Source organism: Lysinibacillus macroides, from assembly GCF_001281525.1.
In the GTDB taxonomy this organism is placed as follows: Bacteria; Bacillota; Bacilli; order Bacillales_A; family Planococcaceae; genus Lysinibacillus; species Lysinibacillus macroides.
Genome location: NZ_LGCI01000011.1, coordinates 27,392 through 142,734, shown reverse-complemented (window position 1 = coordinate 142,734; position 115,343 = coordinate 27,392). Strand labels below are relative to the sequence as shown.

Below are 115,343 nucleotides of genomic sequence, written 5' to 3'. Positions count from 1 at the left end.
TTTGCAAGCTCTGCCTCCAAGCGTTTCTTCTTTGATTTCACCTGTGAGTCAAGGCGCTTCGCCTTCACACGATGATATTCTTTAAAGCCTTCTAGCTTTGTTGATTGTGCATGACCCTTTTGAGCCCAAGCTGTTAGCTCCTGCATTTGTGCCTCAATGCGTGCAATATTTTTCTGTTGCTTATCGTAGGCACGCTGCTGTGTTAATCGTCGATGCTCCCGTTCCGTCATATAGCTTGTATAGTTACCACTATGCTCAATTAGCGTTTTATCCTCAATCGACCAAATTTTTGTAGCAATCTTATCTAAAAAATAGCGATCATGTGACACAAGAATGATCGTTCCCTTATAGTGCTGTATTTGTTCAATCAGAAAAGCGGTACTGTGTTCATCTAAATGGTTCGTTGGTTCATCTAGCAATAGCAGTTGAGCATTCTGTGAAAAACCTTCTGCAAGGCGCATTTTCAGCTTTTCTCCACCACTCAATGCTGAAAATGATAGATTTGGAACCTGCCATTTCGCGAGCAAATCCGCCTCCTCTGCTGAAATATTCTGCCTATCAAAATAAGCTAGCTCCTGCTCAACATATGCAATTTTTGCCGTTTTCAGCCCTTGAATTTCTCCTGCTGTTGGCAATAATGCTCCTTGCATCAACTGCAATAATGTAGATTTCCCAGCACCATTTCTACCAATAATGCCAATAACCTCTCCTTGCTTCACAGTGCCTGTCACATGCTCAAATAATAATGTATCCTTTACGTCATAACGAACATTCTGTAATTTTAAAAGCTCTTTCATCGTATCCATCCTCTCAAACTGGAGGAACAAAAAAATCCCTCCAAGTATTTTGGAAGGATTAGTCGCAACAATATCATACGTCATTTATAACTCCAATACAAAAAATACTGTGCTTTCTGCTTTGCATATCAAAGAGAAAACCGACAGATATTGAGTATTGAAGCTGCTATATATAGAAAATGGGCGGACTAATCCTATTTTTGTTGTTCGTGAAATATAAAATTTCATGTGCAAAAAATAAGATTAGTTATCCATTAGCCACCCATCGTCCCTTCATCTTTTGTTACCGTCATTATAACACCATTTTTTGAAAAATCAATGCTAGCACTTTATTGGAAACATTCATAGGAACGAATTTGATTTCTTACAATTGTACGGAAATGCCAGCCATATCTGCGACTCCAACGGAACCCTACTATAAACTCTCTACCTATAGCAGTTGGATAAAACCAAAAGCTTCTACCATTATTCATCCAAATATACGTATTTCTAAATAAACAGGCTCGGATTCCACTTGATCCTACTCGCCATGCAGGAATTGGCGGCGAAAAGCCTGGCGGTGTACCCATCGGCATTTGTCCTGCTGGCGGTGATCCAAAATGCGATGGTCCAAAGGATGTTGTTTCAAAGTCATCATAATCATCCCAGCTAGGTCTTATAAAATTACCCTCTCTAAATGGATTATTATACACACAAACCCTCCTTTTACATTACTCAATATATGTAAAAGGGCGCTTAACCGTTGAGCTATTGCCTAAATACCTATTCGGGGGATTTTATCCTAGCTTAAAGGTGTTTTGACATTGAATATCCAACCTTACCTCATGGGTAGACTAGAAGAAATTTTATTTGAGGTGATTAGCTTGACCGTATCAAAAGTAGTTGAAGAAAAAAATGATTATTATAAAAACCGCACTCACTACAAGCAACGCAATATGTGGACAGGCATATTATTTGGACTTGGCGTAGTAGCTTTTATCGATGAAGCTCTTTTTCATCAATTATTGCATTGGCATCATTTCTATGATAAATCTACAACAAATATGGGCTTAGTATCAGATGGTTTATTTCATGTATTTAGCTTTTTTGCTACGATTGGCTCAGCCTTTTTACTGGCGGATCTTCATCGGAAGCACGGATTTTGGCTGAAAAGGTGGCTTGGGGGGATTTTTCTGGGGGCTGGTGTATTTCAGCTATATGACGGGATTATTCAGCATAAGCTGATGAGGCTTCATCAAATTCGCTACAATGTCAATATCCTTCCCTATGATGTCGTTTGGAATGTAGTAGCAGCCATTTTAATCGTTATCGGTATTATTTTATTAGTCCAAACTAATCAAAAAGGACATTAGGAGGTAATTGCTCATGCATTCTCATGATGCCCACACTCAAAATTTTCCTATTATTATGCAGCTTCTATTGGCTGTGCCATTTCTTATTACCCTTATTGCCTATATTGTAGCTGTTATTCTTTCCAATCGACATAAAAAACAATGGTCTTATTTTCGTACCATATGCTGGATTTTCGGCAATTTATGCGCCATGATCACTGTTATTGGTCCATTAGCCTCGCTGATGCATCATCATTTTGTAGCACATATGATAGGGCATCTACTGTTTGGTATGCTTGCACCCCTTCTTATGGCACTAGCAGCGCCCATCACCCTCCTATTAAGGACTGTACCAGTAAATATGGCACGTACACTTTCTCATATATTGAAAAATCCTTATTTTCGTTTTGTGCGTAACCCTATCATTGCATCAATATTAAATGTGGGTGGCTTATGGTTGCTCTATACAACACCACTCTTTGACATCATGCATAACAACCTACTTTTATATGTATTGATTCATATTCATATTTTTCTAGCTGGCTATGTGTTTACGATTGCCTTTATTTATATTGATCCAACTCCACATCCAGACTCATATATTTTTCGTTCACTTATATTATTAATAGCATTAGCAGCCCATTCTATCTTATCAAAATATATTTATGCATTTCCCCCTCAACATGTACCAGTTGAACAGGCAGAGCTAGGTGCCATGATTATGTATTACGGTGGTGACGCCATTGAAATCATACTTGTTTTCCTTCTCTTTTATCAATGGTTTAAAAGCACAAGAAAATCTATCCGACTAAACCGCATTCCTGTTTAGTCAGATAGATAGGATTGGATAATTCGCCAATCCTCTAATTTCTCAGCAAAAGATTTAATATTTTTCCCTGGTATCGGACTCGTTGATGGCATTTTTTGATAGGCTCTTCCCTCTAAAAGCTCTAAGCCAAGATGCTTTTTAAAAACCTCAAATGCTTTTGCTCCATTAAAAAGCACCAATTGAATATTGGGATAATTTTTAAAAAGCGTTTGAAAATCATTTGGCTTTTCATTACGAATCGCCGCATCTAAGCTTCCTTTCCGCTCACACGTTTCAATAGTATCCCAAAGTCCAATCGCATTGTTTTTTAATAATGCGATTCTCTTATCATACTCCTCAGGAATAGCTGTCTCTAATAGTTCACCCATGATAGGCCAAAAGTGATTGCGTGGATTACCGTAGTATTGCTGTTTTTCCAATGATTGCTTTCCAGGCATTGAGCCAACAATTAATACCTTTGTCGATGCATCGACAACTGGCAATAAGACATTTTTTATTGCTTGTGACATCACCCTCACCTCTTCCTCTTTTATTGTAGATAAATACTTTGATGCTCACCATTTTTAAGCTTTATTATAATTTTTTAACGTAATGTAGTTAAATATATCCTATCTGTGAAAGATAGTCCTTTTTCAAGGTTATTTAACATGACTCTAGTTTTCAGACTGTTACAAGGTTAAAAAGTTTGTTGATAATCTATTAGGCATTTTGCTATAATCCAAATGATAATGAAAATCATTATCATTGATTATAAGGAGGAGTTTATTATGCAGCTACATAAAAAAATCTTAGGACAGGGAATGGCCTTATTTTTAATGACGATTTTATTATTAGTAGTTACAGGTTGTAACTCTACTGATAGTAAAAATGAGGAGGCGACTACCCCCAAAGAAGAAGCAGAAGAATCAACAGGCTCTTGGCCACGTTCTATACAAAATGATGATGGGACAACCGTTGTATTAGAGAAAAAACCCAAAAAAATAGCTGTGTTACATTTTGGGTATTCAGAGTATTTATTAGCTCTTGGTATTACACCAATTGCTACAACTAATAAAGATATTGCGCACACTTTTGCAACATTGCAACCTTTTCAAAGTGATTTCAATCAGATGGAGGATTTAGGTGAAACTAGTTCTCCTAGCTTGGAAAAATTAGTTGAGCTTAAGCCTGATTTAATTATTGCAGGCTCTTTTCACAGCGATATATTGGAAGGTCTAAGAAAGATTGCTCCTGTGATTATTGATAAACGTGGTAATGATCCAACTATGAGCTGGCAAGATACAATTACATACTATGGGGATATCTTAGGAGAAGAAGCAAAGGCTGAAGAATATATTCAAAAAACAGAGCAAATTATTCAAGATACAAATAAAGCTTTAGCCAAATATAGCGATCAGACATTTGTATTTTTACGCCCAAGCTCTAAGGGCGATTTTGGTATTGTAGGATCTAAAGCGTTTGGTCATTACCATGAAAATGGCTTTGGATTGAAGACACCAGAAGAGTATCCAACAGAATGGGCTAATATCTCTTTAGAGGGATTAGTTAGCTTAAACCCCGATTATATTTTCTTCCAAGATAATAAAGAAGCTGTAGACAAAGCTATTGAGAACGTGAAAAATGATACTGTATGGCAAAATATAAACGCGGTGAAAAATGGAAATATTTATTTTTTAGATATATCCTTAAATACAGGTAGTCCATTAGCTATTGAATTAGCAGCCAAAACCATTACTGAAAGCTTAGAACAAAAAGAATAGTGAAGCACTTAACTATTAACTAGATCATCTATTTTAAACAACTTAGGCTTAAGACTTTTAATATAGTTGTATCTTTTGGTAGTAACTAAAGACATAGCATCCTGAAAATTTCACTGTTCGTGAAGTTTTCAGGATATTTTGTCTCAATCTTTCTAACTAAAATCTACTTGCCATATATTTGCTATATTATTGTTAAATAATGACTAGACAATATAAAAGGGATACCGGTAGAAATTCTCTCCAGTGCTCGTTTATGCCACGTTTTTAATTCCCTTCTATTTTCTTTATTACCCGCTATGACATAAGATTTTTCAAGGACAGACAATTCACTTAAAAGACAGCAGTCATCCATTACTGACTCTTGCATAATTTGGTCTGTTTAAAGTAGCTTTGCCTTAGAGTTGGAACGTTCAGATATCATAGTAGCTTTGCAACAGTACGCTCCTTTCTTCCTGTATACGGTAGTGGATGTAAGTACAGCAACTCCTTATGTGTATTAATAACTGTTCTTAGCTTGTGCCGATCAGTAAGGAATATGCGAAACCCTCGATGATTGAAGGCGCATTTTCTATTTGCCCTACTATCTCTAATAAAGAAAAAACTATAATTAAATGATATGATAAAATCTCACCATATTGGATAGATTATTATTCATACATGGCTCGCTTAATTACATTATGGGTACTTCCGCCATATTTTATTTACAGAGGTGATATATGAGAAATTGGCTCCAATCTCTTACAGCTAAAATGATTTTTTTAATAAGTGGTCTGATTCTTTTCATATGTGGAATATTTATCTATCTTTTACAGGAACATATCCGTGATACAACAGAAGAGCAGATGGGTATGGAAGCTTTACATATTGCTAAAACAATTGCTTCTATGGAGGAAATCATGGCAGCTTTTGATAAAGAGAACCCAAGTGAAACGATTCAACCACTTGCAGAAGCTATTCGAACTGATATTGATGCAGCTTTTATTGTTGTAGGCAATGCTGAGGGCATTCGTTATTCCCATCCTATCGCAAATAAAATTGGCAGTACAATGGTTGGTGGCGATAATGATGCTGTATTCATTGATAAACAGGCATATGTATCAAAAACAATAGGATCATTAGGTGAATCGATTAGAGGGAAAGCTCCGATTATTCAAAATAACCAAGTGATCGGTGTTGTGTCTGTCGGTTTTTTAACAGACAATATTAGCATAACCATTGATAACTATATGGATCAATGGATAAAATATATTATCATCATCTTTTTAGTAGGTATATTTGGTGCTATTACGATATCCGTTTATATTCGAAGGCTATTATTTAATATGGAGCCTAATCAAATCGCCAAATTATATCAGCAAAACAAGGTAATATTAGAAACAACCGAAGAAGGAATAATTGCTGTTGATCCATGGCATCAAATTACAACGATTAATAAAAGTGCCTACGAGATACTTGATTCAACACATCATAAATCATTACCTGAGTGGATGGGTACAAAAATTGAGCATATTTTTACACCCAAAATTGTTGAAGAGGAAGTGATTCATAATTTAGAGCTCCCTCTCGATCAGCATATTATTATTTTAAATAAAGCTCCATTAGTTGATAAAAAAAGGAAAATTGGTTCATTATATACCTTTAGAAAAAAAGTAGATATACAAAAAATTATTGATGAATTAAAGCAAATTAAGCAATACGCAAATGTGCAACGAGCATATACACATGAATTTGCCAATAAGCTGCATATTATTTTAGGCTTGCTTGTTCATAAGCATTACAATGAAGCGATTGAATTTATCAAAGAAGAACAAAATATTCAGCTTAAAAATCAAGCCTTTTTAAATAGTAATATTACATCGCCACTTTTATTGGCTTTAATACAAGGAAAAATGGCAGAGGCCACTGAACTTGGCATTAAATTGGAGCTTCAGGATATTCCTTCAACAATTCAATTATCGAAGCAACAAGAAAACGCTCTCTTAACGGCACTTGGCAATGTGCTACAAAATGCGATTGAAGCTTTAAAAAATGTCACACTTCCTGAGAAATGCATTCAGCTATCTATCAATGATTATAAAAATCATTACTTATTTGAAATTCAAGATAATGGACCAGGTATTGACAATGATATTTACGCTCAAATCTTTATAAAAGGGGCTTCTACGAAAAAGGGAATGGATCGTGGACATGGACTAGCTATTAGTAAACAAGCCCTACAAGAAATCGACGGGGATATTGTATTAGATACAGGTGATTTACCTGGAGCCTGCTTTTTAATTTTCATGCCGAAAGGAGGCAATGAGCATGACATCGTTACAACATGTATGGATTGTTGAGGATGATTTTAGAGTTGCTAAAATTCATGCAGACTATGTCCACGCTATCAAAGGATTTAGCGTTACTGAGAATTTACGTACAGGTCAAGAAACCATTGATAAGTTAAAGATTACTTCTCACCTACCAGCAATTATATTAACCGATTTATATATTCCTGATGTTGAAGGCAGCTCATTAATCGCCCATATACGTCATCTCTATCCCTCAATTAAAATTATCGTTATATCAGCAGCAACCGAAATAAAGCTGACCAGAGAGGTGATTGATTTAGGCATTTTAGATTATTTAATCAAACCCTTTGAACAACAGCGGTTTCAACAGGCATTCAATAAATATTTGCAGGAGCTTTATTTATTTCAAAAAAGCACAAATGTTACGCAAAATGACCTTGATGCGCTCTTTTATCATGAATCAACAACTAAATTAGAACCTGAAGATACATTTGTGAAAGGGATTGATTTGCATACATTACAGGCTGTCAAAAGCATTTTTGAAGAATCCAAAACACAGGAGCTGACAGCCTCACAATTAAGCGAGCTGATCGGCTCTAGTCGTTCAACAGCTCGCCGCTACTTAGAATATTTAGTGAGTGAGCAGTTTTTACAGACAAAATTGCTTTATGGTTCTGTTGGAAGACCTGAACGAAAGTATGTATACCGTGAAACTTATGAACAAAATTAATTATATGTTCTTTATTTAACATATGATTATATTATTCTCCTCTCTTTTACACTATGTTATTTTTTTAAAATAATCTGAATTGATTGTGATCAAAGGGAGGAGTTATTTTGAGTTTAAGTATAATTGGTTTTTTAACCATTGTTCTTATTGTTGCGCTACTTATTAGCGGTCGTGTATCACCACTTGTTGCGATGGTTATTCCGCCTATTATTGCGGCATTAATCGCTGGCTTTAGTTTCAATGACTTAGGGGAATTCTTTACTTCTGGATTAAATTCTGTTATGAGTGTTGCAGTGATGTTTATCTTTGCAATTATTTTCTTCGGCATTATGCAGGATACAGGTTTATTTGAACCATTAATCAATAAAATGATTGCGCTTTCAAGAGGAAATATTATCGTTGTTGCAGTTATTACAGTGCTTATTGCTGTTGTTGCACAGCTTGATGGGTCTGGGGCTTCTACGTTTTTAATTACAATTCCAGCATTATTACCTTTATATTTACGATTACGTATGAATCCATATTTATTGTTGCTATTAATTGCAGGGTCTGCTGCGGTGGTTAATATGGTTCCTTGGGGTGGCCCATTAGGTCGTGTGGCATCTGTATTAGAAACAGATGTTACTGAGCTATGGTATCCATTAATTATTATTCAAGTGATTGGTATTGTTTTAATGCTAATTTTAGCTATCTCCCTCGGCATTAGGGAGAAAAGGCGTATTCTTAAGCAATATGGCACACTTGAAATCGCTGCTGATGACCAAGTAGAAGGTCAAGGTATGATTACATCAGAGGTAGATACAAGCTTACAACGTCCAAAATTACTATGGGTTAATGCTATTATTGCCATTGTTGTTGTTGGCATTTTAGTGGCGGGTATTTTACCAGCAGGACTAGCCTTTTTACTTGGTGTAGCCATTGTGCTACCAATTAACTATCGTACACCTAAAGAGCAAATGGCACGTGTACAAGCACATGCTCCAAGTGCTTTAACAATGGCATCTATTATTATTTCAGCAGGGCTGTTTTTAGGAATACTAAATGGTACAGGTATGTTAGTAGCTATTGCTAATGATGCTGTCAATATTTTGCCAGCGTTTTTATCATCCTATTTGCATATTATTATTGGCGTACTTGGTGTACCGTTTGACTTGCTATTAAGTACAGATGCTTATTACTTTGCATTATTCCCGGTAGTTGAACAAATCGGATTATCGTTTGATATTGATTCTCTTTCCACTGGCTATGCCATGATTATTGGTAATATTGTTGGGACATTTGTATCACCACTTGCACCAGCAGTATGGCTAGCATTAGGTTTATCTGGCTTGGAAATGGGAAAACACTTAAAATACTCCTTCTTCTGGATGTGGGGATTAAGTATTGTCCTATTATTCACTGCTGTAGCACTAGGCATTATTGCTATCTAATAATGGATAAAAACCCAGCTGTCATGATGATAGCTGGGTTTTATAATGGAAAATCTGAGCCTACAAGTATACTTTGTGAAGGCGTGATTAAAAGATTTTGTGAGGAATGATTTTTGATATACGATTGAACAATGGCATAGCCAATACAATAACCAATCCATGGAGGAAGCCTGCCACCATACAAAAATTCAATATGATTTTCTAGCCCCTCAAGATGAATATTCGCTAAAAAATCTTTCTTCCATAGAGCAAGCATATGATCAAATGCATAATGATTTAACCAAGGTGCTAGCCATTTATCACCATATAGCTCCTGCAACGCACTCTCTGCTAAACCCTCCAAAATAAGTGAATCTAATAACGTCATGTGTTGTAAAGATTTATTCAAATAGTGCATACGGCAAACATGATGATATTCATGTGCAAATAATGCCTGAAGCTCCTCCCTTTCAAGCTTAGCAATCAATAAAAATAGGACATTTGGATAAGCAATGCCGTTTTTATTTGTTATGACTTGCTTTGCTGTTAAAGGAAAAATATAAATAGGTATACTTGGCCCGCTCCATCTTTCTTTTAATTTGATATACTCCTTTTGCACAACTTCCCAACTATTTTGTTCCTGTAAGCTCCGTATATCAATTTTTTCATCAGGATGGAATAATCCCTGCTGTAATAACTCAAATTGTATTTCCTCTAATGAGCTATTATTAAAAAATTCTAGTAAATGACGACAAAGTATGGTGCGCTGTAACACTTCTCCATTAGCCAAATCGTTTGCCTGTTGTTGTATGACAAAGTTATGTAGCCATACCTCTGTTGGTTGAACAGTCATTTTCTTTCCTCCCCTTTATAGCTTATGCCTTATTAGACAATCGGCTAATGATAAATGCATTAATTTGCATATATTAGCTTGTAACAGTGTAGAAAGGAGGGATTATTGTGAGTCCAGCTGATGCTTATAATCTTTGCTGTCAATATCATGGAAAGCGTGTTAAAATTACGGATTCATCTGGTCAAGTACATGTTGGAGAAATTACAAGAGTAGATAGAAGACAGGTATGGATTCTACCGGATAGAAGATATCGTGGTTACGGCTTAGGTTTTTGGGGATTCGGAGGATCAGGCTTTGGCTATGGCATTGCACTAGGAGCTATTTTAGGTATTGCCCTTGCACCCATTATCTTCTTCTAATATAGCCAATGCTATTCATATGAAAGGGCGTGTCTAAAAATAATTGATCAGACACGCCCTTTCACTTACTGGACTTGCTCTTGTTGCTGTTTACGCTCAATCAGCTCGGAGACTGTGACAAATGTATAGCCTTGCTTTTTTAAAGCAGGGATTATTTCCTCAAGTGCCTTAATCGTTTGTGTACGATTTCCACCACCATCATGAAATAAAATAACATCCCCAGGCTTTGTGCCCTTCATCACCTTTTGGATAATTTTTTTAACGCCTGGCTGCTTCCAATCCTGTGTATCTTGATGCCAAGACCACATAACAACCTGATAGCCATCCTTTACAGCAGCATTAATCATTGCATCCGTATAATTTCCACCAACGGGACGAAATAAAACTGGGGAAAAGCCAGTAATACTATAAATCGTGTTATTTGTTTGTCGAAGCTCTTCACGCAATGCCTTGATGGAAACCTTAAATGGGTGTGTATACGTATGATTTGCTAATTCGTGCCCCTCTGTATAAGAACGTAAAACAAGATCTGGATATTTTTCTGCATTTTTGCCGATTATAAAAAAGGTCGCTTTTGCATCATATTTTTCCAGTAAATCCAGCACTGCCGCAGTATATTCAGGATGTGGTCCATCATCAAAGGTAAGTGCAACAATTTTATCCTGTGTGTGGATATCCCACACTACCTCGCCTGTTTCCTCATAATAACGGCGACCCTTATCAGCATGACCTTTTTGCTCTACAAAAATTCCCGAGATGATTAACAAGCAAACCGTCAACACCAATACATATAAACGTGTCATAGCATCACCTCCCAAGTTCAAGTTCACAGAACTCCGTCAACTTACTATTTACGAATTGTAGTGAATTATACTTGTGAAGGTTTGGTCGCCTTGCTATTGTATAATGATTTTGGAAAGGGAATGACGTGAGTAAATTATTAGTATTTTTTTATTCCATTAGCCTTATCATAATCGTTATGATTTTTGTGTTAATCAATGCTTTCCCAGAATCTGCTTTATTAGAACGTTCTTACGTTAGCAATGGTTAGCCAGGGCTTTTCCCTCTTATATTTTTAACACCCGCTTTGATAATCTCAACAATAGGAACCTTTAAGCTTGCTACTATGTTAGCCAGAAGAATGTTAAAGACTAAGCAATTTTATCTAATGATGATTTTTTCAAGTATGATTTATTGGCTCATGCTTCAAGAAGCACAAGTATTACGGTTATTTATTTTCCAAAATAATCATTCTGTTACGGAGATTGCTGAAATCCCACTGCTACACGCCTTTTCAAATGCTATTTTTTTCAATGGCTGGACATTGCTTGCGCTACTATTTACAGCGAGCGGCATCGCTTATATATGGAGATTCATTCGGTATCGTGTAAGGTAACCATTTAATTTTCAAGAAAATGTTGAACACCTTTCCTATCACTGCCATATGTATAGAGGGAAAGGATGTGATTTCAATGGTGATTATTGAACCGATTATGATTAAAGGTCATTTTTTCACGGCAGTAGTCGTTCAATTACCTAAAACAACATTACTAACCGTTTCCAATAATACAGGCTACATTATGTGTGGAGCCCTTGATGTTGGTCTATTAAATAGCCATTTAGCAGATCGAAAAATTGTGGCTGGTCGTGCAGTAGGTGTGAAAACGATTGATGAGCTATTAACAGCCCCATTAGAGTCGGTTACTTACGAAGCAGAGCAGCTTGGCATTACAGAAGGGATGACTGGTGTAGAGGCATTGTTAAAAATGATTTAAAAGGAATGATAACAAAAGCGTCAGTATAAACTAGACGCTTTTCTTTTCGTTACTGAATAAGTCTTTTGCCCATTTCCCATACTGAGGTGTAAAGGGAGCGTGTCATAATGCAGTCGAAAATACATGTAACTCTACTTGTTATCGTTTCAATAGTCTTTGTCTGGTCTGTTATTAAACCATCCTCCTACCTCGATTGGCTTGCTGAAGTTAGTCCTGGAATTGTTGCTATTCTTGTAGTTACCGCCCTCTATCGTAAATTCCGCTTCACAACACTTTCTTATTTTATTATTGCTTTATTAGCCATTCTTACTTTTATAGGCGGGCATTATACGTATTCGGAAGTTCCTCTTTTTAATTGGATAAAAGACGAATTTCATTTACAGCGCAATCATTATGATCGCTTTGGTCATTTTTTAAAAGGTTTATTAGCCATTGTCATAAGGGAAATAGTAATTCGTAAGACCCCTCTTACAAAAGGAGCCTGGTTAACAGGGATAACAATCAGTATTATGCTCGCTATTGCTGCTTTTTATGAAATTATCGAATGGTTAAGCACAAGAATTTCAAAAGGCAGTAAAGGAGCAAAGGATTTTTTAGGCATGCAGGGAGATCGTTGGGATGCACAATGGGACATGTTTTTAGCCTTGCTTGGCACAGTTCTTGCTTTGCTTTTATTGACAAAGCTCCATGATAAATTATTGAAAAGGCTGCACAACTAAAAATCTTTTTTGCATAGCATTAGTAATATAAATCTTACGTAAGGAGGAATTATATGTACTATGCACAGGTTCATCAGCAAGCACACCAGCCATCACGTACGATTACTGTCACTGGTAATGGACATGTAATGGCTGTTCCAACTTCTGCTCAGTTACAAATTGAAGTCCAAACTCAAGGAAAAAATGTTCAAATCCCTCAACAGGACAATGCCGTAATAATGAATCAAGTTATTCAGGCACTCATGGCTCTCGATATACCAAAAGAAAAAATCCAAACAGCTACCTATACCATTACACCATTGTATAATTTTGAGAATGATAAACAAGTATTTAATGGCTACGAGGTGAACAATGCAATTATTGTCAATATCACAAATATCGATAATATTGGATTAATTATTGATACTGCAATAGAAAATGGAGCCAACCGAATTACCAATATCCAGTTTAATGTGGACCATACAGATGATTACTACCAGCAGGCATTAAGCTTAGCTCTTCATAATGCACAAAGAAAAGCGACAACCATTGCGGAAACGATGCGTATAGCATTGCCACCACTTCCCATTGAAATTATAGAGGAGCCAGCTAATACGCCTGTCCTTTATCGCTCTATGGCTGATTTCTCAGGAGCTACCCCTATAGAGCAGGGACAAATCACTATTCATGCTACTGTTCGCGTAAAATTTCAATACTAAAGATAAGGGCCTTCCATTCGCAGAAGGCTTTTACCACTATTTTATCAGTGTATTTTTTTCAATATAAATTTTATCATCCTCTGTCTTTATAACGATATCAAAATGCTTGCAATATGGATGCATAAACAATTCATATTGAATACGCCGTTCATTATGGGACTGCCTTAAATAATCGATAGCTATTCCTCTTTCCCTTACATCACGACTGGATCTTCTCTTTAGTTCCGTAGCCCCGTCCGTATAAAAATAAACTTTTAAATCAAATAACAGCGGATCAATAAATGCTACACTCATACCTTCTACAATCGTAAGCTGTTTTTTGGAAGAAATAACAGCACTTTTCATATAATGTGTATCGATTGTTACTAAATCCATCCCTGCTCTTACCATCTGCACATCCCGTTCCAATGACGGCAGATGATGTGCAGATGGATGGCAAGCCGTCATTTTATAATGATGCTCTTCACTTTGATATGTATAATCGATGAAAGTCTGTTTACGTATATCCGAGCTAACAATATACGGATCAGTGTTTATATAATTCACTTTATCTCGATTCAAACTATTTATAAGCTTATCAGCAAACGTTGTTTTTCCGGCAGCTCCATGTCCTGAAATACCCATAATGATTCTGTTATCCGTTAACTTGATCCACTTTAGGATTTCCTGTACAATCATTTCCATTCTAAATCCTCCTTTTACCCTTTAACGATACTAACACCACTCCGTTTAACTAGCCATTTTCAAAATTAGCATTCATGAAACTATATTGCAATGCATATAGTAAGACATCATAAATTGAGTGAATAAGGAGGATTTAATGCAATCTGAAAAATTGCGGCTAAGAAAAATTCAGCGTCTTGCGTATGAAATTATGGATGAGATGCACAAAGAAAAAAATCAACTGGAATTGCACAAATTTATTCCAATCATTGATAATTTAGCCCGAGCCATTGGCGATTTAACAGATTCTACTGGACAATACTCATTAGATTATGTAGAGGAAAAAGTGAAAAATGCTCATGTACTTTTATTTAGTAAAGAAAAGGTAGATATTTATTCATAGGAACAAGGAAAAAGGGTAACCCTATAATTGGCTACCCTTTTATGCATTAATGCGTTTCAGGTTCAAATGTTTTACAGTCTGTTTCCTCACTGTTGGAAGCTTGTTTTCCCTTTTGGCTAACAACATAAATTTTTTCTGCTGTACATTTATTCCCAGCATCCCAAAATGTGCAGTTATTGACCTCACAAAGAATTTTTTGTGTCATCGTTTCACACCTCCTCTTTGTTAGCTTTAACAAATTAGCGGCAATCAATACGTTCTATCTGTTCTTTTGATTTACGAATACTTCCTAGTAAGGATAAATACTTTACTTCTATTTGTAACGCTTTTTCGATGGAAAAGCATGTATTTTATAAACATCCATTCTGCAATTATGATCGATTTTCCTTATCCAGTTCATAAAATATAAAGAAAAAAGATACGATAAATATCATTAAAAACCATATTATTCGCGATAGTGAGATGACCTCCCCAAATGACTTCAGATCTAATTTATAGAACAAAAAAGTTGCTATAGCACTTCCTCCAACTGTAAACATCGAAATGATGATTGCGGAAATAGCAGAAACGAATATTCGTTTAACAGTTATAGAAATACTCATCCCACCTCCCTCTATAAATAGTTTTCAAGTGTCTGTTATAAAAACAGCCACTAGGGTCGCCAATACAGGCTATCAAATGGCAAGCACAAACTTTAGTGTTGAACCTAGTAAGATAGTAGAACAGCTAGAGGTAATTCAATTTGTATTTCCTGTTTTATTTATCATAAAAATCGTTAGGGTGATGTGTTGGTATAAAAATTGGAATTGTATTATATTGGTGAAGAAATATTAGATAAAAGTAAAAAATATTGGATATTATTATTCATTCTTTACGATGCTATCAACAACAAGACTTTATTCCATCTGAAAATCTAAATTAGCTGGGTGTTTCGGCAAAGATGTTTGTGTCAACATATTTGTGGATGGTACTTTATCGTCAACTTCCTCCAAACGGAAGCCATCTGCCCATACTTTCCCAGAGCCAATTAACAGCACGCCAAAATAAATGGAGTCACTTTCTTCAGGCACATCTAATACGATTGAATAATGATTCCAGTCACTGGTCCCTGTAATCGCACGTTGATCCATATTATCAAATTGAATCGTATCCCCCATACTGTTATCAATCCGCATCCATGCGCCACATTTAGCTGCCTCTTCTGTCTTTAAGTAGCAAGACATTTTCAGTCGCTTTCCTTTATAACCCGCTGCAAGAAAGCCTTGCATCATCGTAGCAAATTGCCCGTTATTTGCATTTGCCGTTGTGGAATATAACACACCTGAACGCTTCCCTGAATGAAATACTTGATCATCTGTATGGAATTGATATAACTCTGGATTCGCACCACTCAACATCCAACCCTTAACCTGTTCACTTGATTCCATAAACTGTTCCTCCTCCATCATATTTAATGATTGCATCAATTTTCGATACTTTCCTGGTGGCAAAGCATATACCTCTTTAAAAGCTCTTGTAAATGCCTCTTGTGATTGAAATTGAAGTGTAACAGCGATCGTTATGATTGATGCATTGGAGTACAATAAATAACTTGCAGCCATAGCAAGTCGGCGTATTCGAATATATTCACCAATTGTCAGCCCCGTTTCTTGCTTAAAAATACGACTTAGATGGTACTTTGAATAGCCCGCATTGCTTGGCAGACAGTCAAATGAAATTTCCTCCAATAATTGCTCCTCAATATAGGCAATAGTTCGCTGTGTTGCTTGACTATACTCCATATCACTCACCTCATCTTTATCATAACGGAGGAGAAATTAGATTATTTGATGGCGATTGCTAAATTTAGCTTACATAGATCAAACCTTTATTTAATAATTAGCATATCGTTTTCATCAAACTGCCACATCTCAACATATGCTACTTCCCATTAATATCCACTTAGGTCTTGGAAATAGCCACTATAACCTCCCCAAAATACAATTTCTGGTGCTTTGACAATCTTTGCACCAGCTTTTTCAGCAAGCTCAAACACCTGACTTTTGATTTGCCATTATAAGCAAGTGTAATCCCTCCAAAGCCTGTATAAATTTCTGGAGGATTCGCTTCATCGATATCCTTTACTAAACGTTCAATAGGAAATAAGGAAATCTTAGTCCCTTTATTATTAAAAAATATGACATCTGGATTTGTGTCCTCGCTATATACAACAACATCAAAGCCAAGCCCCTCTCTGTAATCAAATTTAAACGATTCATTTTCTACTCCCCTTTATAAAGTATTACTACGCTAACATTCGCTTCCAACTCAAAAAACCCTTTCCCTTATATGCAAAGATTTTGTATGCTAATCATTGATAATACACAAAAGCTATCTTGACGTTTCTATAACACGAAAAAAGTGCGTATTTTTTTGCTTAATTATGGCATGTATTATAAAAAAGCAATCAAGTAATTACACATATATAAGAAATAAATACATTAAATCATGACCTGCAAATGTCTAGTATGAAGTTAAGCGTTTTTCAAGTAGGAAACAATGCCACAGCAGAGATTGCCACGTTCAACATTGGCATTTTCTATCGGAGGCTTTCTTATTCGCCATCAATCGTTAGCACATACTCCTTTGTATGGATTCTTAATGGTTATGCTAGTGGCAATTGTTACACTTTTATGGTTGCTTTTCGATAATAATAATTCTCTGAATTTCGTTTTGTATAAAAAAGAAGTAGAGAATGTGTATTGTTTATTGATATATTGTATCCTATAATTTACTTGAATCAAACGAGAATGATTATCATTATGAATTAAGGTGCCATTCTTACTGTTCTAGTAAAAATATAGGAGTGAATTGTAATGCGTATAGGCCGATATTTTTCATTTGTACTTTTACTTGTACTAATGTTCGTATTAAGTGCTTGTAGCTCAAAAGAAGCACAAGAAGATACAGTGAAAGAGGAACAATCAAATGAAGATACAAGAATTGTAGAAGATGAGTTTGGAAAAGTAGAAATCCCTACAAATCCACAGCGTGTAGCTGCCATCTATTTGGAAGATTATTTAACTGCCTTAGAGGTAAAGCCTGTTGTGCAATGGTATCACCCTTCTTGGGGTAAACAAGACTATTTAGGATTAGATGTTCCTAATTTTGATATTACTGGTAGTATGGAGTCATTATTACAAGCTAAGCCTGACTTAATCATTTTAGATGGTGGCGCAGATAAGGCAAAGTATGAGGAATACTCAAAGGTAGCCCCTACTTACCGCTTAAAAGAAGATATTCTACAAGATCCACGTGAGATTGTGAAAACAATAGCTAATGTTTTAAATATTCCTGAGAAAGCAAACGAAATCGTTGATCAATATGAGCAACGTGTTTCCAATTTAAAGGCAAAATTAGATGAATCTGTCGGAGATGAAACAGTTGCTGTTGTACGACTAAATGTTACAGATAATACATTAGCATTATTTGGCGTTAAAAATCGCTACTCTGGCTATATTTACACAGAGACAGGCTTAACACCACATCCATGGGCCCGTGATATGACAGAGTTTCATGAGGTCTTATCAGAAGAGGCTATTCCAGAGTTAGATGCGGATCATATCATTCTTTTCCCTTCAAACGGCACTTGGGAGTCTGAAGAAAACCAAGAATCCATTAAATGGTTAGATAGTACACTATGGAAAACACTACCTGCTGTAAAAAATGGACAAGTCTATATTGCCGATCGAACATATTGGCAATCAGGCGCAATCACAGCTAACTTGCTGAAATATGATGATCTTGAGAAATGGTTCGTGAAATAATTTTCAAAAGAAGGCTCTTAAGGGGGCTTTCTTTGTGTTGTTCTCCAAATTCAAACATGCCAAAGGGGTGAATTATCAATGGGTAACCTAACACACGTCTATACGTTACAAAATATTTCTTATGCGCTTCAATCATCCAAAAAGCAGCAGTTTAGTAGTGATTTCTATACACTTTTCATCGTGATGAGTGGCAGCGGAAAGCTAGAAATAGATCATAACACCATTCATCTTAGTGAAGAAAAGTGCATATTGGTACCGCCCAATAACACGATTAGTATACACATCCAAAACAAGCACCTTTGCTTTTATCAATTACAATTCAACATTGTCCATCTCAGTAATAAACAGACTACTTATAGCCATTTTACACATATCAAAGAACAACGTCTCCTCCCCTTTTCGCAATATCGTAGACTGCTAGAAGCCATTTATCAGAATCGTCTGGCGGTGGATGAACACACGATTTTTGAGCAGCATGTTCACTTTCAAGAGCTAATACTATTGCTCTTACATCAACCCATACCTAAGCTAGTGCAAAAAAATGATCGCCAATCTGTTGAGCAGTCCATTAACTATTTACATAAACATTTTGAAAAAGAGTGGACTGTCGAGCAGTTGGCAGAGTTAGCCGATGTGCCAAGGTGGAATTATACGCGCATTTTTAAAAATATTACGGGACAAATCCCTCTTCATTATTTAAATAACATTCGTATTGAAAAAGCCAAGCAATTATTAATGACGACAAATGATCGAGTATTTGAAATTAGTCAGTCTGTCGGATTTAATAATGAGTATTATTTCAATCGTCGTTTTAAAGAGCATGTCGGTATCTCTCCAGGGCAATATCGAAGAAATCAAAGCAGCCATCTACGTGTATTTGCACCATTCTTAGAAGATTTCTTTGTTGCCCTTGGGATTACGCCAATTGCTCAATTCAGTCATTCAAAATGGGGAAAACAAGATTATTTAGGTCTACAAGAAGTGCCAGATATTGATGTACAAAATAGAGAAATGGATCGCCTTCTCCACTATAAACCAACCTTAATTATGCTAGATTCTGGTGTAGATCGTTGGGAATCCTTTCATCATTTAAATGAAGTAGCCCCCGTCTGCCATCTCTCACACCCTGGCGAGAATTGGCAATCTACTTTATTTAAAATTGCTGATTTAACAGGAAAAACCTCCTTGATGCAAGACGTGATCCTACAATATGAGGATAAGGTACAGCAAGCTAGAGAAATTCTAAGCAAATCCGTTTATGGGCAAAGTGTGGCATTTCTCCGTATTTCAGCCATTGGCATTACACTATACGCGGGTCCCGAATGTGGCTATACCGGCCCCATTTTATATCGGGACTTAGGTTTAATGCCACATCCACTAGTATGGAGTATTCCGCACAATCAGCGTAAAGCACCATTAACATTTGATCAATTGCTGCAATTAGACGCAGATCACTTGTTTATTACCTTTGATAAACAACATTCTATTTATGAAAATGAGGAACGTGCTATTCTAAAAACTTCCACTTGGAAAAACCTAGCCGCAGTTAAAACCAACTGTGTCTATGAAGTAGACTTTTTAACATGGATGAATTATGGCATTCTATCACATAGTAAAAAAATTGATGATGTCTTGAATGTTCTTGGCTAAATCAAGTAGAGGAAAAATAAATTAACTTATTTTCCCTCTACTCAATTTCTAAAAAGGTATGGTCAAAATAAGCATTAAAATTAGGATAAAGATATTCTAACGATGCTTGGATATCCACCCCCTCATTAAATAAAATATCGTGATCAATAGCATAAATGGCACAGCTTTCTTCATCCTCTAAATGGTTGACATCTATACAAAAAATATGACCATACTCTGCGTCCCAACAAAATGGTAGGTAGCCTAAATGGCATAGGGAAGGATTGTACATATCTCGAATATTGTCTAAAGGATTATGTAAATCTTGTTCAGGGATATGATCAAAATAATGAGCGTATGTTGAAATAAATACTTTATACCATTGTGGAAATTTCAAGCCAAATTCTTTTTCTAAGCCTTGAATATCTTGCTCGGTCACTTGAGAGGGGATCAATTTCCAAACAGACCATTCCTCATCAATATCCATTACCTTCATTTCATCAGGAACATCTGGACGCATCCATCTACAAAAGCCTTCATCAGAAATGTGATAATAGCGGTCATAATAAGCTCGAAAGCCATTTTCAATATATAGACGAATATTTATTATATTGCCCTCCTCCTTTGGTAATAACACCTAAAGCCCTTATGATATATAAGTTATCCATTATAAATAGAAGGAATTATATTGTATTACCCTCCTTATCCCCCATCAGCTTGCCATTAAAGCTGTAGCAATGGCCATATTCAAAACCTCAGCTACACGGATCAAGACATTAATCCAGCTAGCACAATTACTGCCAGATAAAATTGATAGCTCCCAACAATTTACCCATGATTTAATGAACGTAAGAATCAGATTCTAAAAAATACAGCTTTCATAAAATTCCTTCATTCCTATATACTAAACATTTAGAAATTCTATTTATTTGTAAGTACTCATAGGAACGTATTGACAATACCATCTTGTAACAATATCATAATATATAAATTTTTAGCAATTTTTCAAAATAGTAATTATGTAGATATGACAGGCAATGAAAATTACTTTTTAAGAAAAGGTATTGATATGCCTTGGGTTTGTTTCACAAAAAAAGAATTAGAGGGGTAAAGATAAGATGAAAAGAGTAGCTATTATTGTAGATAAAAACTTGGAAATCGGAGCGGCCGCAAACGTAACAGCTTTACTAATGGGACAGCTAGTTATCAATAACCCTAGCCTTTATTCTGACCAACCTGTTGTAGATACGGACAATGTACAACATGCTGGTATTAAATATAGTACGCTTATCCTTAAAGGGGGTAAAAATCAAATAATAAACTTTAGTAAAAGTCTTTTAAGTGATAAAAGCTCAGTTGAATGTGTCGTTTTTTCTAAAACAGGGCAAACCTTAAACAACGAATTTGAGGTATATAAAGAAAAAATTTCTAATAGTAGTATAGAAGAAACAGAGCCTGTTGGCGTAATAGTGGCTGGTGAGGACGAAGAAATCAGAAGGTTAACAAAAAAATTCAGTTTATTAAAATAAATTATCTTAAAGGGCGAAACTGTATCCTATAAGATAGACACTTAAAAAAATATCTTATAGGATGCTTTTATTGATAATGAGGAAAAAGCTGGTGGACAGATCACACCAAACGCTTCTTCCAGCTCTGGAATACTTACCTCGTCATGTGAAAGGACATCTATTTCTAAACAGAACCAATATCTGTTACCATTATTTCAGCCAGCTCTCCTCCTTTGAAAATAACACCTAAAACTCTTGTCATACATAAGATAAGATATCAGTTATAGGATAGGAGGAATTACATTGTATTACAATCCTTATCCATATTTTATTCATCCCTACCAGTATCCACCCCAGCAGCTTGCCATTAGACCTTTGGCAATGCCAACCAATAATGGCCCCTTTCCACCCATCGATACACATAAATTCAAAGCCTCAGCTACACGGATCAAGACGATGATACGGCAAGCACAATTACTAACGGATAAAATTGATAGCTCCCAGCAATTTGCCCATGATTTAATGAATGCAGCGCAGCTTTCAAACAAAACACAAGTTGAGCAATTAATTTCATCTGCTGGTATCACCATGAAATTCGAAACAAACTATACGCCAGATGGTTTCCAAATACGTCTTATTGATAGTGGCTGTTGTGGTATCACCTTGAATATGAATTGGTGAAAAACATTAACCTTGTATTCCTATTGAAGTTGTAAACAATAAAAATGTATGGTAGAGTAGTAATAATTATTATTTTTGAATATTCTTATATTTTTTCTTATCGAGAGAGACAGAGAGAGTGGCCCGATGAAGTCTCAGCAACCAGCTTAACAGTATGGTGCTAATTCCAAAGGGCAAGATTTTGTCCTTACAGATGAGAAGACGAACTTCTATTGTTTTATACAGGAGTCCTCTTCTACATAAGGGGATTCCTTTTTATTTACTACTATCAACAGAAAGCAGGGAGCTAAATGGCAAACGAACTTTTACAAGCATTGCAATTATTAAAATCAAAACAATGGGTTGATTTAACACATACATTCGGCCCTAACTCACCACATTTTTTTATGTTTGAAGATGCAAAATTTGAAACATTATTCTCTCATGATGATGGCTTCTTTGCCCAACAATTCACGTTCTCAGGTCAATATGGTACACATATCGATCCACCCATTCATTTTGTGCGAGACAGACGTTACCTAGAAGAATTAGAGCTAAAAGAACTTGTTCTTCCTCTTATCGTCATTGATAAATCACAGGAGGCAGCGAGCAATCATGATTTTACGCTAACGGTTCAGGATATTCTCGATTTTGAAACCCAGCATGGAGAGATTGAAGCAGGTACCTTTGTAGCACTTCGTACAGATTGGAGTAAACGTTGGCCAGATAAGGAGGCCTTCAATAATACAGATGAGCTTGGACATAATCATATTCCAGGCTGGGGCTTAGAGGCCCTGCAGTTTTTATTCAAGGAACGCAAAATCAGTGCGATTGGACATGAAACCTTCGATACCGATTCTGCTGCAGATTTTCGTAAAAATGGTAAGTTAAATGGTGAATATTTCGTGCTTGAGCAAGACACCTATCAGATTGAGTTAATGACTAATTTGGACAAGCTGCCTACGAAGGGCGCTATCATCTTCAATATTGTACCTAAGCCAGAAAAAGCATCAGGCTTCCCTGTGCGGTCATTTGCTATTTTACCATAATATAAAAGTCGGTATAGCGTATACCGACTTTTATTTTTGTACATTTCTTTTTTTGAATAGATAATAAGCAATGAGCATCCCCACAATAAACAATAGGATGAGATAGATACTATAATGGGATAAATAGTATCCAACAAATCGCCACTTCTCTCCAAGCGTCTTTCCTAACGATATAAATGTGAAAGTCCAGATAAATGCCCCTATATAAGCGAAAAGTGCAAACTTTTTATAGGGATAATTATTAATAGCTGCAATATAAGCCGTTAGGTGGCGGACACCTGGAATAAAATAGCCTATTACTAATAAGAGAGGGCCAATTTTGACAAACATTTTTTTAGTAAAAGCTATTTTTTGTTCAGTAATATAAACCTTAGGACCATATTTCTGCAATAATGGTAAGCCAAAGCGATAACCGATATAGTAGCTTAAGGTAATGCCTCCAACTGCACCAATCATGGCACTGATTAATGCAGGAATATGTGCAAGATTTTCTCGATAAACACTATAGCCTATATATGTCAAAAATACCTCATCTGGAAGCGGCAGTCCGACAATACCGCCAATTAGTATCACGATAATACCCAAATACCCATAATGTTCAATTAGAGATTGTATATGATGCACCATAAATCTATCCCACCTAAAAATTTTTAAACAAATGATCAATAGGTTTCATTATAATTTGAAATATCTACTACTTTAAATAATTCAAAGCTGACACAGGGTAAACTCTATACTACCTTGGTAACAAATTTTGTAGTATTTTTTTTAAGTAAGCTATCGTGCCCCATCTTCGTCCCTAATCCTACCTGCTCCAGTATATCATTATTACCATCACTAAAGGCTTATTGCATCCTCTGCGTTCATATTAAAGTAATCCAGTACAACCTTAACAGCTATTGCCCTGGAAACATCCTGCTGTCATACTTCGCAATATAAGGATGTCATCGCTGTTATATATATTCAGAAATTGAGCGGCATATCTTTTTCAGCCTACCTGTCCCAAATAGGCACATAAGAAACACCCCTTCATCCACAATACTTTTATTCATAATCAGAAGATAATATTTCCCACATCGCATATAGATCTATTGGGCTTTGTACACTATTCATCGACATGCGAGGTTATGCTATTGTTTCTGTACAATAGCTTGTACATTTTGAACAGTTATGGGTAACACGATCTTGACGCTTTACAAATGATCCATTTGCTGTAATAAGGGGTTTTTTAACTTATGACCTATGGACAAAGGTCTTCCTGTAGTAGCTAGAAGCTAAAATCCTTGTTTTTATAATATTTGCATACTTCATGCTTTCTGCTACATAGCTATCCTCCTCGTATATTAGTAGTAAGAGCTCTTTCCGATAGAATTTCCAGTTGATCCGGACAGCTGGAGGATCTGTTGGATTTCCTATAGGAAGTGGTCGCCAATTGGCTCCCTCACTCCTGTTTTATGTTTTACCTGTTTGCCCCTGGTTTGACCGAGGGAGCCAAAAGGAAATCACTATTTTCATTATTTATCATCTTTTCTTAAAGTATTGCTCACAGGTGCTTGCCTGTTTATTTGTCATACACTTTTTTAACCCAATTTTATAGCACAAGGGCGAAGGATGGAGGAGGCTCCATTTCAGTACTTCGTCCTTTTTTATGACAACTTTTATTTCACTCAGACTGTGCCCATGAGACAATGGAACGGACAAGGTATTCGCAGGAAATAGCTTTTCCTCCTTGCGGACACGCATGTGTACTGCTTCATAAGCCTGCTACCCATCGTTCATTATGGAAGGTCTAACCACTGGCTGCGACGCAATGATTGAAGAGAGTGTAGCGCTCAATTATGGTCTTCTCCATGCGATTGCTCATCACGAGGCAGACATCGATGATTCGACTGGGCACCCAGGTCTGCGTGTATCTTGATTAATTCCCCCTTTAGGAGGTGATTGGCATGTCACAAATGCTAGTCGGTATTGACGTGAGTTTGCGCTCCCATCATGTCCATTTCATGCATGGAGAGGGTCACACACTCGCTGATTTTTCTGTTCGAAATGATGTAGAAGGTGCGGACACCTTGATTCAAAAAATTATACGAACAGCGGAAAAAAATCAAACAGATCAATTAAAAATTGGGATGGAAGCCACGGATCAATATAGTTGGCACCTTGCCCATTACTTAAAAGCACAATGTAAGAAAGTAGTACCACATCTTCAAACAGCGATTTATATGCTCAACGCACGTAAAGTTTCCCGTTTTAAGAAGGGCTATGATATGTTACCGAAAAACGACAAAATAGACGCCTGGGTTATTGCGGATCATCTACGCTTTGGACGATTGCCACATGAAATGCAAGAAACCTTAATTTACGATGCACTTCGTCGATTAACACGCACGCGCTTCCATTTAGTCCATGAAATTGCCCGTAATAAAACATACATGTTAAATCAACTGTACTTAAAATTTAGTGGCTTACGCCAAGATAATCCGTTCTCCGATACATTCGGTGCGACAAGTGTCGCGGTGATAGAAGAACTAGATCCAGGTATCATTGCCGATATGCCTTTAGAGGAGCTCGTAGAGTTCCTACAAGAGAAAGGCAAAAATCGTTTTGTGGCGCCAGAGGAGATGGCGAAATATCTCAAGCAGCTCGCTCGCAATTCCTATCGTTTAGATAAAGTGATGGCGGATCCCGTCAATCTTTCTTTATCAGTCATTCTGAGCACGATTCAGCACATGGAAACCCAAGTAAAGCGTTTAGATAAAGAAATCGAACGCATGATGAAAGGTATTCCGCAAACATTAACATCAGTAAAAGGCATCGGTCCCGTGTACGCAGCGGGCTTAATCGCAGAGATTGGCGATATCCATCGTTTTGATGATCACCACGCTTTAGCGAAATACGCAGGTTTCGTATGGACACAGCATCAATCAGGTGAATATGAGTCTGAAAACACCAGTCGGATGCGAACCGGCAATAAGTATTTACGCTATTATCTTGTACAAGCTTCAGACGCCATACGAAAACATGACACCGAATATAAAGCCTTTTATCAAAAGAAATATCAAGAAGTAACCAAGCATCAACACAAACGCGCTCTCGTCTTAACCGCTAGAAAACTTGTACGGCTCGTGCATTCGCTACTACGCACGAAACAGCTGTACACGCCCAAAGAAGAAAGGAGAGAATAACGAACACTTTCTCGCTTTTCTTTAGTTAATTTGCAACTTCCATTTTTTAACTTTTTAAGTTGGAAAACGTGAGGTTTATTTGAGTGCGCCTTAAAGTGGCGATGAATAAGCTTTCGCACTTAGGAATTTCCAATTTTGATGTTTTTTATGGTTGACATTTCACCACTGGGCTAATTAATAAGCATCCCATCTACCTCAAAAAATACTATTTTATTCTACATCTTAAATCATCTCCGGAGACATACTTTTGTACCATAAAATATACATCCCTTAAAAATTAATAATAAAATTTTTGTACGTATTTCGACAAACTTTTTACAGACGATATAACGTATGTTAATTACAATGATAAACACTGTTATAACCGTATTTTTAATGATATTTAACTAATAAAATAAACATTATTTTTATTTTAATAATTCTAAAGGAGTATACCAAAGCACATAGAATTGTTAAAATAAAAGATAAGAAATTAAATACATTGAACGATAATTTTATTCGTATAAATAGAACAAAAGAAATAAAATCCTAAGGCATGCAGAAGGAGTTGATTCTTATGGCATTTAATATTTACTACTATGAAAGTAATGTGGAGTGTAAATGTTGCAAAAAGCATTTTACAACATATAAAGTACGCCCTAATCGATATAAAATTATCGAGGAGCAATCTGATTTTATGCCTGTTTATGAAGGCCTAAATCCTTTGCTGTACGAGGTCGCTGTATGTCCACATTGCGGCTATGCCTACCACAAATCAATGTCTCGAACATATGGGCCCTTTATGTTGCTAATTGAGGAATTATATATTAAAGAGCTTCAAAAACCAATGAACATCTGTCAGGAACGCACTATTGACGATGCTATCACTAGCTTTAAGCTCGCCTATTTAGTAGCCCGTGCAGCTATGGAGGAATCGCTGTTAATGGCTAATTTCGCCTTAAAAATTGCCTGGCTCTATCGTTTGAAAAATGAGCAGGAATCCGAAAAGCGTTATCTTTTTGCAGCTAGAGACTTTTATAGTAAATCCTTTGCATCCAATCAGGAGGGTGGGGAAAGAATTCAGTTTTTACACGCAGAACTAAGCCTCCGCCTCGGTGATATTACTGAAGCCAAAAGAGGGTTCTCACGTTTAATTGCTGATAAACATGTATCGCCAAAATATCGAAAGCTTGCACGTACGCGTTGGGAAAATTACAGATATGATGAACAGTCTACAACAGTTAATGAATGTGAGGGAGAGAGGACTGATTATGTTGCTATTTCAAAAAAGAATTGATGTCAGAGAAGAGGATATATTTTCAGAGTTACATCATTTTTTACTAAGAAAAAATAATCGCTACTTAACAAATGATGAGGTTGTCGCCTTAACAGGCATATCATCTGAGCTACTTTATAAATGGGTGAAAACCGGAAAATTAAAGAAATCTATATTTCCTAATTTAGGTGCTCCGTGTGAAAGATGTGGGCAGTTAACGCAAGCAAAAATTTGTGTGAGCTGTTCCTCCTCCATTACTGGAACATTGCAGCAGGAAGAAAAAGATCGTGCATGGTTCAATCAAATTCAACGCAACACTAGAGCAAACACCTATCATTATAAATAATGGAAGAGCATCTCCAGTTGTATAGAATGGAGATGCTTTTCTATCTATGTATCCATTGACATTGTATCCCATTGTTCATTGCGGTAACCAATCATCCAAAATAGGGCTCTACGTCTTTCCATTACAACGCTTTCATTTAATGCTAATGGCGCGGCTTGCCCATTGATACGACTATTTACACAAGCCCAATGCAATCGATAAATTTTATCAGCCTCATCCAAAATTTCTTCCTTACTACGCATGGCTATTTGGGCATAAAATTGCTCAAATGTTTCACAGCTAGAGACTACCTGAATCGCATAGTCACAATCACATACATCATCTGGAAACTCTAATGTTTCCACAAAACCCAATGCCCAAATCAGCGTCCAGTATGCTTCATATTGCCAGGCAATGCTCACTGCCTCTTGTGCATCTGGATATTGTGCATCTGGATATTGTGCCTGAAGAAAGCTCTTTTCATTGTCCGTTAAAAATTGCTGTACATTATACTTATGCAGCATATTTAGAAAGAACTCCCTTGAATCCTCAATATTTCCGCTTTGTGCTACATCACAGGCAAATTGAATAGCAATTAATAAAGCTACTGCTCTTTTCGCAATATCCTCCTGCCTTTTAAAAGCACAGTCCTCTACCGACGGCAGCTGTGGCAATGATGCTACATAAGGTATTCCTTTCTCTACTAAGAATGCAATCGTGTTATTTTTACGTGCTTCCCCTTGTGCTGATGTTGCCTCTTGGACATTGATCATTTTTGTACAGGCATGAGGTCTAAAGTTCGATGGTCCTGATTCTCCATTCGGATAAACAATAACCAAGCCTTGTTGATCAAGCAAAGTACCATCTGGTAAAAAGCCAACACCACCTATACTTGATAATAATTTTATTAATAGCTGCATTTGCTCGTCCGTTATTTCTTTGTCCATCTCAACTGCAATCACTGTGTTGAAAACAGATATTTGAATCATGACAAGTTCCTTTAGTTGTTCATCTTCAAAAGGAATATTATGGTAAAAACTCATCATTCCAGGCATATTTTTGGCAAAATAATCAGGGTCTGTATTATCAGCAATCACATGAATAGCCCCTTGATGCCTTTTAAACAGCCCCTTCGATTTCAATAAATAGCTACTATCATTTTTTTCAACTACAAAGCCCTGTGCCAATGTATCTAAAATTCCCTCTTCAATATCATGTGTATCGTTCTTAGAAGCGCATATTGTAAAGTGATTCAAGCTATCTCCTCCTATGGCTTTCATACCCAACTATCCAAACTATTTAAAGCATGGCTAAAGAGTTGTTTATTTTTTCGTAATACCTCATGCTCTGCCCAAAATATTAATAATGGCTGCCACTTTTCCGTTTCTACAACGGTGGTGGGCGCAATTCCCTGACGCATCATATAATCAATGGCTCGGATGGCAGTAAGCCTCTCTACTTCATGACCGTTTAACCATTCAAATAATAGCGCTGCACTTGGCTGTGATTGCGCTAACAGTGTAGCCCATCCATCGATTGGAAAGGCAAGATAGTCCTTCATCCAATGGATAACACTTGGATGATGGAAATGGCGCAGACGATGTAAGGCTGTATAACTAGTAATCCTATCCTTTTCAATATCCTGAAGAACTAAAGTCAGTCCCTCTTCCATTGGTAAGCAATAGGCTGTTAAATAATCACGCAAGGTCTCTGCTATTTCGTTAGTCTCTTGCCATAGCCCTCTCACCCACTGCTCAGCCTTATCTGCACATATCTTTACTAGCACATCGCTCCATACTTGTTGATGCCATAAGGATGAATCTTGCTCAATCTTCTGACGCAATGCTTGATATACTTGTTCTTTATTGAATAATGAAAATAACCCCTGCACCTCAGTATTTTTCATACCATGCATAGAAACATAGAAAAGCAAGGACTCTAAGCTGGATTTAGCTTGCTGTAAGTCTGATGTTCTATATTGTTCAAACCACTGTAGCCAAATTTGCGAGCTAGCTGAATAAGGATTTAAGCCAGCTGCATCACAGAACTGACGATGCTGCCCGCAATCTACCCCAATACAGCCTAAAGCTGTTACATGATCAACGTAAGCCTGGAAGCTAGATGCAAGGAAATCAAACTCATCCTCCTCATGGCTCCAATACCAAATCGATTCATCTGCCAACTTCATCAGAACAGCATCTCCATTATGCGCTGTGTAAAATTGTAGGTATTGCTGCTTATCTAGCTCCTCCTCACCACCAAAGTCAGGAAAAAATAAATCCACCAAGCTCCATCCAAAATCACCTGAAGGTCTATCTGTCAATTGTTCTGGAAGAATCGCTGTATCTGGTAGAGACCAATAGAGATTCACTTGCTGAGCATAATTTTGTAATATTTGACGAAACTCAGTAGGAATTGGGATGCCAAGCTGCTCCTCAGCTTGCTGTAGCTCCTGCTCCGTCGCTACAGGCTGAATATCAATAGGATGCACAGAGGCTCCTTGCTGCTTTAACTGTTCGATTAAGCTATGCCAACGCTCCATCCACATAAAACTTCACCCCCCTTATAAATTTACTTCTATATCGTCAAAAAACGCCTTCCTAATTAGAGGAAATAGAAAAATATGAAGATTTTACTGATATCTAAAAGACAACATACGATAAAGGGCTCACCTATAAGCATTCCTTATAGCTTATTGAATTTTTTGTACCTCCATCATAATTTTGGTGACATACTCTTCTTCACGATCTTTCATGACAGCATCATAAATGTACTCCTCATAAACATACTGACCTAATTGATAGCCTTGCTCATGCATCACCTTAAATAATCGGCTATATGTTTCGCCAAGCATTTTAGAGGGGCCTATATGATAGCCAATAATAACCTGCCCCTCTATTGCTTTAAAATAAGGATGCCCCTCTCGTGGATGTGGCTGTTCTATATATAAGTAACTATAATTATCATAATTACCCGCTAGCACTTGCTCTCTTGTTGTAATGCCCCCTATTGGATAGCCTGTATCTAATTGGGAGCGGTCTAGCTCCTCAATAAAGTCGGCTACAGCCTTCACAAATTGCTCCTCCGTAGAATTTTCGATATTTTTACTTAAATATAATGTTGCCTCTGGAAAATATTCAATGGTGATGTCATCAAAGTGAAGATGCAATGCTTCCTCTGTTGTTTTCATTTTGACATCAATAATGCCTTCAATGATTTCTAACTCTCGGCGCTTCTGTGCAACAATCTCCTTTTGCTGCTGCATTAATTCTAAAAAATTTTCAGGTGATTTTTCTGCCATATACTGTTGAATGTCTTTTAAGGACATACCTACTGCTTTTAATAATTCAATGACACTAAAAAAATCATATTGTGCAAGGGAATAATAACGATAACCTTTACCGTCCTTTATAGCAGGCGACAATAAACCAATTTGATCATAATAAATTAATGTTTGCTTATTAACTTTACATATTTTAGCAAACTCACCTGTTGTAAAAAATTTCACATTTTTATTAAGCATTTTAAGTTTCCTCCCTTGACTATATAGTAACTATATACTTTAGATTGTACCTATTCACATTAAAAATAGAAAGGTTTTGACATTTATGTTCACGGAAATACGTGACATTACAGCTTTCAGCAAACAGGAAATTTTAGCTTTACGCATTGCTGACAATCAGCAACATTTTATTGAAACAACTAGCCAATGCTTAGCAGAGGCAGAGAGGGATCGTCATTTCACACCCTTAGGCTTGTACAAGGATAATAGCGCTATAGGCTTTGCTATGTATGGTGTATTCCCCCATGATGATCAAAGTCAGCGTATTTGGCTTGATCGCTATTTAATTGATGAACGTTATCAAAAGCAAGGTTTAGGTAAATATTTTTTACAGCAGCTTATTCATTATTTAACTATAAAGTTTAACTGCGCTCATATCTATTTAAGCGTTTACGATAACAACGCTGTAGCCATTCGACTCTATCAGCAATTTGGATTTACCTTTAATGGTGAACGAGATGATAAAGGGGAAAAAGTAATGGTGTTGGAGGTGTGTAGACATGACAACCATTAATCCAATTGAAACAAGACCATTGAAACCATTATTTTTATCGTATTTATTCCCAGCACTGGTCGGTATGCTCTTAATGTCCGTTAATATTTTAGTCGATGGTATTTTTGTTAGTCATGGCGTGGGACCTACAGCATTAGCAGGGGTTAATATTGCTGTTCCCATTTTCTCTATTTTACTTTCTATCTCCCTGTGGATTGGTATGGGCGGCGCTACACTTTTCTCAATCGCTCTTGGCGAGGGCAATAAACAGCGAGCACACCAGCTCTTTACACTAGCATTTCTAACAATGCTTGTTATTGTGCTCACTATTATCGGGCTGCTGTTATTCAATCTAAGGGATATTTCTTATATATTTGGCGCAAGTGATGATACGTATCCATATGTGCAAGACTATTTATATGTTATTTTGCTATTTGGTGTGTTTTATACAATCGAAAATCTTTTAAGCATTTTTATCCGAAATGATGGTAATCCAAAGCTGGCGATGCTTGGCTTAATAACAACATCTGTCTTAAATATTATCTTAAACTATGTCTTTATTTTTATGCTCGATTATGGTGTAACAGGTTGTGCCCTAGCAACAGCCATTGCTACAATTATTGGTATGTCTGTGCTCTGCCTTCATTTTTTCCTTCCACAATCTGAACTTAAGTTTGTTACTTCATTTTTTAATCTAACAGACCTCAAGAAAATTTTTGCTATTGGGCTACCGAGCTTTATCGTTGAAGCTTCTGTAGCTGTAATTGTTATTTTATATAATATAACCTTTTTGCATTATTTAGGTGCAAATGGTGTCACAGCTTATGCGATGGTCAATTATATTCATACCGTGCTATTAATGATTTTCCTTGGGATTGGTATGGCGCTTCAACCACTAGTTAGCTACCATCATGGTGCTAAATTAATGGAGCGATTAACAGCCTTATTAAAAATCGGTTTAGCCACTGCCCTTATTTTAGGACTACTCACATCTATTATTGCGATGCTCGTTCCTTCTCAGTTAATGGCGCTATTTGGTGATAGCACATTTGCAATTCGCAGCATGGCAGCACAGGGCTTTGCTTATTTTGCGATTGGCTATATATTTTTAGGCATCAATATGGTGTTCGCGGAATTTTTCCAATCCATTGAAAAAATTCGTCTGGCTACAATGATTATGCTATTACGTAGTTTAATTCTATTTATTCCGACTCTTCTGATCCTCCCAAAATTATTTGGTGCTAAGGCAATTTGGTGGGCCTTCCCTGTAGTCGAGGGTATTACGGCTTTGCTTATTTACACGTACATTAAGAAAAGACCACAAACCATTGCTTCTTCCTCTATAGAGAAGGTGTAAAATAAAAGGAATCATCTGCATAGCAAGAGATGATTCCTTTTATAATGCTATTCTATTTGCTTTTTGCTTCGTCTTATAGGTTTTTGCTTAGGCGTTTCTGATGAGGTAACACCTAGAACATCCAGTAAGAAAATAAACAACGGAATACCAATGATTAACCCCCATACACCAAAGAAATGCTCTGAGAAGATAATGACCATAAATGTATAGAAAATCGGTAAATCCGTCTTTGCAGACATAAGCTTTGGATTTAAGAAATAGGCTTCAATCGCATGCAATACTGTCACCATTACCAAAATATAAACAATATACATTAGCCCACCAATACTATAGGCAATAATACTCATTGGTATTAATGAAATAATAACACCTGCAACTGGCACTAAACCTAAAATAAAAATCATAATCCCAAGGGCAATTAAATGTGGGAAGCCCATCAGATAAAGCATAATAACTGATAGTACACAGTTAACCGCAGCGATAATAAACTGTGCCTCAATTACTTTTCCAAATGAACGGATAAATACTCTCGAAAAATAATGAAGCTCATCGTATAAAGGTGCAATCTTACTATCCTTAAACTTTGCGGTAAACTCAATAATGCGCTTCTTTTCTAACAGGATAAATAAGCTTAATATTAATGAAATCAAGATTTGCATAATGATTTTACCAATATTCGTAATATTTTTAAGAGTTATATCTACACCCTGCTCTAAATATTTATCAAGTTCGATTTTCTCAAAGGTTGGGGCTAAGTATCTGGCAATCTCATTATCATCTGGATTAACATTAAAGCTTGCTATAAGGTCAAAAAGCTGTGTGATTTGCTGCGTGACAATCGGCAAATATTTATAAATCACTGCTACAATTGCACCGGCAAGTAACAAATACAAGGTTACCGTCACCGCTTTTTCATTCAGTGGTACGTATTTTCTCGTACCCTCTGTTGTTTTCGTTGCAAGCTTATTCATCAAATAGGTAATAATAAACGTAAGTAGAATAATATTAATCATGCTACGCATTAAATATAATGCAATCGCAATGCCGACTAAAAGCATAAAACGTTTAAATCCATGACTTTGAAAGAATTTACTCATTGATTCACTCCTTCTATAAAACGGCCTCGCTGCCTAGGGTTACACGATCAAAATGGATTTACAACAATACGCATCATTCTTATGTAAAAATTTCCTCTTATGCAGTATAGCCATCTATCTATAAGATAAGACGACATTCGTATTTCTTTAGAATTATTTGTAGAAAAACTAAGGGGGTAAAGTGAATTGTATGTTTTAGTAAATTAAAAAGTCAATTTTTTATCCTTGTGAAAGCTTTATCAGCGTATTAGCCTATATTCTATAAATCTATTATAACCTTTTAGACCAGCATATCCAATTTGTAAGTTCTTTTATAATGGTATTTATATAGAATATTTACCAGATGTTATTTTATGCTATTTTGATGAGAAATTCAAACTCAAAATAGGCAAAGAAATTTAGAAAATGTCAATATAGCGATGCAAGATACTGTAAAGCTCGTATTTTATTTGGTAGGAGATATGGTTGTTCCTAAACGTTGAAAATAATCAGAGATTTTTTTGGGAGTCCCTCTTCCATATATGACATTCATGCTTGTTGTCGCACTTACTGCTCCTATCCTAAAGGTTGTGAGCTTGTAAGGAATTATAAATTCATACTATGTTTGTGTAATAGAAATATACTGTATGAAGACACCCTTGAAGTCATCTAAAAAGGGTGTCCCTCTAATATATGGAGAACTTATTTTTGCATACTACCTTATTCATCACTTTAAGAATTCTATCCGTCTACTCCCCTTTTTCTTTAACTTGCTTAGCTATATCTATAATATACCTATTACCAAGTTCCTTTTTCATATTATTCTCAGCCTCTATCATCACTTGCTCGATCAGACAGCCTTCCTTATGAAGAGAATCTTTATGTTCAGAGGAACAGCTAAATAATGAGGTCTGTCCTTCAATCGCATAGATTACATCTAAAAAGGAAATTTCCTGAGGATGCTTGGAAATACGATAGCCGCCATTCACACCTGGATTCGACACAATTAAGCCTGCCTTCACAAGCTTTGTAAGAATTTTTGAAAGATAGGTTGACGATAAGCTTTGCATTTCTGCTAAAGACTCCACACTTATTGATTTTTCTTGAGAAGTCAGCGCCAAAATAACCATTGTATGTAAAGCATAGTTTGTTGCCTTTGAGTATTTCATTTCTCTATCACCCTTTATTAAAGACCGTTATCCTCTACAATATATCAAGAAAAAGCATGTTTGTATCAAAACACGCTTTCTTTGATCATTTATTCTCTCTGTCCATAGCCTGCTTCTGCAGCAATTGCATCCGCCTTTGTTCTATGAATCGTTCCAAATGGATGATTCGGTGGTGCATAAATTGTGTAAAGCTTTAGTGGCTTATTTCCTGTATTTGTCACGTTATGCCAAGTTCCTGCGGGTACCATTATCGCTGTATCTTCTGAAACATTTTTTTGCACATTTAAATAATCTCTTCTAGGTCCCATTTGAGTCACACCACGCCCCTCTTCAATGCAAATAAATTGATCGACATGTGGATGCACCTCTAAACCAATATCTTCCCCTACATCAAGGCTCATCACTGTTACTTGTAAGTTTGCCCCTGTCCATAGTGCTGTACGATAATGATTGTTTCGCTTGGTAGCCTCTTCAATATCTATAACGAATGGCTCACCTCCATAATCCTGCCGCATATGATGTCTAGTTCCTTGCTCCATCTGATTTGGATAAGCCCAATAAGTAGGCTGATAACCATACTGGTACATTGAGTAATTACCATAATAAGGGTGATTCATGTACCTCAATCCTTTCATCTATGATCAATTCATATTATGCAATTGAATGGGAAAAGGTACTTCTTGTGCTTTTATGTACAAGGTTACTCTTTGAACATTAGATATAGATTAGATATTATTGATAAAAAGATTGGGAGTAGTTACCATGGATGATAGATTAGCAGAAAAGCTTGCCAGTACGACAGCCATTAAATGGTTTCCTGGACATGGTGTTGAAGAAAATTGGATTATAGAGGCTGAAGCAGAACTAGGATTTAACTTATCACCCTGTTATTGCTGATGGCTAAAATTTTATGGCAATGCACAGCTGAATGGAGGAAACATTCTTACTTTATCTCTGCCAGCTTATCGAGACATCAATGATACCGATATTCTTTATATTCACCGTCTAAACTTGGCTACTGATTATATTGAATCGCTACAGAAATATCCTCATTCCCAATATTCCCCTTTATAAATTGTACAATATATGCAGGGTCAGCCTTATTCATATCCTTTTGTACCTTCCAAAAAACAATGCTTCTGGCTAATCCCACACTCATACAAATTCCACCAATGACCCAATACAATTTTGTCATCTAATACCTCCCATTCATTCTGCCGCTTCGACTAACCATTGCTGTAGAGCTGGTGATGACGGATTATTTAATCGTAGCGCCATTTGGCTATTGATTTCTTCTGGAGGCATTATTTCAACAGTAATACATATAGCATCCCTTGGCTGATTTAAGGAAAATAGCCCCTCTTCATCAAGCATGTTTAGGGCTATCTCCATTGCCTGTAAGCGTAGCATCAATTCTTTATGCCATTCTCCATTTTCAAGTGTCCAGATAAGTGGCCGCTTTGCAAAGGATTCATATACATCAGCAAAATTTTCTTCACCAAAACAGTAATATGGAGAGTCTGCATACGACCACTTAATAAGATCAGCCATTTCAGGGGCTGGCCTATCACTGTGGATCGCTTGTTTAGTCGCTTCACGTGTCAATGCCTCCCATGACCAAGCAGAAATGCTCGGTGCATGCCCTTCCCCAGTGGTAAAGAATGTACAGTAATAAAACCGTTCACCATTTTTAAAAAGCTCCAAAAATGATTTTCTTGCTGCACATGCTATTTTATTTGCTAATTCTTCTATTTCTTGTGTTTCCGCCATCCCAGTTGCCCCCTTAATGGATTAACGAAGCTCTTAAATTGCTAATGCCATTTTCTATATACCCCTTAAGGCATGTTAATGTATAAACCCAGCCCTCTTTTTGCGCCATCATTTTTGCGACAATTTCTGGGTCATGCGCATCAAATCCTGATTCTACTACCTCAATAATCGTTTCACTTTGCTGTTGTTGCAAAGAAATTGTTACCATCGTAATCTCATCGTGCTCTTCTCCCCATGAAAATACGATTTTCTTGTCGGGCTCTATTTCTAGTACAGTTATTACGCCCTCTGCATGGTACTCCTTATATTTCAATATAATTCTCTTACCGGTGTCCCATCTTTCTGAGCTGCTAGAGAACCAAAAATTACCGATTTCTGTAGGAGAAACAATGGCTTCAAATATTTGATGGGCTGGCTTATTAATTTTTAATTTTGTCGTCACAAGCATATTCATCATCCTTTTATTTTGTCTACCCTACATTTTCGCCAATATTTTCCGATCACCTGCTTGTTTATAGATTTTCAAGAAAAAGGTGCGATTCTCCTAAATATAGAATCGCACCTTTTTGCTTACTTTATTTTTTTATCACAAATCGTGAACTGTAAGTCAGCTACATTCTCTATAAAGCTTTTATCATGTGTGACAAAAAGTATTGTTCCCTCATAGGCAGCTATGAATTGCTCGAGTGCTTCAAGTGCGAGAATATCTAAAAAATTTGTCGGTTCATCCAACAGTAAAATATTATACTCTCCCAGAAATAGCTGGCAGAGCTGAAGACGTATAGCTTCTCCACCACTTAAGGACATCACACTTTTTTGTAAATCTGTACCATCAAATTGCATAGCATGGAGAACACTACGCAATAAACCTTCCTCATAATCTGAACGGTTTTTTAAAAACTGCAAGACCGTTTCCTCACTCGTAAACTGATAACTCATTTGCTGGAAATAGCCTATTTTTGCCTTTGGTGAAATAATTAGCCCTTCGCCTTTATGAAAAATATAACGGAGCAATGTACTTTTTCCACTGCCATTGCTACCCGTAAGCGCTATTTTTTTACCTAATGGTATTTGAAAGCTCGCTTCCTCCAATAGCACCTTATCCTGAACCTGTAAACTTAGTCTATCCGCCATAATCGGAAATTTATTATGCATGGCTAATGCTTTGGATTGTCGAAAAACAATTTTTTGCTCTTGCTGTACAGCCTCTACCGCATGAAGCTTTTCCAGTCGATGCTCAATGGCCTTCGCTGCACGCTGCATAGCCTTTTGACTTGTGCCTTTAGACTTTGTCATAAACATACGATTGGCTGGTGCATTTGCTTCTCTTTTTGACATGCTCCCTGCCTGGGTAATTTTTTCAGCTTTTTTCATTTTTTCATCCGCAGCTTTTTCAAGTCGATTTTTTTCTTTTATATACTGGCTATGCGCTTGGCTTTGTTGCTCACGCTGTAGTTGTTTTTGTGCAGCATAATCACTGTAATTGCCAGAATAGACATGCACCTTACCTTCATCTACTTCCCAAATTGTTGTAACCAGTTCATCCAGTACAGCTCGATCATGACTAATAACTAGCAATGCTCCATAATAGTAACGTAATTCATCCAGTAAAAATGCAATACCTGCCTGATCTAAATGCGTTGTTGGTTCATCCATAAGAAGAGTTTCCTGATAAGTAGAAAACAATTGGGCTAGCTTTAACCTTGTTTGTTCGCCACCACTTAGCTGGGGAGAAGATTTAGGAACCGCTAGCTTTCCTAATAATGCGGCATCTGCCTCGGCTAATGTTGGTGCGTCCATTTGCTCAAAATAGCCAAAGTCCACATAACGCTTTACTTTTCCTCTTGTTGGCTGAACCTTACCCGCAAGCAACTTCATTAACGTACTTTTACCTACACCATTTTTTCCAACAATTCCAATGCGATCAAATTGATGCACCGCTAATTTTTCAATTGTTAATACCTCTTTATCTAAATAAACAACTTCTATATGTTCTAATTCAAAGCATACTTTTTCCATATTGCTACCTCCCGAAATAAATTGATTTCGTATCGATAGCAATAGCATCGATACGAGCTTTTTTAACAGCTCGTATCAAAAGAACAATAACATATGCATGGCACTTCTCCTCCTAAAAAAAATCACAGACAATCTGCCTGTGATAAACGTAACAAAGATATACTATTTTATCCTCACAAAAAAGATGACTCTACAGCCTTATGAAGATGATTAAAAAAGGACAGACCTATCCCGTTTACTCTAGTTTCACAAACAGAGCTTTTGACCATATTTAGTTATTGGGCCAAAGTCGGAAAACGAAGCTTCATAGAATGTGTCATTTTTTAATCATCCTCCTTTAAGTATTACAATTATTATAAATACTTTTTTCAGTAAGTCAAGATTAGAAAATTGACTTTCAATATTGACTTAAAGGGTGTATCAATTGTGAAAAACCTGCTATAGTATGGACTTAAGAAAAAAATCAAATAGGAAATGGTGGTGTTTTATAAATGAAAAAGTATGTCATTGATATGTTAGTAATTATGCTTGGAGCGTTGCTTTTTGCACTAGCTGTTAACTTATTTGTTATTCCAAATGATTTAGGTGAAGGTGGTGTAACAGGTTTAACGATTATTGCTTACTATCTGTTTGGCTGGTCACCTAGTATTGTCAGCTTTGTCTTAAATGCAGCATTACTTGTTGCTGGTTATAAATTTTTAAGCAGACAAACAACAATTTATACAATTATTGCGGTCTCCTTCCATTCCCTATTCTTACATTTAACAGAATCGTGGTCAATTTCCTCAAATGAAATTATTGTCAATACGATTTTTGGCGGCGTCTTTGCTGGTGTTGGTATTGGTCTTATTATTAGAGTGGGCGGTACAACAGCAGGCTCCACAATTTTAGCGAGAATGACAAACAAATATTTAGGCTGGAGTATTAGCTATGGCCTACTATTCTTTGACTTAATTGTTGCGTTTGCATCTTATTTCGTTATTGGTGCAGAAGCATTAATGCTAACGATTATTATGCTATATGTGGCTACAAAGATCATGGAATTTGTTATTGAAGGAGTAAATCCTAAAAAGGCTGTTACCATTATTTCTAAAAAGCCAGAAGCTATTGCTGAACGTGTTACAGCCTTTATGAATCGTGGTGTGACGGTGCTTGCTGGTCATGGCTATTATACAAAGGAGCAAAAGGAAGTCCTGTATATTGTGATTAGTAAGCAAGAGGTTGTAAAGCTTAAAAAGATTGTTAAAGAAATCGATAAAGATGCCTTTATTGCCATTCATGATGTAAGGGATGTCTTTGGAGAAGGCTTTATTGAACTAGCAAAATCTTAAGATAAGCAAAAGCGCCTTTTGTTTCCTTCTTAAATAGACAAAATTAATAAGAGGATATTATGTTCAATATAAGGGCATATATCCTCTTTTTTCATACATATCAGATTGATTCATTACATATCGAACTATTGGTACAATATATAAAATACAAAAAACGTATGTTTACTGAGTTGACAAACATATCCAATAGCTAGATATAATCAGCTATAAGAGCAAGCGTTACTATTATTTTTTGGAGAAGGCAGTGCCATTAGCGTTTAATAGGTGATAATGGAGGTGATATTACATGGATATATCTATTGAAAGATTACAAGTTACAGATGTCGAAGGTTTGTATAAATTTGAACTTGAAAACAGAGCATTTTTTGAAGAAATGGTACCTACTCGTGGAGATGACTACTATAACCCTGAGATTTTTAGAAGAAGACACGAAGCTTTACTTGAAGAACAAGGTCAAGGAGGTTCATGTTTCTATTTAATTAAAGATAAAGATAGTTCTATTCTAGGAAGAATAAATTTAGTGGATATTGATGAATTTCATAAAATCGGTCATCTCGGTTATAGGGTAGGACAGGAATATACTGGAAAGGGAATTGCTAATAAAGCATTGAAATTACTAATAGAAAGAGTAGCTGCTGAAGATATAAAACAGATCAAAGCGAAAACCACAACTAATAATATAGCTTCCCAAAGAGTGTTAGAGAAAAATGGTTTTGAGAGAATAGCTACTAGTAGTGAAGAATTCGAAATGAAGGGTCAGAAGTTAAGTTTTGTTTATTATGCTTTGACTATTTCACCTTATTGAACTAATGGGTTGCATTATTTAAATAACAAAGGGCATAACATATTACTTATATAAAATATGTTATGTCCTTTAATTTAGGTCTTAATCATATTTAAATAAAAGATGTTTTTTTATTTATCCATTTCTTCTAATCTGCAAGGAGGTTTCAATAATTTTATTTAGCAGCTCTGAGTAGCTGATGCCTGCAGCACGTGCACTTTTTGGTAGCAAGCTATTTTGGGTCATGCCAGGTAGTGTATTAACCTCTAAAACGTAAGGAATGCCATCTTTTATCAACATATCCACTCTTGCATATACGCTACACTTCAATGTTTTATAACTCGTCATTGCAGCCTTTGCCACACGTTGATGAATAGCTGATGGAAGCTCTATAGGCTCTTCTATTGTCGAGGCATCGTTATATTTCGCCTTATAATCAAAAAATACTGCCGTATGTTTAATAGCTAGAATTGGTAAAAGCTCGCCATTCAATATAGCACATGTAATTTCATCCCCCTCCATGTACTGCTCAATAATAATTTCTGTATCCCATTTGAGTACCTCCGTTATAGCAGCTAATAGGGATTTTTTATCCTCTACGATTTGGACACCTACACTAGAGCCACCAGCATTCGGTTTGACAACTAGTGGGTAGCCCATGCCTTCTATCTCATGCAAAGGAAGCTCCTCGCCCCTTACATGATGCAGCCAATCAGGTGTTGCAAGACCTTCATAGCGTAGCATTTTTTTTGCTATATTTTTGTCCATACATAGACTGCTCGCGAGAATACCACTTCCTGTATAGGGAATGCCTATTGTTTCTAGGACACCCTGAATCGTACCATCCTCACCAAATTTACCATGTAGGGCTAATAAAGCCACATCAATATCATGGATTTTGTCAATTAGCTCTTTATGATGATCTAATTTAATCACTACAACATCATATTTCTTCTTATCTAAATGGGCAACCATTTCCTTTCCTGTCATCATCGAAACCTGCTTCTCAGAGGAAGTGCCACCCATAATCACGCCAACCTTCATTTTTTCAACTCCCCATGTCATTTTTCAATGTATCACCGATCATTTGAATCCCGTGCACAATATCCTCATCTGATAAACGAGAAAAGCCTAATCGCAGTGTATTGCTGCCTAGCCCATTTGTGAAAAAAACATCTCCTGGATAAAATACAACACCCTTGGTATAGCACTTCTTCAACAACCTACGTGCATCCACGCCCTCCTCTAGCTCTATAAAAAGATGAAGCCCCCCATCTCCTGTCATTCTGCTAAAGGGAATGTATTGATTACAAGCCTGTCGAGCTAACTCATATTTTTTCTTATAGACAGCTCTTGCCTTTTTTAAATATTTTTCAAAATAGCTATCCTGCAAATATTGATAGAGCACAGCCTGATCTAATGTCGAGGTATGAATAGTTCGCGCTCTTTTCATGCTCTCTAAGCAAGCAATGAGCTCCTTGTCCGCTAATATCCAGCCAACACGCAGCCCGGGGAAAAGGATTTTTGAAAAGCTGCTAATATACACCACGTTATTCCCTGCCCCACTAAAAGCTATCAGTGGCGCTAAATGGGCGCTGGAATATCGTAATTCCTCATTAAAGCCGTCCTCTACAATAGGGATTTGGTGCTTGGAAAAAAGTTGAATAATAGCATTTCTTTTTTCAGAGGAAGTGACAATACCAGTGGGATTATGATAGGACGGAATAAGATAAGCAAAATCATACGTCAATTCTGCTAGACTTTTCTCCACTTGATCTATATCAATGCCGTGATCCGTCATATCGAAACCATGTATATCTAGCCCATGTAATCGAAAAAGCTTTAAGGCTGCATGATGTGTAGGATTTTCACATAGCACACGTCCTGTTTTTTTAGCTATGGAGGATAAAAAGATATCTAGCCCCTCCGTAAAACCATTGGTAATTAAAATGTCTTTATTGGAAATATCCACACCTTTTACTTCCATATAGCGAAGAAGATAGTCAATTAAAGGTTTATAACCCTTTGCATAGCCATAATTCAAGACAATATCTCCTTCAATGGACATCCTTGTGAGAAACGCTCTTTTGAAATTTTCAACATCAAAAAGCTTTTCTTCTGGCGCAATACTAGTAAAGGAGATCATTCCTCTTTGCCAATGTAAATCTTGACGTATTAAATCAAGCTCATCTGCAAGCAAAGTCTCTTTATTCAGTTTTGTCTTCCAATCAAATTCAATGGCTGCTGTTTTCAATGTAGTAACGTTTCCTACAAAGTTTCCTTTTCCCTTTACTGCATAGATCATGCCGTCTTGCTCCAACTCAGCATATGCATTCAGCACCGTATTTCTACTGACCACTAACAGCCTACTAAGCTCACGGGTAGATGGAAGCTTTTGATGTGCCAGTAGATGCCCATTGACAATCATGTCTTTTATATAATCCTTCAACTGCACATAAACCGGACTATCATCCTTAAGCTTAAAATCATTAAACATTTCCTAGCCCCCTTGCTTCATTTTTACACAGCCTTTGCTCACCTAAAAGATCCACCCCTTCCGTAATTTGCTGTTACAGTGGTTGCTCTTATGTCTACCCTATTTCAATAGTGGAATAAGCATAAAAAGGAAACCCTATTTTGAGTACTATTTTATCAAAACAGATGTTTCCTTTTCTCTCTTATAATTATTCTAACATAATTTAAACTACCCCCTACCAGCACACTATAGCCCTGACACACGCTTCCACAAAAAGAGCAAAAAGACACACCATTATAAATAACCGAACCTAATTTAATTAGAATAATCATCCTACTCATCACCACAACAAAGCAAGAAAAATCTATGAATCTTTTATGAAAAATACCCTCACGAATAGTCGTCATGAAACTGCGGACAGAATGGTTGCTTATAGTAATTGCTAATTACTAAATTTGTAAAAGGGAAGCAAAGTGTTTCGATATTTCTACAAACTTTAAAGCACCTGGGGAAAGGTGAATACTATGTTTGTGAGCAATTCCAACCTGTCGAACATATGCCTGATAAAATTTTTTTCGTACAAGATTATTCGGTGTATGCAATAAAAGAGAATTTGGCACAATGGATATACCCAAATTTTCATTGACCATTGTTAAAATAACCTGATCCACTGATAATTCATAGACTACATTTGGATGAATTTTATGCTTAGCTAAGAGCTTGGAAACATCACGATCAATTGTACGCTTTGGCATAATCCAGCGTTCATGTTGTAATTGCTCAAGGTAAAGCTTGTCCTCCTTTGCTAACGGATGCTCCTTCGCCATAATACAAACAAGCTCATCCTCAAAAATAGCATCAAATATAAGGTTTTTAGAATTTGGCTGCACTAAAAAACCGATATCTACTATGCCATTATAAAGCCAACCCTCAATTTGATCGTAATCTCCCTCCATCAAGCGAATTTGTAAGTCTGGGTGATGCTGCTCAAAATATGCTAGCACTTTTGGCAATAAAACTAGCGAAACACTCGGAAGAATGCCAACAGATAATGTACCGCCAATCAGATTTTTTAAATTAGCCACAGTGGTTTCAAGCTGTTGTTGTTGCTGCAAAATTTTTGAAATATGCTCATAAATAACTTTCCCCTCACTTGTTAAAGTAATATTATTGCGATTTCGAATAATTAACGATAGCCCTAATTCTGCCTCTAAATTACTAATTGTATGACTAATTGACGACTGGGTAAGATTTAGCTTTAGCCCCGTTTCTGTAAAATTACCCGTATCAATCAATGTATAAAAAGCCATATATTGCGCTAATGTTGCCATTATTACTCCAACTCCTTTTATGATTTTTTTTCATATTTGATTGCTCAAATATTCATTTGATTTATTTTACTCCTCTCCTCTATAATAAAAATAAAATCCAAGTAAATCAATAAGGTTTACGCTGAGGGGGCATCAACATGGCAGAGGAAAAATTAATGATGAAAGCTTTATCCATGGATATTATTACAGCAAAAATGTTTACTGAATTACATCTCTCCATCACGGAGCAATACGGAGAGCATGGTCGTGAATTAATTCAACAAGGGTTGCAGGCATTTGGTTTAAAGGATGCTGAAGCAATGGCGAAAAAGGCAACAGCAGAAGGCGAAAATCATACATTCTTTGAATATTTACCACAAATTGTTGAAGGTCAAGAGCAATATACAGATTTAACAACATTTGCTCGCTTCTCAAAAATGTTTGCACATATTGCAAAGCCAGTGGTTGATACGTACGGTGAAGAAGGTGAACAGGTGATTATGCGCGCCGTAGAACGCTTTGGCAATAAGCGTGGTGCAGGTATTGCTCAACGTGCGCGTACAAATGGCTTAGAAAATTCATTGGAAAACTATTTAACAAACTATGATATGGGGCGCAGTGATTTATTTGAAATTGAAACGGTTTATAAAGAAGATGAGGTTGAACAAACATTTACACATTGTCCACTGGGTCAGCAATGGGCGGATGACGGAATGGGTAAATACGGTATTTTGTATTGTAAAATGATCGACCCTGCAATTGCAAAAGGCTACAATAAAAACTTTGAGGTGGTACATGATGAGTTTGTCCTACGTGAGGGTCAATGCCACTTCCAATTCCAAATGAAAGAGTGATAGCTATGATTAATGGAGAAAGACTCTTACAGCATCTTGAAGATTTAAGTCAGATTGGCCGCAATGAAGCAACAGGCGGTGTTAACCGTTTCTCTTTTACATCAGAGGAAAAGCAAGCGATTGAGTTAGTAATGACTTATATGGAAGAAGCGGGAATGGTTGTGACAATCGATGCTATAGGAAATCTTATTGGTACGTATGGTGAAGGAAACGAAACGATTATGCTAGGCTCACATATCGATACAGTACCAGAAGGTGGTAAATATGATGGCGCATTAGGTGTACTAGCTGCCATTGAGGTTGTCCACACAATGCACGCGCAACAATTAATCCCATCTAAAAAAATTCAAGTTGTTGCGTTTAAAGATGAAGAAGGCACAAGATTTGATTTTGGGCTAGTTGGTAGTAGAGCAATGGCTGGTCTTTTAACAGAGGGGCAACTACAGTTCACAGACAAGAATGGTATTTCTATTGAAGAAGCTATGAAGGCATTTCAATTGTCGCCGTATCCTTTCGAGCAACCACCACGTGATGATATTAAAGCTTATTTAGAAATGCATATTGAGCAAGGAAAAGTATTAGAAAATGAGGGACTACCTGTTGGCGTTGTCACAGGCATCGCAGCTCCAGTATGGTTAGAGATCACTGTAACAGGCGTTAGTGAGCATGCAGGGGCAACACCAATGCCAATTCGTCAGGATGCGCTTACGGCTGCAAGTGAAATGATTTTAGCTATTGAACAGCTATTAAATAACACAACAGGCTCAGTAGCAACTGTTGGAAAGCTCACTGTCTCCCCAAATGGTACAAATGTAATTCCAGGTAAAGTTACATTCACTATTGACCTGCGAGATATTGATGAAAGCAAGATCAATGTATTGGAAGCTACCATTTTACAGCAGCTCCAACAGATTGCTACACGTAGAAATGTAATGCTGTCTTCTAAGGTTTTACAGCGTGTGAAGCCAGCAAAAACTGATGCAGTGTTACAGCAACAATTAGCGACAAGCATTGAAAAACAAGGAATACAGCCTTATTTCCTTGTAAGTGGCGCTGGGCATGATGCCATGAATATCGCTGAAATCGCACCAATTGCCATGCTATTTGTGCGTTCCAAAGACGGTATTAGCCATAACCCATTAGAGTATAGCTCAGCTGAAGATATTGTGATCGCCACAGCTATCTTTTATGATACAGTCGTGGAGCTTTCTAAATAGTCTCTTCCCCTATTAAGAAGCTATCCAGAAATACTTTGGATAGCTTCTGTTTATTTTATAGTTATAAAGAGCTCAATATCTAATTTAATGTATTTCTCCATTTTCATCACAATAAAATTCAATTGTAAACCTTTTTTCATTGCGAATCGTATTGTACTCAAAAATTCCTTCGATTTGAATCTCAATTGTTCGCCCACCATCTAGCAAAGTTGCTTTCGAAGATGTTTGCTTCCAAGCACCTCTTGTTATTTCTGTTAATTTCGTAGAGATATCTTGCACAGAAGAAAATATTTGACGATTTCGAGAGGCATGATAGGCAGTCTTAAAATTCCCTGTCACCTCAATTGCTATTAATATATCGGAGAAATACATATACGTTTTTTTAGTCACATGACCGTTCTCATTCGTTATAACAGGTGCTGGATTTCCTCTTAACATCTCATTGATTTTTTCCCGCTCTGTAGCTAAGTGGTGGTCTACCCATGATTGAATATCTTTTCTAAAATCCCCAGGTGTTACCCAAAAGTCATCCTCAAATTGTTCGATTGGTACAACACTAATATTCATACCTGGTTTTGATGCCATTGCCTCATCGATAATTTTTACATACTCTTGATAGTATTGCTTTTTTACTTCATCCGTTAGTGGTGGCAATGGTGCTCTAACAGGCTTTTCCTCTGGCTCTGGTTCCATGATCACTGCGGCAGAATCGGCAGGAGAGCTACTTTGCATCATTGATAATAAGCTAATCCCTATCAGCATAACGGCAAGGATTGATAGCAATAAAGGCTTCCAATAATAGCGAGATGGAGGAGCTTGTTGGACTTTAGCTTGAATCATTGCTTTTTCATTCTCTGATAGTTCGATCAATGTCGGCAAGGATTTTTCCAATTCATTTTTAATACTCATAATCAAAATCTCCCTCCTCTATTGTAATTTTTGCTAATTTTCTTCCTCTCGCTAATCTGGTTTTCACTGTATTAGGAGAGCATTTTAACACCTCAGCTATATCGGTGATGGATAATTCAACATAGTAATAGAGCCATATTACTTCCCGATATTTAATGGGTAAAGAATTGACTAATGCTCCAATCGATTGATTTTGCTCCTGCTGTAAAAAATCCACCTCGAAGGAATCTCGTTTTAGCCAATTTTTTACCTTCTCTGTGACTTCGAATTTTTTATAATGCCAGCTTTTTAAATAATTTTGACATTCATTCACAGCTATTCGATATAAATAGGTTTTGATGGAGGAACGCCCCTCAAAGGCATCCAAGCTTTTATAAAATTTAATAAAAACCTCCTGAGCAAGGTCTTCTGTTTTTGGTAAATCCTTTACATATGTATAGATTAATCGTTTTATATAATCCCCATGCTGATCCATTGCAGCTTGCAATAGGCTATCTTTCTCATTCTGTGTCAACGCTACATCCCTCCTCTCTTATACAGTTAGACAAGGCTGGAAATCAACTAGTTTCACTTTACTAAAGAAGTTCTACTTTCTTTTATATGTTATAGTGTATTTATGGTTATTTTAGGTTTAAATGGCTTATCACCAAAATAAAGAGTAAATTGTATACACGTTAGCTCTCTTGAACGGAACTGCTAGCTACTTTTAGATAAACGAGATCATACACATACAGCTTCTGAGGAACTTTATAATTTTCCTATTCCAAAGGATACACTAGCTGAACGTGAAAGCCCCACAGAAAAAGGTTTTTAATCTACAGGGACAGCTTTACCACTTCACTATTTGTTTGTTATTAAAATAGGGAGGGAGGTCACATGGTAAGTTGGTTCATCTAACTCTTACTCCAATATTAAAGTTGAAGCATTCATAATAGATACAATAAGAGAGGTGCTGCAATATGGAAGAAATTTTAACGATTACAAATTTAACAAAGAGCTATGGAAGCAAAGAAATCTTAAAAGGCATTGATATCCATGCATCACGAGGGGAAATTATTGGCTATATTGGACCCAATGGTGCTGGGAAAAGCACGACCGTTAAAATTATTTTAGGACTTGAAGGTGACTATGGCGGAGAAATTAAGCTTTTTGGTGAGAATATTAAGCACAATGCCATTGACTATAAGCGAAAAATTGGCTATGTGCCAGAAATTGCAGATGTCTATGATAATTTAACAGGCTACGAGTATTTAACCTTTATCGGGCAACTTTATGGGCTGGAGCTAGAGGAGGCTGCTGATAAATCTCAATCCTTAATGGCTTTATTTGGCGTTGGTGAGGCCTATCATTCTCGCATTTCCTCTTATTCAAAGGGCATGCGACAAAAGCTATTGATTATAGCAAGCCTGATACATAACCCCGACCTACTGTTTTTAGATGAGCCAATCAATGGCTTAGATGCCAACAGTGTGATGATTTTTAAAGAAATACTCACACAATTGGCTGCCCAAGGAAAAACGATCTTCTATTCTTCGCATATTATGGATGTGGTTGAAAAAATCAGTAGTCGTATTATCTTGCTTTATGACGGAAAAATTGCGGCTGATGGAACATTTGCACAGCTACAAGCCAGTAATGCTGAGGGTACATTGGAAAGGATTTTTAACCAATTAACAGGCTTCCATGAGCATCAGGAAATTGGCGAGAAATTTGTGTCCATCGTTCAAGGAGGACAAGCATGACAGATTTTAAAACTTTACAATTGCTTGATAAATTCCGCTTGCTGTTTGTAAAAACAGGCATTGATTATGACATGATGCGAAAAATCCTCCATATCAAGTTGACGATGGATGAACGAAAAGTACCCACACTCTTTAATCAGAACAAAAAGAAGGGCGATCAAAAATATGGCTATATTAAATCGCTCTGGATTTATGTATTATTTGGGCTTGTACTTATTCCATTGATGGGCTTTGGGCAAAATTTTCTTTTTCAAATGAGTATCTCCTATGCCATGATCATCTTTTTAATTATGACATCCTTAATCTCTGACTTTTCCTCTGTACTCTTAGATGTACGAGATAAAAGTATACTTTCCACAAAGCCCATCTCAGCTAAAACCATTAATGCAGCAAAATTTATGCATATTTTTATTTATTTATCCTATTTAACGATGGCCTTAACAGCAATCCCTCTTGTTGTTAGCCTGTTTACCCAAGGAATTATTTTTTTCCTTTTAACAGTCTTTGAAATTATTTTAATCAACTTATTCATTGTTGCGTTTACAGCCATCTTATATATTGTCATTCTACGATTTTTTGATGGTGAAAAGCTGAAGGATATTATTAATTATGTACAAATTGGTTTGTCCTTAGTGTTGATGATTGGCTATCAAGTGCTGATTCGTTCCTTTGAATTTGTTAATTTGGATATAGTCGTATCTTTTCATTGGTGGAATGTGTTTCTCATTCCAATGTGGTTCGCCGCTCCCTATGAATTATTACTAAATGGTAATAGCTCTTTATTCACCATTATCTACACAATCCTTGCTGTAATAATACCGATTATCTCTATAGCACTTTATATTAAGCTGATTCCAACCTTTGAACGCAATCTACAAAAATTGCTCAATACAAGTAAATCGAAAAAAGAGAAAAACAATAGACTTCGAGCATTTTTATTAACACTTATCTGTAGCACACATGAAGAGCGTGCCTTTTACCGCTTCGCTACGCTTATGATGAAGCAGGAGCGAGAATTTAAGCTAAAGGTCTACCCATCGTTAGGCTTTTCGTTTATTATGCCATTTCTTTTTATCTTTACGTTTAGCAGGTCAGGTGGGATTGATTATGCCTCCAGCATGAGCTACCTCAATATTTATTTTAGTATGATGATTATTCCCTCCGCTGTACTTTTGCTGGGTCACTCTGCTAAATATAAGGCGGCTTGGATTTATAAAACCTTGCCACTCAAAAATTATACGGCTTTACAGAAAGGTAGCTTAAAGGCCTTTTTAGTGAAACTCTATCTGCCACTATATAGCGTACTTAGTATTATTTTTTGCTATATGTATGGTATTCGCATTCTCCCAGATTTATTAGCGATACTCGTCACAAGCTGTATGTATACGTTGATTTGTTATATGACAATAAGCAATAAAATCCCCTTCACCAAACCATATGATGAAATCGGTGATGCACAAGGGTGGAAGGTAATGCTGCTCTTCATTCCTATAGGCATGTTCGTAGTCCTTCACTATTTAATTACTCAGATTGCTTTTGGTTCTCTCTTGTATTGCATTATGCTCCTTATTATCAATCTATTGCTCTGGAAAATTATTTTTAAACGTTAAAACAGCTGGTTTCCACCACCGGCTGTTTTATTTTATAATATAAAATATTAACAATTTAGGATATATTTATTACTTCGATTCAGGAAAAAGGATTTTCGATAAAAGTCCTCCATAAAGGGCTACTATAACAGAAATCATTGACGTGTATAATACTATATTTTCATCAAAGGGTAATATTGCTAAAGCTTTGATCAGAGAAATTATGACTATAATACTTGTAAAAATACTCTGCTTCATATTTAATTTCAATAAATCCATGTCATACCTCCATTTCTGATTATTAAATCGCTTTATTCATAATCCCAAAAACGGGGAAGACAAAATAAATAGCCTGTTTCCTATCGCAATTGAAGGGACAGATGAGTATCATTTTGATAACTAAATCTGCGTCTTTTGATGAGTTTAATTTTATTGTTTACCCCTTCCATTATGTCATTTATGAAAGCAAAAAATCGTATACATTCGATACGATTTTGTTACATGCTATAAAGATAATAATAAAGCCTAGAAAAATCCTTTGCGATCAGAGCATCTCTCTCTATAAAAAATTGCAATGTGCCAGAGTCTGCTATCATGGCATATGTCTTTTGAGCATTGCTCTCCATATCTAATTGAAATAGCAGCTCAGCATGGCTATTATTTTCATCAAAGCTATTTGCATCCATACATGCATAGCCACCTATTTTCGTACCGCTCCCATCTGTTTGATCAAAATTGTATCATTCCTTTCTGATTGCTCCTATTATACATAATAAAATCCCATCTACTTTAGACAGATGGGATTTCACAGTATTACTTGCCAATTGTTAACGGTACATGTTGTTCTGCATTTGGATCATTCGTTGTATACTTCCATATATAAATATCAAGCTCTTTGTCTTTAAAGTTCTCATACTCATCTATTTGCATATTATTATCATCACCAAGTAGACTAATAATAAGTGGTGTCCCATAGTTGCGTTTTTTCTGATGCAGATAATAGGTTTGCGTCACACCCCCAAATTCTGCATCTGGACTGGAAGATTCTACATAGAGATTATTATTTTTTGTATAATAAGTCCATGTGATTGGATAGCCGCCAATAGTAGATGTTTTACTTTGAGGTTTTGCTGAGATATTCGTTAGATGAATTGGTTGATCATCACCATCTACTACATCAACTCGGCGTTTGGCGATTAAGGTTATCGGCTCACTTGCTAGCGTATCCATGCTCAATCCTGCCACCTCAAAGCGAAGCTCTGTTTGATACGGATTATTCTCTACCTCCCATCTACCCCCATCTAAAAGTTTTTCCCCAATAGCTAGTTGGTACTTTGTGTAAGGAATATGTGTGTATTTTTCCTCAGATGTAAGCAATAAACGGATTTGTGTAGGTGTCACTCTCATTTCGCGGACTTTTGTTCCACCGGGTACATTCTCTAAAGGAATATTTAATACATCCCTAGATGAGCTGTTTTTTAATTGTTTTTTAGATAACTTCATATCTATACGCCACGTGTCCTTGATAACACCTAAATTATGCATATAGCTTAGCTCAAAGCTAGCATCCTTTGCTCGTATACTATCTGCTGTAAAAACTTGCTGATTTATATATGCACCAGTATCTTCAGGTGTACCAAACACAGGAGACTCCGCTTCTTGAATAGGCTTATTCATAGGATCCATTGCTATAATGCGTACCCATTTGTTCTTTGTATCAGCATCCGAAAAAGTAACAGCCGATTGAAGTACTACCCTTCCCTCACCCTGCTCAAAGGCTTGCAAGGTTACATGATCAATTCCATCCTTATGAATGGGGAAAACCTGTGTTTCATTATTAGTTGGATCATAGTCAATCGACTGTTTACCATCGCCAATAAAATAAATATTCTCTATTGTTAATTGCGTATCCGCGACCTTTTCTTGTGCCACCCAACTCGTTTCAAAATAACCTTGGAAAACGCCAAGCTCCTTATTCCACTGATGTACATAATCCCCTTCAATAAAATTGCCATCCTCATCTTTCAAGCCGATCCGATCAAAGCCGATATGATCTCCCTTCCAAGACGCACTAGGCTTCAAGGTATATAGTAAAATCGTTCTATTATCATCTATAAATGCCGTGTGTACAGTTAATGTTATGTCCTGCTTTGTAATAGATTGTTCAATTTTCTGACCCAAGCCTTGCTCAAGTGCCGTTTGAATACCTTCTCGATAAGACAAAATATCGGACCAATCGTAATTCAAAGCGGCATAGACGGGAGTAGCCATTAAAGCAATTGCTAACCCTGCTACTAAGGCATACTTTTTTCGTTTACGAGGCGGCGGCAATACAAGGCGTTCTGTCTCAGTTATTTTTAACTCATCCTGCTGAATACTGCTCCACATTTTATCAAAATCAGGATATGCCATCTTATCGGCATTTTTCAGCTCATTTTTCAGCTTTTTTTCAATGCGTTCCAAATTGATTCTCTCCCTTCAACCATAGACTTTGATTTTGTTCTAGCTTTTTACGCATGGTTTTCAATGCTTTATGCAGTCTCGACTTCACTGTGCCTACAGGTATATTCAAGGTTTCCGCTATTTCTGTTAATGATAGCTCCCCAATATAGCGGAGGGTAACAACAGCCATTAACTTGTCAGGTAGTTGCTTTAATAGCTCCTCCCATTCCTCCTCAGCCGCTTTTTCTAATACAATGGTATCTACAGATTTAATGGATGCTGTAGCCTGCTCATGAAGTATCTGTACCTGATGTTGTTTTTTCAGCTGTGCTTGCTTCCTTTTTAGCAAATTTAAGCATTGGTTCATCGCAATACGCATAATCCAAGCCCGTGTATGCTCAATGCTTTGCCAATCCTGACGAAAAACGGTGACAAATACATCATGGCAAAGATCTTCCGCATCCTGTGCATTCCGTAGCATATAATAGCAGGTACGGTATACATCCTTGTTGTACAAGTCGAATAATTCACGCTCTGTCAATCCAAGGCACTCCCTTCTATCTTGTTCTACCTTATAAACAAATGACTGCTAAAAAAGGTTCATCTTTTATGTATATAAAACCTCGCATTTGAGCAATATGTTCAAAATGCGAGGTTTATATTTTTCAATATTCAATTGTATATTAAGCCATTCATCACATTAAAGCTGATTGTTAGTTATATTTACTAGTCAATTATAAATTTCGTTTCACAAGCGTCCCTACTTGCTTTGCTACTAATTCAATATCGTCCTCAGTCTCGTTCAACGCATAGGATTCGAGGACACCCATTACAGCTGTTCCTAAAAACTTTAAAATAATATGCCTGTCTATCGTTTGATTTATGGATGTATTGCTATCTAGTTTTTTATCAATTTCCCCCATGATAAATGTTAATAATTTTTTGCGAAAGGATAGTGTACTTTCACTTCTAAATAATGAGGCAAAAAAGAGCTTGTGTTGTTGAAAATAAGCAAACCATATAATTGTACCTTCTATAAAGCCCTTATCTTTTTTATGGTCACATATTTCCCTTAACCGCTTCAAATGGTTATCAACAATTTTATCTAATAAATCATACTTATCTACATAATGAAGGTAAAATGTTTTTCTTCCAATATTAGCCTTTTCACTAATGCTTTTTACTGTAATCTCATCAAAGCCTTCATGTACCAACATGGCTAAAAATGCAGCTTGGATTGCCTGCTGGGATTTTAGTATTCTTCGATCAATTTTCTCCATGTAAAAATCCCCCTTATTTATACACATATTTTGATTTATGTGTAGTAACACACAAATACTTAAATATGGTCATTGCAATGATATACGCTATTTTTTATCATAAATATACACGAGTGTAATAAGTATCACAAGTGTATATTTTAACAAAGGTGGTCTTTATAATGACAGTTACAAAGAAAAATGTAAGATTCAATGCAAGAGGATTAAAAGTTGCTGGGATTTTAAATTTACCAGAGAATGCTGAAGAAAAGAAACAAAATCCTGCAATTGTTTGTGTACATCCAGGTAGTAGCTGTAAAGATCAAACAGCAGGTCTCTATGCTGAAAAATTAGCAGAGCTTGGCTATGTAACGATCGCCTTTGATGCGTCTTATCAAGGTGAGAGTGAAGGAGAGCCACGTTATATTGAAGAACCCGCTGCACGTGTTGAAGATATTCGTTGTGCAGTAGATTATTTAACAACACTTGACTATGTAGATGAAAACCGTATTGGTGTTTTAGGTGTTTGCGCAGGTGGGGGCTATGCAGTCAATGCCGCAATGACAGAGCGTCGTATTAAAGCTGTTGGTACAGTTGTTGGTGCAAATATCGGTCGTGTAAACCGTGAAGGTGACCCTATTAAAACATTAGAGGCTATTGGACAACAACGTACTGCTGAAGCACGTGGCGCAGAAACATTAATTACAAATTGGATTCCTAACAGTCAGGCTGAAAGAGAAGAGGCTGGGATTACTGATATTGATATTAAAGAAGCTGTTGATTACTACACAACATCAAGAGGTCAAAGCCCTAACTCACCAAATAAGCTAAACTTTACAAGCATGGGATCAGTAATTGGTTTTGATGCTTTCCATTTAGTAGAGGAATTATTAACGCAGCCTTTACAAGTGATTGTTGGTAGTGTTCAAGGTGCTTTCGGTTCCTATAAAGATGGTCATGAACTCTATAATCGAGCAGCTTCACAAAACAAGGATTTACTGGTTGTTGAAGGTGCAAGTCACTATGATTTATATGATCAACCAGAGCCTGTTGGTATTGCTGTTGATAAATTAGGGTCCTTCTATAAAGAGTATCTATAAAAGTGAAAACCGAGCTTTATATACGACGTTCGGTTTATTCCTCATAACGCTCAACAAAATAAGCCATCTAGCATTGATTGATTATCAATACTAGATGGCTATTTAGATTGTTGAATCTCGTTCCATTAAAATGGGTGTAAAGCGATATAATTGTGGTTCATGGGGTAGCTGCTCTTTTTTGATTTTGGCTAACAGTAGTGCGGCTGACTTTTGAGCCATTGGTAAAATAGGCTGTTGTAAGGTTGTGATAGAAGGCGTGATAAATTTTGCATAGGGCACATCATCAACAGCAATTACTTGCAAATCATCAGGTACGTGCAAGTTATGCTTTTTTATATACACCATTAATTCTTGTGCAATGCGATCATTTGCTGCAATAATACCCCTTGGTGGTTGCTCCAATGCAAATAACTCATTAAAGATTTCTTCTATCTCTGAAGGGTCGCCATTTTTTATATAACGCTCATCAATTGGGAGGTCGCGCTTTCTTAATGCTTGGCGAAACCCTTCTAAACGTTCAACACGAGGTGTAATCGGTAATGCTAAAGAGGTAGTGACGATGGCTAATGGCTGTTTTTGAAATTGCTCAACAGCCATATCCATTGCAGAAAAATTGTCTAACAGCACAGCAGGAATAGCCACATCCTCTATAAAACGATCAATAAAAACAATCGGCATTTTTTGTTGATTCAGTCGTATATACAGATTTTGATTTTCACCTGTTGGAAAAACAATCAAGCCATCTACTTGCTTTTCCAGTAATGTTTCAACATGCTCCCTCTCTTTTTTAGGATTATCTGCCGAGTTACAAACAATCATATGGAAGCCTTTTTTATCAAACTCCGCTTCAAGTGCATTTATAATTTTTGTAGAAAAGTCATGAATAATATTCGCTACAATAATACCAATCGTAAAGGTAGATTTCTGTTTTAAGCTACGAGCCATTAAATTAGGACGATATTGCAATGCTTCAACAGCTTCTTCAATTTTTTTACGAGTCTCTGTACTCATATACTCATAGCGCTTATTTAAATATTGTGAAACAGTACTATTTGAAACGTTGGCATATCGCGCAACATCGGCAATTGTCGTTTTTTTCACTACAATCAATCCCCTACCTATCAATGTAAAAACTCTGTTTAGTATATATGTAGCATAGCATATTTTTTGGTTAAATTAACTATTCAAATATTGATATACCGGTCCCGGTAAATCTATACCCTTTTCCACTGTCTCCTTGACGGGGTGCAGTTCAATTTAAAAGTATCTGGGCTTTATTATGATGATTGTTTAGTTTTGCTTTTTATCTTTTTTATCAAGGAATTCAAATAATACAAAAATTATACTCATAAGAATTGTATATTTAACAGCTTTAATAAAAGATTCATCGAAAATAAAGTATGAACTTACAAACAAAACTAAAATAGCAGCAATATATCTGAAGAAAACTCTATACATCTGTTCCTCCTAGAATATCTTTAGTCAAACTCTAAAGTTTAAGTTTCATAGCGCATCTCTACTTACAATTTTCCGCTAATATTTGATATATATTCATATCTCATTATTTCATCGTCTTTCATGAATTGTCCATTAGTTGGATTGAATAAACCAGGACCTAACTCTCTCCAAGCATGTTTCGAAGAATAATAAACAGTAGTTTTAGTCACTTCATTAAAAGGAAACGTATCCCATTATCTACTGCTACACATTTATTATAAATACTACCGTGTATATCATCAGTCGGTATATAAATCTAAGTTGTTGAATATAGTGTAACTTGATTCTTATTGTTTTCTTGCAAATCTACTACATCTAAAAACTTTTCCCTACTAGATTATTTCTTATCCGAGTTACTAAATTCCGTATAATAGCATATTTTACTATAAATGAAAATATATTAAGATAATACGAAAGCTAATGACATAATACTTCTTCCTTAATTAACAACCCTATCTATCTTAATTTCTAGTAATTCATTCCTAAAATAAAATGGTCCAAGAACAGGTCGAGGCTTTTCGTAAACATCCGTTAATGCACGTTATGTCTGCGTTTACTTCAATACGACATCTATTCCAGTGCATCGTGAGACAGTGTCCAAAGAAGCTGTTGGTATTCATCGGCTCAAAAGAAGGACTTAGCCTATACAGGAACGTAGAGTCGAAGAAGCTCTTTTGTTTATTTCTGAAAGAGAGCCTTCTTCAAATTAAAATTGAAGAAGGCTACAGACTCTAAAATTATATATATCTTAATTTTTATCTTGATCTATTTCCTGATTTCTATCTTCCCAAAAAGTTGCATTTTTTATCCCTAATTTAGTTGGGTTAAATACTGGATCAACCCCTAACGCCTTTTGCTGTTCGTAATCTTTAAGAGCTTTTAACACTGGTTTTCGTAAAAGGAAAATCCCAATAACATTAATCCAAGTAATAAGCCCAACCCCTATATCAGCAATCGACCAAATTAAATTAGCTGACACAATTCCACCATAGAAGGTAGATAAAATGACAATGATTCGTAATGCATTCTTGAGCATTGTATTATCTCCAAAGATATATACGATATTTGTTTCAGCAACATATGCAATAAATAGTAATGTAGTGACAGCAAAGAAAAATACTGCAATAGCTACAAATATATTACCAAACCCTTGGAATACAGAGTCTACCGCTAATTGAGTGTAACCAACTCCAATTTCAACATTACCTATATGATTCACTACATAACCACCTGCTGGATTTTCAACATTATATTTTCCTGTTATCAAGATCATAAAAGCAGTTGCACTACAAACAATAATCGTGTCGATAAACACACCCATGCCTTGTACTAATCCTTGTTTAATTGGATGTGATACATCGGCAGTTGAAGCAGCATGTGGTGCAGTCCCTTGACCCGCTTCATTTGAATAAATTCCACGTTTTACGCCCCAAGCAATCGCCGCACCAATAAGACCTCCAAATGTCTCCTGAGTACCAAAAGCACTAGAAAAAATTAAAGCAATAATGTCAGGTAATTGACTGATATTCATCACTACAATAATTAAAGCTATTAAAATATAAGCAAGTGCCATAAAAGGAACGACAACTTCTGAAAACTTGGCAAACCTTTTAACTCCGCCAAAGATAACTGCTGATACAAGTATACAAACAAAGATCGCAGTAAAAATAGGTTTAATATTAAATGCTGTGCTAAAAGATGCCGTTATTCCATTTGCCTGAATACCAGTTAAAAGGAATCCATAAGCAAATGCAATAGTAATTGCAAATAATGAACCTACCCATTTTTTTCCTAATCCTTTAGATAAATAGTAGGCAGGACCACCGCGAAATTCATCTCCGACCTTTTCCTTAAAAATTTGACCTAATGTACTTTCAAAAAAGGAAGTAGCCATACCAATAAACGCCATAACCCACATCCAAAATATAGCTCCTGGACCTCCTAAACCAATAGCAGTTGCAACTCCAGCTATATTACCAATACCAACACGCCCAGCAATAGACATTAGTAGTGCCTGATAAGAAGATACATTATTTTTTGATGCACTTCGATCAAGCGTTCTTTTAAACATTTCTTTAAAATGCCTAATTTGAATAAATCTGGTACTTAAAGTAAAATAAAGCCCTACTACCAATATTAAGCCGATAAGAGCATAGCTCCACACAATAGAATTAATAGCATCAACAATCGCTTGCATAAAATTTCCCCCTTTGCATAGCTAATTTCATTAAGTTCCAAATTTAATAATTCTCTTTTACATAGTTTTTAATGCGATTAACTGCCTCTATTAAATTCTCATCTGAATTGGCAAACGAAAAACGTAAATAACCTTCACCCATTTTTCCAAATGCTGATCCAGGTGTAACAGCAACCTTTGCTCCTTTTAAAAGTTCTATCGCGAATTCTTCAGATGGCTTTTTGAACGCTTTGATATTCGCAAAGGCATAAAAGGCACCTGCTGAATTAATACAGGAAAAACCAGGAATTTCATTTAATCCATTTATTAAAATTCCACGTCGACGTTTGTAATGAGTCACCATCTCTTCAACAACAGATTGTGGACCATTAATCGCTGCCACAGCCGCTTTTTGAATAAAAGGCGGTACACAAGAAGCTACTCCTTCTTGAATTTTTGGCATGCTAGAAATGATATCTTTATTACCAATGACAAATCCAACTCGCCATCCCGTCATTGCATAAGTTTTAGATAAACTATTTATAATAAGCACATTCTCTTTCACTTCCGGAATTTGAGCCATACTAAAATGCACTTCATCATCATAAATAATCTTTTCATACACTTCATCAGAAATAACAATTAAATCATGTTTTAACACAACTTCTGCTAGCTCTCTAGTATCTTTTTCATTCAAAACAGAGCCCAATGGATTACTTGGAGAATTTAAAATAATAGCTTTCGTTTTTGAAGTAACAGCTTTTTCGACGTCCTCTGCTTTCAGTTTGAATGCATTTTCTTCATAAACAGGAACAGGTACTGCTTTACCACCAAGCATAAGGATTTGTCCTAAGTAGTTGGGATAAGCAGGATCAGCAATAATTACCTCGTCACCTGGGTTGATTGTTGCCACTAGAGCTAGCATAATTGCTTCCATTCCTCCAAAAGCAACCATAACTTGATCAGAAGTATATTCTTCTCCAAATTCAAGAGTATATTTTCGAGCTACCGCTTGACGGAGTTCATCAGTCCCTGCGTTGGATACATAATGGGTAAGGTTTTCATCTATTCCTATCTTTGCGGCTTGCTTTATATAATCTGGTGTTGCAAAATTCGGCTCTCCAACAGTTAGTTTAATAACATCCTCATATTGATTGGCTAATTCAAACATACGTCTAATTGCCGATGCAGGATAATTTTTTGCAACATTTGATAAATGGTTCATAATAATTCCTCCTGTAATATATAATGTTGTTTTTTTGCTATATCAACAAATTTTTCTACATATTTTATTATGTTTTCTAAGAGGTTATTTGAACAATTTGTTCTAAATGTCATATTCATTATGCATTACCTCCTAGTTTGCTAGATTCTTTGTATACGCCTTTGCTCGTTCAACAACGCCTGCATAACCGTCCTGTGCATAGGCTTTATGAAGATCACTACCAACACCTACTGCAACAGCCCCTGCATCTAGCCATTCATGCATATTGGCTAAACCAACACCACCTGTAGGCATAATCGTTACATTTGGTAAAGGTCCTTTCACCGATTTAATAAAGCTTGGTTCAAACTGACTGGCTGGAAATAGTTTAATAATGTCACTACCACCCTCAAGCGCTGTGACCATTTCCTTAATCGTCAAGCAGCCTGGTAAATACGGGATGCTATAGCGATTACAAATTATTGCAATGTCCCCGTTGTAGCTTGGACTTACAACAAATTTTGCACCGTTTAAAATTGCATGACGCGCTGTTTCAGCATCCAAAACTGTACCAGCTCCAATTAATGCATCGCTATTGCGTAACGCTTTAAATGTGTCCTCTATAAAAGGTGTTGTATACGTTAATTCGATAGCTTGAATCCCACCTTCAATAGCACCCTTTGAAATTTCTGTTGCCTCTTCAGGTGAATTCCCTCGTACAACCGCTACCACCTTTGCTGTTGATAACGCTTTCAAAATTTCCATTTTTTGCATTGCTGACAGCTCCTTAACGCTCAATTAGTTTTTCATCACCAATAAATTGCTTTAATTCCTGTAATGATGGAAGCCCCTCATTATCTCCTTTAATTGTGGCAACTAATGCTCCTGCACCATTTGCTAAACGCAGACGCTCTGGAATATCATCCCCATTTAAGTAGCCATAGACATAGGCAGCATCAAAAGCATCACCTGCACCAACAGTATCAATCGCGCGAATAGAAAAGGCTGCACGATCATATTGTTCAGTAGCCGTATAAACAGAGGCTCCTTGCTCGCCCTTTTTAATAATGATTTCATCTATTTGATATTGCTGCTGAACGCCCTTTACTGTACGTCCCTCAAATAACAGTTCAAACTCATCTTGTCCTGTAAGAAGAAGATTCACAGATGAATATAATTTCTCATATGCTGCACGAGCATCTTCTATTGTCCAGAGCTTTAATCGTAAATTTGGATCAAAGGACACAGGAATATTTTTTACCTTTGCGAAGTGAACTAACTTTAAAGCAACCTCAATATTATGCTCACATACTGCTAAATACACACCGCTTATATGCAATAAATCCACACCATCTAATACTGATTCATCTAAGCAATCTGCTGTTAATTCAAGTAAAGGTGATGGCTTGCGATAATAAAACGATTTACCTGCCCCATCTTCTCCTATTTCCTTAAAATAAATTGAAGTTGGAATATTTGGTGTACGTGATACGTGTGATACATCAACACCCTCACCACGAGCAAAGTTATAAATCACCTTGCCAAATTCATCATCTCCAATACAGCTAATCCATCTTGCTTCCATATCTAAACGCGTAATGCCTATTGCAAAATTTAATTCTGCTCCACCCACAGCTCGCTCGAAGGAAGGAACAAATCGTAGAGGACCTGTTTTCGATGGATTAAAAACGATCATTGCATCTCCAATCGTTGCAATCCGTTTATTTTTCAATTTTTTTCATCCCCTTTACAAGTAAAACGATTTAGTAAAACGTTTTACTAATACTAACATGATTTTTTTTACGTTGCAACAATAATTCGATTATTTCGATTGTTGCAATAAACAATTATTTTTCTACTTTTAATCAACGAGAAAACTAAATACCAGCAATTATGTAGGACGGGGATTTATCACCACCCTAAGGGCTGATTTCTACTTCATCTGTGTTCTAGCTAGCTAATATATCGGTAAAAAAACGGCTAGTGAGTGTAGTGGTTGTCATTTCATTAATAGATTTGCTAGCATTAAATAGCCCGTAGTAGATGCGCATATATTGCTGGTTGATAAGAGGATGAACTTATTTTTTGGAAAATATTAAGTATAAGAACTATTAATAGAGGGTACGGAAATTCATCACTAAAAATTAGCGGATTTTCTCTATTCTATTACACAACAAAAGCCAATTTACCCCAAATATGATGAGATAAATCAGCTTTTTCAATAAATTCATAGAGATGTAATGTGTGTGTAGTATTTATAAAAAAGTTTTAACAACATCCACTAAACTATAACCGCCTAAGAAAATACAAACAGCTACAATAGCAATACCAATAATATTGCTGACTGTTTTATTCACATAATTGCCAAGTAAATCTTTATTATTCATGACAATTAATAAATAAATCGCAACAATTGGTAATAAAATACCATTTAATGCTTGCGCTAATAACAGCACCTGCATTGGTTCAAAGCCTGTTGCAGATGTAATAATTCCAATCAGCATGACAATAGTAAAGACTAGCTTGAATTTTTTATTTTTCATACCATCTTTCCAGCCAAAAACACTCGCTAATGTCACAGCTGCACCAAGAGGACTGGCAAGAGCGGAAGAAAAGCCAGCAGCAAAAATACCAATACATAAAAATACTTTTGCCCATTGACCAAATAGCGGCTCAAGTTGAATAGATAGATCTGCAACGTTTCGTACATCGGAGCCAAGCATTGTTGCACCCGCAGTAATTAAAATCGCTGCTGTAATAAGACCGCCTACGCCAATAGAGAGCACTGTATCGAGGCGTGCATCTTTCAAATCGCTTGGTTTTGACCAATTTTCTTGCACCATAGATGAGTGAATAAAGAAATTATAAGGTACTACCGTTGTTCCAATTAACGCAATAATTGTGACAATCGATCCCGTTGGAATATTTGGCACAACAGCATTTTTGAAAATGCTTGACCAATCAGGCTGTACAACAAACATCGTTGTAAAAAAAGTAATACTCATAATCACTACTAAAAAAATCATGACACGTTCAATAATTTTATAACTACCTGTTAAACCTAAAATAAGAATAAGAACTCCGATAAACGGACTGATCACATTTGCTGGCATACCAAATAGTGTAGACAACCCCATAGATGTACCAATCAGATCTCCAGATATATATGCTGAACAGCCAACCGCAATGGCAATGGCAATAATCCAAATCGAAGCAAATTTTAATAATGGTTGTTTAAATTGTTCTGCAATTGCTTGACCTAAATCTTTTTTGGCAATAATACCGATTCTCGCCGCCATCTCTTGCAAAATAATAGTTGTAATAATGGAAAAGACCACTGCCCATAAAAGTGCAAAGCCAAAACTAGCACCTGCACGTGTAGCTGTTGTGACTGTTCCTGGACCGATAAAGGATGCGGCAATAACTGCCCCAGGACCGATTACTTTTAAACGTTGTAGCATTGTACGTTTACTTACTACAGTTAGTGTGTTGTCATTTAACTCTTGTGTCATAGAACCATCCCCTTGAGATTGAAAGTTGAAAGTATCGAGGACGTCTCAAAAAATCTCTACCAAACAAGTTGGCTTGGCAGAGAAAATGAATCAATTATTCACTTTCTAAATAATTATAGATGGTCTGTTTTGTAACATTTAAAATATCAGCAACTTTATCTGTAGAACCTTGAACTAAAAATATCCCCTTCTTATCTAAGTTCTGTACAAAAGCCACTTTATCAATCTTTGCTGATATCGGTAAGGTTAAATTCAGCTCTAATAATGTTGTTTGAATAATTTGATCAAACATTTCTGTAATTGACGTCGCATAACTTTCATTAATTTGTGACTTAATATCAAATGGCGTTAAAATATTTGTTAATAATTGATGCATATGAGCAAACTGTGTAATGTTGTAGTTGATACCGAATAAGCCAACAACTTTCCCGTTATAATCCTTAATGTATACAATAGAAGATTTAATTTTTACACCGTCTTTTGTTGTTGAATAAGTGCCTAAAACATCCTCTAAATTAGTAGGGTCTTTTTTTAATTGCTGTAAAACATAATCTGTAATGGGTGCACCTAATTTGCGACCTGTCAAATTACCTTTTATATAAATCAATGACTTTTCCATATTCGAAAAATCATGGACAACGACTTCACAGCTTTCATCGAATATAGCGTAAATTGCATCAGCCATGCGCAAATATGGGAGAAAAATAGGATTGATGGTTGGATTCATAAATATACCTCTTTTTTTAGATTTAAGAAAATAGCTGCTTTAGGAAGTGAATACCTTTTGCACTATTTCCTTCATTGTTTAGTAATGGACTGTAAATACCTATCCCTATCTTATCGAAAGTTGGATATTGGTGACAAGAAGAGACATTATAAGAAAGTATACTTCCTGAAATCCCACTTTTCGCAGCGATTTGTTGATTGTTCACCGACAGAGGTGAATCACCATATAAACCACTTGCTAATAGTGCTTTATGTGCGTATTGAGCAGTAGCATCATAAGCAATTAGCTGTTGAAATAGATAACCAATTTTCGCTAAATCCTGTGTTGACATTTTTAATGAACATAAGGCCAGATAGCTTTCTAGGGTATTTTCAATCGTATCTTCTAGTAAATCCAACATTTTTAGTGTGTGTAAAATGTCTTTGTTTTGCTCGCTATGCTGCCTCTCATAGGATAAGACATCCTCATCAATTATGGTGACAACATTAAATTGCTGAGCTATAAATAATTTGATATTTCGAATTTTTTCAGGTATTGAATGACCATCAATCATAGAAGTAATCGTTAATGCACCCGCATTAATAAATGGATTTAAAATCGCACCATTTACATAAAATGCTGTAGCAGATTTTGTATTATAAGCAATAGAGGAGGCTGTAATCCCTACTTTTTGCCTCACCTTATTTACACCGTGTTGTTTTAATACATAAAACAGTGAGAAAAACTTTGAAATACTTTGAATCGTAAAATATTGTGGATATTGTCGATTGCTGAAAATATCCTGTTCTGAAAAAGCAATAGAAACTTCAAAATATTGAGAAGGCAAATGCTCTAATATCGGTAAATGCGAAGGAAAATAACCTTCAACTTGCTTTGTTTCCCACTCATATGCTTGGGCTAACCACTTAGGCGTGAACTGAGGCGTGTGCAGTTGTTTCATCTTGATTTTGCTTATAAACGATATCGCCTGCTAAAGCATAGAGTAAAAGTGTTGAAGCAAAGTGTGCCGATAATTGAGTAGGGTCTTGTTGAGGATAAATTTCAACAAAGTCCATACCAACAATGCCTTGTTTTGTTAATTCGTAGACAAGTGTTAATAGTTCATAGGACGTTAAGCCGTTTCCATCCACTGGACCACCTGGATTAAAAGCAAAATCTAATACATCACTACAAATACTTAGGTACACAACATCAACATCTTTAGAAGCTTGTGCATAGATATCCTTTGCAAGCTGACGAATATCCTGATGTTCGCGAATATCATTGACTGTAATTGTCACTGCCCCAGCATTTTTAGCATTTTTTCCGCTTTCAGGCTTGTTACGTGGACCATGAATACCTGCATGAATAATGCTTTCATTACGCACATTTTCCTCTTCATATAAGCGTGCAAATGGACTGCAACGTGCAAATTGATCGCCATTGTGCGAAGGAAGATTATCATAATGTGCATCTAGGTGAACAATACCGACTTTTTTGCCCTTTTGAGTAAGTCCACGAACAATCGGATAGGTAACACCATGATCTCCGCCTAAACCAATAATAAATTTCTCTGAATCCCACAGCTCTGAAGCAAAGTTTGTAATACGGTTCATTGTTTCATCTACATCCGCAGGAACCACATCAATATCCCCTACATCTCCTAAACGAACATGTTCAAAAACATCGATATCATTTAATTCTGGTAGATAACCAGAATAGCGTCCTGAGCATAGGCGCATCACTTTTGGTCCTAGTTCACACCCTGTATAATCACCCCAAGTTACAGCGCCCTCCCATGGAATACCATAAATAACTGCATCCACCTGTGAGTAATCTTTTGTTTTTGAGAGATTTGTAGCACCTAACATACAAGGTGTATTGCCATAAATATTTGTCATATTTCCAAACTCCTTTTAAATTTTTTAAAATTATTTATAAAATTATTAAAATCTAATTTTTAATAATTGTCAAACTATTTTTATTAAATTTCAAAATAAATAACTTAAATAATCAGAAATATGAAGGTATTAAAAATAAAAAAGCCTGAAAATCAATATTTTTATCATTGATTTTCAAGCTTTATTTTTAAATCTATTGTTGCGCTAAGGCAGCAGAGAAACGTTGTACAGCCTGTTCTATAATGGCACGAGGCGTCGCAATATTCATACGCACAAAGCCCTCACCCTGTGGGCCATATTTTGAGCCCGGGTCCAGGGCTAGTCCCACTGCTAAAAGTTTTCCCATCATTTGCTGCTCATCAATCCCTAATGGGCGATAATCAATCCACAATAAATAAGTAGCATCAGATTTAGTGACACGAATACCAGGAATTTTTGATAATTCATCAACGGCATAATCCATATTTTCAGAAATATAGCTTAAAACCTCCTCTAACCAAGGTCGTCCATCTCGATAAACAGCGGCAACTACAGCATCAGCAAAAACATTTAAGCCATGGATACCATTGCTCATGGCATGCTCTGCAATTTGACAATGATTCTCTACTGTAGAAGAAACAAGCATGGCAGCCTGAATACCAGCAATATTAAATGTTTTTGTAGGGGCAATCGCAGCAAAAATCATTGCTTTTTCAGCATCCTTAACAGTTAACATTGGCGTATGCTTTACCGTTGGATTAATTACCAAATCACAGTGAATTTCATCAGATAAAATCACTACATCGTAGGCAATGGCTAGCTCTACAATTTTTTCTAATGTTGAACGTGACCAAACAACTCCCCCAGGATTATGAGGATTACATAAAATAAATAGCTTACTATGCTGAAAGGCTTCTTCAAGGCGTACTAAGTCTAGCTGATAGGAGCCATTTTGTTCCTGTAGATGGCAAAACTCTACATGCCGTTTTTTTTGCTGTGTAATTTGAAAGAACGGCGGATAGACAGGAGGCGTCACCACAATCGTATCCCCTACATTTGTGAAGCATTCGATAACATTTGCAATAATTGGAATCACGCCTGGTAGAAATAACATTTGCTTATCTGGAATTGTCCACTGATGATAGTGCTGATACCAATTTTGAATAGCTTGAATCGTTTCAGAGGACACAGTAGAATAACCAAAAATCGGATGCGTAAGACGTTCTGCTACAGCTCGTTGAATAATAGGAGGTGCAGCAAAATCCATATCAGCAATCCACATCGCTAGCATATTATCTGTACTTTGCACATTGTATACCGTGTCTAAAGTATCCCATTTAACACAATTTGTTTGTCGTCGACTAATAACCTCATTTAATATCAAGGAACACACCTTCTATTCTTGTAATTTTTTTGATGGGAGGCAAAGGCATTTTTAGAAGTGGTTTATGGCGAGAAAGCCTATTATTTTAGCTTACCTGTGAACTGGTGCTTCCAAACGCTTTACCTCTCCATATCTTCAAAATCATGATTGAATTTATTATAGAGGGCACACTAACTATAAATCAAATGAATATTAGATAATTAAATATGAAAATAATTCATAGAAATTTCAGATAAATCATTGTTACAAGTTAGCGATGGATGGCAGGTGCTTTAACTTTTTAACCCCATAAAAAAAGAGGCCGTAGCACCTCTAATTCTAACGCATTGTATAAGTCCCTTTTGTCTTAAAAGGTAACTTTCAGATCTTTTGCTGCTGACACTATGATTCCTTTTCATTTACCACCACAGGACAAGCTGTTTTATCAGGACATTGTTCAGTTTTAAATTCCTTCACAGTAACACTTTAATCTTTTAAGAATCAAATTAACTTCCAAAATTAATACTATTCAACGAAAATATGCGTACTATAAATTTTATTTTACATAAAGTAATATAAAGTTTATAAAAGAGACTAAATATTTTTCTATACGCTACGATCGATTTTAGAGGAGACTATTACAAAGTTTGAACTGCCTACCACTCTCTTTGTATTTACTAGATGTTATTTAACAAAAACAAATTAGCTAAACGGCGTACTTCTAATCGATAAGTACAGAGAGCCAAGGAATTCAAACTCACGCTAGCTGGATTGTACCCATTTCTAATACAATAGCATGAAAGTAAAATTTTAAAATTAAAGGAGTGACCCATATGAAATCGCAAATTATTCGAGCTTTTGGTAAACCATCCGTCTTTCAATTAGAAAATATTCCTAAACCCGTACTAAAACCTGGACATGTACTTGTCGAAGTAAAGGCTTCAAGTGTAAATCCTATTGATACGAAAGTCCGTGCTGGTGTTGTGCCAGCAGTCGCTCCAGAATTTCCAGCAGTCTTACATGGAGATGTCGCTGGTATTGTATGTGCAGTAGGAGAAGGTGTCACTAAGTTTACAATTGGAGATGAGGTATACGGTTGTGCAGGTGGATTTCAAGGAACCTCCAGTGGGGCACTTGCCGAGTTTATGCTAGCCGATGCTGATTTACTTGCTTATAAACCGAAAAACTTAACGATGGAGGAGGCTGCCGCTTTACCATTAGTATCCATTACTGCTTGGGAAGCATTATTCAATCGTACACGCCTTAGACCTGGTCAAAATATATTAATTCACGGTGCTACAGGTGGTGTGGGACATGTAGCCATTCAACTAGCAAAATGGATAGGCGCAAATGTTTACACAACCGCTTCTAGCGAGAAAAAGCTAGAGATTGCTAGACGTCTTGGTGCCGATGTAGCTATTAATTATCGAGAAGAAAGCGTGCAAGACTATGTACAAAAATATACAGATGGAAAAGGCTTTGATGTTGTTTTTGATACTGTAGGTGGTGAAAACTTAGATCGTTCTTTCGAAGCAGCTGCCGTGCATGGAACAGTAGCTGCTATTGCTGCCCGCTCCACACACGATCTCTCTCCTGTACATGCGAAGGGGCTCTCTCTTCATGTTACCTTTATGCTATTAAAAATCTTGAATCCCAATCTGCATAAGGATTATGGGGAAATTTTACAAAGGATCACACATGTAGTGGAGGAAGGAAAGCTACGTCCACTTGTGGATGCAACGATTTTTACGTTTGATGAGGTTTCAGAAGCCCATCAATACCTAGAGTCAGGCAAAGCATTAGGAAAGGTAGTTTTGAAAAATGAATGGTAAATATGTAATTTAGTAACTTTGTAAGAAAATTTGAGTACATTAATAATATTAAAACCAATTTAAAAGAGCATGTTTTGAAAATTAGTTAACCAAAACATGCTCCCTATCTAATGCAGAAAATTCACTAGAATAAATCAAAAGTGAGCGCTAAGTAATATAAGGTACCTGTCATTAACTTTTTATTCGTTAAGAAATAAACTCCGCATTGGCATTGATTTGGTCTATGATCGCAATAATTGATCTTACATCTCCCATATTCTCTTTAAAAAGAGATGTTAGACTACCTAGTGTACGGAATGGATCTTGTTGGAGTACTTGTTTATCCAGTATGCCGTTTTTCACGACATAGTCCACAATTAACCCAACGAATTTTGCCTGTTGCATATTCAAGCGCTCTTCAGATAAAAACTCTGAAAATTCTTCTAAAGCTGCTTGTCGATCTAAGCCTACTATGTTACGAACCAGCTTTGTAATCGGTGTTTGTCCAAAATCTTTTTCATATTGCTCTTTTGAACCTAATTCATGCCATAGAATATTTTCTAACGTGTCAACATCTTGCTTTGTAAGTCCCTTATTATGACGTAATTTATAAATAGCGATTTGATCTTGATGCTCTTTTAAATAATGCTCCACTTTCAAACGATAGCTTTGTAAATCATTCACATCCAATATAGAATCGTTCTCTGTTTGTTCAATGATTTCATCTTTAAAGTCTGTATAATAAATTTTTTGTTGCCCTCTTTCGATGAATTTAATTAAATCTCGTAACGCTTCACGCACCTTCTCTAAATCTTGAATAGATGAATCTCTCCAAAATTCTTCTTCCTGCACTTTTTGAATCATGTCTTTTTGCGCTACTACTTGTGGAATAGAGCCTAATTTAGCTAACATCTCTGCTGTACGCATTACTCGCCTAATAGGTTTTGTTGCATTGTGTGAATTTAATTTAGCTAATTCAATCGTGTACATTAATAAATCAAACCGCTTAGCTAGTTCATCATCTTCATAAGGGGTAACTAAAGGTGATACATGCTCTTTAATTTCATTTGTTTGGACAACAGATAATGCATACCAATTATTTTTCTCCTTGTACTTATGCACATATTGAATATGCTGACGTACTCGGAAATTTTCATCATTTAATGCCTTGACATCTGTTACTAATTCCTCGACAGTTTCTTCTCTCAATTCTTGATATGGACTTACTTGATATTCAACATCTTGTAATTCACGGACAATATCGACTTTTGAATTAAATAACTTTTCAGTTAATGTTTTTGATAACTTCGCCTCTGTACCATGCTGATTGGCACGGAAATATTCAAAATTACTACACCAATCAAATATTAAAAAGCTATCCTTGTGCTGCCCTAAACCAAATAAATCTTCACATAAGCGTGTACCTCGTCCTATCATTTGCCAGAACTTTGTTTTAGAACGTACCTTTTTAAAGAACACTAAATTTACTACTTCAGGAACATCAATACCTGTATCTAACATATCTACAGAAATTGCAATTTGAGGCATTTTTGAAGTAGTAGAAAAATCATCAATTAAAGATTGGTAATAATTTATACTATAATCAATAACCTCTGCAAAATTACCACCATATTCAGGAAATTTCAAATCAAATCGTTCTTTGATTGCTAGCGCATGTCGATGATTTTTAGCAAAGATAATCGTCTTACCAAGTTTATCGCCACCTTCAATATGAATACCGTTCGTCATTAAACTTTCTAAAACCATATCAATAGTATTGGCATTAAATAACCAATTATTTAACGCTGAACTATCAATATCACGCACATTTGGCTCATCTTCAAAGACATCTTCAAACTCAGCCTTTTCCTCTTCTGATAAACTATCATAAACGATACCATCCTCAAGGAACTTTGTTTTTGTTTCCAATGTTTTGTAATCTACTAAAAATTTATCTTCAACGGCTTGTGATAATTCATAAGCATATGTGGGCACACCATTTTCTAAATTAAAAATGGAATACGTATTTTTATCAACCTCATCTTTTGGTGTTGCCGTCAACCCAACTAACATCCCATCAAAATAATCAAAAATACTACGATATTTCTGATAAATACTACGGTGAGATTCATCAATAATAATCAAATCAAAATGCCCAACTGTAAATAAACGTTTGCCTTCTTTTGTTTTAGTTTCATCAATGGCATTCATCATCGTTGCATACGTTGAAAAAATCATACGACTTTCTTCTGGATTTGCTTTACGCTCAAGTAAATTACATAATGATAAATTAGGCATCAATGCATTAAAATTACGCATTGCCTGCTTCACTAAAGCTGTACGATCTGCTAAAAATAAAATATTTTTCACCCAGTTATGCTTTGTTAAAACATCAACCAATGAAATAACGGTACGAGTTTTCCCACTTCCTGTCGCCATAACAAGTAGTGCCTTTCTTTGATAACGCTCAAATGCATCACAAACAGCAAGAATCGCTTGTTTTTGATAGTGTCGATTGGTAATTGCATCATTGATAACTATATTTTGCAGAGGTTTACGTAAAGTTCGCCGATCAATAAGCAATTGTGTTTCTTCTTTATTGTAAAAGCCTGATGTTTTACGTGCGCTATAGTGATCGTGCCAAATATAGGTTTCATAACCATTTGTATAAAAAATAACAGGACGTAAGCCTTGCTCTTTTTCAATACAATCTGCATAAAGCTTCGCTTGCTGACGTCCTTCTTTCGGATCTTTTGATGTACGCTTTGCCTCTACAAGCGCAATGATTTTACCATTATCGCCACGTAGCACATAATCAACAAATCCTTCACCCGCAGTATTCGGCATACCATTGACTGGATACTCTTTCTCAATATCTTGATCAAACAACCAGCCTGCCAATTTTAAATCTAAGTCAATATACATTCTACGTGTATCAAATTCACTAAATGTATCTACCGTAAAGTGTGCCTCTTTTGTATGTTCAACACGCTTCTCTGTATATTGTTTACGCAGAGCTGCATTCTCTTTGCGCAACTCTTCCAAGTCTTTATCTTTCGCACTTAAACGCTCATATAAATCTTGCAATTCTTCAGGGCGTTCACGCTTTTCATCATTAGCATGCAAAATATTTTCATTAAAGGTTGGCGCTGTATAGTCATCCGCATAGCAGTAATCAATCCATGCTATAAATTGATGAAGGTGATGCAATGCTAATACAGCTTCATCATGTTTAATTGTCGCATTTGTATGTACAGCCGTATTTCCTAGCTTGACCACATATTTCATCATCGGCAATAACTCTTCATCAATAATACTTAAGAAATTGCGATCATGAATTAAACTCGATAAATTATCACGATACGGTACAACTACAGCATCATCAACTTGATACACCCATTTCACAGCAAGCTCAAGCGCACGACGTGTCAAAATCGCACACGTCGCAGGACTAATCAACATGGAGTTTTCCGCCTCTACACAAGCTGTCGCAAAGTTCTTAAACTGCTCTTTTTCTACTAGAAACCCAAAATTCGTCATTCACCTAACCACCTTTGTGACTAAAGTTTTACACTAATTCTTGGAAAAGCTCTCCTTTGAAGGCTTTTTGGAGGAGGGAGTTATATAAATTATTATAACTTTCCAGTGAACCTTTTAATTGCTCTCGGTATTTGAGAATTGATTGTATTTTATAAGCATAGTCATCTTGTAATTTCTTAGGTGGTAAATAAATATCTATAGCTTTCAGTTCTTGAGCGTTTATATTAGCCATTCCTACAATGCTCTTTGCTTTATTTAATAAAACTCTTTTCCCATATGCCGAATTTAAGTATGCTGCAATAAACTCAGCATTTGCCTCAATATTTGGAATTAATTTTACTAGATATCCTGCATAAGCAGAAGGAATATCATTTCTGTATACTGCTGTTTTACCTACTAATTCCCTACTGTTTGTCCTATTAAATAGTAATTCTCCTTTATGAACTAAATACTTCTCTTGTTCTTTTTCATCTAAGTCTATATATTTTAAAGCAGAAAAATCCCAATTTCCATTATACGTAATATTATTCATCCGAAGAATTGGAAAGTCTCCTGAGCCTTCATTAGCCTTTGAACTCGTTCCGTACTGTGTAGATTTAGTTAAATCAGCTATTTTACCAATCTTCCACCCTTTAGGATTATAAAAAGGATCGCCAAACATATCTAAAAACACACTTTGCGTTAATTCATCTAATGCTACGATTTGAAATTGGCGTTTTTTTATAATTCCATTAGATTTCTCCAAAACATTTACTATTTTACGTTGAATATCTATCTCAAATAATGGAATTTTAGCAGATGTTAAATTTCCTAATTTAATATATTTAATTACCCCACCTATAGTCTGTTGTCTCAATTTCTCAATATATTTCTTCATAAACCAATATAGGTATTTTACATCTAATATACTCTTATCTTTAGATTCAATAATATATGTTCTTTGATAAGCATCAAACTTCCCTTTATAATACTTTACGTTTAAATCACCATTACCTGCTACTAAAACACATTCAGTATCGTAAGAATATGTTGAAATTCTTAAAGGTTGAATCGAGCACGTAAAGAAGGGAAAAGCACCGTCAATAGTACTAGCATTAGCATCTAATCTTCCTGTCTTTATATTAACTAGAGACCCTAAATCTATTAAATTCATCTTAGTATCTCCTTTAGTTTTATTAATTCATTACATATTTCACTTTCCATTTTTTCTATTTCTTCTATAATTTCCACAGGATCTTTATATTCAATATTTTCATGTTCAATTTCCTTATACTTATTAATCGACAAATCCCAATCATTTTCTTTAATTTCTTCAAATGGCACAAAGAATGATTGCTCTGTGCGTTTGCGGTCTTTTTCGTTTTCTATATTATTATAGCGTGCAAGTATATCGGGAATATCATTTGCTTCAATTTCATTACGTTTATCGTCCAGTGAATAACCATCTGCTTTCATATCGTAAAACCATACATGATCTGTACCACCAGCATTTGTTTTCGTGAAAATCATAATTGCTGTTGATACTCCTGCATATGGTTTAAATACACCACTTGGCATTGAAATAATGGCTTCTAATTTATTATTCTCAATAATCTCCTGACGAATTGCTTTATGGGCATTTGAACTACCGAATAATACACCATCTGGTACAATTACTGCTGCACGACCACCTGGCTTTAAAATACGTAAAAATAGCGTTAAAAATAATAATTCGGTTTTCTTTGTTTTCGCTACAGCTAATAAATCGTTAGCAACCGCTTCATAGTCTAACGAACCTTTAAATGGTGGATTTGCTAACACTAATGTATATTTTTCTTTTTCCTTATTGTCCTCTGAAAGCGAATCGCGATACGAAATATTTGGTGCATCCACACCATGCAGCATCATATTCATTGCTCCAATACGCAGCATTGTTGTATCCATATCATTGCCATGGAACATATTTTGATGGAAATGCTCTTTTAAACCTTGGATCAGAAATAAATCACTATGATTTTTACGTAAATACTCACTTGCTGCTACTAAAAATCCTGCTGAACCCATGGCTGGATCAATAATAATATCCTCTGGTGTTGGCTTCATTAATGCCACCATCATATTAATGATATGCCGCGGTGTACGGAATTGGCCGTTTGTACCTGAGGTTGCTAGCTTTGATAATAGATATTCATAGACATCGCCCTGCGTATCACGGTCTTCCATTGGAATATTATCAATGGCTGATACAACACGCTGTAAAGTAGACGGCTTATTTATTTGGAAAATCGCATCTTTCATATACTTAGAAAATGCCGATTCATCTTCTCCACCCAAACCTTTAATAAATGGAAAAATTTCTTGTGTCATCTTATTGTACATATCTTCTGCATCGCCTAAGTTTTTAAAGACATTCCAGCGAAGATATGACTTCTCTTTCGGAAAAATTCCGTCATATGCTAGCCCTAACAGCTCCGCATCTTGCTCTTTCGCTAATTCTGCTTCATCCAAACCTTTCATAAATAATAAGTACGTGACTTGCTCAATATTTGTTAAAGGATTCGTACTCCCCTCTGTCCAAAGCGTTGTCCAAATTCCATCAATTTTATTTTTTAATTCGCCTGTAATCATCCTATGTCACCTATCCATTTTTATTGTTTAGTTCAAGTATAATACAAAACAAAAAAGAAGACTGCATTCTATTTTTAGAATAACAGTCATCTCACCTTGTCTACTTTAAAACCTTTAAATCATCAATTGAAAAACTTTTGAAATCCTCTTTAGAATATTTCTCAAAAAATGCCTCTTCAATTCCTGTAATAATTGCTAGAAAACGAATATCCACTTTTAGTTCTTCCATTAATTGCCCTAAACTGATTATTTTTTTATCGAAAAGCAATTGCAGAATACTTCTTATTTTCATAGGCCTTTCGAGAGGAATACTCGTATCTAAGGGCTCTTCTGTTCTATAGCCTCTTTTATTAATGGACATATAAAAATATCTGAATTGTTGATGTGTGATTAAATCCAAATTTCTCGCTCTCATCGCCATAGCTTGTAAAGATACTAGCCATTTCTCTTTTAACTCTTTATAAGCATCGGGATTTGAAATTTTCGCCAGTTTAAGAACATCTTCTGTAAAAGCTTCTGTAGGCATAAGAAACTCTGATGCAAATAAATATGCTTCATCTTCTTTAATTTTGTATGCTAGTTTGTCTAACATATTAAACTCTGTTTTATAATGCAACAATAAATGACCAAGTTCATGTGCCAAATCAAAATTCCTTCGCACAGCAGATTTTTTTATATTGCCTAAAACAATGTAAGGAATATCATCTTCCGACCATAAACTATACGCATCTATCGTATCACCAATCGATTTTTCAATGATAAATATTCCCGACTTTTCTAAATAAAACAATAAATTTTTGTTATCTATTTCAGATAACCTCAAATGTTTCCTAGCCATTTGCGCAATACGACGAATTTGTAATTCACGCTTTTCATGTTGGTTTCCATTTAGATACTCTAATACCTTTATACGCAAAGTTAAAATTTCATTGGGGGGATATTTTATTTTATTACCAATTTTTTTTATAAATGCATCTAAAAATTTCACATGCATTAACTCACTTTGAGTCTTCATTGCTGAATTCACTGATTCGGAACGATATGCAATTCTCTCTATACAAATATTCCTTGGCTGGTTATTCTCTAATAAATCATCTCGAAAAAAATAGGATGATTTGACATTAAATAAAGCTTTCATTTTATTTACCACTTCTAGCTTAGGAGACACATAACCATTTTCATATTGCCAAACAGCTTGTTCTGTAATATCCAATTTTTCTGCTAATTGAGATCTACTTAGCTCATTTAAAATTCGGATATTTGTTAAGCTTTTACCAATAAACAAATTAGTAGCTCCTCTCTTTTATTACTGTTAACTTTCTCTAGTTGTTTCGTCAATTTCATCCTCTGTAAGGGCAATATCATATGAGCTTGCATCATACTCTGCATCCATTGAGCTTTGTAATATCGCTTTTGTTTCTTCTTCCATTTCAATGATATGAGATGGTTTAGTGTTAATTAGCATGGACAAATCCTCAACCAAATATGCTTTATTATTTACTGGATTTGGCATCCAAAGCATAATAGAATGAATTAAAAATTCTTCATCAATTTCATATGTTATAATATAAAATTTTTCAAATTGCTTTACTACTTCATCTGCCTCTTCCTTAGAAATCAACATTTTTTGTGGGTCTTCAATCAATTCCAGTTGAATTGACTTTCTGTGATTTGCAGAATCAACTTCTTCTGGAAAATTTACATCTTCATTTATATAAACTAAATTTTCCATATAGGTTGCTTTTTTTGTCCTTGGACGACCGTTAGCATCTACACCTTTATCTACCGCATTAGGATCAAAATAACGTGCGTTCTTCACCAAAAATAAAGCTTTTTCGGCTTCATTTTGAAATTGCAGATACTGCCATGTAATACCAGCTTTAGATAGTTTACTAACGATGCCTAATTTTTCACATTGAACTGCTACATGATGGTCAATATGATTCCCTTTAACCCAAGCATATGCTCCATGTATTTTTAAATTTTTTGCGGCTTCTTTTCTAACTCTTAAATAATCCTTATACCCATCAATCACCCCATCCACAAAACCCACATTTAGATCCTCTGACAAACGAAATTTCTTCATTAAGCTACTCTCTCCTTTGTCTTTTACAAAAAAATGATTTAGATATATTATAATTAAAGTAAAAGTGATTTAAAAGTTATTTTCATTAATTCCCTTCTAATAAACTACTATGAAGGTAATTAAAAATGTTAATGGTCCAAGTGGAAAAGAGCCATTTGGAAATCAATTTATTTTCCAAATAGCTCCTTCAGTAAGCCTTTTATAAATGGTCTCTTAATTAACACGAAAAACGTTGACCTATACTATATTTCCGTAGAAAATATGTTTTTGTTTTAATATTTGACCACAAATCTACATTATTTAAAATGCCTTTCTAAATACAATTGAATCATTCCTTTTATAGAAATGCTAATTTATTGTGCCTCAAATTCCCTACTGTTGATTAGAAATTACCCCAAATGTAGAGCCTTTTATATATGGCTGATTCTTTAATAACATAAGCTGCTCTGGTGTACCAGATACAACAGCCCCAATAATTTTTATATCATCGCTCTCCAATTTGCCATTCTTTCCTACTAAAGCCTGATAAACCTGATTCGTTTCCCATTCAAAGTTCTTGCTTTTACGCAGAAGTTCAATATGCTGAATAAAACTATCAACTTCATTGTTTGGAGAACGTCGGGCTATTGGCTTTGATTGCTCTGATTGAAAGCCATAAATAAATGGAGAATTAGCTTGAATTGTACTCTGGTCTTTCTCCAAAAATGCCATTATATCTTTTGTAAAGGCGTCCACCCACCACCAGTCTGCCTGTACCCCCGATGGCAGCTTGCTTTTTATTTCATCAAAATCATATGCTGAATCAAAGGATACCGCTAACTCAACTAAAGTATTTTCCCCCAATTGATTGAGTTCACTTATACTATCTTTATAAATGTCATATGAAATTTTAGGATGGTAAAAGAACATTTCTCGATCGCCCGTATATTCATTAAACCGTTCCAATTGAGAAGTTTCTGCTAATGATTCTGAGCCTTCAAATTGGATTGGACTGGAAATATAATTTTGCGTAAGTTTGCCAAATAGACTGTAATCACTGTTAAGAGGCTGCCAAATATAAGGACGATGCTGCTCTCCAAGCACTTTATAAGTTGTTGTTGTTATTTTTCCACCGAACAAATTGTAATCATATAGCTGATTACTAATTTGAACATTTGGGGCACTAATTTCATTAAATAAATGAATATCATCCATTACCTCTTGGGCACTATTTATTGATGCATGGCGAAGACTGTATAATAATACTACGATAATAATTGGCGTAATGAGAATTGTTATTCCCACTATTTTAATTGTTGACCAAAGCTTTGCCTTTCTCATTATTTTTTTCGTCTGCTTGTCATCGAATAAAAAATTAGGCTGCTCCTTATTCATCATCCATCTCCTCCTGAAAACGTTTTGTAAATTCTTCCCTCGCCCGTCTAACATGCGTCTTTAATGTATTTTCATTTTTACTCATTAAGGCTGAAATTTCTTTATACGATAATCCTAGCTCATATTTAAGGACTAACAATTCCTGATGTAAGCTAGACAACGTTTCAAGCGTGCTTCTTATATCCTTTAATCTTTCATTTTTTAGCGCTTGAATTTCAGGGATATTCGTCAATGCGGTCCATTGCATTTCATCCAATTCCGTTGTGGGATGACGCTGCTCTTTTCTCTTAATATCATAAAATTGATTGGTGGCCACGCGATATAGCCAGCTCATGACTTTATCTGATTGAATGCCATCCTTATGTAACAAAAATTTATAGCATGTATCCTGCACAATATCTTCCGCATCCTCATGGGCTAATCCCCGCTTTCTTAAATAGCGGTATAGCAGGATTCCTACCTGCTGTAAAAACTCATTCATTGATTGCTTCGCCACGTCCCCCTCCCTTCTGCCTATACAACGCACAGCTTAACGAAAAGTTTACATGTACTGACAAATAAAAATTTTTATTTCATATAAAAAGAATGGAGGCTTCTGCTTTAGGCAGAAACCTACAGAAGCCAAGCTTATAGGAGTTTTTATTATGAGAGGATTTAATATAATACCTAATTTCGCACCAAAAATAATCTAGGTAAAGGCAGCAGCGTAATTTCTTTCTTGCACAGCAAAAAAATTATCCCCCCTCATAGAGGAGAGATAATTTTCAATGAACGTGTAAGCCTTTTGACGATCAGGCATATTATTTTGCTAAGGCGATTTTTATATGGGCTAGGTGATGTTCTTCATGCCAAGCAAGTTTTGCGAGCTTTGTTGCGACCTTAATTTCACCCGCTTGCTGATGTGTAAAGGTGCGACTTAATTGTTCCTCTATTAAGCTATTCCCTAAAGCAACAATGCGCTCATTTATGCCTTCTAGCATTTTAATTGAGCTTTCTACAGGAAGCTTTGTGTCTGGTTGAATCGCCCATTTTTCCTCATCAAAAGCAGGCACAGTCGGATTATGATCCGTTAATGCAAGCTTCAAGCGCTGATACATATTGAGCTGTGAATCGGCAATATGATGGACAAGCTGACGCACATTCCAGCTACCATCACGATACGTTTTGTTCAGATCAGCATCACTTACACCATCCACTGTTTCACGTAAACGCTCTGTATATGTTGCGATTTGCTTTAACCACTGCTGCACATCTTCTAATGTAACATGTTCAGGAACTTGCAGTTGACCAATTGGGTATTTGACATCCATTTTCAATCTTCCTTCCTTATTTTGTCTTAGCTTTAACTATACTTAATAGACTTAGTGGTTGCACTCTTTTTATTTTTCATTTATGCATTCTCAGTACAAGGATATAATTTAACTAGCTATTTATAGTTTATTAACAAGCATTGTAATCTTAGAATAAAGTTTGTTTAAAAATCTTCACATACTGTGCCTGAAATAGCACTTTCCCTTTTGTCTTCAGGAAAAAATTCAAAAAGCATATTATCTAATACAATTAATATAATCTATGTATCGACAAAGTACAGTACACTATTACTGTTACTTTATCAACCAATTCCATATATTCAGATATTTCAAAGCAAAAATATTCTCTACTAACTTAAAAAGAAATGACACCTAGTAGGACTGCCGTAATGGTCATGATGAGGTTCGCTCCAAATGCCCATTTTAAAAGGAATTTTTGATGCTCTCCAAACCCTACTCCAACTAACCCAATGAGAATAAAGGTCGCAGGGACCAAAGGAGACAATGGGTAGCCAACTGTTGAATGACCTAACAAAGCTGCACGTCCTATTTCAACAGGATCAATGCCAAAACTAGTGGCGGTTTCACTGATAATCGGAAGAATTCCAAAGTAATAGGCATCAGGTGAAAAGACGAAACTAAGAGGGATAGTGGTTAATGCCACCACTACAGGTAAATGTGCACCAAGCCATTCGGGAATCACCAAAACGATTGTAGAAGCCATTGCATCCATCATACCAGTTCCACTAAATACACCAGTGAATATGCCTGCAGCAAAAACTAGTGTACTAATCAGCACAAAGCTATTAGCATGGCTTAAAATCATTTTTTGTTGTTCTACTGGATTAGGGAAGTTGACAAGTAAGGCAATCGCAAATGCCGCAGCAAACAAAATCTGAATTGGTAACACTTCCATAACTAACAATACCATAAGCATAATTGTCAAAATCAAGTTAAACCAGAATAATTTCGAAGCTGGTTTACTATCCTCCACTGTAGCGGCTTGTTCTGCTACAGCCCTAAAAGATTCCGACTGCATAACCCCTAATCTTTCTCGTTCCTTCTTACCTAGTATATAGGCGACAAAAAGTGTCCATAACAGACCCGCAATCATCACTGGGATAAGCGGAATAAATAAATCATAGACTTCTACCTGAAGGCTAGCTGCCGCCCTTACTAACGGGCCTCCCCAAGGAATGATATTCATAACCCCAGCCGCTAACGAAACAACACATGCTAAGACAAGTAGGTTTAAACCTAGCCTTTTGTAAATCGGAAGCAATGCTGAAATTGTAATCATAAACGTTGAAGAACCATCTCCATCCAAACCTACTAATATTGTCATAACCGCAGTAGCTAAAACCAGTTTTAATGGATCTCCTTTTACGAAATTAAGGATTTTAGCAATTAGAGGATCAAATAAACCAACATCTATCATCAGACCGAAATATAAAATAGCAAAAACAATCATCACTGCCGTAGGTGTTACTTTTAAAATACCATCCATCATCATCTGCCCCATGTCAACGCTAAACCCACCAATTACGGCAAAAGCTACGGCAACCAAAACGAAAGCTACTACCACTGATAGCCGCTTCGTTAGCACTAACAGCAGAAAAGTTGCAATCATACAAAACCCTAAAAAAGACAACATTTATACTACCTCCACTTTTGTATAACAAGAAACACATATTTTATCGTCTGAATATGAGGAAAATCCCTTCTATCTAAGAATTCTCCCCCTACGAGTTTCCACTCTTAATAAATAACAATTGTCTGGAAAATATAATAATAAAAATATTCAAATAATTCTATTTAAAAATAAATTCTCCCTCATGTTGTCTATTTTCTACTCCATCTGTTTTATTGTTTATCTGATTTAAAAAACACTATCAATGATATTATCCCCTTTAAGTAGACAATGTTAAAAAACCTACAGTACGCTGTAGATAAACATTTTACTTAAAGGGGATTTTCTCTATGTCGCGAAAAAATAATACGTATTCAAATGAATTGAAGTTAGAAATTGTACAAGCCTATTTAACGAGCAATGAAAGTATGCAAAAGATTGCGGATCGATATGAAATTCGCAATGTTTCACAAGTGAAGGCCTGGGTGAAAAAATTTAAAGAAGTTGGATCAATTGAAGCCTTTAATCGCCTTCCATCTACGGGTTCTGGAGCGAAAGGTGTGAAGAATCCGTTAAAAGGAAAACGTACCCACTTTAAAACTGTAGAAGAAGAACGTGATTACTATAAGGCACAGGTAGAATACTTAAAAAAGCAGTATCCAAATCTGTAAATGGAGGAATACCCACTTATCCAGACCGTTATCATATTATCGAAGAAATGAAAGATCGGTATCCGATTACATGGCTCACTGAAATGGCGAAAGTTGAACGTTCAGGTTATTATAGATGGCTTAAAAATGGCAAGGTATCGTTACGTAAACGTGATGATATCCTTTTAAAGGAGCATATTTTAGCGATTCATCAAACGCATAAAATGTATGGTTATCCTCGTATGAAAATCGCTTTACGAGACAAAGGATTTCATGTGAATCATAAGAAGGTCTATCGTTTAATGAGTGAGTTGGGTATTCAATCGATTATCCGTAAAAAGCATCGTATATGGGGAAATCGACTATCACGTGTATTTGATAATGTGCTAGCGCGTAATTTTAAGGAGCGTGTAGAAAATGAGGTGCTCGTGACAGATATTACATATTTACCGACGAAAAATGGTTTTCTCTACCTATCAGCTGTACAAGATTTATATAACAACGAAATTGTCGCCTGGAAAATTAGTGAGCGTAACGATTTAGAATTAGTCATGGACACACTACAGGAATTGACGGCAAAAAGAAAGGTGTACCGAAGCATCATCCATTCGGATCAGGGCTTCCAATACACATCGATTAAGTATCATCAGACCGTAAGTCAACTTGGCATGATTGGCAGTCATTCTCGCAAAGGAAACTGCCATGATAACGCTTGTATCGAGTCGTTCTTCTCGCACTTTAAAAGCGAGTGTTTGTATCTTTTACACGATAATACGGAAGAAGCAGTGAGGCAAGCCGTTGAGCAATACATCTACTTTTATAACTTCCAACGCTTCCAAAAACGACTCAACCACCTGGCACCGATAGAATATCGACACCAGATGGCTGCTTAGTCTTTTTTAAAGCCGTCTACTTGACAGGGGTAAGTCCACAAACAAAAAACAAATGCTTTTTATTATATCATCTTAAAAGGTAAAGTTATACAATAAAAATAGTGAAAGAGAAATTCTTTATAGTAGCTTATATACATGTTTGGAATAAGCTTGATCATTTTAGTGAGCTTTACGCTATAAAAACGCTAAAAAGCAATAGTAATATTAGAGGATAGTAACAAACGCGTGTACCAACATCACCGACTATAATAAAAGTTCCCCCCAGTGCGTGATACATAAATTTGTCCTTATTCACCCAAAGCCTGAAAGATACTATTTTTTAGTTGGTAAAAAGCGGGATAGTCGTGACCCATACTTCGTTCGCTCCACATACTGAACACGATTTCAGATACTGCTTTGGTAGATCGATAATAAATAAGAGCCTTACTACATTAAACATGTAATAAGGCTTTTAAAGCAGACAGAATTGAATTAACACGCCCAAGCGTTGCATGAATAATCCTTCTTACCTGTACTTATTTAATAGTTCTTCTGGAATATGACAATAATCATTTGGACATTTAGCTAATCTATCTTGATGTTCTTCTGCACTTCTTATGTAGTTGGTAAGCGGTAATACTTCAACAGCGATAAAGTCATAATCATTTCGCTCACGAAGAAACGCTTTTGCCTCTTGTAAGTGTTCAGATTTTTCACTATAGACGCCTGTTCTGTATTTCTCCCCAACATCCTGCCCTTGTTTATTCAAGCTATAAGGATCAATAATTTCAAATAAATACCCCATTAATTCCCTAATTGTTACAACTGTCGGATCAAATCCTGTTTTTACACATTCGGCGTATCCATCATAATCTCCCTCAAGTGTATGACTTGTTCCATTCGCTCTTCCTGCTTCTGTAAACTGAACGCCAGGTAAAGTTTTTACAAAAGCCTGTACACCCCATAAACATCCACCTGCCAGATATACTACTTCCATATGGATTCCTCTCTTTGTTTAAATTGGTAGTGCCATACCTTAACTCCCTTTAATTAAAAACAGATTTAGCTATTTAACTGCTAGAATAGTAAATTCCCATGGTATATTTTCATTTTTCCAACCACGATGCTCATCAAATTTCATTAATTTGAAACCAGATGTGATGACAGAATTGATGATCTCACTAAGTGTATAAAATCTTACAGACACATCAGGAAAATCCTCTTGTTCATGCTCATCAAAGAAATGCTTATATGCTAAGTCTCCATTTTGTAATTTCTTATCAAAATAACCTTGTTGGATTTGATATTGGATTTCAGCGTTAGGCCCTTTAACTATACATCTTCTTAAGGGATGAAAATCGCTTAGAAGCATTTCACCACCATCTTTTAGTAATGAAAACAGAATAAACATGAATTGATCAATATCATGAAAATAGTGCAATATACCACCCTCTAAATAAATCATGTCAAAATGATTTCTATACTTTGTTAAGTCAATCTCATAAATATCAGTGACAATATAATGAATCGAGGTATTTGCATATTCTGCTAATTCTAAGGCATATTTTTGGTTTTCTGCTGAAATATCAAATACTGTTACCTCAGCACATAATAATGCTAATGGTACTGCTTTTCTGCCATTTGAACCACAAATATTTGCAATCCTCTTTCCTTCAATATGTTCAAAGTATTGTTTGTGCTTTTTAAGACATGCTCTCGGGTTTTCTAATATCTGAATAGCCAAATCCTTTGGCGTACCGTTACTTTTGTTCCAAAATTCATATGCTCGGTATTCCCAAGCCTTTTTATTTTTTATGCTTTGCTCATTCATCTTCAGTAAGACCCCTCCTCAACAGAACTTTGATAAGCTTTTACTATTCGTTATGATATTCGATTATCCTGCACATAAAATGAAAATGACGCTTATCCTTGTTCTAGGATAGCGCCCTATAATTGAATGGCGTTCTATATGGAAGAATCAAGTTGTTTTGCCCAATCCAATATCCTTAATATCTGATAAACTTCCCCTTCCAACTCTACGTTTTACAATAAATAAGAAGAGCCCATATTGACCTTAGATACTGTTAGCACTTGAAAATCAAACTCAAATTATCTTAGATACCCTCCATTATTTATATCAAATGTCGCCCCTGTGTAATGCTTGGCTCTATCTGATAATAAGAAGATAACGGTATGTGCAACATCCTCAGGCATTACAGGGGTTTCGATGAGTTGATGATTGAAATACTCTTCTTTTCTCCAATCAGGTATTGTATCCATCATCGGAGTGTTTACCATCGTAGGCGTAACAGCATTAACTCGGATGTAAGGGAGAAATTCATTGCATTGCTTTTAGTTAAACCTAGTATCGCAGCTTTTGATAACTCATAAATTGCAGCTGAACTTCCTTCAATCCCTGACACTGAAGACATATTTACAATTACTCCTTTTCTTTGGCTCTTGAGTAGTTTTTTCCCAAACATTTGTGAGAAATAAATAAAGTCCTTAATGTTTATATCTAGGACCTTATCAATTTGATCTGCTTGATAATCCAGTATATTCTTCGCCAAATAAATCCCTGCATTATTAACTAAGCTATCTACATCAGCATGTTCTGTTTCAACATATACAAAAAAATTGGTCACTTCTTCATATTTACTTACATCCAACTGATATGTATGCAGTACATAATGGTCATCCATTGACCGCTTCAATTCCTGTAAGGCGTTTTCATTAATATCACAGGCAATTACTGAAGCGCCTTCATGTAAACATTGTTTAACAATTTCTTTGCCAATTCCAGAAGCCGCACCCGTTATTATTACTGTTCTATTTTTAAGCATTTCTATACGCTCCCTTTCTATTTTTTTGATTGTAGCAGGGGCATAACCAATTTTAAACTGCTCCCCATCAAGTAGACAGGTGTAGTTTTATAAAAAAGTTTGATCATTCATAATAAAGTTTGATTAAAAATCCTATGTTGATATGTAGGATTTTTTGTTCAACAAACGGGGCATATTGTTGAATAAATAAACCCGCCTATTTCCGTTATATGGTCATAAAAGATCAGTTTAGTATAAGAACGATATTTGACTAACATTGTTAAATGCACAAGATATAGCAATAGACAGTGTTGATTATCGTTTAAGTACATGTATGTCATAGTAATCGTCGTATACGTAAAGTGTATAATTAATTTCATAATTTTCATATTTTTCTGAATAATAAAATAAATATTATTTTATTATTCAGTGTTATTATTACCTATGAAAGAAAAAATTGAAAAGATGGTATATATTACATTAAATTCATAACAAAATTAGTAGCATTTTTTGCGCTTTGCTTCTTTACGGTAGTTTTACCTATGGGAACAGTTCAAGCAGCAGAAGAAGTATCAACTCAGACAATTACCTTTGAAGATGGCACTACAGCTAATATCTTAGTTGATAATGCAAGTACACGAGTAGTTGAAGCAAAAGATGATAGTAATATCTATATTGCTACAAACGATAAGCAGACTAATAACATTACAATCGAAACTTATGACTTAGAAAGAAACCTATTATCAACAGAAGTTTTAGATGGTAATCAAATCCCTACAGAAGAAAATGATTATAACTTAGACAATCTTCCATTTGAAGAAATTCAAATTAGTGAGGAAGATATTCTTTTTGAGAATGTCATGCCACTTGCTGCACAATCCAACTATAAACTTTTACAAACTGTAAACTTACAAGAAGCTTATGGTTATTGGATCTATAGCACTAATCAAGGTGAAATTTGGATGATTAAATTACGTACTGGTGAAATGAAAAGTACGTTCTACAAAGGGGATAACAAAACACACTTTAATGATTTCAAAAGATCAGTAGACAATTTTATGGCTTCAAAGAATCAACTTGTAGCTAAAGTTGGGACTGGAATTCTTACTACTATCGCCACTTTATATCTTGTTCCAGAACCAGTTTGGACTAAAATTGTAGCTACTTTGATAACTATAGTGGGCGCAGCAATTGCTTATGCTGAGTGTAAAGCAATGTTTGACGCTTATAGTAACTCACGTCTTTACTATTCTCGTGTAGTTCAATAAATAAAAAGCAGTGGAAGAAATTCCACTGCTTTTTATTTAGAAGTTCCAAAAAATAGCCAATACTATCAAGAATGAAACAGCAGAAGAACCCGTAAATAAAACTTTTGAATCTTTGACGATGCTTGATTTTCTTAATAATAGCCCAAGTGTCCACAGTACGATAATAATTAATAATATTGTTATAATAAATTGTGCATTTATAAATGAGTCGCTCATGGCGCTATAAATCAATGCTTTTAAAGATAAGTATAAAAACATTATTAAAAATAAGTTATATCCAATAACCATCATTAACTTTTTCATAATATCACCTCGAAATTAATCATTTCTTACATACATATAAGTATATCATTCCTTTGATAAACAACCAAATATTAATCGTAATGTTAAAAGATAACTCTATTTCCATATTACTGAAATTGAATAAAATATGAATATCATGATTAATAAAAAAGTCACAAGTGTTTTATACTCTCAATGGCCGCTCCTATTGAATATTATAAAGAATAATTAATTGTTAGTTAAAATCCTAATTATTTGATTCTTGAGTCAACATGTTAGATAAAGCTTATTTTTAGGATTCTATTAAATTAGCTAGTAGCAGCTTATCTTGCCTCTAAGGGATTTAATTATAAAGTATTGTCCGTCATTCATCGAAAAAGATAAGGAAGATCATCAAATTTTCATTCAGAGTGACCTAGGTTATCAACATACCTCCATCTATTTCAAGCGAATGATAGAAGATGCGAAGATGGTTCACAGTATGTCTCGAGTTGGTCGATTTATGGATAACGGACCAATTGAGGCTTTGTGAGGTCCACTTAAAATGGTAAAATATTACTTAAATAATATGATAGGTACACCGCACTCGAAACAGCCATTGAGACATATATTTCGTTTTACAGCAATAAACGTTACCAAAAAAAGTTAAACAGCTTGAGCCCTTTAGAATTCAGGGATCAAGCCGCATAAAGTAGTTTTATTATTTCCACTGTTCTACTTGAAGGGAAGCACTTCATTTAGTTAAATGTAGTTAACTCCTCTGAAATAGTATTTAAAAAGTCTTGCTCAAACCTATATATGTGTTTACCTTCAGTGCTATTTAATGTGATTGAGTCTGATATCATTCCATCCCTTAAAGCAATCGATTTTATAGAATTTATTTTTATTTGATTCTTCAACAACGCATCAAGTGATACATTGGCTTCTATTTGAGTAAATAGTTCATTTAATTGTGGTTGTGGGATATTGTTTTCTGCTTTCTTCCAAATAGCGTTCATTAGATTTATTAGGTCTTCTTCATCTAAGCTATTTCCCTCTGTAGCAGCCATCATTAATGACACAAGCTGTTCTCCGTTCAAATGATTTGTGCCCTTTTTGAATTCAAAGGCCACTTGTGATATCGCTCTTGCTCGCATATCTTCTTGCAAGTCGTATTCTATCCCATTCATTGAATCCATTAGCGTTGAAATAGTTTCTAAATCGATAACGGCATAATCATCAATTGGTAAATCAAATAGCTTTGAAACAGCGGTTCTTACATTTTCAGCACCGCCAAAACGATAAGCAAATAGCAATTTATCGTACAAAGCAGTTCCATCATCTTTATCCCCTACTTGTGCATATGTATCATAAGGAAGCGATACTACCTTCATCATTTTCTTATCTTTACTATAAGTAAGTAAAAGATTAAGATATATTCGATTATCCATGTCTTTCGACTTCACCGTAATTAAAGTAGTGAAATATTCAGCTTCCTCAGCTTCTGGTTCATTTACAACACGTTCTCCATTAAAATTTCCCGAAAGAATGGATGGCATAAACAAAAATATACACAAGCCTAGCACGAATAAAGAAACTGTCAGTGGCGCGAATTTTTTGGAGGAAGAAATAAAAGATTTTTTGGGCGTATTATTATTTTTTTCCAGTTTATGAATTTGTTCAAATACTTCATCACGGTCTTCTTTCGAAAATTTTAGTTCTTGGGTAGATGTGTGACCAAATTTATCTCTTAATCGTTTATCTTCCATTCAGCTCTTCCTCCTTTATCATTGGCGCTAATCTTTGTTTTGCTCTTCTTAATCTCGTTTTCACTGTATTCACCGAAACCTCCAAAACCTCGGCAATTTCCTCTGTCTTTAATGAATCATAATAGTAGAGATAAACCACTTCCCGATACACCTTTGGAAGAGCAAAAACTGTATCTTTTATTTCTTCATGATTATATTTATCGATAACGGCCTTTTCTGTTGATGGTAATATTGATTTTGCTGTGTCATGTATAAAACTTTTTACCTGTACCATTTTGTGATGCCAGCTTTTTAAGTAATCTTTACATTGGTTAATGGTTATACGGTAAAGCCATGTTTTGATTTGTGCATCAAATCGAAACGAATCAAGGTTTTTATAGCATTTAATGAATGTATTTTGAACCATATCCTTTGCAATCTCTGTATCTTTCACATATGAAAATGCTAATCGTACCAACTCATTACCATATTCAATCATTATTTTTTCTAGTAGGAAATCTTTTTCTTCTCTGTCCAATCGACTACCCTCCCTTTCAACCTACTTCAAATTCTGCTATTAGACGATTACCAAATCATAATAGGTTCAATTTTAAAAATATTTATTGCCAAAATACAAAGCCTGTATCTTAGATGACCAAGGAATCATCGATACAGGTTTTTTGATTATTATTATTCCATTAAACGGACCGTTAATTTAAATACACTTATCTCCCCTCTAAAAAATGAACAGCTCCCTATCAAGTAGACAGAGAGCCGTTCAAAAGTTAGGGTTTATGATTTTTCAAGTAAGCGCCAAATACTACACACCTTCTAATAATTGCCGAGTTTTGTGATAATCACATTAACATCAATTGTTAGGAGGTTTTTTATGTCACCAGAGGAACGAAAACAGATGTGGCAAGAACGCATCGATGCCTGTAGATCCAGTGGAGTGCCAAGTGTAAAAGCTTGGTGTAAACAAAATCAAGTAGGTGTCCAAAGTATGTATAGCTGGATGAAACGATTGGATACTGAACCGACTCACGTCGCTTATCCTCTTACACAATGGGTTGCCATCGATTCATCCAATTCGATTGAAGAAACATCTACTTTAACAGTTAAGGTAGGAGATGTTTCAATTGAAATTAAAGAAGGCTTCAATCATGCACTTTTTAATGAAGTGCTTCAGGTTCTTCAGTCACATGTTAAGTAAAACACCCATTGAACGAGTCTATTTAGCGACGGGTTCAACAGATTTGCGAAAGTCGATCGATGGATTGGCAGCGATTGTTCAAATGAGTTTTCAACTGGATCCTTTCTCTTCCAATCTATTTGTCTTCTGTAATCGCAAACGAGATAAGTTAAAGATTCTCCATTGGGATCATAATGGGTTTTGGTTGTATTATCGCCGTCTTGAAAAAGGCATTTTTCAATGGCCAGACGAACAAACATCCAACCCTCAATGCATTAGTCCTCGCCAATTAAATTGGTTGCTTGATGGACTTCCATTAGAACAAAAACAAGCACATCAAAAAATGGATGCAAAATTTATCATTTAAAGAGAGTTGACAATCCATGTCACCTCTCTTTATGGTATTCTATTTTCATGGAAAAAAATACGCATGAACTACAAGATACAATTGAAGAACTCGCAGCAAAAAATGCGGATTTAGAAAAACAAAAAGAAGTCCTAGAGGCAAAAGTAAAATGGTTGGAAGAACAATTCCGACTAAGCCAACAAAAGAGATTCGGGACATCTAGTGAAAAAACAAATCCGGATCAAATCGAACTATCTCTTTTTAATGAAGCTGAAATCACAGCGGATGTAAAAGTGGAAGAACCTACGCTTGAAACGATTACGTATAATCGAAAGAAGTATGTAGGACAACGAGATGCGAAACTTGAAAACTTGCCTACGGAAACGATTCATTATCGTTTATCCGAAGAAGAGCAGGTCTGTTTGTGTTGCGGTGAAACTGTGCATGAAATGAGTACGGAAACGCGACGAGAATTAAGGATTATCCCTGCTCAAGTGAAAGTCGTGGAGCATATTCAACATATTTACAGCTGTCGTAAATGTGAACGTGAAGGAATCGAAACACCGATTGTCACAGCTAAAATGCCTGCGGCAGTTTTTCCAAAAAGTCTCGCTTCGCCTTCTTCAATGGCATATATCATGAATCAAAAATACGTAGAAGGAATGCCATTGTACCGAATTGAAAAACAATTTGAACGACTTGGTGTCTTTCTATCACGCCAAACGATTGCCAACTGGGTAATATATGGTTCAATGAAGTGGCTCTCACCGCTTTACAATCGCTTGCATGAGCTTCTACTTCAACTTGACCGTCTGCACGCAGACGAAACAACAGTTCAAGTTTTAGCAGAACCCGGAAAGGCTGCAAATTCCAAATCCTATATGTGGTTATACCGATCTGGCCGTGACATAACACCGATTGTTTTATACGATTACCAGACTTCGCGCCACAGTAAGCACCCAAAGGCATTTCTTAAGGGGTTTTCGGGATACCTTCATGTCGATGGTTATGCAGGATACCACGATTTGAAGAATGTGGAGTTAGTTGGATGTCTAGCTCACGCACGAAGAAAGTTCGATGAAACGCTCAAATCGTTGCCTGCCAATGTAGATAAATCTACAACTCTAGCGGCTGAAGGACTCCAATACTGTAATCAATTATTTAAAATTGAGAAACAGATAGATGAGGAAATCAAAAATTGTAGCCCAGAACAACGGAAAGAAGAACGTCAAAAACGCAGTCAACCCGTGTTGGATGCTTTTTTAGCATGGCTAAAATCAAAACGCCCTCAAGTTCCACCAAAAAGCAAACTAGGTGAAGCAATTAACTATAGTTTAAACCAATGGCCTAAACTTATTACCTTTATGAAAGATGGGCGTCTTGAAATTGATAATAATAGAGCGGAGCGTTCTATTAAACCATTCGTTATGGGGAGAAAATCGTGGCTGTTTTCCCAATCTATGAGAGGTGCAACTGCCAGTGCCATTATCTATAGCATTGTAGAAACTGCCAAAGAGAACCGGTTAAATCCCATGAGCTACTTAAACTATCTTTTTGAACAATTACCACAAATAGATCTAGATGATCAGGAAGCACTTGATCAGTTCCTTCCGTGGTCAAAAACCATTCCAAAGGAATGCCGTATTCCTGATAAAGTTAAGTAAAGAATACACCAATGCCCACCTGAAAAACTAGGTGGGCATTATTTTACGCTTACTTTTTCAAAACTCATATAAACCATGCGCTGGTCTTTCATTATAAGTAGAGTAGGACTGGGAATGCGTTTGTTCTCCTTCATTTACCTTAATTCTTATAGACATACCCTTTCCTATATCAGTATCCATAGAAAATTTGCCATTAAAGGAATGAACCCTCTCCTGCATACCTCTAATCCCCATAGAATCAGCAATGATGATTTCATCCATTTTACAGCCTACACCATCGTCAGAATAATTGATTTCAAAGCCATCATCTGTTTCCAAGAGATGAATTTCAACAATATTGGCATATGAATGCTTCAAGGCATTGTTCATTAACTCTTGGAAAATCCGATAAATCATCAAGTTTAAACGCTCATCCTCTAAATATAGACGATCCATGGTATAACTTAAGACAAATTCAGCACGTTTACAAACTTTTTGAATAAGTTTCTCAAGCGCTGCATTTAATCCTAATGTATCTAATAGTGGCGGCTTTAAATTTTCACAATACCCTCTTAAATCCGTCAAGGATGCGATCATATTGTCATGAACTTTAGAGAGGTCCATTTGTATATCTGCTATTTTTTTGGCATGAATAGCGCCATGCAATTCCCTAGCAATATGGAGTTGCTCCTGTAAAATCGTATCATGAAGCTCTTGCGCTAATTGATATTTTTCTTGTTCAAATCGGAGCCAAAGTAGCTTATGAAGCCACGGGAATTGGTGATTATCTGCTTCCTTCACCTGCTTTAATTGTTCTAACATTTCTTCAACCATTTTCGTATTTTCTATAAAATTATTTAAATATAAAAGCAGCAATTCCAGCCATAATAATTCCTCTTCCTTTAGATAAATAGATTTATTATGATTTACGACTAGTATTCTTTTATAATTTATATCTTGGTGAATAAAGGCAATATAAAAATGCTCTGTTTTCTTTATATCGCCCAAGCGTAGTTCTTCTAGTAATATTTCATCAATTTGATTTTGTGAATAGCCTTTTGATTTGTTTAATGAAGTAACCTGCTGTGTTTGAAAGTCATAGGTTACTACGTTAATATGTTTAATTTCAAGATGTAAAGTGGCCTCTAAAACAAATTTCTTCAATAAGTCTTCAATTTTGACGACCCTGCCAATACTATCAATGGTTGTATACATTCGATGGATATAATCCCCTTTTGTTGAAAATAGGATTTTTCGCTTATGATAATCCATTTTTTCTTTAATATAGAAAAAGGCTATTAAAGAGAGAAAGAAAAAAAAGAAAATTTCCGTTATCCTTAAAATAGAGAGATCAGTAATCCAATATAAACCAATTAAAAGCCAAGCTGTAAAAGCAAAGGAAATATTAAAATAATGTCGGAAGCGAGTAATATAGTACTCCATATCAAATATACGTTCAGTAAGCTGTGTAAATATAAAGCTGTATGGTATAAGCATCAAGAATAAAGAGCATATATCAGCAGAAAGTATATATTTATGAAAAATAATTTGCGGTACGGCATACAAAAAAAGGAATGGTAACAAAGGACTAATAATACTTAATAAAAAGATTTTCAATTGAGGTGTTTTATATTTTAAATAACCTATTCCTAAAACACCAAGAATTATAATCAATAAAATAAAAAATAACCATAGGGTAATACTAGAGAATAAAGGATTCATAGAAGGATCAATAATACTAAAGAAACTAAGAATGGCTATAATTAAAGGGATTATATAGATCAATTTGATATTGTTAATTAATAACCATTTTAAATTCAAGTATAAAAAGTAATTCCTTAAAAAGTGAATCAAAAGAATAAGACAAAGTATCATACTGCTTCGATTCACAACTGTTCCAACACTATCTAGCCTTCCTGATGCTCCAATACTAACATAAGCTAACGATACTATAAGAATAAACAAAATAAGTAAATTGATTAAGCTTGAATTCTTTTGTTTTTTATATAAATGAGTTAATTTCATAATTCTAATCCCTTTAATATCAAGGGCTAAAATTAAATAAAAATGAGGCACCTCCCCAAATTCGGTATAATGGTAGCGACTAAACAACCCACCGAAAAGGAATGATGCCTCATGACTATTGTAAAACAAATGAGCCTATTTGACATCCGTGAATTATTGAAAATGGAAAGTTCTCGTCGTTTTGATGCTATTTTAGCCACTTTCGATGTGCAGCCAATCTTTCAACTATTTCGAAAGAAGACGATGCGTGGTGCTCCACGAGAATTAAACTACGGTGCGATGATTCAATCATTGATGATCCGCATTGTCGAGCGTATCCCTACCGTTAAAGATTTGGTCAATCGATTAACGCATGATTTCGTCTTTCGCTTAGATTGTGGCTTTTTAGTTTCGGACACGGTGCCATCTGAAGCCTCGTATTCACGTATGGTCGACGTGATTAGTCAATCAGATGTCTTAGATCGCATGCACGATGAACTTATTCAAGCTGCCTTTACAGAAGGTTTTCTTGAAGAGGAACACCTTAGTTTTGATGCAACACATTTTGAAGCGAGAGATGCCGCAAAACCAGCAGAGAAAAAAGAAACACAACCGAAAAAACGTGGTCGTAAATCAAAAGAAGAACGTGCTGCCTGGCTCGCTGAACAAGCAGAACTTGAAGCGAATCAAACGACTTTTGAAAAGAAGTTGGAAGCACAATTAACCATTCCATTGACGACTCTATGGCAAGACATCCCCATTGAACCAAAGTGGGGCATCAAGAAAAACAGCGATGGTAAAAACACATTCTGGTACGGCTTTAAAGGGCATTTAGCTGTTTCGACAAAAAGCCAATATATCGTGGCGCGTCTAATGTCTTCCGGCAATCTGAGTGATAGTAAAGCGGCGATTCCGTTACTAAAAAAGATGAACCATATCATGCCTAACCATTTCACAACGGCTATTTTCGATGCAGGTTATGACTATGAAGCAATTTACCGCCAGATTTCAATACAAGAGATGAAAGCTGTGATTCCATATGTGAAAAGACGTGAGGGCGAAATGATCGGTTTTGATGAACATTTCCGTCCAACCTGTGTGCGTGAACATAGCTACTGTTACGACAGCTTTGATGAAAAGTATCAAACGCTTAAGTTCACACGTCCAAAAGATTGCGCAACCTGTCCATTACGTGATGACTCGCTCTGTCAAAAGGTGTTTAAAATCAAGTGTGAAACCGATATCCGCAAATACACGTTTCCAGCACGTGGCTCCGAGCTATGGAAGAAACTTTACAAGGAACGCACAGCTGTCGAACGAGTAAATGCTTATTTAAAGCAATTTTTTCAGTTAAACAACGTCCGTCACAAAACCGGTAGAAAAGCTAAACTGCACTTCAACCTTGTGACGTTTATTTATAATGCCTGCAAATTAGCAGTCGATCGGATGAATGTACGTTTACAGCTACAAAACAACGCAGCTTAAATTTTAAAAAACAAAAATCAGACACAGGAGCAGTCTAAGCTCTTGAAAAAATCGATTTATGAAATTGATTCAAATAGAAAGAAACAATTAAGCTTAATAAAAAATAACATGCTGGTAAAAGAAATATATATATAAATTGTTGAAAAACATCAAATGGTGCTATTTGTAAATGACTTAGCTGTCCATCTTCTTTGTTCACAAATGTTAACTCTCTAGCTGCTCTAATTACAGGATAATATTTTATATTATTATTTAATTCATTAATATTGTGACCATCAATTTCTAAAATAATATCCCCTACCGAGAGATTTTGCTTATTTGCCCATTCCTTAAAATATGGTTCATTTATTAACCATTGTCCATTCTTTTCTTCCAATTTAATGCCCAAATAAGGCGTGCTATAAGTAACATATATCAAATAGCTTCCCAATATAAGATATGTACTTATAGCAAGCCAAAGCCAATTATTTTTTAAAGAGCTTAGAACCAAAATCCATTTTCTAAATCTGTTTCATTCTGATCAAACGATGTGATAATTGCCTGCTGTTCAAGCTCTGTAACACCAATTAGAGAAGCCTTATTTTCTTTTAACAATGTAAGTAACGATGGATCTTTTTCCAAATATTGAATCATGTTAATCATAAAATCTCCTCATTTCATTAGTTTTTATAGTTACACTATTTGGAGTAACCACTTGAGTTTTATATTCTATCAACCATAACCATTTACTTATTTATACGGGATTAATAACCATAAATGTAACTACACCTATATTATACTTTCATTTTACAATTTATATCAACATGTTTTTCTAAAAATTGCTAAAATTCTATATATTAGGCGCAGATTTTGCTAAAAACGCCTTGATTCTCTTTATTTTGACGATAAGCTAATAATAAAAGACGCTGCCTATAGTCATCTCCATACTCAACGTCTTCCGTACATTTAGTATATTTCATTTTTACAAGAAACACCTCCATTGTATATTTATATGAGGAGGTATTTTTTAGAGCAAATTTCTCTCTTAATAGCCCAAATACTCCTCCTAGCCTATTCAATAACAAGAAGATAGCATCTACAGGACCAAGGTTTCTTGGAACTAAACTAAACGGTCCTAAGATGAAACGTAAAAACTCTATACCTAAACTACACAAATAACTATAAAAAAACACCCCCATAGACCACCATATCTACAGGGGAAAAAACGGTACGATATTATATTAAGTCTAGTAGGTGACCTCGGAATCTTTTCGCTTTGGAGTAAGTGCAGTAAAAAGTGCAATCAAACTAGGTGGAATACTACATAATAAAAACAGCCAGTTGGTCGTCAGGATCGAGATTATCGTGAAAACAATAATGGACGTAACAAAGACAATTATGCCAACCTTCACACGAGAGGGCTGCAACGGGGCTGTACTGGACATATTGATGGTCAAAACAATTCCAATGATTCCCCAACTCGCTACGTGTGTTAGAAAAAGGATACCTAAAACCATCGCAGTGCTTAATTCAATCCCAAAATTGATTAACGTAAATAAAACATACAGCGCTCCTAATGACACATACCATGAATAGGATCTCGCCTTTTGCCAAATATGATAGTACAGCTCGTCTAAGCCTCTGTTTTTTCTAGCCTTCTTTCGCCCGAACCACCATCCAAGGAGCCCACAAATCACTCCCCCATATAATCCAATCATACCCCCAATATTAAGCTCCATCATTACATACTCCCCTCTTCAAATATAAACACTTCTTCAATCGTGCTATTGAACGCTTTGGAAATGTTGTAGGCAAGTTCTAAGGATGGATTGAATTTTCCTGATTCAATAGCAATGATTGATTGCCGTGAGACGCCAACTTGTTTCGACAACTCTTCCTGCGTAATCTTCTTTAATTTTCGTAATTCTCGAATTCTGTTTTTCATAAAGCCTCCTTTATAAATGTAAAGTAAACTGTACATCCATTGATAAGTAAAGTTTACTCTACATTATTATATATGTCAAACAAGCTTTACAATTTGATTTTTCTTATGAGGAAAACATAACAAAAGGAATCAAAAGATTTTAAAAGCTAAACAATGTCGAATAAAGGACAACAAAATCCCTTTATCAAAATGGAAATATTATGTATGTTTTTACTACTATATACTATTTTACTCAAATTTTATAAATCAATAGTAAGGAATGTTTTGAGCGTTACAAAAAAGGAGGCTATCCAAATGAGTAAAAAAGAACTCTTACAAAGTGGAATCAATCAAGTTTTTTACGAAGAAGAAAGGTCCCCACCGTTATCAGAAGCATTAAAGAATCTCACCGCTACGCAAGCTTGTTGGCAACCAAAAGGAAATGCCGCTAATACGATTTGGGAAAATGTAAACCATTTACTCATCTTTAAAGAGCGCTTACTTTCTCGCTTACATAAAGATGACACATTTGTTGCTCCACAAAATAATGATGAAGAGGCTTGGCAAGAAACAGTGAAACGAACACTTCACGTATATGATGCCTTACAATCTTCTTTAGTATCCAGGCATTAGATCAACCTAGTCCTTGGCAACAATATCTAAATATCCTGTTGCACGACGCTTATCATACAGGGCAAATTGTCCAGCTTCGTAAACTACAAGGTTCCTGGCCAGCTAAACGCCCATACTTATAAACGATGATAAAAATGGCTTGATTCTTGCACACCACAAAAGCAGATGCCCCCTAAAGTTAGAGACAAGCTACTAACTATAGGAGGCATCTCATTTAGTTCGTGTTCATTATCTATCTTAAGCTGTGTATCCACCATATTCAGATCACTGATGTCGAGAGAGGCTTTATTAAGTTTACAAGTCTATCGGCTTACCACCTGTCACTCCATAAATCTGACCGGTGATATAACTTGCTTCATCGGAGGCTAGAAGAACATACACAGGTGCAAGCTCTACTGGCTGTCCCGCACGGCCAAGAGGCGTATTTTGACCAAATTCAGGAATCTCTCCTTCCAATTTTCCATTATCCAACTGCAATGGCGTCCAAATGGGTCCAGGTGCGACACCATTGACACGCACACCCTTCGAAGCAAAGTACGAGGACAGGGATACCATAAAGTTGCTTATTGCACCTTTTGTGGCGGCATAATCCATTAAAGATGAGGATGGGTCGAAAGATTGAACCGATGTGGTGGTGATAATTGCACTTCCTGGTTCCAAATGTTCTTCGGCAGCTTTTACGGTCTCGAACATGCTGATAATGTTTACTTTGAAAGTGTCCTGCACTTGTTTAATTGTTAAGTCACTTAGGGATGGCTGTGCGATCTGTTGCGCAGCATTTAATACAAGAATGTCCAATCCGCCAAAGGCTTCTACGGTTTTTGTAACAATCTCTGTCGCTGTGCCATCTTCCCTCAGGTCATATGGTAGCAATAATGCTTTGCTGCCTGCTTTTTCAATTAATTCTTTAACGACGTTGGCATCTTCCTCTTCACCAGGGAAGAATTGGATGGCCACATTGGCACCTTCACGTGCATAGGCAATAGCAGCGGCACGACCAATCCCAGAATCGCCTCCAGTAATCAAGGCATTGCGTCCTTCCAGACGATTGTAACCTTTATATGATTCTTCTCCGCAGTCAGGTTTGGGGATCATTTCATGCTGTAGCGCTGGCGTGTCCTGTTCTTGATTCGGGAATTTTTCCGTATAAAATTTCTTACGTGGATCGGTTAGATGTGGGGTTCCCATCAAAAATCATCTCCTATTTTGTTTAATTAGTGAAAAACACTTTGCGAGCTTACACTATTTAAATCCTGTTACCTTTTTTTGAATACCCTGTGATCATTTGCTTTAAACAGCTTCAGATCTATTACCCTCTTTTAGACATTTACTTTTTCCTTACAAAAGAAAAAACACCCTATGGAAGCGAGCAAACTAGTCCAATGTTGAAATGGATCGTTTGAACACTTACATTGAGTGTTTTAAGAACCTCTATAAAGGGGGTTATGAAAGATATTTAATAACGTTTTTTATGTTTAGACAGCTTTTCATGCTTATGCTTGTAACGCCTCAATTGCTTGAGCTACTTGCTCTTCTGTTAAATTGTGACGCACGATATAGCGATTGCGTGCATGCTTTGTACATTCGATTGTACAGCCACCTAAATGCTTGGCTTCATTTTCTTCAGATGCGATGATTTGCTTGTTACATTCTGGGTTCGCACAGTTAATGTAACGTTCACAAGGTTCACCATCATAGTGATCACGACCGATAATCACATGCTCTACTTGATTGATCGGGACCGTTAAACGCTCATCAAATACGTACATTTGACCGTCCCATAATTGACCTTTCGCAACAGGGTCTTTTCCGTATGTTGCCACACCGCCATGTAATTGACCGACATCGCCAAAGCCTTCACGTTTCATCCAGCCTGAAAACTTCTCACAACGAATCCCACCCGTGCAATAGGTTAAAACATTTTTCCCTTCGAATAACTCGCGGTTTGCACGTACCCATTCAGGTGTATCACGGAAGTTTTCCACATCTGGTCGAATCGCGCCACGAAAATGGCCGACATCGTATTCATACGTGTTACGCACATCTAATACTACTGTATTGTCATCTTGCATTTCAGCAAGGAACTGTTCTGGTGACAGGTAGCGACCTGTTAATTCATGTGGGTTGACGTCTTCTTCTAAGCCTAAGTTGACTAACTCAGGACGTGGGCGTACGTGCATTTTTTTGAATGCATGGTCATCCGCCGCATCAATTTTGAAGACAATGCCTTCAAATAATGGGTCAGCTTGCAGGTTTGCCATGTATTGCTCTGTTTGCTCAATCGTACCTGAAACAGTCCCGTTAATACCCTCATTGGCTACTAAAATACGACCTTTTAAACCGATTTCTTTACACATTTCTAAGTGCGTTGCTGAAAACGCCGCTGGGTCTTCAATCTTTGTGTAATGGTAATATAATAAAACTCGATAATTCATTGTTTTCCACCTATCATTTCAATATTTGCAGGATATTCCTGATAGTGTCTTTTACGACCTATTAACCATAAAGGATAATTATTTAACATGCTATCGGTAATTAGGCTGAAATGAGCATAAATATAGTTTTTCCATATTTTGGACCATTAAGATGAAAAAAGACACATTCCTTCCTAAAGAAATGTGCCCGATTGTTGCGGATCATTGATTAAGAAAAGAAACTTTTCAATAAGGTCTTGTTGTATAACTTCCCTGAAGTCTTTCAGCAATTATATCCATACGAGAGTTTGGAATCTTAGCGTGTTCAAATAAAATGTTAACAGCAGGATTTTTCAGCATATATCCAGAGAGAGCCCTTTTCATACAGAGATTATTCACTAATCTAAGATATTGATATCTTTCCGAAATCTTAGTAACTAGTTAAAAATTAGATTTCATCAATTTAGTTTTTATGATTTACTGGGTGATTTTTCGCAAGTAACACCGCTCCAAGAACAGCTATGTGCTCCCATTATGTATTCTAAAGCGACTTAAACGAAAAGGCGCATTCCCCATTTTAAGAATTGCGCCTACTTGTTCAGTTACTTCATGATAAAACTGACAATAACTGAAGTATGATTCCCACATGATTATTAAGTAATCATTTGAATAACAACAATAATATAATAATAAACGAAATAAATATATTGATAAACGATAAAAAATAGACTAATATCGTATTAAATCATATTATCATTAAATCAATGAGGTGCTTCAAATGAATGTTAAACTAAGTTCAACTTTTTTCTTAAAGATCGTTGCTTTTCTAATGGGCATTGCGATACTTGCTGTGTGTATATACTGGTTACCTCAAGCAGCTATACAAGATGCAAAAGTGCGTCCAGGAGATTACTCGATATATCCATTGTTAATATGTGCCTATGGCGTATGCATGACGTTTTCTGTTGCGTTGTATCAAGCATATAAACTATTGAGTTATATCCATATAAACAATGCTTTTTCTGAGTTATCCCTTAAATCCTTGAAGGCTATAAAAAAATGTGCTTTTACAATTATTTTCTTCATTTTGTTGTTAATAGTTTACTTAAGGATTTTTGCTATGTTCACAGGTGAAGACGCAGCAGGTCCGATAGCACTTGGTCTAATAGCGATTTTTGTAATAGCTATCATCGCTGCCATTATAGACGTACTTCAAAAGCCCATAAAAAATATCCTAGAAAAAGTGTAGGTGTTTATTTTGCAAGTATACCTACTTTCCCTACTGAATTATGACCCTTAAATGAAAAATCAGTGCCTATTCTTTTGTAAAATAACACCCAAAATTTAGACACTATATTAAGTTAAGTAGCTAAGAAGGATTGAATTCGGTATAATACCGAGCTCAATCCTTTTATTTTCTCTTTTATACGTTTCTGATTTTAATATTCACTATACAGTACAAGTTCATGCTTATTATTCAACAATATGGCCTGATTGTTGAATATGAAAAACCCTGCTTTGAACTTTGTTTTAAATGATCAATCTCTTCATAATAATTAGTTCCTTTTTTAATTTGAATTGTAAATCAATCAATGTAATAAAGGCTATTCAATTATATATTGTATAATGATGGATCTAAGTCAAGATACCGGACACATAAAAGTTAAGTTTTTATTTTGTGGCAACCACCATTTATGGAGTGTTCCACATCCCGTGTAGCCAGTCAAAGGGAAAAGAGCCTTTGACAGACTTCATGGGATGTAGAGCGTGAAATCCATGGAGGTTGCGCCCAAAATATGAAGGGGAAGATTACTTGAACCCCCAAGTTTTACGACGCAGCTCGGCACATACTTTCGCATTCTTCAGGCGTAAGAAAGCCTATTGCACTATGAATGTGTTTGCGATTGTACCAACCTTCAATGTATTTAAATAGCGCCACTCGAGCTGTTTCATAATTCTCATACCGCGTTCGATATACTTCTTCCTTTTTTAATGTCGCATGAAAAGACTCGATACAAGCGTTATCGTATGGGCAACCTTTACGGCTGAACGACGGAATCATTTCGTGTTTTTTTAGTTTTTCTTGAAATGTTTCACTCGTATATGGCGTACCTAAATCGGTATGGATGATTAATCCTGGGGCTGGTTTTTGTGCTTGTACAGCGTGATCCAATGCCTCAACGACCAAATCTACGGTCATTTTTCGTCCAAACTTATAACCGACTATTTTCTTAGAATGTAAATCAAGAACCGACGCCAAGTAGCACCATCCATCGTGAATTGTATGAATATAGGTAATATCAGCTACCCATTTTTCATGAATCGTTGTTGTTTGGAAATCTTGTTCGAGTACGTTTTCACGCTCTTCCACGGGCTTTTGAGTTGGCGTCGGACGGTACTTTTTTGTGATGTTTGAGCGAATACCCGCTTTTTTCATGAGTCGTTGCACGCGTTTAATACTGACTTTCACGCCTTCCTTGAGTAACTGTGCATGAATTTTTGGCGCACCGTATCGTCCATCACTTTCTTTGTGAATGACACAAATACGCTGCGTAATTTTCTTGTTTTCAACTTCGTACACGTTCGGTTTCTTGTGGAAAGACTGGTAATACGTACTTTTAGGTACCTTTAAAACGCGACACATTAATTGAATAGGATAATGTTCGCTTTCGTTTTCAATATGGTCAATAAGTTCTTGTTCGGTTACTTTTTCGCGAATATGGTCATAGCCTTTTTTAAGATTTCAATCTCCTGCTTTAATCGAAGATTTTCTTTTTGGATCGTAGAAACTTCCGCTGCAGTTAATTCTTCTGCACCTTCAATAGGAGAGTGTAATTTAATCCATTTATAAATCGTTACTTCAGAAACACCATATTCGCTAGACAATTGACTGACCGGTGTACCAGAGCGATATAGCTCCACTACAGTTTGTTTAAATTCTTTATTGTATCGTTTTTGACGCATAAAACAGACACGTCCTCTCTCGATTATAATGATACTAACTTAACCAGAGTGTGTCCATGGCTCTATTCTACATTCAAAGTTGTTTAGCTAGAGTCTACTTATAATGAACATACTTATATTTTGTATAGAACTATATAATTATTTTTCTTCACTTTTTTTACCATCTTACATACTTTCGGTAGAATAGTGGTGGGAATACACTTTATTCCCAAATAAAATATTAAGCAAAGGGGAATTATTATTTATGACTGATTTTAGGCTTAGAATGAAGAAAAGTGTAGAAATTTTAGATATGAAGTTACAAAAAATTATTGATGCTAAAATGGCTATTGGGAGAAAAAAATTTTGGAGCGATACAAAAAGATATAAGTTGAACATGGAAACATTAACTTGGATTATAAATACAGATTCATTACTTTTTAAAAATGATAAAGATTATGAAGAATGCAAGATTAATTTTCAGAAAAAAATAGAAAGCAATTTCAAAGGCACACAAAAGCATCCAATTGTTACTGTAAATGATGCAAGATAAATTTGAAATTTAGAGAGGGAAATGTTACTTGAAAAGAAGCGTGTTATATATTGAAGATAATGAGAAAATAGGCAGTTGGGTAAAAGAAGAATTGGAACATCGAGGGTTTTCAGTTCAATGGCTGCTTTCAGGTGAAGGAGCCGAAAGAGAAGTTAATCAGCATGAAATAGTTATTTTGGATATCATGTTACCCGGGTTAGACGGATTTACTGTGGGAAAACGATTAAAAAAGGCAGCTCCTGCCGTTCCAATATTGCTGTTATCTGCTAGAACATCAATAGATGATAAGGTAGATGGTTTACAATTTGCTGATGACTATTTAACGAAACCATTCCATACGGATGAATTAGTTGCAAGATTGGAAGTATTAATCCGTCGAAGTGGTGGTATACATTCTGAACGAATTGCATTAGGAAATCATATTGAAGTAGACCCAGAAGTCCAAATGGTATATGACAAGTACACAGGAGAAGAAATTATATTGACAGGGAAGCAACATCAAATTTTAATGTATTTCTTACGCCATCCTAATCAAGTGTTACCAAAAGAGCAAATTTATGAAGCGATTTGGAACGAAACTTACATAACTGGTGATAAAACAATACTGGTGCATATCCATCGATTGCGTCAAAAGTTGGAACGTCATCCAGATTCCCCAGAAATTATTGAAACGTTGAAGGGAATAGGCTATCGGGTGAAACTATGAAACAGAATAGATCATTATTTCGTCGTTTTCTAAAAGTGCATTTTTTATTTATCTTTTTTCCTCCTCTTGTGCTTATTTTCTTCAGTGCGTTCGTTCCTGTTAGCACTGAAAAAGAAATGAATACGTTAAATCTGTTTTACTTTACCTTATTTTTGTTTGGTTTTATTATTGTCGCATTTGTTGTGAGGTCTTGGATGTTCTTCTTGAGACTTCATAAACGTCTCACCCGCTTACAGGAAGTCATGTCATTTTCAGCTAATAATAATTCATTTCCTAAACCAATATCTGTTCAAACGGGTCGTCTGGATGAAATAGACCAGTTAGGAAGTTCTTTTAATTGGATGATTCAGCAGCTTGAAGACAGTCGCAAGCGAGAATATGAAGAGGAATTATTACGCCATCGACTCATTGCGAATTTATCTCACGACTTACGAACGCCACTTACCATTTTGAGAGGACATATCACCAGATTAAATAAAGAATCAATGAGTTCTGAAGGGCAAGACTCATTAGCAGAGATGAACCATACGATTACAAGAGTCGGAAATCTAATGGATGATTTACTTTCCTATACATTGCTTACATCAGGGAAACATCCTTTTCATCCAACTTCAACAGATATTGTACGTTTAGTAAGAGCATCTGTCGCTGAGTGGTATCCTGCATTTGAAGAAAAAGAAATTCAGTTAGATGTTGATTTACCGACAGTGAAGACTTTTTATTGGGAAGCAGATCCTAAATGGATGAAACGAGTTCTGGATAATTTATTTCAGAATATTCTTCGCCATGCAGCAGAGGGAAAATATACAAACATTGTGGTTGATGTAGAAAAAGAACTAATCATTGTTGCAGACAGAGGTCCAGGTATGGATAACTCTTCCTATGAGGGTGGGTCGGGGATTGGTTTATCGGCTTTAAATCATATGTTGATGTAGAAAAAGAACTAATCATTGTTGCAGACAGAGGTCCAGGTATGGATAACTCTTCCTATGAGGGTGGGTCGGGGATTGGTTTATCGGCTTTAAATCATATGTTGATGTAGAAAAAGAACTAATCATTGTTGCAGACAGAGGTCCAGGTATGGATAACTCTTCCTATGAGGGTGGGTCGGGGATTGGTTTATCGGCTTTAAATCATATGTTGAAAAAAATGAAGCTGAAAGCTGACTTTACATCAAATGAAAATGGTACAAGAGTAGCTATTGGTAGAGCTTAACCTAAAGTTAACCCAGAAGTAAACAGCAAGATAAACGAGATTTAACTTTGCTTTTTTATAATTAGAACCATAACTGAAAGGGAGTGTTATGGTTGCTTACGATTAATAACTTAGTCAAACATCGCGGAACTCAAGAAATCTTATCAGGTATCAGTTTTAAAGCTAGACCAGGTAGAGTAACTGGTTTTTTAGGTCCGAATGGGGCAGGTAAAAGTTCTACACTTCGCATCCTGCTTGGATTAGATCATGCCACCTCAGGGAGCGCACTAATTAATGGAAAGCCATTCGCAGAATTACATAATCCTCTAGCAACAGTAGGTGCCGCACTTGATGGATTTGGAGCTCATCGTATGCGAACGGGACGTGCACATTTGCGTTGGATTGCTCGTGCCTCAGGATTATCTCGCTCACGGGTCGAGGAAGTTCTGGAAATAGTAGGTCTTACGAATGTAGCTGGTAAAAGAATTGGAAATTATTCCCTAGGCATGGGAAGAAGACTTGGAATGGCAGCTGCACTACTTGGTGATCCAAAAATATTGGTTTTAGATGAACCTGTAAACGGGCTCGATCCAGAAGGAATTCGTTGGATTCGGACATTTTTACGTGAACGCGCTGAGTCTGGAAACACGGTGTTACTATCCAGTCATCTAATGGGAGAGCTTGAAGAGACTGTTGATGATGTGGTGATTATTAATCATGGAAAAATCGTTGCAAATGGATCATTGAAAGAAGTAATAGGTAATCATTCCACGCTGGAGAAAGCCTTTTTTGCCCTGACATCTGAAAATACAGGTGATGTTGTATGAGAGCATTTAACGCAGAATTATCTAAATTGTTCTCTCTGCCGGGTATTTGGCTTGCCTTTCTTATTGGAGCATTTGCCCCAGCGGTCATTGCTGCCTTGGACAGTACAGCCCAAAAAGAGAAGATTATAGCTGGAGTTAGCACACGTCTATCAGAAGTTGGCTATATTGGTTTAGCTCTTGGTGTGCAAGGTGTCATTATTCTTGGTGTGCTTGCTGTCAGTAGTGAGTATTTGACAGAGAGCAGTGAGTCTGGTGGAGGGAATCAGATTACAACGAGTTTAACCGTTGTTCCATCTCGTTTCCACTTTTTGCTAGCAAAAGCAGGTGCAGTGACAGTGATTAGCATACTGCTTTCCATTGTTGCTATTCTAACAACTGTGTCAGCAACAAATCTTATTCTTGGTGAATACGCCCCTGCATTTGAAGCATCTAGACTGATTGGCGCGGTTTGTTACTGGATATTTACTGCTCTTTTAGCATTTGGGATTACGGTTCTAACTAAGAATGGCATTATCCCGCTTGCTGTGCTCATGATAAATTCATCTGTTGTGACAGTCTCTTACCTCCTTACTAAGGTTACAAAATTAGCGTTTTACTTACCAGATAAGGCTGGCTTTGATATGTTTATGTTTACGAGCGACAGTTTTCACACCCCATTCACAGGTGGTTTAATCATGTTTGCTTGGGTAGCTGTTCTTTTCATTGTCGCAGCCATTGTATTCCATAGGAGGGACGTTACATCATGAGTGTCTCTTCTAGTAGAAAGATAACACTAATCCTTGGTGCTGAACTGGAAAAATTAGTTACATTACCATTAATATGGCTCATTCTTATGGGGACATTCATTCTAAATTTAGTTTTAGCAGCAGCTTTTACTTCTGCTGGTCTACAAGGGGCAGCAGGAACGCAAAGTATACTGAAAATAGGACTTGCTTCTATGGGATATCTTCAAGCAGGGTTCATTATTCTAGGTATCTTAGCTACTTGTTCAGAGTATACGGGTGGACAGATTCGAACTACTTTAACTACGATCCCTTGGCGAGGGTTTCAACTATTCACGAAGCATTTAGCTTTGGCAATTGTAACCATTCCTTTGGCGTTTATTATTGCTGCATCAGGTGTACTATATGCTTTTATTATGATGAAAGACACAGCATTAGTGATTGAAATAGACGCTATGATAAAAACTTTAGTAGGTGCAACCGGCTATCTAACATTAACCACCCTTCTCAGTGCAGCTATAGGTGCTCTACTCAGACGAACCACTCCTGCTTTAGTGGTACTGCTTGGTCATTATTTCATTGTCAGTCCATTATTGAAAGATTTTTTACCCAGTATTAAAAATTATTTTCCGGATACGGCAGGATATTATATGTATATGCCGCCTTCCTCTGATGAAATAAATGTACTTACACCAATGCAAGGGACAGGTGTTTCAATGTTATGGACACTGATTTTTATTACAGTAGCTATTGTATTTTACCGTAAACGAGATGCCTAAGTTTAGGTTTCAGCAATTACCGGAAAAAGTGATTTATAAGATATACATAATAAACCTAAATAACGTTCCCAAATGTAATCTTGGTAAATATTCAAAAATAGAAATAACTACATTAATGGAGGTAGAAATGGAATCGCAATTAAGGGTTGAAAGTAAAGTGAAAAATAATGATGTAAAAGCAATGATAGGGTTTCTACTCATATTTTATTTGGTATGGACAATTAAAGAATTATGGTTAATTGACTACATTTATTCATTCGGTGAAATAATCTCCCCATTATTAGAGGCGTTGGTTAAGGGGTTCGTATGGATTGTTCCAACTTGGTTATACATAAAATATTATTTACATACTAACCCATTTGACTACTTAAGAGTAAACGTTAATGTTAAAAAAGGTTTATTTTGGGGAGTAGTTCTTTCACTGTTAGTTGGCTTATATTTTGCTTTTGAAACATATATCATTAATCAGCAATCATTTCAATTTTCATTATCCATTGATGATTACCTTAATGCTTTTCTTATGGCAGGGTTAGCCGAAGAAATTGTTTTCAGGGGATTAATTTTACAAGAAATCAATAAAAAAATGGCTTTTTGGAAAGCAAATATTGTAACTGCTTTACTATTTTTGGTCATTCACTACCCAATTTGGATTTACAATGATGGATTGTATGATTTCTTTATAGCTGGGACCCATATATATGTTTTTGCAATAGGTTTACTTTTTGGTTTTGTCTATAAAAAGACAGGTTCATTATGGTCGGTTGTGTTGTTGCACGCGTTGCATAATTTTTTTGTTACTATTATTTAGTGAAAAAATATATTATTAATTAACTAACGTGGTACTTTAGTGCAACAAGGATTTATAATGTATACATCAATAAACTAAAAAGCGTTCCCAAACGCAAGTTTTGGCGCACATTTAAAAACCATCAATGTTGTTAAAACAACGTTTCCCCGGCTTTTCTTATAAACATTATTTATACAGTTTTTTATACATGAGTAAGCGCCAAATACTACACACCTTCTAATAATTGCCGAGTTTTGTGATAATCACATTAACATCAATTGTTAGGAGGTTTTTTATGTCACCAGAGGAACGAAAACAGATGTGGCAAGAACGCATCGATGCCTGTAGATCCAGTGGAGTGCCAAGTGTAAAAGCTTGGTGTAAACAAAATCAAGTAGGTGTCCAAAGTATGTATAGCTGGATGAAACGATTGGATACTGAACCGACTCACGTCGCTTATCCTCTTACACAATGGGTTGCCATCGATTCATCCAATTCGATTGAAGAAACATCTACTTTAACAGTTAAGGTAGGAGATGTTTCAATTGAAATTAAAGAAGGCTTCAATCATGCACTTTTTAATGAAGTGCTTCAGGTTCTTCAGTCACATGTTAAGTAAAACACCCATTGAACGAGTCTATTTAGCGACGGGTTCAACAGATTTGCGAAAGTCGATCGATGGATTGGCAGCGATTGTTCAAATGAGTTTTCAACTGGATCCTTTCTCTTCCAATCTATTTGTCTTCTGTAATCGCAAACGAGATAAGTTAAAGATTCTCCATTGGGATCATAATGGGTTTTGGTTGTATTATCGCCGTCTTGAAAAAGGCATTTTTCAATGGCCAGACGAACAAACATCCAACCCTCAATGCATTAGTCCTCGCCAATTAAATTGGTTGCTTGATGGACTTCCATTAGAACAAAAACAAGCACATCAAAAAATGGATGCAAAATTTATCATTTAAAGAGAGTTGACAATCCATGTCACCTCTCTTTATGGTATTCTATTTTCATGGAAAAAAATACGCATGAACTACAAGATACAATTGAAGAACTCGCAGCAAAAAATGCGGATTTAGAAAAACAAAAAGAAGTCCTAGAGGCAAAAGTAAAATGGTTGGAAGAACAATTCCGACTAAGCCAACAAAAGAGATTCGGGACATCTAGTGAAAAAACAAATCCGGATCAAATCGAACTATCTCTTTTTAATGAAGCTGAAATCACAGCGGATGTAAAAGTGGAAGAACCTACGCTTGAAACGATTACGTATAATCGAAAGAAGTATGTAGGACAACGAGATGCGAAACTTGAAAACTTGCCTACGGAAACGATTCATTATCGTTTATCCGAAGAAGAGCAGGTCTGTTTGTGTTGCGGTGAAACTGTGCATGAAATGAGTACGGAAACGCGACGAGAATTAAGGATTATCCCTGCTCAAGTGAAAGTCGTGGAGCATATTCAACATATTTACAGCTGTCGTAAATGTGAACGTGAAGGAATCGAAACACCGATTGTCACAGCTAAAATGCCTGCGGCAGTTTTTCCAAAAAGTCTCGCTTCGCCTTCTTCAATGGCATATATCATGAATCAAAAATACGTAGAAGGAATGCCATTGTACCGAATTGAAAAACAATTTGAACGACTTGGTGTCTTTCTATCACGCCAAACGATTGCCAACTGGGTAATATATGGTTCAATGAAGTGGCTCTCACCGCTTTACAATCGCTTGCATGAGCTTCTACTTCAACTTGACCGTCTGCACGCAGACGAAACAACAGTTCAAGTTTTAGCAGAACCCGGAAAGGCTGCAAATTCCAAATCCTATATGTGGTTATACCGATCTGGCCGTGACATAACACCGATTGTTTTATACGATTACCAGACTTCGCGCCACAGTAAGCACCCAAAGGCATTTCTTAAGGGGTTTTCGGGATACCTTCATGTCGATGGTTATGCAGGATACCACGATTTGAAGAATGTGGAGTTAGTTGGATGTCTAGCTCACGCACGAAGAAAGTTCGATGAAACGCTCAAATCGTTGCCTGCCAATGTAGATAAATCTACAACTCTAGCGGCTGAAGGACTCCAATACTGTAATCAATTATTTAAAATTGAGAAACAGATAGATGAGGAAATCAAAAATTGTAGCCCAGAACAACGGAAAGAAGAACGTCAAAAACGCAGTCAACCCGTGTTGGATGCTTTTTTAGCATGGCTAAAATCAAAACGCCCTCAAGTTCCACCAAAAAGCAAACTAGGTGAAGCAATTAACTATAGTTTAAACCAATGGCCTAAACTTATTACCTTTATGAAAGATGGGCGTCTTGAAATTGATAATAATAGAGCGGAGCGTTCTATTAAACCATTCGTTATGGGGAGAAAATCGTGGCTGTTTTCCCAATCTATGAGAGGTGCAACTGCCAGTGCCATTATCTATAGCATTGTAGAAACTGCCAAAGAGAACCGGTTAAATCCCATGAGCTACTTAAACTATCTTTTTGAACAATTACCACAAATAGATCTAGATGATCAGGAAGCACTTGATCAGTTCCTTCCGTGGTCAAAAACCATTCCAAAGGAATGCCGTATTCCTGATAAAGTTAAGTAAAGAATACACCAATGCCCACCTGAAAAACTAGGTGGGCATTATTTTACGCTTACATACATGAAGCGTAAACACTTGATACACCAATATTTACACGATTATGGCTTAACGTTTATTTCCTAAGATTGTAATCAGCACTTTTCTGGCGCTAACGGGGCAGTTTAATACAACAAGCATTCTTGTTAAGATTTGAATGAAAAATCACAGGAATCAATATTCGTATAATCGACTTACGAAACATCAAAACAAAAAAGAGTCAATCTACAAACATTTGTAGATTAACTCTGCCATTATGATTGAACAGTAACAATTTAAAAAAACAGCCATAATTTAAAAGTGCCTTCCTTTATACAATAGAGGAAGGCACTAGCTTTTTAAGCCTAAAATCAACTAATTTTATTTTATATACCAGCCCTACATAAATTAGCTACTAACTTAAATATACTAGGGTACAATTGAGTTGTGTACACAACTTACTGAAGAGTTTCAATAAAGTTGTATACTAACAAATGTTCAAACCCGCATTCTTGTGTCTTTCTTATCTTTAAAATGACAATAAAGTCGTATACTTATTTTCATCAAATTAACTTATTTTGCAATAAACTGTTACAAAAAAGTTGTATACCAATACGAAAATTATGTACTTACATTATAGTTTAAATATGTTTCTTCACAGCTTTATTCTATAAGAATTTGTTATTATGGATAGTTACTAAATCCTCTATATATTTTAGTAATTTTTCTCGTTTCTCTATATTAATTCTAATATAGTTTTTAAGATTAGCTGCTTCAATAACCATATTTTTTGTTACAATCTCGTCTTTATATTTGGTATCCATAACAATTTTTATTCTTCTATGCCGAAAATCCTCAACCGTCTCTATATTCGAATTGATATACTTAGTAGTAAGTGGGTATTTTCCACTGAACAAACTATAACTTGCTTTGACATCAAGTAAATTTATTATCCCTGTCCTACTTTTCCTAACCAATCTCTTTAAATTTCCTTCATGTTCTGACCAACTATCTATTATTAATTTTGCTTTGCTTAGTAATTCTTTATCTCTCTCTAAGTAATCTATTTTTTCTCTATTACCAGTACTCCTCAAGTAAGGAGAATTGCGAATTAACCATTCTTTATCATATTGTAAAAGCCATCCGTATATTTTAGTATATGCTTTACCTAAGTCAGAGCGTGAATATTCTGGATTTTCTTTTCGGATTTTTAGAAATTCCTCTTTGTAGTACTCCGTTTTTAATTTTTGTTTGTTCATTAATCCTTCTTTGTTTTTTAATTGAACTGAAGAAAGATGCCCCCTATTCTTAATCCTTATTACTGTATCCCTAGATATATTTGCTAATTCCGCTATTTTGTTCAGTGTTAGATCTTGTTTAAGTAATTCATTAAAATTAAGTTCCCATACTCGGCCTCGCTTTACTATTCTTCTATGGAAATCCCTTATATCAAAAGGAGATTTTTCCCCTTCCTTAATTATGTACTCAAAACCGCAATTACACTTTATGAGTAAGCGTAAAATAATGCCCACCTAGTTTTTCAGGTGGGCATTGGTGTATTCTTTACTTAACTTTATCAGGAATACGGCATTCCTTTGGAATGGTTTTTGACCACGGAAGGAACTGATCAAGTGCTTCCTGATCATCTAGATCTATTTGTGGTAATTGTTCAAAAAGATAGTTTAAGTAGCTCATGGGATTTAACCGGTTCTCTTTGGCAGTTTCTACAATGCTATAGATAATGGCACTGGCAGTTGCACCTCTCATAGATTGGGAAAACAGCCA

The 115,343-nt window shown here is 35.9% G+C and carries 114 protein-coding genes, 7 pseudogenes and 1 riboswitch (1 of these 122 cut by a window edge); of the genes and pseudogenes, 53 read left to right on the top strand and 68 right to left on the bottom strand.

Annotated features, from left to right (window positions below; all coding sequences use genetic code 11):
* Positions 1–797, bottom strand: the start of a protein-coding gene (gene abc-f / locus ADM90_RS21050; RefSeq protein WP_053996983.1) for a ribosomal protection-like ABC-F family protein. It extends 838 nt beyond the left edge of the window; only the first 797 of its 1,635 coding nucleotides appear in the window; it begins with the start codon at positions 795–797; its stop codon lies beyond the left edge, outside the window.
* A gap of 329 nt (positions 798–1,126) precedes the next feature.
* Complete coding sequence (locus ADM90_RS21045; RefSeq protein WP_053996837.1) at positions 1,127–1,489, bottom strand: hypothetical protein; 363 nt, start codon at positions 1,487–1,489, stop codon at positions 1,127–1,129.
* Positions 1,490–1,732: 243 nt separating this feature from the next.
* On the opposite strand from ADM90_RS21045, the gene ADM90_RS21040 reads away from it, so the two are divergent.
* Positions 1,733–2,149, top strand: coding sequence for a DUF2243 domain-containing protein (locus ADM90_RS21040; protein ID WP_235473787.1), 417 nt, complete (start codon positions 1,733–1,735; stop codon positions 2,147–2,149).
* Between the two features lie 13 nt (positions 2,150–2,162).
* A complete protein-coding gene (locus ADM90_RS21035; RefSeq protein ID WP_053996836.1) occupies positions 2,163–2,957 on the top strand; it encodes a cytochrome c oxidase assembly protein in 795 nt (264 codons plus the stop codon).
* On the opposite strand, the gene ADM90_RS21030 is transcribed toward ADM90_RS21035, so the two are convergent.
* Positions 2,954–3,466, bottom strand: a complete 513-nt coding sequence (locus tag ADM90_RS21030) for a DNA-deoxyinosine glycosylase (RefSeq protein ID WP_053996835.1) — start codon at positions 3,464–3,466, stop codon at positions 2,954–2,956. The two genes, ADM90_RS21035 and ADM90_RS21030, sit on opposite strands and share 4 nt — an antisense overlap.
* A gap of 306 nt (positions 3,467–3,772) precedes the next feature.
* Here ADM90_RS21030 and ADM90_RS21025 point away from each other — a divergent pair, with 306 nt between their 5' ends.
* The 4 genes from ADM90_RS21025 (at position 3,773) to ADM90_RS21010 (ending at position 9,165) form a co-directional block, all read left to right on the top strand.
* A complete protein-coding gene (locus ADM90_RS21025; RefSeq protein ID WP_161804097.1) occupies positions 3,773–4,717 on the top strand; it encodes an ABC transporter substrate-binding protein in 945 nt (314 codons plus the stop codon).
* Between the two features lie 716 nt (positions 4,718–5,433).
* The gene (locus ADM90_RS21020; RefSeq protein WP_053996833.1) at positions 5,434–7,053 is read left to right on the top strand and encodes an ATP-binding protein; all 1,620 of its coding nucleotides are present in this window, start codon (positions 5,434–5,436) and stop codon (positions 7,051–7,053) included.
* Positions 7,022–7,735 (top strand): response regulator, encoded by a 714-nt coding sequence (locus ADM90_RS21015; protein ID WP_053996832.1) that lies wholly within the window; start codon positions 7,022–7,024, stop codon positions 7,733–7,735. Before ADM90_RS21020 ends, ADM90_RS21015 begins: the two co-directional genes overlap by 32 nt.
* Positions 7,736–7,842: 107 nt before the next feature.
* Positions 7,843–9,165, top strand: a complete 1,323-nt coding sequence (locus ADM90_RS21010) for a CitMHS family transporter (protein WP_053996831.1) — start codon at positions 7,843–7,845, stop codon at positions 9,163–9,165.
* Positions 9,166–9,205: 40 nt separating this feature from the next.
* Here the strand turns inward: ADM90_RS21010 and ADM90_RS21005 are convergent, their stop codons facing one another.
* The gene (locus ADM90_RS21005; protein WP_053996830.1) at positions 9,206–9,997 is read right to left on the bottom strand and encodes a DUF2268 domain-containing putative Zn-dependent protease; all 792 of its coding nucleotides are present in this window, start codon (positions 9,995–9,997) and stop codon (positions 9,206–9,208) included.
* Positions 9,998–10,104: 107 nt separating this feature from the next.
* Between ADM90_RS21005 and ADM90_RS21000 the strand changes: the two genes are divergently transcribed.
* Positions 10,105–10,356 carry a hypothetical protein gene (locus tag ADM90_RS21000; RefSeq protein ID WP_053996829.1) on the top strand — a complete coding sequence of 84 codons (252 nt, stop codon included), beginning with the start codon at positions 10,105–10,107 and terminating at the stop codon, positions 10,354–10,356.
* Between the two features lie 65 nt (positions 10,357–10,421).
* Here ADM90_RS21000 and ADM90_RS20995 read toward each other — a convergent pair whose 3' ends face one another.
* Complete coding sequence (locus ADM90_RS20995) at positions 10,422–11,159, bottom strand: polysaccharide deacetylase family protein (protein WP_053996828.1); 738 nt, start codon at positions 11,157–11,159, stop codon at positions 10,422–10,424.
* Between the two features lie 338 nt (positions 11,160–11,497).
* Between ADM90_RS20995 and ADM90_RS20990 the strand changes: the two genes are divergently transcribed.
* The 4 genes from ADM90_RS20990 to ADM90_RS20975 all read left to right on the top strand — a co-directional run bounded on the left by ADM90_RS20990 (position 11,498) and on the right by ADM90_RS20975 (position 13,548).
* Complete coding sequence (locus tag ADM90_RS20990) at positions 11,498–11,752, top strand: hypothetical protein (RefSeq protein ID WP_152928062.1); 255 nt, start codon at positions 11,498–11,500, stop codon at positions 11,750–11,752.
* A 76-nt stretch (positions 11,753–11,828) separates the two neighbouring features.
* Positions 11,829–12,131 carry a YunC family protein gene (locus ADM90_RS20985; RefSeq protein WP_053996826.1) on the top strand — a complete coding sequence of 101 codons (303 nt, stop codon included), beginning with the start codon at positions 11,829–11,831 and terminating at the stop codon, positions 12,129–12,131.
* A gap of 107 nt (positions 12,132–12,238) precedes the next feature.
* Positions 12,239–12,850, top strand: coding sequence for a DUF2238 domain-containing protein (locus ADM90_RS20980; RefSeq protein WP_053996825.1), 612 nt, complete (start codon positions 12,239–12,241; stop codon positions 12,848–12,850).
* A 53-nt stretch (positions 12,851–12,903) separates the two neighbouring features.
* Positions 12,904–13,548, top strand: coding sequence for an SIMPL domain-containing protein (locus ADM90_RS20975; RefSeq protein WP_053996824.1), 645 nt, complete (start codon positions 12,904–12,906; stop codon positions 13,546–13,548).
* A gap of 36 nt (positions 13,549–13,584) precedes the next feature.
* Here the strand turns inward: ADM90_RS20975 and ADM90_RS20970 are convergent, their stop codons facing one another.
* Positions 13,585–14,232, bottom strand: a complete 648-nt coding sequence (locus ADM90_RS20970; RefSeq protein ID WP_053996823.1) for a uridine kinase family protein — start codon at positions 14,230–14,232, stop codon at positions 13,585–13,587.
* Between the two features lie 136 nt (positions 14,233–14,368).
* On the opposite strand from ADM90_RS20970, the gene ADM90_RS20965 reads away from it, so the two are divergent.
* Positions 14,369–14,614: a hypothetical protein gene (locus ADM90_RS20965; RefSeq protein ID WP_053996822.1), complete on the top strand. Its 246-nt coding sequence runs from the start codon at positions 14,369–14,371 to the stop codon at positions 14,612–14,614.
* 46 nt (positions 14,615–14,660) lie between these two features.
* Here the strand turns inward: ADM90_RS20965 and ADM90_RS24085 are convergent, their stop codons facing one another.
* The 3 genes and pseudogenes from ADM90_RS24085 to ADM90_RS25270 form a co-directional block, all read right to left on the bottom strand.
* Positions 14,661–14,819 (bottom strand): DUF1540 domain-containing protein, encoded by a 159-nt coding sequence (locus ADM90_RS24085; protein WP_083448649.1) that lies wholly within the window; start codon positions 14,817–14,819, stop codon positions 14,661–14,663.
* Positions 14,820–15,510: 691 nt separating this feature from the next.
* Positions 15,511–16,395, bottom strand: a complete 885-nt coding sequence (locus ADM90_RS20955; RefSeq protein WP_053996820.1) for a helix-turn-helix transcriptional regulator — start codon at positions 16,393–16,395, stop codon at positions 15,511–15,513.
* Positions 16,396–16,481: 86 nt separating this feature from the next.
* Positions 16,482–16,792: pseudogene (locus tag ADM90_RS25270) on the bottom strand (VOC family protein).
* Between the two features lie 677 nt (positions 16,793–17,469).
* Here ADM90_RS25270 and ADM90_RS20945 point away from each other — a divergent pair.
* Together ADM90_RS20945 and ADM90_RS20940 are read left to right on the top strand one after the other, a co-directional pair.
* Positions 17,470–18,420, top strand: coding sequence for an ABC transporter substrate-binding protein (locus ADM90_RS20945; RefSeq protein ID WP_053996819.1), 951 nt, complete (start codon positions 17,470–17,472; stop codon positions 18,418–18,420).
* A gap of 78 nt (positions 18,421–18,498) precedes the next feature.
* Entirely contained in the window at positions 18,499–20,070 is a 1,572-nt protein-coding gene (locus tag ADM90_RS20940; protein WP_053996818.1) for a helix-turn-helix domain-containing protein, read from the top strand.
* A 37-nt stretch (positions 20,071–20,107) separates the two neighbouring features.
* Here ADM90_RS20940 and ADM90_RS20935 read toward each other — a convergent pair whose 3' ends face one another.
* Complete coding sequence (locus tag ADM90_RS20935) at positions 20,108–20,686, bottom strand: SMI1/KNR4 family protein (protein ID WP_327037048.1); 579 nt, start codon at positions 20,684–20,686, stop codon at positions 20,108–20,110.
* A gap of 481 nt (positions 20,687–21,167) precedes the next feature.
* On the opposite strand from ADM90_RS20935, the gene ADM90_RS20930 reads away from it, so the two are divergent.
* The 3 genes from ADM90_RS20930 (at position 21,168) to ADM90_RS20920 (ending at position 23,266) form a co-directional block, all read left to right on the top strand.
* Complete coding sequence (locus ADM90_RS20930) at positions 21,168–21,578, top strand: DUF2000 family protein (RefSeq protein WP_053996817.1); 411 nt, start codon at positions 21,168–21,170, stop codon at positions 21,576–21,578.
* 282 nt (positions 21,579–21,860) lie between these two features.
* A complete protein-coding gene (locus ADM90_RS20925; protein ID WP_053996816.1) occupies positions 21,861–22,238 on the top strand; it encodes a hypothetical protein in 378 nt (125 codons plus the stop codon).
* 94 nt (positions 22,239–22,332) lie between these two features.
* Positions 22,333–22,438, top strand: a riboswitch (SAM riboswitch).
* A gap of 90 nt (positions 22,439–22,528) precedes the next feature.
* On the top strand, positions 22,529–23,266 hold the full coding sequence (locus ADM90_RS20920) for a cyclase family protein (protein ID WP_053996815.1): 738 nt from the start codon (positions 22,529–22,531) through the stop codon (positions 23,264–23,266).
* A 30-nt stretch (positions 23,267–23,296) separates the two neighbouring features.
* Here the strand turns inward: ADM90_RS20920 and ADM90_RS20915 are convergent, their stop codons facing one another.
* Positions 23,297–23,893, bottom strand: coding sequence for a DedA family protein (locus ADM90_RS20915; protein WP_053996814.1), 597 nt, complete (start codon positions 23,891–23,893; stop codon positions 23,297–23,299).
* Positions 23,894–25,212: 1,319 nt separating this feature from the next.
* On the opposite strand from ADM90_RS20915, the gene ADM90_RS20910 reads away from it, so the two are divergent.
* From ADM90_RS20910 to ADM90_RS20900, 3 genes are all read left to right on the top strand, one after another.
* The gene (locus ADM90_RS20910) at positions 25,213–26,451 is read left to right on the top strand and encodes an IS110 family RNA-guided transposase (RefSeq protein ID WP_053995080.1); all 1,239 of its coding nucleotides are present in this window, start codon (positions 25,213–25,215) and stop codon (positions 26,449–26,451) included.
* Positions 26,452–27,007: 556 nt separating this feature from the next.
* Positions 27,008–27,727 carry a DUF2225 domain-containing protein gene (locus ADM90_RS20905; RefSeq protein WP_053996813.1) on the top strand — a complete coding sequence of 240 codons (720 nt, stop codon included), beginning with the start codon at positions 27,008–27,010 and terminating at the stop codon, positions 27,725–27,727.
* Complete coding sequence (locus ADM90_RS20900; protein WP_053996812.1) at positions 27,702–28,052, top strand: hypothetical protein; 351 nt, start codon at positions 27,702–27,704, stop codon at positions 28,050–28,052. Before ADM90_RS20905 ends, ADM90_RS20900 begins: the two co-directional genes overlap by 26 nt.
* Before the next feature lie 44 nt (positions 28,053–28,096).
* Here ADM90_RS20900 and ADM90_RS20895 read toward each other — a convergent pair whose 3' ends face one another.
* The 3 genes from ADM90_RS20895 to ADM90_RS20885 all read right to left on the bottom strand — a co-directional run bounded on the left by ADM90_RS20895 (position 28,097) and on the right by ADM90_RS20885 (position 31,554).
* A complete protein-coding gene (locus tag ADM90_RS20895; RefSeq protein ID WP_053996811.1) occupies positions 28,097–29,287 on the bottom strand; it encodes a DUF4272 domain-containing protein in 1,191 nt (396 codons plus the stop codon).
* Positions 29,288–29,307: 20 nt separating this feature from the next.
* The gene (locus ADM90_RS20890) at positions 29,308–30,579 is read right to left on the bottom strand and encodes an SMI1/KNR4 family protein (RefSeq protein WP_053996810.1); all 1,272 of its coding nucleotides are present in this window, start codon (positions 30,577–30,579) and stop codon (positions 29,308–29,310) included.
* 144 nt (positions 30,580–30,723) lie between these two features.
* Positions 30,724–31,554 (bottom strand): MerR family transcriptional regulator, encoded by an 831-nt coding sequence (locus ADM90_RS20885; protein WP_053996809.1) that lies wholly within the window; start codon positions 31,552–31,554, stop codon positions 30,724–30,726.
* 85 nt (positions 31,555–31,639) lie between these two features.
* Here ADM90_RS20885 and ADM90_RS20880 point away from each other — a divergent pair, with 85 nt between their 5' ends.
* Both ADM90_RS20880 and ADM90_RS20875 read left to right on the top strand, forming a co-directional pair.
* Entirely contained in the window at positions 31,640–32,107 is a 468-nt protein-coding gene (locus ADM90_RS20880; protein WP_053996808.1) for a GNAT family N-acetyltransferase, read from the top strand.
* The gene (locus tag ADM90_RS20875) at positions 32,094–33,443 is read left to right on the top strand and encodes an MATE family efflux transporter (protein WP_053996807.1); all 1,350 of its coding nucleotides are present in this window, start codon (positions 32,094–32,096) and stop codon (positions 33,441–33,443) included. Before ADM90_RS20880 ends, ADM90_RS20875 begins: the two co-directional genes overlap by 14 nt.
* A gap of 47 nt (positions 33,444–33,490) precedes the next feature.
* Here the strand turns inward: ADM90_RS20875 and ADM90_RS20870 are convergent, their stop codons facing one another.
* From ADM90_RS20870 to ADM90_RS20860, 3 genes are all read right to left on the bottom strand, one after another.
* Positions 33,491–34,540, bottom strand: coding sequence for an AI-2E family transporter (locus ADM90_RS20870; RefSeq protein WP_053996806.1), 1,050 nt, complete (start codon positions 34,538–34,540; stop codon positions 33,491–33,493).
* Between the two features lie 728 nt (positions 34,541–35,268).
* Entirely contained in the window at positions 35,269–35,688 is a 420-nt protein-coding gene (locus ADM90_RS20865) for an RrF2 family transcriptional regulator (RefSeq protein WP_053996805.1), read from the bottom strand.
* Between the two features lie 89 nt (positions 35,689–35,777).
* Positions 35,778–36,305, bottom strand: coding sequence for a cupin domain-containing protein (locus ADM90_RS20860; RefSeq protein ID WP_053996804.1), 528 nt, complete (start codon positions 36,303–36,305; stop codon positions 35,778–35,780).
* A gap of 145 nt (positions 36,306–36,450) precedes the next feature.
* On the opposite strand from ADM90_RS20860, the gene ADM90_RS24405 reads away from it, so the two are divergent.
* Positions 36,451–36,585: a sugar kinase gene (locus tag ADM90_RS24405; RefSeq protein ID WP_152928061.1), complete on the top strand. Its 135-nt coding sequence runs from the start codon at positions 36,451–36,453 to the stop codon at positions 36,583–36,585.
* Between the two features lie 118 nt (positions 36,586–36,703).
* Here the strand turns inward: ADM90_RS24405 and ADM90_RS20855 are convergent, their stop codons facing one another.
* The 5 genes from ADM90_RS20855 to ADM90_RS25645 form a co-directional block, all read right to left on the bottom strand.
* Positions 36,704–36,883, bottom strand: coding sequence for a hypothetical protein (locus tag ADM90_RS20855; RefSeq protein ID WP_053996803.1), 180 nt, complete (start codon positions 36,881–36,883; stop codon positions 36,704–36,706).
* A gap of 14 nt (positions 36,884–36,897) precedes the next feature.
* Entirely contained in the window at positions 36,898–37,458 is a 561-nt protein-coding gene (locus ADM90_RS20850) for a DUF4303 domain-containing protein (RefSeq protein WP_053996802.1), read from the bottom strand.
* 13 nt (positions 37,459–37,471) lie between these two features.
* On the bottom strand, positions 37,472–37,915 hold the full coding sequence (locus tag ADM90_RS20845) for an SRPBCC domain-containing protein (RefSeq protein ID WP_083448648.1): 444 nt from the start codon (positions 37,913–37,915) through the stop codon (positions 37,472–37,474).
* Positions 37,916–38,028: 113 nt separating this feature from the next.
* Complete coding sequence (locus ADM90_RS20840; RefSeq protein WP_053996800.1) at positions 38,029–39,477, bottom strand: Msr family ABC-F type ribosomal protection protein; 1,449 nt, start codon at positions 39,475–39,477, stop codon at positions 38,029–38,031.
* Positions 39,478–39,752: 275 nt separating this feature from the next.
* Positions 39,753–39,797: an erythromycin resistance leader peptide gene (locus ADM90_RS25645; protein ID WP_152928065.1), complete on the bottom strand. Its 45-nt coding sequence runs from the start codon at positions 39,795–39,797 to the stop codon at positions 39,753–39,755.
* A 171-nt stretch (positions 39,798–39,968) separates the two neighbouring features.
* Between ADM90_RS25645 and ADM90_RS20835 the strand changes: the two genes are divergently transcribed.
* Both ADM90_RS20835 and ADM90_RS20830 read left to right on the top strand, forming a co-directional pair.
* The gene (locus ADM90_RS20835; protein WP_053996799.1) at positions 39,969–40,808 is read left to right on the top strand and encodes a YitT family protein; all 840 of its coding nucleotides are present in this window, start codon (positions 39,969–39,971) and stop codon (positions 40,806–40,808) included.
* Positions 40,809–41,094: 286 nt separating this feature from the next.
* Positions 41,095–41,613, top strand: a complete 519-nt coding sequence (locus ADM90_RS20830; RefSeq protein ID WP_053996798.1) for a GNAT family N-acetyltransferase — start codon at positions 41,095–41,097, stop codon at positions 41,611–41,613.
* A 114-nt stretch (positions 41,614–41,727) separates the two neighbouring features.
* Here the strand turns inward: ADM90_RS20830 and ADM90_RS20825 are convergent, their stop codons facing one another.
* The 3 genes from ADM90_RS20825 to ADM90_RS20815 all read right to left on the bottom strand — a co-directional run bounded on the left by ADM90_RS20825 (position 41,728) and on the right by ADM90_RS20815 (position 45,399).
* Entirely contained in the window at positions 41,728–42,636 is a 909-nt protein-coding gene (locus tag ADM90_RS20825) for a D-alanine--D-alanine ligase (protein ID WP_053996797.1), read from the bottom strand.
* Between the two features lie 4 nt (positions 42,637–42,640).
* Positions 42,641–44,089: an aminotransferase-like domain-containing protein gene (locus ADM90_RS20820; RefSeq protein WP_053996796.1), complete on the bottom strand. Its 1,449-nt coding sequence runs from the start codon at positions 44,087–44,089 to the stop codon at positions 42,641–42,643.
* 428 nt (positions 44,090–44,517) lie between these two features.
* Entirely contained in the window at positions 44,518–45,399 is an 882-nt protein-coding gene (locus ADM90_RS20815; protein WP_053996795.1) for a LysR family transcriptional regulator, read from the bottom strand.
* 137 nt (positions 45,400–45,536) lie between these two features.
* Here ADM90_RS20815 and ADM90_RS20810 point away from each other — a divergent pair, with 137 nt between their 5' ends.
* Both ADM90_RS20810 and ADM90_RS20805 read left to right on the top strand, forming a co-directional pair.
* Positions 45,537–46,232, top strand: a complete 696-nt coding sequence (locus ADM90_RS20810) for an L-2-amino-thiazoline-4-carboxylic acid hydrolase (protein WP_053996794.1) — start codon at positions 45,537–45,539, stop codon at positions 46,230–46,232.
* 5 nt (positions 46,233–46,237) lie between these two features.
* Positions 46,238–47,449, top strand: coding sequence for a Zn-dependent hydrolase (locus ADM90_RS20805; protein ID WP_053996980.1), 1,212 nt, complete (start codon positions 46,238–46,240; stop codon positions 47,447–47,449).
* A gap of 84 nt (positions 47,450–47,533) precedes the next feature.
* Here the strand turns inward: ADM90_RS20805 and ADM90_RS20800 are convergent, their stop codons facing one another.
* Both ADM90_RS20800 and ADM90_RS20795 read right to left on the bottom strand, forming a co-directional pair.
* Positions 47,534–48,358 carry a hypothetical protein gene (locus ADM90_RS20800; RefSeq protein ID WP_053996793.1) on the bottom strand — a complete coding sequence of 275 codons (825 nt, stop codon included), beginning with the start codon at positions 48,356–48,358 and terminating at the stop codon, positions 47,534–47,536.
* Complete coding sequence (locus ADM90_RS20795; RefSeq protein WP_053996792.1) at positions 48,348–48,872, bottom strand: sigma-70 family RNA polymerase sigma factor; 525 nt, start codon at positions 48,870–48,872, stop codon at positions 48,348–48,350. The genes ADM90_RS20800 and ADM90_RS20795 overlap by 11 nt, the downstream gene beginning before the upstream one ends.
* Before the next feature lie 445 nt (positions 48,873–49,317).
* On the opposite strand from ADM90_RS20795, the gene ADM90_RS20790 reads away from it, so the two are divergent.
* Both ADM90_RS20790 and ADM90_RS20785 read left to right on the top strand, forming a co-directional pair.
* A complete protein-coding gene (locus ADM90_RS20790; RefSeq protein WP_053996791.1) occupies positions 49,318–50,100 on the top strand; it encodes an ABC transporter ATP-binding protein in 783 nt (260 codons plus the stop codon).
* Complete coding sequence (locus tag ADM90_RS20785) at positions 50,097–51,710, top strand: hypothetical protein (protein ID WP_053996790.1); 1,614 nt, start codon at positions 50,097–50,099, stop codon at positions 51,708–51,710. Before ADM90_RS20790 ends, ADM90_RS20785 begins: the two co-directional genes overlap by 4 nt.
* Positions 51,711–52,186: 476 nt before the next feature.
* Here the strand turns inward: ADM90_RS20785 and ADM90_RS20775 are convergent.
* The 4 genes and pseudogenes from ADM90_RS20775 to ADM90_RS20760 form a co-directional block, all read right to left on the bottom strand.
* Positions 52,187–52,405, bottom strand: a pseudogene (locus tag ADM90_RS20775) (DUF1963 domain-containing protein); the annotation flags it as partial.
* 97 nt (positions 52,406–52,502) lie between these two features.
* On the bottom strand, positions 52,503–54,152 hold the full coding sequence (locus ADM90_RS20770; RefSeq protein WP_053996787.1) for a DUF4179 domain-containing protein: 1,650 nt from the start codon (positions 54,150–54,152) through the stop codon (positions 52,503–52,505).
* Positions 54,139–54,672, bottom strand: a complete 534-nt coding sequence (locus ADM90_RS20765) for an RNA polymerase sigma factor (RefSeq protein ID WP_053996786.1) — start codon at positions 54,670–54,672, stop codon at positions 54,139–54,141. Before ADM90_RS20765 ends, ADM90_RS20770 begins: the two co-directional genes overlap by 14 nt.
* A 193-nt stretch (positions 54,673–54,865) precedes the next feature.
* Positions 54,866–55,411, bottom strand: coding sequence for a TetR/AcrR family transcriptional regulator (locus ADM90_RS20760; RefSeq protein WP_053996785.1), 546 nt, complete (start codon positions 55,409–55,411; stop codon positions 54,866–54,868).
* 161 nt (positions 55,412–55,572) lie between these two features.
* Between ADM90_RS20760 and ADM90_RS20755 the strand changes: the two genes are divergently transcribed.
* A complete protein-coding gene (locus tag ADM90_RS20755) occupies positions 55,573–56,490 on the top strand; it encodes an alpha/beta hydrolase (protein WP_053996784.1) in 918 nt (305 codons plus the stop codon).
* 102 nt (positions 56,491–56,592) lie between these two features.
* Here ADM90_RS20755 and ADM90_RS20750 read toward each other — a convergent pair whose 3' ends face one another.
* Positions 56,593–57,591, bottom strand: a complete 999-nt coding sequence (locus ADM90_RS20750; RefSeq protein WP_053996783.1) for a LacI family DNA-binding transcriptional regulator — start codon at positions 57,589–57,591, stop codon at positions 56,593–56,595.
* An 885-nt stretch (positions 57,592–58,476) separates the two neighbouring features.
* On the opposite strand from ADM90_RS20750, the pseudogene ADM90_RS25640 reads away from it, so the two are divergent.
* Positions 58,477–58,604: pseudogene (locus ADM90_RS25640) on the top strand (IS256 family transposase); the annotation flags it as partial.
* 131 nt (positions 58,605–58,735) lie between these two features.
* Here ADM90_RS25640 and ADM90_RS20745 read toward each other — a convergent pair.
* The 9 genes from ADM90_RS20745 to ADM90_RS20705 all read right to left on the bottom strand — a co-directional run bounded on the left by ADM90_RS20745 (position 58,736) and on the right by ADM90_RS20705 (position 68,849).
* A complete protein-coding gene (locus tag ADM90_RS20745) occupies positions 58,736–60,184 on the bottom strand; it encodes an alanine/glycine:cation symporter family protein (protein WP_053996782.1) in 1,449 nt (482 codons plus the stop codon).
* A 43-nt stretch (positions 60,185–60,227) separates the two neighbouring features.
* A complete protein-coding gene (locus ADM90_RS20740; protein WP_053996781.1) occupies positions 60,228–61,388 on the bottom strand; it encodes a pyridoxal phosphate-dependent aminotransferase in 1,161 nt (386 codons plus the stop codon).
* 132 nt (positions 61,389–61,520) lie between these two features.
* On the bottom strand, positions 61,521–62,141 hold the full coding sequence (locus ADM90_RS20735) for a bifunctional 2-keto-4-hydroxyglutarate aldolase/2-keto-3-deoxy-6-phosphogluconate aldolase (RefSeq protein ID WP_053996780.1): 621 nt from the start codon (positions 62,139–62,141) through the stop codon (positions 61,521–61,523).
* A 13-nt stretch (positions 62,142–62,154) separates the two neighbouring features.
* On the bottom strand, positions 62,155–63,099 hold the full coding sequence (locus ADM90_RS20730) for a sugar kinase (RefSeq protein WP_083448647.1): 945 nt from the start codon (positions 63,097–63,099) through the stop codon (positions 62,155–62,157).
* Between the two features lie 523 nt (positions 63,100–63,622).
* A complete protein-coding gene (locus tag ADM90_RS20725) occupies positions 63,623–64,879 on the bottom strand; it encodes an Nramp family divalent metal transporter (RefSeq protein WP_083448646.1) in 1,257 nt (418 codons plus the stop codon).
* A 94-nt stretch (positions 64,880–64,973) separates the two neighbouring features.
* Entirely contained in the window at positions 64,974–65,606 is a 633-nt protein-coding gene (locus ADM90_RS20720) for a helix-turn-helix transcriptional regulator (protein WP_053996779.1), read from the bottom strand.
* Between the two features lie 22 nt (positions 65,607–65,628).
* Complete coding sequence (locus ADM90_RS20715) at positions 65,629–66,546, bottom strand: glutaminase (RefSeq protein WP_053996778.1); 918 nt, start codon at positions 66,544–66,546, stop codon at positions 65,629–65,631.
* Positions 66,512–67,486: an agmatinase family protein gene (locus tag ADM90_RS20710; RefSeq protein ID WP_053996777.1), complete on the bottom strand. Its 975-nt coding sequence runs from the start codon at positions 67,484–67,486 to the stop codon at positions 66,512–66,514. Before ADM90_RS20710 ends, ADM90_RS20715 begins: the two co-directional genes overlap by 35 nt.
* Positions 67,487–67,679: 193 nt before the next feature.
* Entirely contained in the window at positions 67,680–68,849 is a 1,170-nt protein-coding gene (locus ADM90_RS20705; protein ID WP_053996776.1) for a MalY/PatB family protein, read from the bottom strand.
* A gap of 812 nt (positions 68,850–69,661) precedes the next feature.
* Between ADM90_RS20705 and ADM90_RS20700 the strand changes: the two genes are divergently transcribed.
* The gene (locus ADM90_RS20700) at positions 69,662–70,660 is read left to right on the top strand and encodes a zinc-dependent alcohol dehydrogenase family protein (protein WP_053996775.1); all 999 of its coding nucleotides are present in this window, start codon (positions 69,662–69,664) and stop codon (positions 70,658–70,660) included.
* A gap of 186 nt (positions 70,661–70,846) precedes the next feature.
* On the opposite strand, the gene ADM90_RS20695 is transcribed toward ADM90_RS20700, so the two are convergent.
* From ADM90_RS20695 to ADM90_RS20655, 9 genes are all read right to left on the bottom strand, one after another.
* Positions 70,847–74,179, bottom strand: a complete 3,333-nt coding sequence (locus ADM90_RS20695; protein WP_053996774.1) for a DEAD/DEAH box helicase family protein — start codon at positions 74,177–74,179, stop codon at positions 70,847–70,849.
* Positions 74,180–74,207: 28 nt separating this feature from the next.
* Complete coding sequence (locus ADM90_RS20690) at positions 74,208–75,332, bottom strand: restriction endonuclease subunit S (protein WP_053996773.1); 1,125 nt, start codon at positions 75,330–75,332, stop codon at positions 74,208–74,210.
* Positions 75,329–76,786 carry a type I restriction-modification system subunit M gene (locus ADM90_RS20685; protein ID WP_053996772.1) on the bottom strand — a complete coding sequence of 486 codons (1,458 nt, stop codon included), beginning with the start codon at positions 76,784–76,786 and terminating at the stop codon, positions 75,329–75,331. The genes ADM90_RS20690 and ADM90_RS20685 overlap by 4 nt, the downstream gene beginning before the upstream one ends.
* A gap of 100 nt (positions 76,787–76,886) precedes the next feature.
* A complete protein-coding gene (locus ADM90_RS20680) occupies positions 76,887–78,071 on the bottom strand; it encodes a spr1629 family repressor/antitoxin (RefSeq protein WP_053996771.1) in 1,185 nt (394 codons plus the stop codon).
* Between the two features lie 27 nt (positions 78,072–78,098).
* Positions 78,099–78,872 carry a spr1630 family ClpXP-sensitive toxin gene (locus ADM90_RS20675; RefSeq protein WP_053996770.1) on the bottom strand — a complete coding sequence of 258 codons (774 nt, stop codon included), beginning with the start codon at positions 78,870–78,872 and terminating at the stop codon, positions 78,099–78,101.
* A 372-nt stretch (positions 78,873–79,244) separates the two neighbouring features.
* The gene (locus ADM90_RS20670; protein ID WP_235473763.1) at positions 79,245–80,249 is read right to left on the bottom strand and encodes an anti sigma factor C-terminal domain-containing protein; all 1,005 of its coding nucleotides are present in this window, start codon (positions 80,247–80,249) and stop codon (positions 79,245–79,247) included.
* A complete protein-coding gene (locus ADM90_RS20665) occupies positions 80,239–80,742 on the bottom strand; it encodes an RNA polymerase sigma factor (protein WP_053996769.1) in 504 nt (167 codons plus the stop codon). The genes ADM90_RS20670 and ADM90_RS20665 overlap by 11 nt, the downstream gene beginning before the upstream one ends.
* Positions 80,743–81,046: 304 nt before the next feature.
* Positions 81,047–81,556, bottom strand: a complete 510-nt coding sequence (locus ADM90_RS20660; RefSeq protein WP_053996768.1) for a YfiT family bacillithiol transferase — start codon at positions 81,554–81,556, stop codon at positions 81,047–81,049.
* A gap of 355 nt (positions 81,557–81,911) precedes the next feature.
* Positions 81,912–83,210: a CitMHS family transporter gene (locus ADM90_RS20655; RefSeq protein ID WP_053996767.1), complete on the bottom strand. Its 1,299-nt coding sequence runs from the start codon at positions 83,208–83,210 to the stop codon at positions 81,912–81,914.
* 326 nt (positions 83,211–83,536) lie between these two features.
* On the opposite strand from ADM90_RS20655, the gene ADM90_RS20650 reads away from it, so the two are divergent.
* Both ADM90_RS20650 and ADM90_RS20645 read left to right on the top strand, forming a co-directional pair.
* Positions 83,537–83,857 (top strand): helix-turn-helix domain-containing protein, encoded by a 321-nt coding sequence (locus tag ADM90_RS20650; RefSeq protein ID WP_016995084.1) that lies wholly within the window; start codon positions 83,537–83,539, stop codon positions 83,855–83,857.
* The gene (locus ADM90_RS20645; protein WP_152928060.1) at positions 83,827–84,729 is read left to right on the top strand and encodes an IS3 family transposase; all 903 of its coding nucleotides are present in this window, start codon (positions 83,827–83,829) and stop codon (positions 84,727–84,729) included. The genes ADM90_RS20650 and ADM90_RS20645 overlap by 31 nt, the downstream gene beginning before the upstream one ends.
* 505 nt (positions 84,730–85,234) lie before the next feature.
* Here ADM90_RS20645 and ADM90_RS20640 read toward each other — a convergent pair.
* From ADM90_RS20640 to ADM90_RS20630, 3 genes and pseudogenes are all read right to left on the bottom strand, one after another.
* A complete protein-coding gene (locus tag ADM90_RS20640) occupies positions 85,235–85,705 on the bottom strand; it encodes a peptide-methionine (S)-S-oxide reductase (protein WP_053996765.1) in 471 nt (156 codons plus the stop codon).
* 69 nt (positions 85,706–85,774) lie between these two features.
* Positions 85,775–86,539 (bottom strand): class I SAM-dependent methyltransferase, encoded by a 765-nt coding sequence (locus tag ADM90_RS20635; protein ID WP_053996764.1) that lies wholly within the window; start codon positions 86,537–86,539, stop codon positions 85,775–85,777.
* A 278-nt stretch (positions 86,540–86,817) separates the two neighbouring features.
* Positions 86,818–87,551, bottom strand: a pseudogene (locus ADM90_RS20630) (SDR family NAD(P)-dependent oxidoreductase).
* A 521-nt stretch (positions 87,552–88,072) separates the two neighbouring features.
* On the opposite strand from ADM90_RS20630, the gene ADM90_RS20625 reads away from it, so the two are divergent.
* Complete coding sequence (locus ADM90_RS20625) at positions 88,073–88,798, top strand: geobacillin-26 family protein (RefSeq protein ID WP_053996763.1); 726 nt, start codon at positions 88,073–88,075, stop codon at positions 88,796–88,798.
* A gap of 36 nt (positions 88,799–88,834) precedes the next feature.
* Here ADM90_RS20625 and ADM90_RS20620 read toward each other — a convergent pair whose 3' ends face one another.
* Positions 88,835–89,101: a hypothetical protein gene (locus tag ADM90_RS20620; protein WP_053996762.1), complete on the bottom strand. Its 267-nt coding sequence runs from the start codon at positions 89,099–89,101 to the stop codon at positions 88,835–88,837.
* 567 nt (positions 89,102–89,668) lie between these two features.
* Between ADM90_RS20620 and ADM90_RS25635 the strand changes: the two are divergent.
* Positions 89,669–89,770, top strand: a pseudogene (locus ADM90_RS25635) (IS3 family transposase); the annotation flags it as partial.
* A gap of 47 nt (positions 89,771–89,817) precedes the next feature.
* On the opposite strand, the gene ADM90_RS20610 reads toward ADM90_RS25635, so the two are convergent.
* Entirely contained in the window at positions 89,818–90,828 is a 1,011-nt protein-coding gene (locus tag ADM90_RS20610) for an LCP family protein (protein ID WP_053996760.1), read from the bottom strand.
* The gene (locus tag ADM90_RS20605) at positions 90,818–91,345 is read right to left on the bottom strand and encodes a sigma-70 family RNA polymerase sigma factor (protein ID WP_053996759.1); all 528 of its coding nucleotides are present in this window, start codon (positions 91,343–91,345) and stop codon (positions 90,818–90,820) included. Before ADM90_RS20605 ends, ADM90_RS20610 begins: the two co-directional genes overlap by 11 nt.
* Before the next feature lie 351 nt (positions 91,346–91,696).
* On the opposite strand from ADM90_RS20605, the gene tnpA (ADM90_RS24395) reads away from it, so the two are divergent.
* The 3 genes from tnpA (ADM90_RS24395) to tnpC (ADM90_RS20590) are packed head-to-tail and all read left to right on the top strand — an operon-like array spanning position 91,697 to position 94,009.
* A complete protein-coding gene (tnpA, locus tag ADM90_RS24395) occupies positions 91,697–92,020 on the top strand; it encodes an IS66 family insertion sequence element accessory protein TnpA (RefSeq protein ID WP_053993084.1) in 324 nt (107 codons plus the stop codon).
* A complete protein-coding gene (gene tnpB, locus ADM90_RS20595; RefSeq protein WP_053994328.1) occupies positions 92,010–92,366 on the top strand; it encodes an IS66 family insertion sequence element accessory protein TnpB in 357 nt (118 codons plus the stop codon). Before tnpA (ADM90_RS24395) ends, tnpB (ADM90_RS20595) begins: the two co-directional genes overlap by 11 nt.
* 47 nt (positions 92,367–92,413) lie before the next feature.
* The gene (gene tnpC / locus ADM90_RS20590) at positions 92,414–94,009 is read left to right on the top strand and encodes an IS66 family transposase (protein WP_053993086.1); all 1,596 of its coding nucleotides are present in this window, start codon (positions 92,414–92,416) and stop codon (positions 94,007–94,009) included.
* A 57-nt stretch (positions 94,010–94,066) separates the two neighbouring features.
* Here the strand turns inward: tnpC (ADM90_RS20590) and ADM90_RS20585 are convergent, their stop codons facing one another.
* Positions 94,067–96,013, bottom strand: a complete 1,947-nt coding sequence (locus ADM90_RS20585) for a sensor histidine kinase (RefSeq protein WP_152928059.1) — start codon at positions 96,011–96,013, stop codon at positions 94,067–94,069.
* 111 nt (positions 96,014–96,124) lie between these two features.
* Between ADM90_RS20585 and ADM90_RS20580 the strand changes: the two genes are divergently transcribed.
* Positions 96,125–97,477 carry a transposase gene (locus ADM90_RS20580; RefSeq protein WP_053994487.1) on the top strand — a complete coding sequence of 451 codons (1,353 nt, stop codon included), beginning with the start codon at positions 96,125–96,127 and terminating at the stop codon, positions 97,475–97,477.
* Positions 97,478–97,511: 34 nt separating this feature from the next.
* On the opposite strand, the gene ADM90_RS20575 is transcribed toward ADM90_RS20580, so the two are convergent.
* The 5 genes from ADM90_RS20575 to ADM90_RS20555 all read right to left on the bottom strand — a co-directional run bounded on the left by ADM90_RS20575 (position 97,512) and on the right by ADM90_RS20555 (position 99,401).
* Positions 97,512–97,865, bottom strand: coding sequence for a PDZ domain-containing protein (locus ADM90_RS20575; RefSeq protein ID WP_053996758.1), 354 nt, complete (start codon positions 97,863–97,865; stop codon positions 97,512–97,514).
* A gap of 92 nt (positions 97,866–97,957) precedes the next feature.
* Complete coding sequence (gene comX / locus ADM90_RS20570) at positions 97,958–98,119, bottom strand: competence pheromone ComX (protein WP_053996757.1); 162 nt, start codon at positions 98,117–98,119, stop codon at positions 97,958–97,960.
* A gap of 194 nt (positions 98,120–98,313) precedes the next feature.
* On the bottom strand, positions 98,314–98,649 hold the full coding sequence (locus ADM90_RS20565; RefSeq protein WP_152928057.1) for a hypothetical protein: 336 nt from the start codon (positions 98,647–98,649) through the stop codon (positions 98,314–98,316).
* A gap of 54 nt (positions 98,650–98,703) precedes the next feature.
* Complete coding sequence (locus tag ADM90_RS20560) at positions 98,704–99,198, bottom strand: hypothetical protein (protein WP_235473760.1); 495 nt, start codon at positions 99,196–99,198, stop codon at positions 98,704–98,706.
* Positions 99,198–99,401 (bottom strand): helix-turn-helix transcriptional regulator, encoded by a 204-nt coding sequence (locus ADM90_RS20555; protein WP_053996755.1) that lies wholly within the window; start codon positions 99,399–99,401, stop codon positions 99,198–99,200. Before ADM90_RS20555 ends, ADM90_RS20560 begins: the two co-directional genes overlap by 1 nt.
* 294 nt (positions 99,402–99,695) lie before the next feature.
* On the opposite strand from ADM90_RS20555, the pseudogene ADM90_RS20550 reads away from it, so the two are divergent.
* A pseudogene (locus ADM90_RS20550) lies at positions 99,696–100,135 on the top strand (DinB family protein).
* A 172-nt stretch (positions 100,136–100,307) separates the two neighbouring features.
* Here ADM90_RS20550 and ADM90_RS20545 read toward each other — a convergent pair.
* Both ADM90_RS20545 and trhO read right to left on the bottom strand, forming a co-directional pair.
* The gene (locus ADM90_RS20545) at positions 100,308–101,201 is read right to left on the bottom strand and encodes an SDR family oxidoreductase (RefSeq protein ID WP_053996754.1); all 894 of its coding nucleotides are present in this window, start codon (positions 101,199–101,201) and stop codon (positions 100,308–100,310) included.
* A gap of 305 nt (positions 101,202–101,506) precedes the next feature.
* The gene (trhO, locus tag ADM90_RS20540; RefSeq protein ID WP_053996753.1) at positions 101,507–102,448 is read right to left on the bottom strand and encodes an oxygen-dependent tRNA uridine(34) hydroxylase TrhO; all 942 of its coding nucleotides are present in this window, start codon (positions 102,446–102,448) and stop codon (positions 101,507–101,509) included.
* Between the two features lie 757 nt (positions 102,449–103,205).
* Here trhO and ADM90_RS20535 point away from each other — a divergent pair.
* The gene (locus tag ADM90_RS20535; RefSeq protein ID WP_053996752.1) at positions 103,206–103,676 is read left to right on the top strand and encodes a DUF2975 domain-containing protein; all 471 of its coding nucleotides are present in this window, start codon (positions 103,206–103,208) and stop codon (positions 103,674–103,676) included.
* A gap of 112 nt (positions 103,677–103,788) precedes the next feature.
* On the opposite strand, the pseudogene ADM90_RS25630 reads toward ADM90_RS20535, so the two are convergent.
* Both ADM90_RS25630 and ADM90_RS20530 read right to left on the bottom strand, forming a co-directional pair.
* Positions 103,789–103,860, bottom strand: a pseudogene (locus tag ADM90_RS25630) (hypothetical protein); the annotation flags it as partial.
* Positions 103,861–104,255: 395 nt separating this feature from the next.
* Positions 104,256–105,391 (bottom strand): IS3 family transposase gene (locus tag ADM90_RS20530; protein WP_152928030.1). Its coding sequence is split into 2 segments (ribosomal slippage): positions 104,256–105,169 and positions 105,169–105,391, totalling 1,137 coding nucleotides; the frame shifts between segments, so codons are not numbered across the junction.
* A 244-nt stretch (positions 105,392–105,635) separates the two neighbouring features.
* Here ADM90_RS20530 and ADM90_RS20520 point away from each other — a divergent pair.
* The 11 genes from ADM90_RS20520 to tnpC (ADM90_RS20475) all read left to right on the top strand — a co-directional run bounded on the left by ADM90_RS20520 (position 105,636) and on the right by tnpC (ADM90_RS20475) (position 113,546).
* Positions 105,636–105,923, top strand: coding sequence for a hypothetical protein (locus ADM90_RS20520; RefSeq protein WP_053996751.1), 288 nt, complete (start codon positions 105,636–105,638; stop codon positions 105,921–105,923).
* A 28-nt stretch (positions 105,924–105,951) separates the two neighbouring features.
* Entirely contained in the window at positions 105,952–106,629 is a 678-nt protein-coding gene (locus ADM90_RS20515) for a response regulator transcription factor (protein ID WP_053996750.1), read from the top strand.
* Positions 106,630–106,832: 203 nt separating this feature from the next.
* Positions 106,833–107,564: a HAMP domain-containing sensor histidine kinase gene (locus ADM90_RS20510; protein WP_235473758.1), complete on the top strand. Its 732-nt coding sequence runs from the start codon at positions 106,833–106,835 to the stop codon at positions 107,562–107,564.
* Between the two features lie 145 nt (positions 107,565–107,709).
* Complete coding sequence (locus tag ADM90_RS25410; protein ID WP_268766660.1) at positions 107,710–107,844, top strand: hypothetical protein; 135 nt, start codon at positions 107,710–107,712, stop codon at positions 107,842–107,844.
* A 92-nt stretch (positions 107,845–107,936) separates the two neighbouring features.
* Positions 107,937–108,650: an ABC transporter ATP-binding protein gene (locus ADM90_RS20505; protein ID WP_053996749.1), complete on the top strand. Its 714-nt coding sequence runs from the start codon at positions 107,937–107,939 to the stop codon at positions 108,648–108,650.
* Positions 108,647–109,396 (top strand): ABC transporter permease, encoded by a 750-nt coding sequence (locus ADM90_RS20500; protein WP_053996748.1) that lies wholly within the window; start codon positions 108,647–108,649, stop codon positions 109,394–109,396. The genes ADM90_RS20505 and ADM90_RS20500 overlap by 4 nt, the downstream gene beginning before the upstream one ends.
* Positions 109,393–110,151, top strand: a complete 759-nt coding sequence (locus ADM90_RS20495) for an ABC transporter permease (protein ID WP_053996747.1) — start codon at positions 109,393–109,395, stop codon at positions 110,149–110,151. The genes ADM90_RS20500 and ADM90_RS20495 overlap by 4 nt, the downstream gene beginning before the upstream one ends.
* A gap of 127 nt (positions 110,152–110,278) precedes the next feature.
* The gene (locus tag ADM90_RS20490; RefSeq protein WP_053996746.1) at positions 110,279–110,959 is read left to right on the top strand and encodes a CPBP family intramembrane glutamic endopeptidase; all 681 of its coding nucleotides are present in this window, start codon (positions 110,279–110,281) and stop codon (positions 110,957–110,959) included.
* Positions 110,960–111,233: 274 nt separating this feature from the next.
* A complete protein-coding gene (gene tnpA, locus ADM90_RS24385; protein WP_053993084.1) occupies positions 111,234–111,557 on the top strand; it encodes an IS66 family insertion sequence element accessory protein TnpA in 324 nt (107 codons plus the stop codon).
* Positions 111,547–111,903 (top strand): IS66 family insertion sequence element accessory protein TnpB, encoded by a 357-nt coding sequence (gene tnpB / locus ADM90_RS20480; protein ID WP_053994328.1) that lies wholly within the window; start codon positions 111,547–111,549, stop codon positions 111,901–111,903. Before tnpA (ADM90_RS24385) ends, tnpB (ADM90_RS20480) begins: the two co-directional genes overlap by 11 nt.
* Before the next feature lie 47 nt (positions 111,904–111,950).
* The gene (gene tnpC / locus ADM90_RS20475; protein WP_053993086.1) at positions 111,951–113,546 is read left to right on the top strand and encodes an IS66 family transposase; all 1,596 of its coding nucleotides are present in this window, start codon (positions 111,951–111,953) and stop codon (positions 113,544–113,546) included.
* Between the two features lie 680 nt (positions 113,547–114,226).
* Here the strand turns inward: tnpC (ADM90_RS20475) and ADM90_RS20470 are convergent.
* A complete protein-coding gene (locus ADM90_RS20470) occupies positions 114,227–115,090 on the bottom strand; it encodes a TnsD family Tn7-like transposition protein (protein WP_053996745.1) in 864 nt (287 codons plus the stop codon).
* Positions 115,091–115,121: 31 nt separating this feature from the next.
* Positions 115,122–115,343: transposase domain-containing protein (locus ADM90_RS25265; protein ID WP_235473755.1), on the bottom strand; the 222-nt coding region annotated here is incomplete at its 5' end.

What these genes read in the sequence shown, in the direction of transcription:
- ADM90_RS21040 (WP_235473787.1), top strand. Translation starts at nt 1,733, where the DNA reads ATGTGGACAGGCATATTATTTGGACTTGGCGTAGTAGCTTTTATCGAT.
- ADM90_RS21035 (WP_053996836.1), top strand. Translation starts at nt 2,163, where the DNA reads ATGCATTCTCATGATGCCCACACTCAAAATTTTCCTATTATTATGCAG.
- ADM90_RS21030 (WP_053996835.1), bottom strand. Translation starts at nt 3,466, where the DNA reads ATGTCACAAGCAATAAAAAATGTCTTATTGCCAGTTGTCGATGCATCG.
- ADM90_RS21025 (WP_161804097.1), top strand. Translation starts at nt 3,773, where the DNA reads ATGACGATTTTATTATTAGTAGTTACAGGTTGTAACTCTACTGATAGT.
- ADM90_RS21020 (WP_053996833.1), top strand. Translation starts at nt 5,434, where the DNA reads ATGAGAAATTGGCTCCAATCTCTTACAGCTAAAATGATTTTTTTAATA.
- ADM90_RS21015 (WP_053996832.1), top strand. Translation starts at nt 7,022, where the DNA reads ATGACATCGTTACAACATGTATGGATTGTTGAGGATGATTTTAGAGTT.
- ADM90_RS21005 (WP_053996830.1), bottom strand. Translation starts at nt 9,997, where the DNA reads ATGACTGTTCAACCAACAGAGGTATGGCTACATAACTTTGTCATACAA.
- ADM90_RS20995 (WP_053996828.1), bottom strand. Translation starts at nt 11,159, where the DNA reads ATGACACGTTTATATGTATTGGTGTTGACGGTTTGCTTGTTAATCATC.
- ADM90_RS20990 (WP_152928062.1), top strand. Translation starts at nt 11,498, where the DNA reads ATGTTAAAGACTAAGCAATTTTATCTAATGATGATTTTTTCAAGTATG.
- ADM90_RS20985 (WP_053996826.1), top strand. Translation starts at nt 11,829, where the DNA reads ATGGTGATTATTGAACCGATTATGATTAAAGGTCATTTTTTCACGGCA.
- ADM90_RS20980 (WP_053996825.1), top strand. Translation starts at nt 12,239, where the DNA reads ATGCAGTCGAAAATACATGTAACTCTACTTGTTATCGTTTCAATAGTC.
- ADM90_RS20975 (WP_053996824.1), top strand. Translation starts at nt 12,904, where the DNA reads ATGTACTATGCACAGGTTCATCAGCAAGCACACCAGCCATCACGTACG.
- ADM90_RS20970 (WP_053996823.1), bottom strand. Translation starts at nt 14,232, where the DNA reads ATGGAAATGATTGTACAGGAAATCCTAAAGTGGATCAAGTTAACGGAT.
- ADM90_RS20965 (WP_053996822.1), top strand. Translation starts at nt 14,369, where the DNA reads ATGCAATCTGAAAAATTGCGGCTAAGAAAAATTCAGCGTCTTGCGTAT.
- ADM90_RS24085 (WP_083448649.1), bottom strand. Translation starts at nt 14,819, where the DNA reads ATGACACAAAAAATTCTTTGTGAGGTCAATAACTGCACATTTTGGGAT.
- ADM90_RS20955 (WP_053996820.1), bottom strand. Translation starts at nt 16,395, where the DNA reads ATGGAGTATAGTCAAGCAACACAGCGAACTATTGCCTATATTGAGGAG.
- ADM90_RS20945 (WP_053996819.1), top strand. Translation starts at nt 17,470, where the DNA reads ATGCGTATAGGCCGATATTTTTCATTTGTACTTTTACTTGTACTAATG.
- ADM90_RS20940 (WP_053996818.1), top strand. Translation starts at nt 18,499, where the DNA reads ATGGGTAACCTAACACACGTCTATACGTTACAAAATATTTCTTATGCG.
- ADM90_RS20930 (WP_053996817.1), top strand. Translation starts at nt 21,168, where the DNA reads ATGAAAAGAGTAGCTATTATTGTAGATAAAAACTTGGAAATCGGAGCG.
- ADM90_RS20920 (WP_053996815.1), top strand. Translation starts at nt 22,529, where the DNA reads ATGGCAAACGAACTTTTACAAGCATTGCAATTATTAAAATCAAAACAA.
- ADM90_RS20915 (WP_053996814.1), bottom strand. Translation starts at nt 23,893, where the DNA reads ATGGTGCATCATATACAATCTCTAATTGAACATTATGGGTATTTGGGT.
- ADM90_RS20910 (WP_053995080.1), top strand. Translation starts at nt 25,213, where the DNA reads ATGTCACAAATGCTAGTCGGTATTGACGTGAGTTTGCGCTCCCATCAT.
- ADM90_RS20905 (WP_053996813.1), top strand. Translation starts at nt 27,008, where the DNA reads ATGGCATTTAATATTTACTACTATGAAAGTAATGTGGAGTGTAAATGT.
- ADM90_RS20900 (WP_053996812.1), top strand. Translation starts at nt 27,702, where the DNA reads ATGTTGCTATTTCAAAAAAGAATTGATGTCAGAGAAGAGGATATATTT.
- ADM90_RS20890 (WP_053996810.1), bottom strand. Translation starts at nt 30,579, where the DNA reads ATGTGGATGGAGCGTTGGCATAGCTTAATCGAACAGTTAAAGCAGCAA.
- ADM90_RS20885 (WP_053996809.1), bottom strand. Translation starts at nt 31,554, where the DNA reads ATGCTTAATAAAAATGTGAAATTTTTTACAACAGGTGAGTTTGCTAAA.
- ADM90_RS20880 (WP_053996808.1), top strand. Translation starts at nt 31,640, where the DNA reads ATGTTCACGGAAATACGTGACATTACAGCTTTCAGCAAACAGGAAATT.
- ADM90_RS20875 (WP_053996807.1), top strand. Translation starts at nt 32,094, where the DNA reads ATGACAACCATTAATCCAATTGAAACAAGACCATTGAAACCATTATTT.
- ADM90_RS20870 (WP_053996806.1), bottom strand. Translation starts at nt 34,540, where the DNA reads ATGAGTAAATTCTTTCAAAGTCATGGATTTAAACGTTTTATGCTTTTA.
- ADM90_RS20865 (WP_053996805.1), bottom strand. Translation starts at nt 35,688, where the DNA reads ATGAAATACTCAAAGGCAACAAACTATGCTTTACATACAATGGTTATT.
- ADM90_RS20860 (WP_053996804.1), bottom strand. Translation starts at nt 36,305, where the DNA reads ATGAATCACCCTTATTATGGTAATTACTCAATGTACCAGTATGGTTAT.
- ADM90_RS24405 (WP_152928061.1), top strand. Translation starts at nt 36,451, where the DNA reads ATGGATGATAGATTAGCAGAAAAGCTTGCCAGTACGACAGCCATTAAA.
- ADM90_RS20855 (WP_053996803.1), bottom strand. Translation starts at nt 36,883, where the DNA reads ATGACAAAATTGTATTGGGTCATTGGTGGAATTTGTATGAGTGTGGGA.
- ADM90_RS20850 (WP_053996802.1), bottom strand. Translation starts at nt 37,458, where the DNA reads ATGGCGGAAACACAAGAAATAGAAGAATTAGCAAATAAAATAGCATGT.
- ADM90_RS20845 (WP_083448648.1), bottom strand. Translation starts at nt 37,915, where the DNA reads ATGATGAATATGCTTGTGACGACAAAATTAAAAATTAATAAGCCAGCC.
- ADM90_RS20840 (WP_053996800.1), bottom strand. Translation starts at nt 39,477, where the DNA reads ATGGAAAAAGTATGCTTTGAATTAGAACATATAGAAGTTGTTTATTTA.
- ADM90_RS20835 (WP_053996799.1), top strand. Translation starts at nt 39,969, where the DNA reads ATGAAAAAGTATGTCATTGATATGTTAGTAATTATGCTTGGAGCGTTG.
- ADM90_RS20830 (WP_053996798.1), top strand. Translation starts at nt 41,095, where the DNA reads ATGGATATATCTATTGAAAGATTACAAGTTACAGATGTCGAAGGTTTG.
- ADM90_RS20825 (WP_053996797.1), bottom strand. Translation starts at nt 42,636, where the DNA reads ATGAAGGTTGGCGTGATTATGGGTGGCACTTCCTCTGAGAAGCAGGTT.
- ADM90_RS20820 (WP_053996796.1), bottom strand. Translation starts at nt 44,089, where the DNA reads ATGTTTAATGATTTTAAGCTTAAGGATGATAGTCCGGTTTATGTGCAG.
- ADM90_RS20815 (WP_053996795.1), bottom strand. Translation starts at nt 45,399, where the DNA reads ATGGCAACATTAGCGCAATATATGGCTTTTTATACATTGATTGATACG.
- ADM90_RS20810 (WP_053996794.1), top strand. Translation starts at nt 45,537, where the DNA reads ATGGCAGAGGAAAAATTAATGATGAAAGCTTTATCCATGGATATTATT.
- ADM90_RS20805 (WP_053996980.1), top strand. Translation starts at nt 46,238, where the DNA reads ATGATTAATGGAGAAAGACTCTTACAGCATCTTGAAGATTTAAGTCAG.
- ADM90_RS20800 (WP_053996793.1), bottom strand. Translation starts at nt 48,358, where the DNA reads ATGAGTATTAAAAATGAATTGGAAAAATCCTTGCCGACATTGATCGAA.
- ADM90_RS20790 (WP_053996791.1), top strand. Translation starts at nt 49,318, where the DNA reads ATGGAAGAAATTTTAACGATTACAAATTTAACAAAGAGCTATGGAAGC.
- ADM90_RS20785 (WP_053996790.1), top strand. Translation starts at nt 50,097, where the DNA reads ATGACAGATTTTAAAACTTTACAATTGCTTGATAAATTCCGCTTGCTG.
- ADM90_RS20760 (WP_053996785.1), bottom strand. Translation starts at nt 55,411, where the DNA reads ATGGAGAAAATTGATCGAAGAATACTAAAATCCCAGCAGGCAATCCAA.
- ADM90_RS20755 (WP_053996784.1), top strand. Translation starts at nt 55,573, where the DNA reads ATGACAGTTACAAAGAAAAATGTAAGATTCAATGCAAGAGGATTAAAA.
- ADM90_RS20745 (WP_053996782.1), bottom strand. Translation starts at nt 60,184, where the DNA reads ATGCAAGCGATTGTTGATGCTATTAATTCTATTGTGTGGAGCTATGCT.
- ADM90_RS20740 (WP_053996781.1), bottom strand. Translation starts at nt 61,388, where the DNA reads ATGAACCATTTATCAAATGTTGCAAAAAATTATCCTGCATCGGCAATT.
- ADM90_RS20735 (WP_053996780.1), bottom strand. Translation starts at nt 62,141, where the DNA reads ATGCAAAAAATGGAAATTTTGAAAGCGTTATCAACAGCAAAGGTGGTA.
- ADM90_RS20725 (WP_083448646.1), bottom strand. Translation starts at nt 64,879, where the DNA reads ATGACACAAGAGTTAAATGACAACACACTAACTGTAGTAAGTAAACGT.
- ADM90_RS20720 (WP_053996779.1), bottom strand. Translation starts at nt 65,606, where the DNA reads ATGAATCCAACCATCAATCCTATTTTTCTCCCATATTTGCGCATGGCT.
- ADM90_RS20715 (WP_053996778.1), bottom strand. Translation starts at nt 66,546, where the DNA reads ATGAAACAACTGCACACGCCTCAGTTCACGCCTAAGTGGTTAGCCCAA.
- ADM90_RS20710 (WP_053996777.1), bottom strand. Translation starts at nt 67,486, where the DNA reads ATGACAAATATTTATGGCAATACACCTTGTATGTTAGGTGCTACAAAT.
- ADM90_RS20700 (WP_053996775.1), top strand. Translation starts at nt 69,662, where the DNA reads ATGAAATCGCAAATTATTCGAGCTTTTGGTAAACCATCCGTCTTTCAA.
- ADM90_RS20695 (WP_053996774.1), bottom strand. Translation starts at nt 74,179, where the DNA reads ATGACGAATTTTGGGTTTCTAGTAGAAAAAGAGCAGTTTAAGAACTTT.
- ADM90_RS20690 (WP_053996773.1), bottom strand. Translation starts at nt 75,332, where the DNA reads ATGAATTTAATAGATTTAGGGTCTCTAGTTAATATAAAGACAGGAAGA.
- ADM90_RS20685 (WP_053996772.1), bottom strand. Translation starts at nt 76,786, where the DNA reads ATGATTACAGGCGAATTAAAAAATAAAATTGATGGAATTTGGACAACG.
- ADM90_RS20675 (WP_053996770.1), bottom strand. Translation starts at nt 78,872, where the DNA reads ATGAAGAAATTTCGTTTGTCAGAGGATCTAAATGTGGGTTTTGTGGAT.
- ADM90_RS20670 (WP_235473763.1), bottom strand. Translation starts at nt 80,249, where the DNA reads ATGATGAATAAGGAGCAGCCTAATTTTTTATTCGATGACAAGCAGACG.
- ADM90_RS20660 (WP_053996768.1), bottom strand. Translation starts at nt 81,556, where the DNA reads ATGGATGTCAAATACCCAATTGGTCAACTGCAAGTTCCTGAACATGTT.
- ADM90_RS20655 (WP_053996767.1), bottom strand. Translation starts at nt 83,210, where the DNA reads ATGTTGTCTTTTTTAGGGTTTTGTATGATTGCAACTTTTCTGCTGTTA.
- ADM90_RS20650 (WP_016995084.1), top strand. Translation starts at nt 83,537, where the DNA reads ATGTCGCGAAAAAATAATACGTATTCAAATGAATTGAAGTTAGAAATT.
- ADM90_RS20640 (WP_053996765.1), bottom strand. Translation starts at nt 85,705, where the DNA reads ATGGAAGTAGTATATCTGGCAGGTGGATGTTTATGGGGTGTACAGGCT.
- ADM90_RS20635 (WP_053996764.1), bottom strand. Translation starts at nt 86,539, where the DNA reads ATGAATGAGCAAAGCATAAAAAATAAAAAGGCTTGGGAATACCGAGCA.
- ADM90_RS20625 (WP_053996763.1), top strand. Translation starts at nt 88,073, where the DNA reads ATGGGAACAGTTCAAGCAGCAGAAGAAGTATCAACTCAGACAATTACC.
- ADM90_RS20620 (WP_053996762.1), bottom strand. Translation starts at nt 89,101, where the DNA reads ATGAAAAAGTTAATGATGGTTATTGGATATAACTTATTTTTAATAATG.
- ADM90_RS20610 (WP_053996760.1), bottom strand. Translation starts at nt 90,828, where the DNA reads ATGGAAGATAAACGATTAAGAGATAAATTTGGTCACACATCTACCCAA.
- tnpA (WP_053993084.1), top strand. Translation starts at nt 91,697, where the DNA reads ATGTCACCAGAGGAACGAAAACAGATGTGGCAAGAACGCATCGATGCC.
- tnpB (WP_053994328.1), top strand. Translation starts at nt 92,010, where the DNA reads ATGTTAAGTAAAACACCCATTGAACGAGTCTATTTAGCGACGGGTTCA.
- tnpC (WP_053993086.1), top strand. Translation starts at nt 92,414, where the DNA reads ATGGAAAAAAATACGCATGAACTACAAGATACAATTGAAGAACTCGCA.
- ADM90_RS20585 (WP_152928059.1), bottom strand. Translation starts at nt 96,013, where the DNA reads ATGAAATTAACTCATTTATATAAAAAACAAAAGAATTCAAGCTTAATC.
- ADM90_RS20580 (WP_053994487.1), top strand. Translation starts at nt 96,125, where the DNA reads ATGACTATTGTAAAACAAATGAGCCTATTTGACATCCGTGAATTATTG.
- comX (WP_053996757.1), bottom strand. Translation starts at nt 98,119, where the DNA reads ATGATTAACATGATTCAATATTTGGAAAAAGATCCATCGTTACTTACA.
- ADM90_RS20560 (WP_235473760.1), bottom strand. Translation starts at nt 99,198, where the DNA reads ATGATGGAGCTTAATATTGGGGGTATGATTGGATTATATGGGGGAGTG.
- ADM90_RS20555 (WP_053996755.1), bottom strand. Translation starts at nt 99,401, where the DNA reads ATGAAAAACAGAATTCGAGAATTACGAAAATTAAAGAAGATTACGCAG.
- ADM90_RS20545 (WP_053996754.1), bottom strand. Translation starts at nt 101,201, where the DNA reads ATGGGAACCCCACATCTAACCGATCCACGTAAGAAATTTTATACGGAA.
- trhO (WP_053996753.1), bottom strand. Translation starts at nt 102,448, where the DNA reads ATGAATTATCGAGTTTTATTATATTACCATTACACAAAGATTGAAGAC.
- ADM90_RS20535 (WP_053996752.1), top strand. Translation starts at nt 103,206, where the DNA reads ATGAATGTTAAACTAAGTTCAACTTTTTTCTTAAAGATCGTTGCTTTT.
- ADM90_RS20520 (WP_053996751.1), top strand. Translation starts at nt 105,636, where the DNA reads ATGACTGATTTTAGGCTTAGAATGAAGAAAAGTGTAGAAATTTTAGAT.
- ADM90_RS25410 (WP_268766660.1), top strand. Translation starts at nt 107,710, where the DNA reads ATGGATAACTCTTCCTATGAGGGTGGGTCGGGGATTGGTTTATCGGCT.
- ADM90_RS20500 (WP_053996748.1), top strand. Translation starts at nt 108,647, where the DNA reads ATGAGAGCATTTAACGCAGAATTATCTAAATTGTTCTCTCTGCCGGGT.
- ADM90_RS20495 (WP_053996747.1), top strand. Translation starts at nt 109,393, where the DNA reads ATGAGTGTCTCTTCTAGTAGAAAGATAACACTAATCCTTGGTGCTGAA.
- ADM90_RS20490 (WP_053996746.1), top strand. Translation starts at nt 110,279, where the DNA reads ATGGAATCGCAATTAAGGGTTGAAAGTAAAGTGAAAAATAATGATGTA.
- tnpA (WP_053993084.1), top strand. Translation starts at nt 111,234, where the DNA reads ATGTCACCAGAGGAACGAAAACAGATGTGGCAAGAACGCATCGATGCC.
- tnpB (WP_053994328.1), top strand. Translation starts at nt 111,547, where the DNA reads ATGTTAAGTAAAACACCCATTGAACGAGTCTATTTAGCGACGGGTTCA.
- tnpC (WP_053993086.1), top strand. Translation starts at nt 111,951, where the DNA reads ATGGAAAAAAATACGCATGAACTACAAGATACAATTGAAGAACTCGCA.